This is a genomic window from Rhizobium sp. BK399 (genome assembly GCF_014194695.1).
Classification (GTDB): Bacteria; Pseudomonadota; Alphaproteobacteria; order Rhizobiales; family Rhizobiaceae; genus Rhizobium.
Map to the genome: position 1 here is coordinate 1 of NZ_JACIAH010000020.1, position 81,603 is coordinate 81,603.

The 81,603-nt window shown below is 59.5% G+C and carries 80 protein-coding genes and 2 pseudogenes; 42 read left to right on the forward strand and 40 right to left on the reverse strand.

Translation table 11 applies throughout. The features are described from left to right. Together FHT97_RS26715 and FHT97_RS26720 are read right to left on the reverse strand one after the other, a co-directional pair. Positions 1 to 597: pseudogene (locus FHT97_RS26715) on the reverse strand (conjugal transfer protein TraA); the annotation flags it as partial. After that, entirely contained in the window at positions 597 to 1,064 is a 468-nt protein-coding gene (locus tag FHT97_RS26720; RefSeq protein ID WP_183864742.1) for a mobilization protein, read from the reverse strand. The pseudogene FHT97_RS26715 and the gene FHT97_RS26720, both read right to left, overlap by 1 nt. A gap of 383 nt (positions 1,065 to 1,447) precedes the next feature. Here FHT97_RS26720 and FHT97_RS26725 point away from each other — a divergent pair, with 383 nt between their 5' ends. Both FHT97_RS26725 and FHT97_RS31170 read left to right on the forward strand, forming a co-directional pair. Further along, positions 1,448 to 2,158, forward strand: coding sequence for a ParA family protein (locus FHT97_RS26725; protein ID WP_183864743.1), 711 nt, complete (start codon positions 1,448 to 1,450; stop codon positions 2,156 to 2,158). Then, positions 2,155 to 2,574: a hypothetical protein gene (locus tag FHT97_RS31170; protein WP_183864744.1), complete on the forward strand. Its 420-nt coding sequence runs from the start codon at positions 2,155 to 2,157 to the stop codon at positions 2,572 to 2,574. Before FHT97_RS26725 ends, FHT97_RS31170 begins: the two co-directional genes overlap by 4 nt. A gap of 63 nt (positions 2,575 to 2,637) precedes the next feature. On the opposite strand, the gene FHT97_RS26735 is transcribed toward FHT97_RS31170, so the two are convergent. The 5 genes from FHT97_RS26735 to FHT97_RS26755 form a co-directional block, all read right to left on the reverse strand. Next, a complete protein-coding gene (locus tag FHT97_RS26735; RefSeq protein ID WP_183758205.1) occupies positions 2,638 to 2,802 on the reverse strand; it encodes a hypothetical protein in 165 nt (54 codons plus the stop codon). A gap of 569 nt (positions 2,803 to 3,371) precedes the next feature. Next, positions 3,372 to 3,683, reverse strand: a complete 312-nt coding sequence (locus FHT97_RS26740) for a DUF736 domain-containing protein (protein WP_183758202.1) — start codon at positions 3,681 to 3,683, stop codon at positions 3,372 to 3,374. A 769-nt stretch (positions 3,684 to 4,452) separates the two neighbouring features. Continuing rightward, on the reverse strand, positions 4,453 to 5,478 hold the full coding sequence (locus FHT97_RS26745) for an ABC transporter permease (RefSeq protein WP_183864745.1): 1,026 nt from the start codon (positions 5,476 to 5,478) through the stop codon (positions 4,453 to 4,455). Positions 5,479 to 5,517: 39 nt separating this feature from the next. Further along, on the reverse strand, positions 5,518 to 7,065 hold the full coding sequence (locus tag FHT97_RS26750) for a sugar ABC transporter ATP-binding protein (protein ID WP_183758198.1): 1,548 nt from the start codon (positions 7,063 to 7,065) through the stop codon (positions 5,518 to 5,520). 67 nt (positions 7,066 to 7,132) lie between these two features. Continuing rightward, entirely contained in the window at positions 7,133 to 8,095 is a 963-nt protein-coding gene (locus FHT97_RS26755) for a sugar-binding protein (RefSeq protein ID WP_183758196.1), read from the reverse strand. 420 nt (positions 8,096 to 8,515) lie between these two features. Here FHT97_RS26755 and FHT97_RS26760 point away from each other — a divergent pair, with 420 nt between their 5' ends. The 6 genes from FHT97_RS26760 (at position 8,516) to FHT97_RS26790 (ending at position 12,371) form a co-directional block, all read left to right on the forward strand. Further along, on the forward strand, positions 8,516 to 8,824 hold the full coding sequence (locus FHT97_RS26760; RefSeq protein ID WP_183758194.1) for a metalloregulator ArsR/SmtB family transcription factor: 309 nt from the start codon (positions 8,516 to 8,518) through the stop codon (positions 8,822 to 8,824). 211 nt (positions 8,825 to 9,035) lie between these two features. Beyond that, positions 9,036 to 9,398 (forward strand): transposase, encoded by a 363-nt coding sequence (locus FHT97_RS26765; RefSeq protein ID WP_183759291.1) that lies wholly within the window; start codon positions 9,036 to 9,038, stop codon positions 9,396 to 9,398. Next, the gene (gene tnpB / locus FHT97_RS26770) at positions 9,395 to 9,742 is read left to right on the forward strand and encodes an IS66 family insertion sequence element accessory protein TnpB (RefSeq protein ID WP_012478058.1); all 348 of its coding nucleotides are present in this window, start codon (positions 9,395 to 9,397) and stop codon (positions 9,740 to 9,742) included. Before FHT97_RS26765 ends, tnpB begins: the two co-directional genes overlap by 4 nt. 72 nt (positions 9,743 to 9,814) lie before the next feature. Beyond that, positions 9,815 to 11,380, forward strand: a complete 1,566-nt coding sequence (locus tag FHT97_RS26775; RefSeq protein ID WP_183759292.1) for an IS66 family transposase — start codon at positions 9,815 to 9,817, stop codon at positions 11,378 to 11,380. Beyond that, complete coding sequence (locus FHT97_RS31655) at positions 11,380 to 11,685, forward strand: hypothetical protein (RefSeq protein WP_037138382.1); 306 nt, start codon at positions 11,380 to 11,382, stop codon at positions 11,683 to 11,685. Before FHT97_RS26775 ends, FHT97_RS31655 begins: the two co-directional genes overlap by 1 nt. A 353-nt stretch (positions 11,686 to 12,038) precedes the next feature. Beyond that, entirely contained in the window at positions 12,039 to 12,371 is a 333-nt protein-coding gene (locus tag FHT97_RS26790) for a hypothetical protein (RefSeq protein WP_183758192.1), read from the forward strand. Here the strand turns inward: FHT97_RS26790 and FHT97_RS26795 are convergent. From FHT97_RS26795 to FHT97_RS26820, 6 genes are all read right to left on the reverse strand, one after another. Beyond that, positions 12,366 to 12,704 (reverse strand): DUF2147 domain-containing protein, encoded by a 339-nt coding sequence (locus FHT97_RS26795; RefSeq protein ID WP_183758190.1) that lies wholly within the window; start codon positions 12,702 to 12,704, stop codon positions 12,366 to 12,368. The two genes, FHT97_RS26790 and FHT97_RS26795, sit on opposite strands and share 6 nt — an antisense overlap. A 145-nt stretch (positions 12,705 to 12,849) precedes the next feature. Beyond that, on the reverse strand, positions 12,850 to 14,853 hold the full coding sequence (locus FHT97_RS26800; protein WP_183758188.1) for an aldo/keto reductase: 2,004 nt from the start codon (positions 14,851 to 14,853) through the stop codon (positions 12,850 to 12,852). A gap of 43 nt (positions 14,854 to 14,896) precedes the next feature. After that, the gene (gene ugpC / locus FHT97_RS26805; protein WP_183864746.1) at positions 14,897 to 15,982 is read right to left on the reverse strand and encodes a sn-glycerol-3-phosphate ABC transporter ATP-binding protein UgpC; all 1,086 of its coding nucleotides are present in this window, start codon (positions 15,980 to 15,982) and stop codon (positions 14,897 to 14,899) included. Between the two features lie 14 nt (positions 15,983 to 15,996). After that, on the reverse strand, positions 15,997 to 16,833 hold the full coding sequence (locus FHT97_RS26810) for a carbohydrate ABC transporter permease (RefSeq protein WP_183864747.1): 837 nt from the start codon (positions 16,831 to 16,833) through the stop codon (positions 15,997 to 15,999). Next, entirely contained in the window at positions 16,830 to 17,690 is an 861-nt protein-coding gene (locus FHT97_RS26815; RefSeq protein ID WP_183758182.1) for a sugar ABC transporter permease, read from the reverse strand. Before FHT97_RS26815 ends, FHT97_RS26810 begins: the two co-directional genes overlap by 4 nt. Positions 17,691 to 17,766: 76 nt before the next feature. After that, the gene (locus tag FHT97_RS26820) at positions 17,767 to 19,044 is read right to left on the reverse strand and encodes an ABC transporter substrate-binding protein (protein ID WP_183864748.1); all 1,278 of its coding nucleotides are present in this window, start codon (positions 19,042 to 19,044) and stop codon (positions 17,767 to 17,769) included. A gap of 86 nt (positions 19,045 to 19,130) precedes the next feature. On the opposite strand from FHT97_RS26820, the gene FHT97_RS26825 reads away from it, so the two are divergent. Continuing rightward, a complete protein-coding gene (locus FHT97_RS26825) occupies positions 19,131 to 20,039 on the forward strand; it encodes a helix-turn-helix domain-containing protein (RefSeq protein ID WP_183758178.1) in 909 nt (302 codons plus the stop codon). 17 nt (positions 20,040 to 20,056) lie between these two features. On the opposite strand, the gene FHT97_RS26830 is transcribed toward FHT97_RS26825, so the two are convergent. Beyond that, positions 20,057 to 20,965, reverse strand: a complete 909-nt coding sequence (locus FHT97_RS26830; RefSeq protein ID WP_183758176.1) for a LysR family transcriptional regulator — start codon at positions 20,963 to 20,965, stop codon at positions 20,057 to 20,059. Positions 20,966 to 21,081: 116 nt separating this feature from the next. Between FHT97_RS26830 and FHT97_RS26835 the strand changes: the two genes are divergently transcribed. The 4 genes from FHT97_RS26835 to FHT97_RS26850 all read left to right on the forward strand — a co-directional run bounded on the left by FHT97_RS26835 (position 21,082) and on the right by FHT97_RS26850 (position 25,341). Next, complete coding sequence (locus FHT97_RS26835) at positions 21,082 to 22,917, forward strand: IlvD/Edd family dehydratase (RefSeq protein WP_183758174.1); 1,836 nt, start codon at positions 21,082 to 21,084, stop codon at positions 22,915 to 22,917. Between the two features lie 205 nt (positions 22,918 to 23,122). Continuing rightward, positions 23,123 to 24,283: a fumarylacetoacetate hydrolase family protein gene (locus FHT97_RS26840; protein ID WP_183758172.1), complete on the forward strand. Its 1,161-nt coding sequence runs from the start codon at positions 23,123 to 23,125 to the stop codon at positions 24,281 to 24,283. Between the two features lie 101 nt (positions 24,284 to 24,384). Then, on the forward strand, positions 24,385 to 24,666 hold the full coding sequence (locus FHT97_RS26845) for a hypothetical protein (protein ID WP_183758170.1): 282 nt from the start codon (positions 24,385 to 24,387) through the stop codon (positions 24,664 to 24,666). 225 nt (positions 24,667 to 24,891) lie between these two features. After that, positions 24,892 to 25,341 (forward strand): helix-turn-helix transcriptional regulator, encoded by a 450-nt coding sequence (locus FHT97_RS26850; protein WP_183758168.1) that lies wholly within the window; start codon positions 24,892 to 24,894, stop codon positions 25,339 to 25,341. A gap of 44 nt (positions 25,342 to 25,385) precedes the next feature. On the opposite strand, the gene pepT is transcribed toward FHT97_RS26850, so the two are convergent. Next, a complete protein-coding gene (pepT, locus tag FHT97_RS26855; RefSeq protein ID WP_183864749.1) occupies positions 25,386 to 26,660 on the reverse strand; it encodes a peptidase T in 1,275 nt (424 codons plus the stop codon). A gap of 184 nt (positions 26,661 to 26,844) precedes the next feature. Between pepT and FHT97_RS26860 the strand changes: the two genes are divergently transcribed. Further along, on the forward strand, positions 26,845 to 27,099 hold the full coding sequence (locus FHT97_RS26860; RefSeq protein ID WP_183758165.1) for a YMGG-like glycine zipper-containing protein: 255 nt from the start codon (positions 26,845 to 26,847) through the stop codon (positions 27,097 to 27,099). Between the two features lie 56 nt (positions 27,100 to 27,155). On the opposite strand, the gene FHT97_RS26865 is transcribed toward FHT97_RS26860, so the two are convergent. From FHT97_RS26865 to FHT97_RS26880, 4 genes are read right to left on the reverse strand one after another with little or no spacing between them, the layout of a single operon-like run. After that, a complete protein-coding gene (locus FHT97_RS26865) occupies positions 27,156 to 27,998 on the reverse strand; it encodes an ABC transporter permease subunit (RefSeq protein WP_183758163.1) in 843 nt (280 codons plus the stop codon). Between the two features lie 2 nt (positions 27,999 to 28,000). Then, the gene (locus FHT97_RS26870) at positions 28,001 to 28,879 is read right to left on the reverse strand and encodes an ABC transporter permease subunit (protein ID WP_183864750.1); all 879 of its coding nucleotides are present in this window, start codon (positions 28,877 to 28,879) and stop codon (positions 28,001 to 28,003) included. Next, complete coding sequence (locus FHT97_RS26875; protein ID WP_183758213.1) at positions 28,876 to 29,973, reverse strand: ABC transporter ATP-binding protein; 1,098 nt, start codon at positions 29,971 to 29,973, stop codon at positions 28,876 to 28,878. Before FHT97_RS26875 ends, FHT97_RS26870 begins: the two co-directional genes overlap by 4 nt. 50 nt (positions 29,974 to 30,023) lie before the next feature. Continuing rightward, positions 30,024 to 31,199 carry an extracellular solute-binding protein gene (locus tag FHT97_RS26880; RefSeq protein ID WP_183758159.1) on the reverse strand — a complete coding sequence of 392 codons (1,176 nt, stop codon included), beginning with the start codon at positions 31,197 to 31,199 and terminating at the stop codon, positions 30,024 to 30,026. Between the two features lie 208 nt (positions 31,200 to 31,407). Here FHT97_RS26880 and FHT97_RS26885 point away from each other — a divergent pair, with 208 nt between their 5' ends. The 4 genes from FHT97_RS26885 to FHT97_RS26900 all read left to right on the forward strand — a co-directional run bounded on the left by FHT97_RS26885 (position 31,408) and on the right by FHT97_RS26900 (position 34,756). Next, positions 31,408 to 32,130, forward strand: a complete 723-nt coding sequence (locus tag FHT97_RS26885) for a GntR family transcriptional regulator (RefSeq protein ID WP_183758157.1) — start codon at positions 31,408 to 31,410, stop codon at positions 32,128 to 32,130. A 47-nt stretch (positions 32,131 to 32,177) separates the two neighbouring features. Next, positions 32,178 to 33,365: a mannonate dehydratase gene (gene uxuA, locus FHT97_RS26890; RefSeq protein WP_183758155.1), complete on the forward strand. Its 1,188-nt coding sequence runs from the start codon at positions 32,178 to 32,180 to the stop codon at positions 33,363 to 33,365. Between the two features lie 153 nt (positions 33,366 to 33,518). Beyond that, positions 33,519 to 33,824 (forward strand): hypothetical protein, encoded by a 306-nt coding sequence (locus FHT97_RS26895; RefSeq protein ID WP_183758154.1) that lies wholly within the window; start codon positions 33,519 to 33,521, stop codon positions 33,822 to 33,824. 170 nt (positions 33,825 to 33,994) lie between these two features. Next, positions 33,995 to 34,756 carry a DUF4239 domain-containing protein gene (locus FHT97_RS26900; protein WP_183758152.1) on the forward strand — a complete coding sequence of 254 codons (762 nt, stop codon included), beginning with the start codon at positions 33,995 to 33,997 and terminating at the stop codon, positions 34,754 to 34,756. A gap of 33 nt (positions 34,757 to 34,789) precedes the next feature. On the opposite strand, the gene FHT97_RS26905 is transcribed toward FHT97_RS26900, so the two are convergent. Continuing rightward, complete coding sequence (locus FHT97_RS26905; RefSeq protein ID WP_183758150.1) at positions 34,790 to 34,987, reverse strand: hypothetical protein; 198 nt, start codon at positions 34,985 to 34,987, stop codon at positions 34,790 to 34,792. Between the two features lie 363 nt (positions 34,988 to 35,350). On the opposite strand from FHT97_RS26905, the gene FHT97_RS26910 reads away from it, so the two are divergent. The 6 genes from FHT97_RS26910 to FHT97_RS26935 all read left to right on the forward strand — a co-directional run bounded on the left by FHT97_RS26910 (position 35,351) and on the right by FHT97_RS26935 (position 40,119). Continuing rightward, positions 35,351 to 35,794: a helix-turn-helix domain-containing protein gene (locus FHT97_RS26910; RefSeq protein WP_183864751.1), complete on the forward strand. Its 444-nt coding sequence runs from the start codon at positions 35,351 to 35,353 to the stop codon at positions 35,792 to 35,794. Positions 35,795 to 35,797: 3 nt separating this feature from the next. Further along, positions 35,798 to 37,627, forward strand: a complete 1,830-nt coding sequence (locus tag FHT97_RS26915) for a peptide antibiotic resistance protein (protein ID WP_183864752.1) — start codon at positions 35,798 to 35,800, stop codon at positions 37,625 to 37,627. Between the two features lie 28 nt (positions 37,628 to 37,655). After that, positions 37,656 to 37,871 (forward strand): hypothetical protein, encoded by a 216-nt coding sequence (locus FHT97_RS26920; protein WP_183758144.1) that lies wholly within the window; start codon positions 37,656 to 37,658, stop codon positions 37,869 to 37,871. A gap of 9 nt (positions 37,872 to 37,880) precedes the next feature. Continuing rightward, positions 37,881 to 39,065: a YcaO-like family protein gene (locus FHT97_RS26925; protein WP_183864774.1), complete on the forward strand. Its 1,185-nt coding sequence runs from the start codon at positions 37,881 to 37,883 to the stop codon at positions 39,063 to 39,065. Continuing rightward, entirely contained in the window at positions 39,062 to 39,763 is a 702-nt protein-coding gene (locus FHT97_RS26930) for a TfuA-like protein (protein ID WP_183864753.1), read from the forward strand. Before FHT97_RS26925 ends, FHT97_RS26930 begins: the two co-directional genes overlap by 4 nt. Before the next feature lie 104 nt (positions 39,764 to 39,867). Beyond that, positions 39,868 to 40,119 (forward strand): hypothetical protein, encoded by a 252-nt coding sequence (locus tag FHT97_RS26935; RefSeq protein ID WP_183758140.1) that lies wholly within the window; start codon positions 39,868 to 39,870, stop codon positions 40,117 to 40,119. Positions 40,120 to 40,167: 48 nt separating this feature from the next. Here the strand turns inward: FHT97_RS26935 and FHT97_RS26940 are convergent, their stop codons facing one another. Beyond that, positions 40,168 to 40,554 (reverse strand): GNAT family N-acetyltransferase, encoded by a 387-nt coding sequence (locus FHT97_RS26940; RefSeq protein WP_348649650.1) that lies wholly within the window; start codon positions 40,552 to 40,554, stop codon positions 40,168 to 40,170. Between the two features lie 474 nt (positions 40,555 to 41,028). Here FHT97_RS26940 and FHT97_RS26945 point away from each other — a divergent pair, with 474 nt between their 5' ends. From FHT97_RS26945 to FHT97_RS26970, 6 genes are all read left to right on the forward strand, one after another. Continuing rightward, positions 41,029 to 41,250 carry a hypothetical protein gene (locus tag FHT97_RS26945; protein ID WP_183864755.1) on the forward strand — a complete coding sequence of 74 codons (222 nt, stop codon included), beginning with the start codon at positions 41,029 to 41,031 and terminating at the stop codon, positions 41,248 to 41,250. 217 nt (positions 41,251 to 41,467) lie between these two features. Then, positions 41,468 to 42,427: a helix-turn-helix domain-containing protein gene (locus FHT97_RS26950; RefSeq protein ID WP_183864756.1), complete on the forward strand. Its 960-nt coding sequence runs from the start codon at positions 41,468 to 41,470 to the stop codon at positions 42,425 to 42,427. A gap of 148 nt (positions 42,428 to 42,575) precedes the next feature. After that, complete coding sequence (gene adh, locus FHT97_RS26955) at positions 42,576 to 44,084, forward strand: aldehyde dehydrogenase (protein WP_183864757.1); 1,509 nt, start codon at positions 42,576 to 42,578, stop codon at positions 44,082 to 44,084. A gap of 63 nt (positions 44,085 to 44,147) precedes the next feature. Continuing rightward, a complete protein-coding gene (locus tag FHT97_RS26960) occupies positions 44,148 to 44,504 on the forward strand; it encodes a DUF779 domain-containing protein (protein WP_183864758.1) in 357 nt (118 codons plus the stop codon). A gap of 497 nt (positions 44,505 to 45,001) precedes the next feature. After that, entirely contained in the window at positions 45,002 to 45,148 is a 147-nt protein-coding gene (locus tag FHT97_RS26965) for a hypothetical protein (protein ID WP_183758128.1), read from the forward strand. 204 nt (positions 45,149 to 45,352) lie between these two features. Further along, the gene (locus FHT97_RS26970) at positions 45,353 to 45,820 is read left to right on the forward strand and encodes an Lrp/AsnC family transcriptional regulator (protein WP_183758127.1); all 468 of its coding nucleotides are present in this window, start codon (positions 45,353 to 45,355) and stop codon (positions 45,818 to 45,820) included. A 13-nt stretch (positions 45,821 to 45,833) separates the two neighbouring features. On the opposite strand, the gene FHT97_RS26975 is transcribed toward FHT97_RS26970, so the two are convergent. Next, on the reverse strand, positions 45,834 to 46,487 hold the full coding sequence (locus tag FHT97_RS26975; protein ID WP_183758125.1) for a response regulator transcription factor: 654 nt from the start codon (positions 46,485 to 46,487) through the stop codon (positions 45,834 to 45,836). 419 nt (positions 46,488 to 46,906) lie between these two features. Between FHT97_RS26975 and repA the strand changes: the two genes are divergently transcribed. From repA to repC, 3 genes are all read left to right on the forward strand, one after another. Further along, positions 46,907 to 48,085 (forward strand): plasmid partitioning protein RepA, encoded by a 1,179-nt coding sequence (gene repA, locus FHT97_RS26980; RefSeq protein WP_183758123.1) that lies wholly within the window; start codon positions 46,907 to 46,909, stop codon positions 48,083 to 48,085. Next, entirely contained in the window at positions 48,082 to 49,080 is a 999-nt protein-coding gene (gene repB, locus FHT97_RS26985) for a plasmid partitioning protein RepB (RefSeq protein WP_183864759.1), read from the forward strand. The genes repA and repB overlap by 4 nt, the downstream gene beginning before the upstream one ends. Before the next feature lie 152 nt (positions 49,081 to 49,232). After that, complete coding sequence (repC, locus tag FHT97_RS26990; RefSeq protein ID WP_183864760.1) at positions 49,233 to 50,516, forward strand: plasmid replication protein RepC; 1,284 nt, start codon at positions 49,233 to 49,235, stop codon at positions 50,514 to 50,516. 202 nt (positions 50,517 to 50,718) lie between these two features. Here the strand turns inward: repC and FHT97_RS26995 are convergent, their stop codons facing one another. The 5 genes from FHT97_RS26995 to FHT97_RS27015 all read right to left on the reverse strand — a co-directional run bounded on the left by FHT97_RS26995 (position 50,719) and on the right by FHT97_RS27015 (position 55,751). After that, positions 50,719 to 51,456: a ThuA domain-containing protein gene (locus FHT97_RS26995; RefSeq protein ID WP_183758117.1), complete on the reverse strand. Its 738-nt coding sequence runs from the start codon at positions 51,454 to 51,456 to the stop codon at positions 50,719 to 50,721. Positions 51,457 to 51,469: 13 nt separating this feature from the next. Then, positions 51,470 to 52,555 carry a sn-glycerol-3-phosphate ABC transporter ATP-binding protein UgpC gene (gene ugpC / locus FHT97_RS27000; RefSeq protein ID WP_183864761.1) on the reverse strand — a complete coding sequence of 362 codons (1,086 nt, stop codon included), beginning with the start codon at positions 52,553 to 52,555 and terminating at the stop codon, positions 51,470 to 51,472. A gap of 19 nt (positions 52,556 to 52,574) precedes the next feature. Continuing rightward, positions 52,575 to 53,486 (reverse strand): carbohydrate ABC transporter permease, encoded by a 912-nt coding sequence (locus FHT97_RS27005; protein WP_183864762.1) that lies wholly within the window; start codon positions 53,484 to 53,486, stop codon positions 52,575 to 52,577. Position 53,487: 1 nt separating this feature from the next. After that, entirely contained in the window at positions 53,488 to 54,375 is an 888-nt protein-coding gene (locus FHT97_RS27010) for a sugar ABC transporter permease (protein ID WP_183758111.1), read from the reverse strand. An 83-nt stretch (positions 54,376 to 54,458) separates the two neighbouring features. Beyond that, positions 54,459 to 55,751 (reverse strand): extracellular solute-binding protein, encoded by a 1,293-nt coding sequence (locus FHT97_RS27015; RefSeq protein ID WP_183758109.1) that lies wholly within the window; start codon positions 55,749 to 55,751, stop codon positions 54,459 to 54,461. A 199-nt stretch (positions 55,752 to 55,950) separates the two neighbouring features. Here FHT97_RS27015 and FHT97_RS27020 point away from each other — a divergent pair, with 199 nt between their 5' ends. Both FHT97_RS27020 and FHT97_RS27025 read left to right on the forward strand, forming a co-directional pair. Then, positions 55,951 to 56,958 (forward strand): Gfo/Idh/MocA family oxidoreductase, encoded by a 1,008-nt coding sequence (locus tag FHT97_RS27020; protein ID WP_183864763.1) that lies wholly within the window; start codon positions 55,951 to 55,953, stop codon positions 56,956 to 56,958. Between the two features lie 15 nt (positions 56,959 to 56,973). Beyond that, complete coding sequence (locus FHT97_RS27025; RefSeq protein ID WP_183864764.1) at positions 56,974 to 57,963, forward strand: LacI family DNA-binding transcriptional regulator; 990 nt, start codon at positions 56,974 to 56,976, stop codon at positions 57,961 to 57,963. Positions 57,964 to 57,970: 7 nt separating this feature from the next. Here the strand turns inward: FHT97_RS27025 and recX are convergent, their stop codons facing one another. Together recX and FHT97_RS27035 are read right to left on the reverse strand one after the other, a co-directional pair. Beyond that, a complete protein-coding gene (gene recX / locus FHT97_RS27030; protein WP_183864765.1) occupies positions 57,971 to 58,522 on the reverse strand; it encodes a recombination regulator RecX in 552 nt (183 codons plus the stop codon). After that, complete coding sequence (locus tag FHT97_RS27035; RefSeq protein ID WP_183864766.1) at positions 58,519 to 59,427, reverse strand: LysR family transcriptional regulator; 909 nt, start codon at positions 59,425 to 59,427, stop codon at positions 58,519 to 58,521. Before FHT97_RS27035 ends, recX begins: the two co-directional genes overlap by 4 nt. A 106-nt stretch (positions 59,428 to 59,533) precedes the next feature. Here FHT97_RS27035 and FHT97_RS27040 point away from each other — a divergent pair, with 106 nt between their 5' ends. From FHT97_RS27040 to FHT97_RS27050, 3 genes are read left to right on the forward strand one after another with little or no spacing between them, the layout of a single operon-like run. Beyond that, positions 59,534 to 60,934 (forward strand): VOC family protein, encoded by a 1,401-nt coding sequence (locus FHT97_RS27040; protein ID WP_183864767.1) that lies wholly within the window; start codon positions 59,534 to 59,536, stop codon positions 60,932 to 60,934. Between the two features lie 49 nt (positions 60,935 to 60,983). After that, positions 60,984 to 62,516: an aldehyde dehydrogenase family protein gene (locus FHT97_RS27045; RefSeq protein ID WP_183864768.1), complete on the forward strand. Its 1,533-nt coding sequence runs from the start codon at positions 60,984 to 60,986 to the stop codon at positions 62,514 to 62,516. Positions 62,517 to 62,524: 8 nt separating this feature from the next. After that, a complete protein-coding gene (locus FHT97_RS27050; RefSeq protein ID WP_183758097.1) occupies positions 62,525 to 63,754 on the forward strand; it encodes a pyridoxal phosphate-dependent aminotransferase in 1,230 nt (409 codons plus the stop codon). A 144-nt stretch (positions 63,755 to 63,898) separates the two neighbouring features. Here the strand turns inward: FHT97_RS27050 and FHT97_RS27055 are convergent, their stop codons facing one another. Continuing rightward, on the reverse strand, positions 63,899 to 65,002 hold the full coding sequence (locus tag FHT97_RS27055) for a saccharopine dehydrogenase family protein (protein WP_183758096.1): 1,104 nt from the start codon (positions 65,000 to 65,002) through the stop codon (positions 63,899 to 63,901). A 129-nt stretch (positions 65,003 to 65,131) separates the two neighbouring features. On the opposite strand from FHT97_RS27055, the gene FHT97_RS27060 reads away from it, so the two are divergent. Next, positions 65,132 to 65,563: an Lrp/AsnC family transcriptional regulator gene (locus FHT97_RS27060; RefSeq protein WP_183758094.1), complete on the forward strand. Its 432-nt coding sequence runs from the start codon at positions 65,132 to 65,134 to the stop codon at positions 65,561 to 65,563. Between the two features lie 1,883 nt (positions 65,564 to 67,446). On the opposite strand, the gene FHT97_RS27065 is transcribed toward FHT97_RS27060, so the two are convergent. Genes FHT97_RS27065 through FHT97_RS27075 form a run of 3 tightly spaced genes read right to left on the reverse strand, consistent with a single transcriptional unit; the run spans position 67,447 to position 70,669 of the window. Beyond that, on the reverse strand, positions 67,447 to 68,271 hold the full coding sequence (locus tag FHT97_RS27065) for a sugar phosphate isomerase/epimerase family protein (RefSeq protein ID WP_183758092.1): 825 nt from the start codon (positions 68,269 to 68,271) through the stop codon (positions 67,447 to 67,449). A gap of 47 nt (positions 68,272 to 68,318) precedes the next feature. After that, entirely contained in the window at positions 68,319 to 69,491 is a 1,173-nt protein-coding gene (locus FHT97_RS27070; protein WP_183864769.1) for a dihydrodipicolinate synthase family protein, read from the reverse strand. A gap of 2 nt (positions 69,492 to 69,493) precedes the next feature. After that, a complete protein-coding gene (locus FHT97_RS27075; protein WP_183758088.1) occupies positions 69,494 to 70,669 on the reverse strand; it encodes a Gfo/Idh/MocA family oxidoreductase in 1,176 nt (391 codons plus the stop codon). Positions 70,670 to 70,903: 234 nt separating this feature from the next. On the opposite strand from FHT97_RS27075, the pseudogene FHT97_RS27080 reads away from it, so the two are divergent. Continuing rightward, positions 70,904 to 72,114: pseudogene (locus FHT97_RS27080) on the forward strand (ROK family transcriptional regulator). On the opposite strand, the gene FHT97_RS27085 reads toward FHT97_RS27080, so the two are convergent. The 4 genes from FHT97_RS27085 to hmgA form a co-directional block, all read right to left on the reverse strand. Further along, positions 72,105 to 74,120 (reverse strand): beta-N-acetylhexosaminidase, encoded by a 2,016-nt coding sequence (locus FHT97_RS27085; protein ID WP_183864770.1) that lies wholly within the window; start codon positions 74,118 to 74,120, stop codon positions 72,105 to 72,107. The pseudogene FHT97_RS27080 and the gene FHT97_RS27085 overlap by 10 nt on opposite strands. Positions 74,121 to 74,294: 174 nt before the next feature. After that, positions 74,295 to 74,954: a maleylacetoacetate isomerase gene (maiA, locus tag FHT97_RS27090; RefSeq protein ID WP_183864771.1), complete on the reverse strand. Its 660-nt coding sequence runs from the start codon at positions 74,952 to 74,954 to the stop codon at positions 74,295 to 74,297. After that, positions 74,951 to 75,976: a fumarylacetoacetate hydrolase family protein gene (locus FHT97_RS27095; RefSeq protein WP_183864772.1), complete on the reverse strand. Its 1,026-nt coding sequence runs from the start codon at positions 75,974 to 75,976 to the stop codon at positions 74,951 to 74,953. The genes maiA and FHT97_RS27095 overlap by 4 nt, the downstream gene beginning before the upstream one ends. 16 nt (positions 75,977 to 75,992) lie before the next feature. Then, on the reverse strand, positions 75,993 to 77,354 hold the full coding sequence (hmgA, locus tag FHT97_RS27100; protein ID WP_183758081.1) for a homogentisate 1,2-dioxygenase: 1,362 nt from the start codon (positions 77,352 to 77,354) through the stop codon (positions 75,993 to 75,995). Between the two features lie 68 nt (positions 77,355 to 77,422). Here hmgA and FHT97_RS27105 point away from each other — a divergent pair, with 68 nt between their 5' ends. Then, on the forward strand, positions 77,423 to 77,875 hold the full coding sequence (locus FHT97_RS27105; protein WP_183758079.1) for a MarR family winged helix-turn-helix transcriptional regulator: 453 nt from the start codon (positions 77,423 to 77,425) through the stop codon (positions 77,873 to 77,875). A 6-nt stretch (positions 77,876 to 77,881) separates the two neighbouring features. On the opposite strand, the gene FHT97_RS27110 is transcribed toward FHT97_RS27105, so the two are convergent. After that, a complete protein-coding gene (locus FHT97_RS27110; protein WP_183758077.1) occupies positions 77,882 to 78,355 on the reverse strand; it encodes an Lrp/AsnC family transcriptional regulator in 474 nt (157 codons plus the stop codon). A 127-nt stretch (positions 78,356 to 78,482) separates the two neighbouring features. On the opposite strand from FHT97_RS27110, the gene hppD reads away from it, so the two are divergent. Then, the gene (gene hppD / locus FHT97_RS27115) at positions 78,483 to 79,592 is read left to right on the forward strand and encodes a 4-hydroxyphenylpyruvate dioxygenase (protein WP_183864773.1); all 1,110 of its coding nucleotides are present in this window, start codon (positions 78,483 to 78,485) and stop codon (positions 79,590 to 79,592) included. Between the two features lie 20 nt (positions 79,593 to 79,612). Here the strand turns inward: hppD and FHT97_RS27120 are convergent, their stop codons facing one another. After that, positions 79,613 to 80,530, reverse strand: coding sequence for a DMT family transporter (locus tag FHT97_RS27120; RefSeq protein WP_183758073.1), 918 nt, complete (start codon positions 80,528 to 80,530; stop codon positions 79,613 to 79,615). Positions 80,531 to 80,618: 88 nt separating this feature from the next. After that, complete coding sequence (gene mmsB / locus FHT97_RS27125) at positions 80,619 to 81,503, reverse strand: 3-hydroxyisobutyrate dehydrogenase (RefSeq protein ID WP_183758071.1); 885 nt, start codon at positions 81,501 to 81,503, stop codon at positions 80,619 to 80,621. Positions 81,504 to 81,603: the final 100 nt, after the last annotated feature.

An 81,603-nucleotide genomic window follows, 5' to 3' on the forward strand; every position in this document is an offset into this window, starting at 1 on the left:
CACCACACCGTCGATGCGGTACTGTCCCTGCCGCTCGGTGACCGCAAAGGCGAAGGACCGGTCGCCGAGCGCCGACGTCACAATATCCCCCGCCCTGGTATTCAGCGCTCGGCCCTCGCCGGGCTGGCTGGCGACGTCGATGCGGAAGGAGGCGATGTCGCGGCTTTCGGCGCGATTGCCCATCAAGTCAGCCCAGTCGTCCACAAGGGCGGTGAGCGCCTCGCGACCCAGCATTGTATCGCCTGCCTGGTTCTCCATCACAAGCTCGCCATTGCGCGAGATGTAGCTTGCCATCGCCCCCAGACGCCCGCCTCCGGCAAACGATGCCATCTTCACCACCGCGGGCTGGCTGCCGCTGGCAAGGGCTGTAAAGCGCGTCGCCATTGGCCGCGGCGCCGGTGCATGTCGCCCCATGCCAGGATAACCGCTGGCTCGCACCGTCATCCCGCGGCGGACACGGCTGCCGTCCTCAGCGAGGCTGCGCCGGCGAGGCTGTTCATCGTCGGTTGCGCGCTTCCTGCCAGCCAGGCGCTCGTGCAGATAGGCGGCTCTGCGCTGCTCCCATTCCTCGGTAAAGGCGCCGAGAAAGATCTCCATCAGCCATCCCTCCTGATCGTGCGTCCCGGTCGGGCGGCAAGCCGATGCAGCTCCAGCATCAGCCCGGCAATGAGCGGCTGCAGCTCGCCAAGCGCAGCGACAATCTCGGGCGATCGTTTGTCCTGCCTTGAGAGCCGGACCAGACTGTTGAGGTTTACGCCGATTGCCCTGAGGTCACGGTGAAGGAGCTCGAAGACGGCGCGGTCCTCCTCGGTGAGCAACGGCAGGATGTCGGCGCCATCCAGTGTCAGCGACCGGATGAAGGCCGACAGCGTCATGCCAGCTTGCCTGGCTGCATCCTCAGCCGCACTCCATTCGGAGGCGGCAAAGCGAGCATGCACGACACGGTCCTTGCGCTGCCGCAAGGCGCCTGCCGCCGATGTTGCCTGCCTGACGTGAGCCACTGGTGTAACCCTGATCGAACAGCCGCAGGCGCCATCGACGGCCCGTCCGTCGATCGTCAGCAAATTTGTATCACAAATTTGCGTATCCTGCCAAACCAATATAGACTGTTTTGGTTCGCATTTGCAACCCGTCACTGGATGCATACCCAGAGCGCGAGGCTAGCCGGCGTATTGGGAAAAGTCTTATCTCGCCATCACACCACCATGTCGTGTGAACACACGATAGTTCGATGTAGCAAGAAAGTATTACGCTATGACATAGGCATAGCCTGCTTTCACATTCTGTGGACACGTGTCCACATCTTACCGTCGTGAGCCATGCCCGATCGGTGGGTGCCCACGATGGGGCAGATTGTCCACATCGCAGGGTCAAAAACGACAGGCTGGACGAAACGCAAAGACGAACTATAATGGTTCATATTCTGCGATATCTGGCGGAGCTGACGATGTCCCTGATCTATGCAGTGGTAAGCAACAAGGGTGGCGCTGGGAAGACGACCTTGGCGACACTTCTGGCCGGGGAGTATGCGCTTGACGGGCGGCGTGTCCTGATGGTCGATGCCGATGGCCGCCAGAATCTCGCCGGCTGGTGGAAGCTGTGTCACGCCAAAGGCAACGTTCCTGGCAATATCGAGGTTACCATCGCGGCCACCCGCAAGGCGGTTGCTGAGACCATAGATCGATACCGCGATGCCTTTGATGTGATCCTGGTTGACGCCGCAGGGGTCGACAGTGTGCTGCAGACGACAATCATCCGATCCTCCGACGTGGTGTTGTCGCCGGTCCAGCCAGGCATCAAGGAGATCGAGGCAGCAGGGCAGACGGTCGCCGAGGTCAATGACATCAACGACCGCTATGGGCTGTCTGTCATCCACATGAACGTTCGCACCCGAATTACCCTGCCTGGCCGAAGCCTTGCAGCCTACCGCTTCATTCGTCCTTTCGTCGCTGGCCTCATCGAGGCGAACTATCAGACCATGCTGCTGCAGACGGAGCTGTTCGAGCGCAACGTCTACCGTGACATCCAGAACGGTCTTGGCACGCTGCAGATGCAGGAACTGACCGAAAGCGTGCGCAAGGCGCGCCTTGAGGTAAAGGCCCTGGTTGAGGAGATCGAGCTGCGGCGGGTGGCGGCATCAGATGAGGTGGCAGCGTGAGCAAGGACACAATCGACATTGAGCAGTTCTCGCTTGCACCGCGTCGCGAGCCGGAAGCCAGGCGAACCCTGGTGGATGCGAAGCGCAGTGTCGAGGCGGCAGATAATCGCAGCGCTCCGCTGACAAACACGGCGAAATCCTTGCCGCCGCAGGCAACGGAAACGTTGTTACCTCGGCTCCCTGAAGAGGAGCGGCGCGGCCGCGCTGCAAAACGTGGCAGCGAACAGCAGGAGGCTGCACGGCGGCTGAAGAACCTGAAGCGGGCAAAGGACCGGGCAGTCCGCTTCTACGTCAACGTGCCGCTGGAGCAGGCGGTGAAGGAGAGGTTGATGCGGGCGGCCCATGAGAACGACGTGAAGATGACCGCGATCCTGCAGGCGGCCATCGACATCTATCTGCAAGACAATGGCTATTGAGAGACAGCATCGAAGGCTGCCGGTCGATCCGGCGCGCTTCGATCTGCAACGGGCAAAGCTGCCTCAGAACGGCGGCTCCGGCTCGATGCGGCCGTCGAGTTCGGCCCAGATGACTTCGCGTTCGGCAAGCGCCAGTTGGAGTTCGGCTTCGATCGCCTTGCGCTCCAGAAGCGTTTCGGCATTGCGGGCCTCGGCGCGCAGTTCTTCGATGTGCTGGTCGATGGTCATCCTCGTCTCCGTGACTGATGTGACAGATGACGGCGGCAGGCAGGGCGGGGAGAGACAGGTCAAGGCGCGCATGCGACCGGCAGAGCCGGCGTGCGGAGGAACCAATTTTGTCGCAGCGTAGTGCAGCGAAGCGAAGAGAAAATCGGAGGGGCCGTGCGGCCTTGAGCTGGCTTTGCCCACCCTGCACACTGGCCCGGTCTGAGCTGACAGTTTTAGCTCTCGTGTGGCACCAGTTTTTCCCTTGCGTCCGGGTGCCAAGAGTGCTGCCGTGACGAGATGCCGCCGCTGCCGCGGCAAGGCTAGGGTTGGGATGGCCATCCGCATGCGTTGGGCATGACAGTGATCAAAGCAGTGTGAGGCAAATCAACGAAGCCGTTGTGAGGGAAAAGACGCTTCCAGAGTTTGTGATGGCAACGGCAAAGCACCAGGCAGCCAATCGGCGCGATGCGACGAGCAAGATCGCCGCCGCCAGGAGAGCGACGTTCATGGCGGCAATGCGCTGAGCGGCGCGCTCAACAAGTGACGGGCGAAAGCCCCGCCCGGATCTGGGCGGGGCCTCATTGCGTGGCCTATCTGCGGGCGCTGCGCGACCAGATGAGCTGCAGTCCTTCCTGGCCCTGGACTTCGGCCAGCGTCGCGTAGATCGGTGCTGCAAACGAGGGGTCATCGAGCTTGACCGAGATGTAGTCGCGTTCGCTGTCGCGAGCCTGCTTCAGCCACCCGGCGCCGAACTCGACACCTGAGCAGAGCACCCGGAAGTCCGGAGCATCTTCCGACGAGCGTTCGACGCGAACGATCTTGGCTTTGACATTGAGGTTGAGAGTTTTGATCGTGCCGGTGAAGCCGTCGCTGGAGGCGGTGAAAGAGCCGATCGTTGCCATTGCTGTCTTCCTTCTGTTGATCGGGTCGCGCCCATCGCGTCCTCGATGGCTGTCGATGAGACCGAAGACGGGCGGCGCGCATCTTCAAAGACCGCAACGAAGTGGAGGACGGCCTGGTCGAGGCTTTCTTGTCCGCGCGAGGAATGACGGCCCTGGCCGGCAGGGGAAGAAAACGAGCCGGCCGTTGCGCCATGCCGAACGAGCCGAGCAAGGCGAGGCGGTCTTGGGTCAGACAAGCCTCATCGAGACCGCAGTGGAGCGTCCTGTCAAAACGGGGGACACAGCCAGGCAATCACCGCGAAACGCCCGCACGATGCCGTCTCCGCTCGATCGATCCGGCGACATGTCCTGACCTGGTAGCCTTGTCGCAACGCTCCGCAGACGTTCACGGCCTGCCGGATATTGTCGGTCGTCGGGTCTGCGCGCCAATGGGACAGGATCCGGGCACCACGCGACCGCATCGCCGGTTAGCGCTTGTTGGAGTTTATGCAGGTCGGCGTGGCGCTTTGCCTGGAGCCAGATTGGGCAAAACCGACGTGCCGCGAAGCCTGACGAATTGTCTTCAGCGTGCGGTATGACGAGATTGACGACGTCCTTGAAGGCCGGCAGTTGATGGACAGGCGCTACAGCGCATCCTAACGGTGTATCGATCCTCAGCCCACAAACCCGCACTTCTTGCCGCTAGCAGAAGACAGCGTTGCGCACCATTTTCGGTGTCATGCCCGGTCGTTTCAGATTTATGAAACTCAGTGGCGTCAGTGGCTCGCGCTCACTCCTGACTGGCTATGGCTGTGGTCTTTGCTTCTGCCTGTACGCGGGTTTCGGTTTGCTTGGCTGCCGAGACAAGACGACGTTGCGCGCGAATGGCGTGCCATTGCTGGTCGATCAGGACACCAATCAGGATGACCCCGCCCATGACGGCAAAATTCAATGACGACGGGATGCCGAGGAGGTTCACCAGGTTTTGCAATTCCTGGAGGAGGATCGTGCCGAGCACTACCCCAATGATGGATCCCTCGCCGCCACGGAGTGAAAAACCACCTAGCACCGCCGCTGCGATCGCATAGAGTTCATAGAATTGACCATGGCTGGCCGGTGAGATCGAGCGCGTGTACATGGCGAAGTAGATGGCGGACAGGGCGGTGAGCAAACCGCAGATGACGTAGGCCGCCATGATCATCCGGTCGGTCCGGATGCCGGAGTAGCGGGCAGCTTCCTCGTTTTTCCCGATTGCATAGAGGTAACGACCAAACACCGACCGGTGTAGCACCACCCACATCACAACGGCGATGACGACAAGCGCAATGAAGGTGTTTGGCACGCCGTAGAACCGACCGGCCGTGAGGAATTCAAGTTCAGGGAAATTCTGGCCGAACGCAAATCCCGCTGTTCCGTCGGCGGTGTAGAAGCGCGCGGCACCGCGGTAGATCAGAAGACCGCAGAGTGTGACGACGAAGGGCTGCAGGTTCAACCGGGTGATGAGCCAGCCATGAATCGCCCCGATGACTGCCCCGAGCGCCAGGATGAGCGGAAGGGCGAGGGTCGGGGACATGTCCTGTACAGCGATGAAATCGATGAACAGCACACCGAGGAGCGCCACCAGCGACCCCACGGAGAGTTCGATGCCGCCGGTGATGATCACGAAGGCCTGACCAATCGACAGGATGCCGAAAAGCCCGATGAGATTTGATGTATTCGCAAGATTGATGGGTAGCAGGAAGCGTGGATTTATGATCGCGACGACGATGCCCACGACGATGATCAGCAGCAGAAGTCCGAGGTCTTTTTTTGTCATCGCGTTTCCGTTCCGATGCCTGTTCCGTAGGTCGCGGCCCTATTTTAGCCGTTTGCCGACGGCAAGCAAAAGCACGCTTTCCTGGCTTATCTCCTGATCGTCCAGTATGCCGGCGATCTGGCCCTCGTGCATGACGGCGATCCGGTCGGAGACGCCGATCACCTCTTCCATGTCGCTCGATATCATCAGGATCGCGACGCCGGTGTCCGCAAGTGCTCGCATCAGGCCATAGATTTCGTTCTTGGCGCCAATATCGATGCCGCGTGTAGGCTCGTCAAAAATCATGACCTTCGGGCTCATCGACAGCCATTTGGCGAGAACAACCTTCTGCTGGTTGCCGCCGGACAGAGTGCCTGTCCGCGCCGAAACGGAGGGCGCCTTGATGCCGAGGCGGGCACGCTGCTTTTCGGCCGCGGTCCTTTCTCGGTCGGTGGAAACCATGAAGTTCGTGGCAAGGGCGGGGAGATTGGCGAGCGTTATGTTTGCTGCGATCGGGAGGTCGAGAAGGATCCCGTTGCGTTTGCGATCCTCGGGCACCAGGAAGATACCGTTTTCAACGGCGTCTCGCGCGCTGTTAATGGCGATTTGCTTGTCATCCTGCAAGACCGCTCCGCCATAGCTTCGGTCAATGCCGAATAGCACTCGCGCCAGTTCGGTGCGGCCCGATCCGACGAGCCCTGCAAGCCCGAGAATTTCGCCGTAGCGTATTTCGAGATCGACGGGCCGGCCAGGATAGGCGCCAGTCCGAACCATGCTTGCCTTTAACGCGACCGAGCCAGGCGATCGCCTTGGCTTTGCCGTTCGTGCCGCCAGGACGCGGCCGATCATCAGCTTGACCATCTGGTCATGACCAATATCTGCTCTGGCAAGTGTGCCGACCAGCATGCCATCGCGCAGCACGATAACCCGGTCAGCGACGCGCTCGACTTCGTGAAGTCGGTGCGAAATGAAGATGACGCTGATGCCATCCGCCTTGAGCAGATTAATAATGCTCAAGAGACGCTCGGTTTCGGCCAGAGGGAGGCTCGAGGTCGGTTCGTCGAAAATAACAAGTCTGGCGTTGATGGAGAGCGCCTTGGCAATCTCGACCATCTGCTGTTCGGCAAGTGAAAGGGAAGCGACCGGTGTATCGGGCGTGAAATGCGCCCCTACCCGCTTCAGAAGCGGCTTGACCATGTCCCTCAACCGGTTCCGGTCAACGAGCCTGAAGGGACCTGCCTTGAGTGGTTCACGACCGAGGAAGACATTGGCAGCGACGTCGAGATTCTCGAACAGATTGAGTTCCTGATGCACGAAGGCGATGCCCGAGGCAATGCTCGTTTCGACGCTGAGCGAATGCCGTTCGACCCCGTCGAGCAGCATTGTACCCCGATCGGGTGCGATCACACCCCCGAGGATCTTCATCAGGGTCGACTTCCCCGCACCGTTCTCGCCGACGAGGCCGATGACCTCGCCGGGGAAAATGTCGATCGACAGTCCGTCGAGAGCGACCACACCCGGATAGGTTTTTCCGATGCCGGAAAGGGTGAGAAACGGCTTCTCCGGAAGTGGTGGTGGTATGTCGTGGTTGTTTGCGGACCGGTCCATGCTGCTATGCCACTGGCTTGGGACATCGTTCGCGGCAGCGATTTCGCATCGCTGCCGCGAAGGAGATCTACTTTCCTGCCATGGCCTTCAGGTTAGCGGCATAAGCATCGACGTCGTCCTTCCCGACGATCACGGTCGGAATGATGATGAGCTTGTTCTCCGGTATCCCTGACTTGTCGCCCTTGAGGTAGGAGGCCATCAGCTTCATGCCTTGGTAGGCCCACTCGAACGGCTGCTGCACGACAGTCGCGGCGACCGTACCTTCCTTGACGCCCCCAAGTGTGATCGGGTCGTCGTCAAAGCCAACGACAGTGATCTGGCCAAGTTTGCCCGCATCACGCAGGGCCTCGTAAATCCTAGGCGTGTTATACGAGTAGAAGCCGACCATGCAGGTGACGTCGGGGCTCGCAACAAGAGCATCCTCGACATTCTTCTTTGCGCGGGTTTGATCGATATCGTCACCGCGCACGTCGGTCAGCTCAATCTTTGTTCCTTTCAAGCCGTCCTTCATGCCCTGGATGCGCTCCTTGGCGTTGTCAGCTCCAAGAAGGCCCACGAAACCGATGCACTTGCCGCCGTCCGGCATCGCCTTCTTGGCAATCTCGGCCGCCTGCTTGCCGGCGTCGATATTGGAAGAGCCGATATAGGCAACGCGATTGGTTTGCGGTGCGTCGCTGTCTGTGGTGAACAGCGCGGTCTGCGAGCCGATCTTGTTCAGCCCATCAGTCGAGGTCTTTGGATCCACGGCAGAAACCATGATCCCCTTGACGCCCGCACTGACAAGATCGTCCATCAGGCGCTGCTGCACGGCAACGGATGCCTGCTCAGGATATTTCAGTTCCATCGTGTAATCAGGCATTTCCGCCTGCGCCTTCTTGACGCCTGCCTCGGCTGCCTTCCAGAAATCGGAGGCGCCGTTGACCACGAAGGCAAGCGTAGGCTTGTCGGCAGCATGGGATGACGTGACCGACGCGACGCTCAGCATCAGTCCTGCAATGAACAGGGCAGCATTAGTCTTCATAGGCTTCATAGTACACCTCCCGAGGGGGCCACCGGTGCGTGTGCCCGTTTTGCGACTGGCGGCCGGATGCATGCGCCTCCTCCAAGGCGTCGCGAGCGCGACCAATGCATCGTTCCGGTCGTCCTTGCTGACGGTATACGAGTTTCTTGATTAGTAAATAGTAATATTAATTGGATTTTCAGATTTCTTCAAAGCGATCAAAGCGTTCGTACAGCCCACCGCCCGACCTGTCCAAAATGGTCGTCGCTGCCTCCAAATCCGCCAATTGTGCTTCCCGCCGCCCGTTTCCTTGTCTGCCGAGGACCACCGAGGATTCGCTCTGTCACCTCTCTGTGGCATTCCGTCGCTGCCGTTTGCAAATGCTCGCGGGCGCGCCAATTGCTGAATTCCAAAGCCGCGCCAAGCGCGCTTTAAGACGACGGATCGAGGATGTCAGATCAAGCCATAGTCGACTGCTTTAGTATCCACGAGGCAGTCCAGTTCCTGAGACACATGTCCCATCAGACGAGAATGCGAATCCTGTGCGCGCTCGCAGGCGGAGAGCGCAGCGTTGGGGAATTGCAGGACGCGCTCGACATGCCTCAGGCTGCAGTATCTCAGCAATTGGCGAAGCTGCGATCGGGAGGCATCGTTACGGAACGACGGACGGGACGCCAGGTCTACTACCGGGTTCTGCATTCCGAGACGATCGACCTGCTTTATGTGCTCTCAGGCATGTTTCCTTCTCGTGACGAATAGGTAGTCCAGGGCGTCCCGACTGGCCGGCCGCGCGCCTGCCGGTTTGTCGGTCGTCCCGATCCTGTGTCTCGAGGTCGGTTTCGTTCCGTTGTCTTGTTGGTCCAATCGTGAGCGTCCGGTGAGCTGTTTTTGCTGATCGGGCAAATCAGGCGATGTTCTGGCATTCGAACCAGCATTAATGCTGACATTAATACCAGAACAAAGAGGTTTCATGGCTCGCATAGAGATCATGTCCGGTACCGAGCGCAGACGGCGTTGGTCGGACGAGGCGAAGCTGAGGATACTGGCGGAAGCTGATGAGCCCGGTGCTCGCATTGGTGACGTGGCTCGCCGGCACGACATTCATCCGGGCCAGATCCGATTATGGCGGCAATCATTCAGCTATGCCGATCGGCCGACGGTGTTCCTCCCGGTGGAAATCACCGAGGAGGTTGGCGTAAGCCAGCCGACTACGGCGGCAACGAGGCCGGCGATCGTGGAGATCTTGCTTCGAAACGGTCGGCGCTTGAAGGTTCCGGCTGACGTCGAGTTGAAGCTGCTTGGTCCGCTGGTCGCTTGCGTGGAGGCGGCATGATCGGGCCATCGGGGAACGTGCGGGTCTATCTGGCCTGTGGGGTGACCGATATGCGGCGTGGCATTGATGGTTTGTCCGCGCTGGTGGAGACGGTGGTGAAGGAGGCGCCGGGCTCGGGCGCGATCTTCGGCTTCCGCGGAAAGCGCGCTGATCGGATCAAGCTTCTTTGGTGGGATGGCCAGGGATTCTGCCTGTTCTACAAGATTTTGGAGCGCGGATACTTTCCCTGGCCGACGGCGAAAGAGGGCGTCGCGCACCTGACTCAGGCGCAGCTTTCCATGCTCGTGGAAGGGATCGACTGGCGTCGGCCGGCATGGACTTCGGCTCCTGGCCGAACGGGATAAAAGCTATATTTTGCAGGGACATCCGAGGCATAACGCTGGTGCATCAGAGGCAAATCGGCTAGATTTGCGGGTATGGAAACAGCGCCGCTGGACAGTCAGGACGAGCTCACTGCTTTGCGCGCACTGGTCGCCGAACAGGCGGCGAAGCTTGAGAGCCAGGAAGCCGAGGTCATCAAGCGTGACTCCATAATCGGGCTTCTTCGCGCACAACTGGAGCTGCTCCGACATCGGCAGCATGGCGCCTCTTCGGAAAAGATCGACCGGAAGATAGAGCAGTTCGAACTGATGCTGGAGGAGATTGAGGCCTCCCGTGCCGAGGCTGAACTGCGCTCCGGCAAAACTCCTCTGCCAGAGTTGGACGACGCATCCGAGAAGCCGAAGCGCAAGCCCTTGCCCGATGGTCTCGCCACCGAAGAACTTGTCTATGCGGCTCCCTGCAATTGCCCGACTTGCGGTGGCACCTCGTTCCTGAAGGCGGCCGACAGGGTGGTCCAGGTGTTGGAGCACGTGCCGGCGTCGGTCAAGATTGTCCGGCATATCGAAAAGCGCATGATCTGCAGGGAATGCGATACGACGGTGGCTGGCGAGATGCCGACCTTGCCGATCGAGCGCGGCAAACCCGGGCCGGGACTGCTCGCCCATATCATGATCGCCAAATTCGACGATCACATCCCCCTCTATCGCCTCTCCGAGATGTACGACCGGTTGGGGATAGACATCTCCCGATCCGTGATGGCCGACTGGGTCGGCCGCGTGTCTGCTTTGCTGACGCCACTCGTCTTGTTGATCAGGGCCCATATCGCAGCACTCGACCGAATACATACGGACGATACCCCGGTCGATGTTCTCGACCCCGGGCGGGGGAAGACAAAAACCGGCAGGGTCTGGGTCTACGTCTTTGACGGCAGTGGCTATCAATCCGCCACTCCTGCAGCCATCGGCTATTACTACAGCCCTGACCGCAAGGGCGCGCATCCGGCTGACCACCTGGCAAGCTTCAGCGGCGTCATGCATGCAGATGGCTACGGGGGTTACAAGAAACTCTACGGCAACCAGATCATCGAAGCTGCCTGCATGGCGCATGTGCGCCGCAAGTTCCATGATGTGATCAAGCTGAAGCCGTCGCCGATCGCTGATGAAGGGCTGTCGCGCATCGGCGCTCTCTACGATATCGAGAACCGTATCCGAGGGATGTCGGCTGACGATCGGCGCACCCTGCGCCAACACCATGCCCGACCAGTTCTGGACGATCTCAAGGCCTGGATCGAAACCACGCTCTCGACTTTGCCACAGAAACAGAGGCTGGCCGAGGCGATGCGATACGCCCTGTCGCGATGGGCAGCCTTGAGCGTCTACATCGATGATGGCCGTGTCGAAATCGACAACAACATCGCTGAACGAGCCATGCGTCCACTCGGAATCGGAAGGAAAAACTGGCTTTTTGCCGGCTCGGACAAGGGCGGTGAGCGCATCGCCAACATTCTGACCATCATCGAGACGGTCAAACTGCAAGGCCATAATCCGGAGGTCTATCTGACAGATGTCCTGACCCGGATCCAGGATCATCCCAAGGATCGACTTGAAGATCTGTTGCCCTGGAACTGGACGCCGGCAAACGGTCGGTGCGAGGCTGCCTGATGGCTTGCTCAAGGTTCATCTACACGCTCAACCAAGTCGCCGGCATGGTAGGCGAGAACCTCGAACTGATCGAGGAAATCACCGCGAACTCGGACAACATCTCCGAGGGCGAACTGGTTTACGTAAGTGATGGCAGTGAAGATGGCACGAAGGGCCTGACCGAGAATGGCATCGAAGAACTTCAAAGCCTACTCGCCGACATCAGGACCTGGGACGGCGGTATCCGCGAGTTCCTCATCGACACACAATGCGATCCCGACATGATCGACCGTGTCATGGCCGATGAGATGAAACGGGGCCAATAGCTCTCGACACTTGAAAATGCCTTCGCCGGACGCTCACGTCCAATCAGGTCCCTGGTCTTCCTTTTGATCCTTGCAGCAAGGCACCGGCATCAGGTCACCGGACGGCACGATGGACGCCTCGCTGCATCTGCGATGGCGCAACTGCATCAATCTTCATCACCTTCGCGATCGCGCCTATAAAACAGGCGGCATGCGCATTTGGGATAATGCCGACCGTTTTCCGGCAGGCGCAACATCGCACATTTCGACTACGGAAACCCGTAATGGGCTTTCCAGACGTCTCCGGAGCCCTTTGAGAGCCGGTTGGCACGAAGAATGCATGGCGAAATCAGGTGTAATGTCAGGAGGGAAAAATGACCCCTTTGATTACCGATATCGTCAGCGCCACTGGAAAGCTTGAAGCAGCAATTCTGGATATTACCGATGCAGGCCCGGCCACCATTGATCGCTCGAAGTCAATGAGAGCCAAGGCAAAACTTCTTCCACAGGTGCTGGTGAAGCATTATCCGGAACTCTCATGGATCGAGCGGGAGTTGCGGGGCGTTTTCGAAGCCTGCTCGGACGCGATCGACCGCAAGACGGTCAATCCCGTGGTGGCAAGGGCGGCAATATCCATTGCGGAAGAATACCGCCAGGTCATCGGCGCCATGAAAGACACGAGGGCGTTGTCGCGTCGCCTGTCATAGCCGTGTCCAGATGAGGGAGACGCAGATCACCTTCAAGGTGCAACCTCGCATATGCACCGTATCCCCGGTTTGCGTCAGCACGCCGTTGAAGGTTTTCCGACTCTCGGGCTCGACAATGCTTCCGGTGAAGTTGCCGTTACTGCCGCGGAAGGACCCGATCCGCTTGCCAGCGTTGTTTCCGGTTTTCATCGTGATGCAGTAACCTTGGGCGCATTCGTCAATGGCGGCGGTGGTACCGACTTGTGTCTTCCAGGTTCCGACGACAGGCTCTTGAGCCAAAACACTGGAGGCCACAAGCGTCAGCGACGCCGTGATCAAACCCAGCCGTTTCATGGTTCGCTCCCTCTCTGATGACCAGCTAGGGCCGCTTCCGGCCTAAGGCGGTGGAGTATACGCTTTCAGGGCGCTCTGCTCCAGCGTTCCTTGGCCTGGTGTCTCCATCTGCCCGGGACAGGGTCCCGGGCCGACCATCCTTCACTTACGCTTCCAGCCACTTTACCTGTTCGGGGGTAAGCTTGATGTCGAGCGCCGAGAGGCTGTCCTCAAGCTCGGCGATGGTCCGTGGCCCGATCAGCGGAATGACCGGAAAAGGCTGCGCGATCACATAGGCAAGCGCGATGTGGATCGGGCTGCGGCCCAGCCTGATTGCCAGCTCTATGGCCCTGTCGCGGCGTTCGAAATTCCGGTCCGAGTACCAGCACCGCACGATCTCCTCGTCGTCATGCTTGTCACGTCCGGCACGGTCGGTGAAGAAGCCGCGTCCCTGGCTGGACCAGGCGAAATTCGGTATCTGCTTCTGCTTGAGCCACGTCTTCCAGTCGTCGTCGGAGGCTGCCACGCATCCAGCCCAGATCGGGTCGAGCATTTCTGCGAGCGAGAAGTTGTTCGAGAGCGCAGCCGGCGCCGTCTTGCCGGTCCTGGCAGCATAGGCTGCTGCTTCATCCATACGCTCGCGCGTCCAATTCGAACCGCCGAACAGGCCACGAATACGGCCTCGGCGCACCTCGGCATCCATCGCATCAACAAACTCTCCGACCGGAACGTCGACATTGTCCCGATGCATGAAATAGATGTCGACGTAGTCGGTCTTGAGCCGGTTCAGCGACTGGTCGAGCTGCTTGGCGATGATATCGGGATAGCAGAGCGGAGAATGGGCGCCCTTGCCGATCAGCACGATCTCCTCGCGCGGGACCTGCCGGCTGGTATGCCAGTCTCCGAAGATGCTTTCCGTCTTGCCACCGCCGTAGACGAAGGCCGTGTCGAACACGTTGCCTCCTGCCTCGTAGAACGCATCAAGGGTCAGCGACGCGGCGGCGAAGTTCGGGAAGAATTCGAAGCCGAGAGTCACGACCGACGCAGGTTTTGCGAGGCCAGGGATCTGGCGGCGCGGGACGGCATTGCCTGGTCGCACGGGTGCCCCCGCAAGGTTCGTCTTCCGGCGATCTGCCCGCTCGATCGCATATTCCAGGCCAATGGAGGAACGCCATTGGTCGAGGACGCGCAGATTGCCGACCGAGTCGGCCCAACCCATGCCCGGAGAGCGGAATTCCGTCTCACCGGCGCGGATGGCATCGCCGGCTGCGTCGACCTCGAAGGAATAAAGCCAACGATCCTCCTTGACTTCGATGGTCTGCAGCTCGTTGCCCTTGATGACGTCTATGTTGCCGATGCCACCCTTATGCCCTGAGGCAAACCAGAAGTCCTTGACCTCGATGCGTCCTTCCGACCCGATGATGCGCAGGGTATTGTCCTGCTGGGCCATGATCGAGCATGACACCTCGGCGATGATACCGTTTGGAAATTTCAGGACGGCCGAGGCCCATTCATCGACCCCGGACTGGCCAAGGTGGCCGACGCCGGAGACTTTTTCGGGCTCGAGGAACGCTTTACCTTCGGCTGCACCAGCGATCAATCGCGCCATGGAGACCGGGTAGCCGCCGACATCGAGAATGCCGCCGCCGGCCGTCTCGTTGGCAAAGAGCCGATGCTCGGGTCTGAACGTGCCCATGTTAAAGCCGAAGCTCGAGCGAATGATCCGCACAGTGCCGATGACACCGCTCTTGACCAATTCGACAATCTTGGCCGTCTGCGGGTGGACGCGATACATGAAGGCCTCGCCTGCAAAGACGCCGGCTTTCTTCGCTTCGTGATAAATTGCGTCGGCGTCGAATGCGGAAAGCGCAATCGGCTTTTCCACGAGGACATGCTTGCCTGATCGGATCGCCTTGATCGCCCATTCGGCATGGCCAGTATGAGGTGTGGCGATATAGATCGCGTCGATTTCCGGATCCGTCAGCAGCGCGTCGTAGCCCTTGACGATGCGGGCGCCGGGGAAGTTTTCGCCAAGCCCGGGCTTTTCCGGGGTGCGGGTGGCGATGGCGACGAGCTTTCCTGTGCGCGAATGCGCAATGCCGTCCGCAAACGTGCGCGCGATGGTGCCTGGGCCGATGATGCCCCAGCGGATCGGTTGGTCTGTGCTCATGGGAATTCCTTCTTCATTGCATAGTCTTGGGATGAATTCGGAGTCAGCGGAGGCGGTTGCCGGCGCTGTCGAACAGGAAGCTGTGCTTGGCGCTGAGACCGACCGTCAGGGTGTCTCGATTGCCAGCGGCGCGAGATTCGGGTCGCTCGATGATCATCTGTTCGCCCGCCGCCGTGGTCGCGTAGATGTAACTGGTGTTGCCAAGGTGTTCTGCGACGTCGATGGTGACGGTGAGATCCGCATTGCCCTGCCCTGCGTCAACGAAGTGTTCCGGCCGTACGCCGAGCGTTACCGACGCACCGGATTCCAGTGCACTTGTTACCGGCAGGGTCAGCCGAACGTTTCTGTCGCCAGCAAGGGCAACCGTCGCGCCTGCAGCGTTCCGCTCCAGAATCTCGGCTTTCAAGAAGTTCATTTTGGGTGAGCCGACGAAGCCCGCCACGAACTGGTTGGCGGGGTCGTCATAGAGGTCGAGTGGTGCGCCGACCTGTTCGATGTTGCCGGCGCGCAGGACGACGATCTTGTCGGCAAGGGTCATCGCCTCCGTCTGGTCATGCGTCACATAGATCATCGTCGTGCCGAGCTGCTTGTGAAGGCGGGAGATCTCGACGCGCATCTGCACGCGTAGCTCGGCGTCGAGGTTCGACAACGGCTCGTCGAAGAGGAACACTTGTGGCTCGCGCACGATGGCCCGGCCGATCGCAACGCGCTGGCGTTGGCCGCCCGATAGCTGTTTTGGCCGCCGTTGCATCAGTTCGTTGATCTGCAGGATGTTCGCAGCGTGTTTGACCCGTTTTTCGGTATCCGCCTTCGGGTTGCCGTTCATGCGCAGCCCGAAGCTCAGGTTTTCCTCCACCGTCATATGTGGGTAAAGCGCATAGGATTGGAAAACCATCGCAATGCCGCGGTCGGCCGGCTCCACGTCATTGACGACCTTGCCGCCGATATTGATCTCGCCAGCCGATATGTCCTCGAGGCCAGCGATCATGCGAAGCAGTGTCGATTTCCCGCAACCAGATGGGCCGACGAAGACGACAAACTCGCCGTCCTTTACCTCAAGATTGGCGCCATGGATGATTTCCAGCGCGCCGAAGCGCTTCACGACATTTTTCAACGAAAGTTCAGACATCAGGCGTTTCCCGATTATTTGACTGCGCCGGCCGCAATGCCGGCGATGAAGTGGCGCTGCAGGAACACGAAGACGACTAGGATCGGCGCTGTCAGCAGCATGGCGCCAGCCATGATCCCGCCCCAGGAGACCTTGGTCAGGCCGATCAGCGTTCCGAGCGCCACTGGTGCTGTCATCATCCCCGGTTTGGAGTTGATGAGCAGCGGCCAGAGGTAGTTGTTCCAGGAATGCAAGAAGAGGATGATGGCGAGCGCAGCCATCGTCGGCCTGGCGAGCGGCAAAGCGATCCGGAGAAAGATCTGCCATTCCTTGACGCCTTCGACACGGGCAGCATCGAACAATTCGCCGGGCATCATCGAGAAGGCCTGGCGCATGAACAGCACGCCGAGCGAGTTAAAGAGCGGCGGCACGATCAACGCGATCCAGGTGTTGGCCAGCTTGAACTCGCGAGCCACCATGATGAATTGCGGGATGACGACGACGGCAAACGGCAGCGTGATGGTGCCCAGAATGATGCCGATGACGATCGAACGTCCGACGAAGCGGTAGCGGGCCAGCGCCCAGCCTGCCATCGAGGTGAGCAGTACCGATAGGAACGTATAGATTGCGGCAACACCGATGGAGATGAACATCGCGCGGATGAAGTCGGTATCAGCCTGCAGGTTCTTGAAGTTCTCGACAAAATTGGTCGAGGGCAAGAGCACGATCTCCGGGCTGAAGATGCCGAAGTCCGACATCGTCGAGAAGACGAACATCATCCACAACGGAAATAGCCAGATGATGGCAAGCGGCGTCAGGGCAGCGTGGAGGGCAATCTGCCGGAGCAGCAGCGATTGAGACTTCGATCTCACTTTGGCTCCCTTCCGATCCAGAGGTTGAGGAGCGAGATTGCGACTGCCAGCGCAGCCATCGTGTAGGCGACAGCCGAAGCGTAACCGAAATTCAGCGAGCGGAAGCCTTCGCGATAAAGGAGAAGACCAAGCGTTTCCGTTCCACCCCCCGGGCCACCGCGATTGGTGATGAGGAACGGCTCCGTGAACAGCTGCATCGTGCCGATGACCGACAGGATGACACAGAAAAGGATGATCGGTTTCAGGAGCGGCAGGGTGATGTGGAAGAACTGCTGGGTCTTACTGACACGGTCCAGCGTTGCCGCCTCGTAGACGTCGTCTGGAATGGATTGCAAGCCGGCGAGAATAATGATCGCGTTATAGCCCGCCCAGCGCCATGTCACGGCGATGATGATCAGTGTCATGGCGGCGTTGGCATTATCGAACCAGGAAACGGCGGGAAGACCGACGAGAGTGATGATCTTGTTGACGATCCCGAAGTCGAAGCTGAACATCAGCCGGAAGACGGCTGAATAGGCTACTTCGCCAACGACGACGGGCGCGAAGAAGGCAAAGCGAAACAGCGGTCGCGCCTTCAAAAGCGGTGAGTTCAAGAGCACTGCCATGCCAGTTGCGATGGCGATCATGACAGGAACCTGGATGACCAGGATGATCAGCGTGTTGTAGAGCGCGTTGTAAAAGGCCGGATCGCCAATGAGACGACCCCAGTTAATGGAAAGACTGAATTTCCATGGATTAACGCGGGTGTTCTGAAACGAGGTCAGAAATGAACTGATGATCGGCCATATCCAGAAGGTGGCAAACACCAGGAGATAGGGCGCAAGAAAAGCGTAGGCGTTCCGGTTCCGGATCGGCATTCTATTCTCCTCACAAACGAGACGAGCCATCCCAAGGGATGGAGGCCGGGCGTGTCGCCACGCCCGGCGCCATTACTCAGTTCGCAAGAGGAAGACCTGTCGCCGTGGCGATCTGTTTTGCCGCGTCATCGAGCGCGGCTTTCGCGTCGGGATAGCCACCGGCGAAGTACTTGGTCTGCGCCGCCCTGTAGATCGAGTCGGCATCCGTCTGGAACGCCGTGCCGCGGCTTGGAACAATCTTCGGTAGGGTCGACAGGATGTCTGCCCATACCTTCTGGTCATGCCAGTAGGGCAGAGGCTCGTTGACGAACGGATCCTGGACGGCGGTCAGCAGCGACGGAACAAGGCCGAATGATTTCAGCATCGTGACCTGGCCATCATTGGTGCCGAGTGCATAGTTGATGTAGGTCCAGGCTGCTTCCTTGTTCTGGGAGTTGGCAGCGATCGCGAGCGATGAACCGCCGAGGTTCGCCGCATGCGGGCCGTCCGCCGTCAGGCTTGGCATCGTATAGACGCCCCATTTGCCCGAGAGATCGGGCGAACCGGAGCGGATTGTGCCTTCGTACCAGCCGCCATACATCTGGCTGGCGACCTTTCCTGCTGTATTGGCCTGGATCTTCTCGTCCCAGATAGCTGCCGTCAGTGTGCCGGCATCCTTCATCTGCTTGACTTTTTCAAGCGTTGCAACGCAGGCCGGCTGATTGATCGTGATCGTCTGGCCATCCGTCGAGAAGTAGCCGCAGCCCTGCTCGTTCGAGATCATGCGGAACCATTCGCTGTCACCGTTGAAGTCGGCCTGCGCCATGACGACGCCCGGGTTGGCGGCAGAGATCTTCTTGCCTGCGGCGATGAAGTCGTCCCAGGTCTTGATCGTCGACGGATCGACGCCGGCCTTTTCATAGAAGTCGCGGCGATAAAAGACCGCGACTGGACCGGAATCCCACGGCATCGCATAGGCGACATCGCCGACCTCGAGCTCGGTGCGCTTGAAGTCAGGGAACTTCGCCTGGATTTCAGGCGTGTAGCCGAGTTCCTTGAGGTTGGCAAAGCAGTCGGGGAAGCGGCTCCAGAAGATTTCCGCTTCGAAATTCTCGACGCTGACGATGTCGGGAAGCCCTTCGCCGCCGGCAGCGCAGGCCGCCAGCATCTTGTCGAAGACCTGCTGGTTGCCGAGATCCTCGACCGTGACCTTGATATCCGGATGCTGCTTGTTGAAGCCCTCGAGCGTGGACTTCAGCGCCGATGCGGCGATGTTCCAGCTCCAGATGGTGAGATTGCCCGACTGCTGCGCGAATGCAGAACCGGAAGCAAGCAGTGCGACTGCAGCGGTCGCACCGATAAGTTTGAAGCGCATTGAAAATCCTCCCTTTTCAATTGCCGTCCCTTAGCGAACGCGGCTAGACTATCTGGAAGGGAGCCGCTGTCTCCTAAAAAGGGAACATGGATTTGGCGGAAAGTAAGATCGTAAGGCGGGCTGTCTACCAGCCGGGAGCGAGCAGTATCGAAGGGTTGCCGACAGCCCTTCAGATGTTTCACAACCATCCACCTGTGATGCTGATGCCGCATTGGCATGTGCAGGTCGAAGTCAATTATGTCATGCGGGGCAGCGTGCACTACCGCATCAATGGGCAGAAGATCTCGATGACGGCTGGGGATATGTGCCTGTTTTGGGGCGGGCAACCGCATCAGATGGACGATTGCTCCGAGGATGCGATCTATGCAGGGGGGCACCTGCCGCTCGTCTATTTCTTCCGCATGCGCCTGCCGCTCAACATCTCGAGCCGCCTGATGAAGGGCGAGATCCTGTTTACTTCGGCGACCGACGCGGCGGACATGGAGAACTTTCCGCGCTGGGTGCGCTACACGCGGTCGGGTGATCCGGCCATGGCACAGCACGCCGTCGATGAGATGCTGTTGCGCGTCGAGCGAATCGCACTCGAACCTTATACCATGATTCCCACACTCGGGCCGACGGATGCCGACGACATCGAGCAGTGCTATCCGCAGTCGTCGCGCAGCGTGGCGCGGATGTGCGATTTCATCGCCGTCAACTTCCTGCAGGAAATCGATTCGGTCGACATCGCCCGCGCCGCTGACCTTCATCCGAAATACGCGATGAACCTGTTCAAGAAGACAACAGGCATGACACTCAACAAGTATGTGAACCTTCTGCGCCTCTCTCGTGCCCAGGCGATGCTGATGAATGATGAGGCAAATGTGCTGCAGGTTGCGATGGACAGCGGGTTCGGTTCGATCAGTGCATTCAACAAGTCATTCCGCCACATCGCCGGCATGTCACCGTCCGACTTCCGCCGGGACGCGCGGATGGTCACGCAATATGCGCCTTGAGCTGCAACGCCGTTTTTTCATGGGCTCCGCGTCGTTGCAAACACATTGTAGAGCAGCTCGGCGGAGGCGGAGAGCTCGCGGTCCCTGAGTTTGATGAGCCCGAACCCGGGGACGGATATGTCCCCCTCGATATGCAGCGCCTTGACGAGACCGTGGCGTTGAAGCAGGGCCGCGACAGGCTCGGCGAAAATGCCGAGCCGCTGGCTCTGCAGAATCAAAAGCATGGTCAGCAGCGCATCGGCGGTCGAAACGACGCTCGCCGGGACGATGCCATGGCGGCGTATGAAGTCGTCAACGACCTGTCGAAGGAACGAACCGTGTGGCTGGAGCACCCAGCTCTGGTTCCTCAGGTCTTCCTCGGTTACGAGTGGTTTGGTGGACATGGGGTGATCAACTGCCACGATGACGCGCAGGGTTTCCTGACCAACAGGCAGATAATCGAACCAGAGTGGGTTCATGCCACTTGGAATGCGGCAGACGGCAAAGTCCAGCCTTCTGCTCAGGACGTCCTCGAGCAGGACGTCACTGCTACCGACGGCGATGCTGATATCGATCGTCGGATGGGTGTCGAAGATCCGCTGCAGGGCCGGGGCAACATAGTCGGCCGCGGGTGTCATGATCGTGCCGAATGCAACGCTACCTCCCTGCCCGGCCGCGGCGACCACCATCTCGTACTCGGCGCGCTGTGCTTCCGAGATCAGCATCTTGGCGTGGCGCACGATCACCTCGCCTTGAAGTGTCGGGATCAGACCCCGGTTATGGCGTTCGAAGAGCTGGTGCCCGGACATCTGCTCGAGCTCGTTCAAGGTTCTCGAAAGCGCCGGTTGCGAGACACCAAACATTTCAGCAACCACACCGAGTTTTCCGTGCTCACTGAGCGCCACGAGCATCTTCAAGTGTCGCAGTCTGAAACCATCCAATCCCATAATGCCTCACCCGATATAAGAAATTCGCATATCAAAATGCGAAAGACTGATTATACATTCGTGTACCGATCAGTTAAGTGCATGACAACAACCGCGTCAACGCAAGGACATCTATCGTGGCAGAGAAGACCCCCTCCCCGAATCAGAACGCAGTTCAAGAGCAGGACGGATCGCGCCAGCTTCGTTCCAAGGCGTGGTTCGACAACCTCGCAAACCCGGACATGACGGCGCTCTACCTGGAGCGTTACATGAACTTCGGTCTCAGCCAGGAAGAACTGCAATCGGGCAGGCCGATTATCGGTATCGCACAAACCGGTTCGGATCTGTCGCCGTGCAACCGTCACCACATTGAACTCGCCAAGCGCGTACGTGAAGGTATTCGTGACGCTGGCGGTATTGCCATCGAGTTCCCGGTCCACCCGATCCAGGAAACCGGCAAGCGTCCGACCGCGGGTCTCGACCGTAACCTTTCCTATCTCGGCCTCGTTGAGGTTCTCTACGGTTACCCGCTGGACGGCGTCGTTTTGACCATCGGCTGCGACAAGACAACGCCCGCCTGTCTCATGGCCGCGGCAACCGTCAACATTCCGGCGATCGCGCTCTCGGTCGGCCCGATGCTGAATGGCTGGTTCCGCGGCGAGCGCACTGGCTCCGGTACGATCGTCTGGAAGGCGCGCGAGATGATGGCGCGCGGCGAGATCGACTACCAGGGTTTCGTCAAGCTTGTCGCATCCTCCGCGCCGTCGACTGGCTACTGCAACACCATGGGTACGGCGACCACGATGAACTCGCTCGCGGAAGCGCTTGGCATGCAACTGCCGGGCGGAGCGGCCATTCCCGCGCCCTATCGCGACCGACAGGAAATTTCCTATGAAAGTGGGCTGCGCATTGTCGAGATGGTTCGCGAGGATCTGAAGCCCTCCGACATCCTGACGAAGGACGCTTTCATCAACGCGATCCGCGTCAACTCTGCTATCGGCGGCTCCACCAATGCGCCGATCCATCTCAACGCGCTGGCCCGCCACGTCGGCGTCGAACTGACGGTCGATGATTGGCAGACATACGGCGAGGAAATCCCGCTGCTGGTCAACCTGCAGCCGGCGGGGGAATATCTCGGCGAGGACTACTATCACGCCGGTGGTGTTCCCGCCGTCATGGGCGAGCTGATCAAGCATGACCTGATCAACACCAGCGCGATGACCGTCAACGGCAAGACTGTCGGTGAAAACTACACAACAGCGACGATCGAGGATGACAAGGTCATTCGTCCGTTCGAGCGTCCGCTGAAGGAGCGCGCCGGCTTCCGGGTCCTGCGCGGCAACCTCTTCTCGTCGGCCATCATGAAGACGAGTGTGATCTCGCCCGAGTTCCGCCAGCGCTACCTCTCCAACCCGAACGATCCGGAAGCCTTTGTCGGTCGCGCGGTCGTTTTCGACGGACCGGAAGACTACCACCATCGCATCGACGATCCGTCGCTGGCAATCGATGCCTCGACGGTCCTTTTCATGCGCGGCGCAGGCCCAATCGGCTACCCCGGCGCCGCCGAGGTCGTCAACATGCGCGCGCCCGACTACCTGCTGAAGCAGGGTATCAGTTCCCTGCCTTGCATCGGTGACGGTCGTCAGTCCGGCACATCAGGTTCGCCATCCATTCTCAACGCCTCGCCGGAAGCGGCAGCCGGCGGCGGGCTTGCGCTGCTGAAGACCGGCGACCAAGTTCGCGTCGACCTGAAGAAGGGGACCGCCGACATCCTCATCAGTGACGAGGAGCTTGCGGAACGACGCAAGGCGCTCGAGGCAGCAGGCGGGTATGTCTATCCGGAGAGCCAGACCCCCTGGCAGGAAATCCAGCGGACCTACGTCGGCCAGATGGAAACCGGTGCCGTTCTCGAGCCCGCGGTGAAGTACCAGCGCATCGCCCAGACCAAGGGCATTCCGCGCGACAACCACTAGGCCAAGCGCGGGCTGGAGAACAATGGGCGCGGTGCCATTTCCGGCACCGCGCCCATTGCGTCGGCAGACACGCTACCGCGCGGCAACGAATTTGAGCTTGTCGAGCGGCGTTGATTGTGCTCGATTTCCAGCCGCCGCCGGGATGGAGGGGTGGCTCTTCTTTCTTGATATTGGGCGCCTCCACCGCTCGGTCACGGAACACTCAATGCCATATACTCTTCAGGATTCTGTCGCCGCAGGTGGTCTGTTCGTGGGTCGGGTCTGGAACCCTGCAGTCAAGGGCCCATGCGTGGTTTTGCTCCGGGACGGTGAGCTGATCGACATTACGTCAAGGGAAACGCCGACGCTCAGCGCGCTTCTGGACATGCCTGATCCCGCAGCTTTCGTTCGTGCCGCAGTCGGCCCAGTCCTTTGTCGGTTGAAGGATGTCGATGACGCCGGCATTGGCGCCCAGGACACGTCACGAATCCATCTGCTTGCCCCTGCAGACCTCCAGGCCATCAAGGCGTGTGGCGTCACCTTCGCGCAGTCGATGATCGAGCGCGTGATTGAAGAGAAGGCTGCCGGACACCCGGACCGTGCCGCGACGATCCGTGAACGCGTAAGGACCCTCATCGGCGGCAGCCTTGAGAACCTCAAGGCCGGATCGCCTGAAGCCGCCAAGGTCAAGCAGGCCCTCATCGATGAAAGAATGTGGTCCCAGTATCTCGAGGTCGGGATCGGGCCTGACGCCGAAGTCTTCACGAAGTCGCCTGTCCTATCGGCGGTCGGATGGGGCGCCGATGTTGGCTTGCACCCCATCTCGACCTGGAACAACCCCGAGCCGGAGGTCGTCCTGGCCGTCAACAGCCGCGGCGAGATCAAAGGTGCGACACTTGGCAACGACGTCAATCTGCGCGACGTCGAAGGCCGCTCCGCGCTCCTGCTCGGCAAGGCAAAGGACAACAACGCCTCATGCTCGATTGGTCCTTTCATCCGGCTTCTCGACGAGAGTTTTAGCCTTGACGATGTCCGTGCAGCGGAGCTGGACCTCACTGTCACGGGAGCAGACGGATTCATCCTCACCGGCAAGAGTTCGATGTCCAGGATCAGTCGTGATCCAACGGATCTCGTGAGACAGACCTTTGGCGCTCATCATCAGTACCCGGATGGCTTCATGCTGTTCCTCGGGACACTGTTTGCGCCAACGCAGGATCGCGACACGCCAAACCAGGGTTTCACCCACAAGATCGGCGACGTTGTCGAAATCTCTTCAGGCAAGCTCGGCGCGCTGGTGAACACGGTACGGCTGTCGACGGAATGCCCACCATGGACGTTCGGCATTTCGGCGCTCATGGCAAATCTGGCGCAGCGCAAGCTTCTCTAGGGCGCCGCGAGCGGGACAAAGGACCAGCGCCGCCCCCACCATGTACCTGTCCGGGGCGGAGGATTGGCTTATATTGCTTGTTGAGTTGGAGCACTTGTCCGATGCAAAGGATCGCCGTGATACTGATTGGCCTGTCTTTTCTCGCCGGATGTACGGGCGCGAAGGACTTCTCCTCGCCCGGTCTCGCTCCTATCCCCGGGAGCGTGATATACGGTGGACAGCCCCGCACGAAACTGACCAAGTCTCCTCCCGGCTCGACCTTCCCGCATAATTTCATCGATATGTACGGTCAGCGCGTTGAAGAGACCTACATGATCCAGCCCGATAGATCGCTGAAGATCGTTCACCGCGAGATCCGACCGATCCGGTTTCATGATCGATAGGGATCCTCCTATTCCGACCGTGATGTAAACCAGTGGTCGGCCCATCACCCGAAATGGCTGCACGTTGCAGCTGTTCAGGTTGAAGTCACATCGTCGCAAGACAATATTATTCAAGTTGTATGAACTAGCGATTGAATTTGTGGTTCGTCTCATACAAATAACGTGAGTGCGTTGCCGTTTAGTCGGGCGATGAACGCCACACTACCTCGGTATGGAACATTTACAATGAATGCAAAGACACCGAATGCCATCGATAGCTATGTCGGTTCCCGTGTAAGAACGAGAAGGCAACTCATGGGTCTCAGCCAGGAACGGCTGGCGGAGCAGATTGGCGTTACCTTCCAGCAGGTGCAGAAATACGAAAAGGGATTGAACCGGATAGGAGCGAGCCGGCTCCAGAGGATTGCTGACGTCCTGAGCGTATCACCGAGTTTCTTCTTCCAGCAGGACGACTCACAGCCGCTGAACCTTCCAGGGACAGAGATCGGCACGGCAGACCCGGTGGCGGAGTTCCTGGCATCGAAGGATGGCCTGGCGCTCAACCGGGCGTTCTTGAAGATTACCGACACGCAGCTTCGCGAGAAGATTGTCGCCCTGGTGAAGGCGATGGCCCAGGCAGAGGAGCGCCGCGATCGGCCGGTTGATAAATCGAGACCCGGCGAGACGTTTGCCTGATGATCGCAATGTGAATGGCAGGGCGCAGTCGAGCGATACCGATATCAACGATCAATCCCGGCTGATGTCGAAAGCGCGTGCGAACCGACTTCCGCCCTTTCTTCCCAGATCCTGGCAAGCTCGACCAGCGTTTCAACTGCCTTTTCCATGTCCTGCCTGCTGATCCATTCCTTCGGCGAGTGGAAGGCATGTCCGCCGGCAAAGATATTGGGGCACGGCAATCCCATGAAGGAAAGCCTTGAGCCGTCCGTCCCGCCGCGAATACTCCCCCGTACCGGCGTCATACCGGCGCGGCGGATGGCCTCCATCGCATTCTCGACAATCTGGGGATAGCGATCGAGAACCATCTTCATGTTGCGATATTGCTCCTTGATGGCCAAGGTGTGCGAAGAGCCGGGGTAACCAGCCATCACCTCTTTGACGATCCCCTCGAGCAATCGCTCCTTTGCGGCAAGGCCGGACTCTTCGAAGTCCCGGACAATCAGGCTGATTGCGGCCTTTTCCATTGATCCGGTAACGGCGACCGGATGGATGAAGCCATCCCGCCCTTCCGTTGTTTCAGGCGCTGCGTCGCTCGGCAACCGATCGATGATCGCGCCGGCAATCTTGATGGCGTTCTCCATCCTGCCCTTGGCAAAACCCGGGTGAATGGCGACGCCCGATATCGCAATCTCCACGGCATCGGCCGAGAATGTCTCGTCCTCGATGTGTCCGGCAGTTTCGCCATCAACCGTGTAGGCAAACTCGGCGCCCAGCTTGGCAAGGTCGACCCGATCTACACCGCGTCCAATCTCCTCATCCGGCGTGAACAGAAGCTTGATCGTGCCATGCTTCATGTCCGGATTATTTGCAAGGATCTGGGCGGCCGCCACGATCTCGGCAAGCCCGGCCTTGTCGTCGGCTCCAAGCAGTGTCGTGCCATCCGTCGTGACAATGTCGTGGCCAATCTGATCCCGGAGCGCCGGATTTTCGCTAACCCGAATGACCTTTGAGCTGTTTGCGAGCTCGATGTCGCCCCCTTGGTAGTTCTCGTAGATGCGCGGTTTGACATTGGTACCGGTAAAGTCCGGCGCGGTATCCATATGCGAGCAGAAACAGATGACCGGAACAGTCTTTTCAGTATTCGAGGGGATCGTCGCGTAGACGTAGCCATGATCGTCGAGATGCGCATCAACAAGGCCGATCGCGTTGAGTTCATCTACCAGGAGGCGGCCCAGATTCATTTGCTTCGCGGTCGACGGTTGGGTTGGCGAAGCCGGATCAGACTGGGTGTCGATGACAACGTAGCGAAGAAAGCGATCAAGAACGGTATCGGTCATGGGGTATCCATTTTGTGTCGGCCATGGCGTTATAAGCATTGATTGGTCCGGTGAATAGCGGCTCGAATACCGCTAGGCGGACGGGACAAACCCGGTTTCGGGTCGGACCTAAGTCCCTTGGAACTTATGATATGATCCCTAGTTATAGCGCTGTGTCGCAATATTTTAATGATAGGAGAGCGGAATGAGAAAAATTGTCCTGGCTGCAGCCATGGTGGGGGCGTTGGCCTCATGCACGGCCACGGAAAAGGGAACTGCGATCGGCGCGGGCACAGGTGCCGTCATTGGTGGTGCGGTCAGCAACAGCTGGGGAGGTGCCGCAGTCGGCGCCGTCGCTGGCGGCCTAGCCGGTGCGCTAATCGGACATTCGACCGAACGTCGCGGTTATTGTGTGTATCGTGACCGGTACGGCAGAACCTACGAGGCACGCTGCCGATAGACCCCATATGCGAGGACCGTCTTGTCGTAATGCCAGGCGGTCCCGCCATAGACGCGCTAGTGGGTCCCCTGTTGTTTTGCTCTTGCCACGATCTGCGTCGGATTGACGAACTGCAACGCCAGTACAAGCCAGAACAGGGTTGTTACCATGTAGACGACAGCCATCGCATCGATCGATTGGCCGGCTCGGACACCTGACGCGAAAACGGCGTAGTAGAGCGAAACGACAAGGGTCTGTGTCGTTGGCCCGGCAATCAGGAACGTCAGTTCAAACATGGCAATGGTGCGCACCAGCACCAGCAACAAGGCGGCGAGCATTCCGGGCAGCAGGAGTGGCAGCAGGATGCGCAGGAAGAGGCTCGTCGTCCCAGCGCCGAAGACCCGTGCCGCAGCTTCGATCCGCGGATCAATCTGTTCTATGAACGGGATCATGACGAGGACCACGAAGGGGAGCGAGGGTACGATGTTGATCAGCACCACGCCCCAGAAGGTTCCACCGAGGCCAAGCTGATAGAGGACGGTGGCCAGCGGGATGCCGTAGGTCAAGGGCGGGATCAGCAACGGCAGCAGGAACAAAAGCACAACGAGGCGCTTGCCGAAAAAGTCGCGGCGAGCCAATGCATAGGCCGTTGTCACGCCGAGAATTCCCGAGATGATCACGACCGTGAAGACGATCTCGAAGGTGACGAGAACGACACTGGAGAGCTGGAATTCCTTCCAGGCACTGAAGTACCACCGTGTTGTCCAGCCTGCCGGCAGCCATGTGCCGAGCCAGCGCGTCGCGAACGAATTGACGACGACAGCGGCAATCACCGCAAGCAGGTTGAGGACGAAAAGGACAGCAAGTGCCCAGATGGCGAAGCGCCAGATTTTCGATGTGATGCCTTGGTCCCGGATCATGACTAACCTTTCGTGCCGCCGGCCGGGCCGCGATAGAACAGGGAACGGGTCGCCAGGACCGCGAGCACCACCACCAGTTCGACGCCGCCCATGATGAGGGCGATCGCCGACCCCAGAGAATGATCATACTGTTCGAAGGCAGCCTGGTAGGCTGCAATCGAGATTACGCGCGTGGGACCGGCTGGCGCCCCGAGGAGCACGGCAGAGGGAAACACCGCGAAGGCCTGCACGAAGGCAAGGCAGAAAGTTACGGCGAGGCCGGGCACCAGGAGTGGCAGGAAGACACGGAAGAATCGTTGTCGCGGAGTTGCGCCGAGCGTGGCCGCGGCCTGCTCTATCGCGGGATCGATGCCGGTCACGTAGGACAGGGTAAGCAGGAATGCAAATGGAAAACCTGTGATCACAAGCGAGGCGAAAACACCCCAGTAATTGTTGGTCAATTTTACCGGTGAGTCGAGAATGCCGAGGAGCAGCAGCGAGTGATTGAACCAACCCCGGGGCCCGAGAAATGTCAACAAGCCATCTGCAACGAAAACGGTCCCCAGCGTGATCGGCAGGACGAGAATGGTCGTCAGCAGGCGCTGCCTGCGCATGAGACGGACGCGAAGAGCGACCGGCACAGCGAAGGCGAGGTTGATGACCGTGACCGGCAGCGCCAGCCACATTGTTGCGGCGATGGTCTGGTACTGGAACGGGTCACCGAAGAACTTCGCGTAGTTCGTATACCAGGCGCCTTCCTTCGGCATGAGGGAGTCTAAAAGGCCATAGAAGAATGGATAGACGAACAGCGCGACCATGAACAACAGCCCAGGCAGCAGAAGCAGCGTCGTGCCATCGAGACCGCGGGCGGCAAGCCGTGTTTGCAGCGTCGGCCTGCTCATTTGCCTGCTCCGGCAAAAATCAGAGCTCGTCCGACGGCAGGCTGCAATCGGGTGGCTGCGCCGCGAGGCAACGGTTCGTCCGCCCGGAAATAGAGCTCCTTACCATCGGCCGCCCGTGCCATCCCGAAGAAGGCGCGACCCCGATATTCCATGCTGCTGACGGTTGCGGCGATTCCATCGCCGCCTGTCGCGACTAGATCCTCGGGGCGGACAGACAAGATGGCCGCGTCCCCGACACGCAGGGGCGACCGCAGCGTGCCGACAACCCGGGCGCCGGCGACCTCGATCTCGGCCTGCTCGGCCGAAACGCGCGTAACTCGGCCCGCCACACGCGTCCGGAAGCCCATGAAATCCGCGACCTCGACGTTGGCCGGGCGTTGGTAGAGATCCTGCGGTGTGCCGATCTGCTCAATGTTGCCCTGGCTCATGACGACAATGCGGTCGGCGAGCGACAAGGCCTCATCCTGGTCATGCGTCACATAGATGGTGGTGGAGCCGATCTGGTCGTGGATACCCCGTATCTCGGCGCGCATTTCGAGCCGCAATTTGGCATCGAGGTTCGAGAGTGGCTCGTCCATCAACACGATCGGAGGTCGTATGACAATGGCGCGTGCGATCGCCACGCGCTGCTGCTGGCCGCCCGAGAGCTGGCCGGGCAACTTGTCGGCCTGACTTTCGAGGCGCACCAGCGCCAGCGCTTCGCGGATGCGGCGGTCGGCGTCCGCGCCTTTGATGCCTTGCATCGCAAGGCCAAATCCGACGTTCTTCGAAACGCTCATGTGGGGAAACAGGGCATAGCTCTGGAACACCATTCCAAAACCGCGGCGCTCCGGCTCGAGCTGGTCGATACGTGCCCCGCCAAGCCGGATTTCGCCTCCGGAGAGGGCCAACAGACCAGCGATGCAGTTCAGTGCGGTCGACTTTCCGCAACCAGATGGGCCGAGCAGGGCAACAAACTCTCCTGGTTCGATGGCAAGCTCGATGCCATTAAGGGCGTTGAACGCGCCGAATGTTCGCCGCATCCCGTCGAGTTCAAGACGTGCGTTCTTGCGCGTCGGTGCGGTGTTCGTAACCGAGGTCAAACCACTCTCCATCTGAAGAATAAGGCTGCCGGACCGTCGCTCCGGGCCGGCCATTTCCGGGATCAGCCCTTCTTGGCGCCGATCTTCTCGTCCCAGATGCGGAAGGCCTCCACCAGCTGCTTCGGCTCGAGGGGAACTTCCAGCGGATTGTTGGCGATCCAGTCGGCATATTCCGGCCGGCCGAATTCCTTGATCGTGTCCTGGCTTTCCTGTGGCGCCATCTCCAGGGTGACGTCCTTGACCGCCGGGCCCGGATAGAAATAGCCGGCGTCGTAGGCAATCGCCTGCTGCTTGGGCTGCAGGATGTAATTCAGGACATCTATGACAACACCGACCTTCTCGTCCGACACGCCCTTCGGAATGACAGCGTAATGGGCATCGGTCACCCAGTGGAAGCCATCGAGCTTCTGGACCTTGGCTTCGGCCGGTACGATGCCAAGTGCGCGTGGATTTATGTCCCAGCCGGTCGTCGAAACGACGATGTCGCGGGTACCCTCGCCCAGCTCCTTCATCACCTGGCCGGTTCCGGTCGGATAATATTCGATGTGTTCGCCAAGCGCGGCCAGATAGTCCCACGTTTTCGCCCAACCCTTGGCGGGATCGCGCGGGTCTTTATCGCCTAGAAGATAGGGCAGTCCCATGAGAAAGGTGCGGCCAGGACCGGAATTTGCTGGTCTGGCGTAGATGAAGCGGTTCTTGTTCGCCTTTGCCCAGTCAAGCAGTTCCTGTGCCGATTTCGGCGGCGTCGGCACCTTGTCGGGCATGTATTCGATCAGCGGGCCGGAGGGGTAATAGGTAATGACGATGCCCTGGTCCTTCGCAAGACCCTGCATCTTGAAGGCCTGCGGCTGCAGGATCTGTTCGAGGTTCGGAAGCTCCGATTTGTGCGCAGCGAGATCGATCCACAGACCCTGGTCAAGACCAGCAGAAAGCGCGTCGGTTCCCGTCAGGACGAGATCGATATCGACCTTGCCTGCTGCCTGCTGAGCCTTGATCTTTCCAGGCAGCTCAGGGGCTGGCGCCTTGGTGAAGGCGAAGCTGGAGACCCAATCGGCCTTCTCGGCGGCATAGGCCTCGAACATGCCTTGCGTCAGCGCCAGATTGCCGGCGACGTCAGCGATGGTGATGGTGACTGGGCCTGCCGGCTTTTTTGCCTGGGCGAAGGCCTTCAATGGCAACATGGTTGCTGCGAAGGCACTTGTTGCCGTGCAAACAAATGTTCTGCGGGTAATGTTCATTCTGTTTCTCCTCCTCTTGTTACCGGACGCCGCGGCACGAAGCGGTGCTTCCCGTGCCGTTCAATGCGTGGGACCGGGGCCGTCTTATTCAGATGCGCAAAACCTCCTGGAGTGAATGCGGGCAGCACCGGTCCTCCTCGGTGTGCCTTGGCAGTCGCATCAAATTGATATACTAGTATTCGCGGGCAAGTCAACGTCAGGGCGTTTCATGCAGGCAGCAGTTGTTTCCATTCCGGCGGCCATAGGTTCGGGAGCCGAGAGGTCTGCGAAGCTGCGTCGCGCAACGACCGCCGATGCAATCTTCGAGCGACTTTACAGCGACATTCTCGCGCTGCGCATGCCTCCCGGAATGGTGTTGCAGGAAAAGAAGATCGCAGAGGAATTCAACGTCAGCCGCACCCCGGTCCGGGAAGCATTGCTGCGCCTGTCCGAGGGAGGGCTCGTGGATATCTACCCGCAGTCGGGCACGGTGGTGTCGCGGGTTCCGGTCGCTGCAATTCCCGAGGCCGTGGTGGTGCGCAAATCGCTTGAAGGAACAACGGTGGAACGCGCAGCCGAAGTGGCGACACCGGCAGATATCGCGCGGCTCGACACCGTCATTTCGAGGCAGAGGTCACTTGCTGCCCTCAACGACACATCGGCATTTCACGAGGAGGACGAGGCCTTTCATGAGGCAATCGCCGGCATTGCGGGCTATCCAGGCATCTGGGGGATCCTCAAGACGGTGAAGGTCCAGATTGACAGAGCACGCCGCCTGACATTGCCGGTGCTCGGCCGCATGGACAACGTCGTCTACGAACATGGCCTCATTCGCGACGCGATCGCCGCTCACGACGCCGCAGCGGCTCGAGCCGCCATGTTGCACCACCTGAGCGCTGTCATACCCGATGTCGCCGAGCTTCGCGTCCGATATCCGGATTATTTCTGCTGAGATGATCAGCAGCGCTGCTACCTGAACAAGAAAAGGAGGAGGAAGACATGCGCCAGGGATGGAGGTGGTTCGGGCCTGAGGCGCCGGTGACACTCGACGAGGTTCGTCAAACCGGGGCAACCAACATCGTATCATCGCTGCATCAGGTCCCGATCGGCGAAGCCTGGACCGAAGCTGGCGTGCGTGAGCGCCAGAGCATGATCGAGACGACCCCACCCGGGCGATCGACGCTGACATGGTCGGTCGTCGAAAGCATTCCCATTCCCGACGCCGTCAAGCGCAACGGCGGCCGCGCCAAGTCAGAGATCGAGGCGTGGATCGCAAGCCTGGAAGCGGTTGCAGCCTGTGGCATCCCGATCGTCTGTTACAACTTCATGCCCGTCGTTGACTGGACGCGCACGGACCTTGATCACGTCATCGAAACCGGTGCGACAGCCATGCGGTTCGATCATGAGAAATTTGCTGCCTTCGATCTTTTCGTGCTGAAGCGCGCAGGCGCCGAAAAGCAATACTCTAAAGACGACAAGGCACGCGCCGCTGAGGTGTTCAAATCCATGGACGAAGTCGAGGTTGCGGAGATCACGCGGATCATCACCTCCGCGCTGCCTGGCTCCACGACAGAGCCGCTGACCATCCCTGCGTTCCGCGACAAGCTCGCCGCCTATGCCGGGATTGATGCGGATCGGTTGCGCCAACACCTCATCGAATTCCTGCAGGCGGTAACACCGGTCGCCGAAGCCCGGGGAGTGAAGCTGACGCTGCATCCCGATGATCCACCCCGCTCACTCTTCGGCCTGCCGCGCATCGCGTCGACGGAACAGGACTATGCGGCACTCTTCGACGCAGTTCCATCAGCCGCCAACGGCATGTGCTACTGTACTGGCAGTCTTGGTGTGCGTGCAGACAACGACCTGCCGGCGATCGCCCGGCGCTTCGCATCGAGGATTCACTTTGCGCATTTGCGTGCGACGAAGCGGGAAGGCGACGGAAGGACATTTCACGAGAGTGCGCACCTGGAGGGCGACGTCGATATGGTTGCGGTCCTCAGGGAGCTTGTTGCAGAAGACCGGCGCCGCAGTCCGAGCCAGTCGATTGTCTTCCGCTCAGACCACGGACACAGGATGCTCGACGATCTGAACAAAAATGTCACGCCTGGCTATCCGGCAATTGGACGGATGCGCGGCCTCGCCGAGCTTCGCGGCATATTGTATGCCTTGGACGCAAGGCCGGACTGACAGATATCACCACCTGCTCGCGCGCATCCCTGGGACCAAACATTGGGGATAGCGGGCGGACCATCCCGGCCAGGCTCGGCCGGGATGGGAGATCCACTATCGGGAACAAACTTGCGCACAAACCATTTCTCTTCCTGCAGAGAGGAGAAAACGATGACGTATGACCCCAATGATCCCGTTCGAAACCCCGATCCCAATCCGGATCTGCGCACCGTGCCCGTGCGTCGAAAAGGCCCCTCATGGCTCGGATGGGTTGTGGCTGCCGCGGTGATTCTCGTCGCAGCCTTTGCGATCACCGAATGGTTTGATCGCCCTGGCACTGACCCGAATCCGACGGCCTCAACGACCCAGACCGAGCCGGTGAAGCCGCCGGTAGCGCCTGCCCCGGCTGCACCATCCAGTGAACCTGCAGCACCGGCACCGGCAAATCCGTCGACGAGCGGCACCACGCAGCCGTAAGTCGCAGGAATACGGCAACTCGCATTAGAGGACCCGTGCCCCGGAAAGCGCTGACTTTCCGGGGTCTTTCGTCTTTTGAGGGCAGTCCTTAGGATCTTAGCCAGCACACCGCTTGACGAGATCCCGCCGCTTCGCTTCGATAGGAAGGCGCGAGGCGGGATTCTTTCACAATGACAGCACTCTCTACCGGATGCATCATCGCCCTGCTTCTGGCGTCGGGCGCACTCGTCGGTGCGCTGATCAGCCGCCGCCTTCCCAACCATCACCTTTCGACGGAGTCCAAGGAGGCCATCAAGCTTGCGACTGCGATCGTTGGAACTCTCGCGGCCCTCGCGCTCGGCTTTCTGGTCGCGTCTGCGAAGACGACATTTGATGACGCCGAAACCGAACTCAGGGAATCGGCTGCAAGGCTGGTCCTCCTGGATCGCGTCCTGGCGCAGTATGGTCCAGGGCTTGTCGAGGTTCGAAAGCAGCTCTCGGCCCTCGTTTCGGCTCGCATTGAGCGCAGTTTCGAAGGGGGAAAGCGGACCGCGATCGCCAGTTCACCCGAGGACGACCCTGGTATCGAACCGGTTCAGAGGGCATTGAGAGCATTGACGCCTGACGATGAGGTCAAGCGCCTTCTCAAGAACCGGGCGCTTGATATCAGTGGCGCCATAGCAGAGTCCCATTGGCTGGTCCTTGAAACAGGCGAGGACGGTCTGCCGGGCGCATTTCTCGTCGTGCTGACGTTCTGGCTGATCGTGATCTTTTTCACGTTTGGCCTGCTATCGCCCTTCAACGGAACGGTCATATCGATCGTCGTGGTCTGTGCGATATCCGTGGGCGGAGCGATCTTCATCGTCAACGACATGGCCCACCCCTATGGAGGGCTAATATCGGTATCGGACGAGTCTCTGCGAATTGCCCTGTCACGCATGGGTCGCAACTGAGCCGTTTATGAAACGGTTCAAGGCGCGGCGCGCTCAGTGTGTTGCGGCGCGCTTCCTCGAGGCTGCAAGTATATAGTCGTCCGCAATGTCGGCGATCGCCATGGCGATTTCGGTCGGCGTGAAATCCAAAACCTTGTCACCCTTGATGATCTGGTAGACGGCCTCTTCCAGTTTTTCCCGGCAGGCAGAAAGCCTGTCCGCATGATTGACCTCTATGGCTCGTAGTTGCATGCTCTTTCTCCCGCCAATCGGGCGCACGCGATGTGCGCTTTACGCTGAAATGAGTTGAGCAAGGCGCCCGGACCTCAACTTACCCTAGCCATGACCATAATCAGAAAAAAAGGAAGCGCTTGTGAAATCGACGTGACACCAGCATAGATAGAGTCGCGAACTGTATATCACCACCGATCGGTGTCGGTTGGCCGCGTTCTGTTGGTCGTTCCCACGTTTTGAAGCAGAGTAGGGACGCGACATTCACGCCTTTTACAAGAAATTGTGGCAATAGCATTTAGGTTCTTGAATAAATTTACTCTCGGTTGTATTTTTCGGCAAAATTCATATAATGCTAGTCTGACACGAGCAACGGGGATTGTCATGAAGGCCAAAACTCCAAACGCCATTGACGCCTATGTTGGTGATCGGGTCAGGCAGCGGCGAAAGCTTCTTGGCCTCAGCCAGGTCAGTCTTTCGGAATCACTCGGCATCACGTTCCAGCAACTGCAAAAATACGAAAAGGGCGTCAATCGTATCGGCGCCAGTCGTCTGCAGCGGATCTCGGAAGTCCTCGGAGTTCCGATCGGCTTTTTTTTCGAGGAAGGCAATGACCGTGGCATGGGACAGCACCTCAGCCCGCATGCAGACGAGGTGGCAAGCTTCATCGCATCGAAGGAAGGCCTTGCCCTCACGCGGGCCTTCATCGCGATCGACGATCCGAATATCCGCCGCACCCTGCTCGCACTCGCAAGAAGCCTCGGCTCATCACAGGCCGCCGCTGACGAGCCCGAAAGTTGGGACCGAGTGGACAATCTGAGAGGATAGTCCGTGCTGTATCTCCGGACCTTCGGCGAATTGCGCATGACCGATGGTACGGGCAATGCCTTGGCATATCCCGCAAAGGCATTGCTGACGATAGCCTATCTTTTTACCTGCACCGATCATACGCTGACGCGTCAGGAGATTGCCGCCTTTCTCTGGTCTGACGCGGAGCCGGATCAGGCGGGTCTCAACCTCAGGAAGCTGATTTCACGCATACGCCAGATCGATGAAAGCGATAGGGCACCACTCGAAATCACGCAATCGGCTGTCCGGTTGCGAACCGGAGTGCTGAGCGCCGACCTGCAGGTATTCGACGAGCTTCGGCCACCGATGGAGAAACTCAAGGCGGTCAGCGAACTACTTCAGCGTGATTTCGCCGGCAGCGTGAGATCGGTCAACAAGGCCATCGACAACTGGATCGCAAGGCAAGAGGAAATCCATCTGACCAAGATGCGCCAGGTGCTCTTGGAGGCAGCCGGCTCTGCTACCAGCACTGAGGATTCGCGCACTATATCTGGAGCAGCCGTCCAGATCCTCGAACAGAATCCGACCGATGAGCCGGTTCGTGCAATCCTGCAATCACTTCCCGGAATTGCAGCGAGCCGTCAGCAGCCGGCAATGCCATCATTTCGAGCGATGGCTGAGGCCAGCTCCCCAACGGCTGACGGCGATCCGCCGGACCAGCGTGGGCTTGGCCGCCTGCCGCGGTTGGTGCTACTTCCCCCGACATCGCAGGGAGGCATTGGCGGGCTTCAGCTTGCCGCTGCGCTTGTCGAGGATGTGACGATCGAGTTATGTGCACTGCGCAACCTTTCCATCGTCGCTCCCCACACCGCAGAGCAGATCCGTCGCGATTCCGACAAGGCGGCCATCATCGCGCGCCACTCGATCTCCTATCTCCTCGACACGCGACACTCAGGTGAAGGACTTTATGCCCAGCTCGTCTTTTTCCCGACCGACGAAATTATCTGGGCGATGCGATTTCCGATGGACGCGGCAACGTTGCCGACCCAGCGGCGTCTGATCGCACAACACCTGGCATCCTCTGTTGCTGATGAACTTGCCAGGAACGAGCAAGGCCGGTTGAGCCTGGAAGCCAATCCGCAGGCCTATCATGCCTACCTCGTTGGTGCGAGCCTCATTGGGAAATTGACGTTGCCCCACATCCGAAGGGCCCGGTCAGCCTTCAAGGAGGCGTTGAAATACAACCACGGTTTCGCCCCGGCATTCACGGGCCTGGCCCGAAGCTATACCAGCGAGTGGCTGGTGACTGCTCAGGGCAATTCGGAGCTTCTGAACCTCGCCGAGCAGAACGCAGTCAAGTCCATCGAGTATGATGAGATTTCTGCCGGGGGGTTTCGCGAGCTCGGCGTGACAAAGCTCTATCTCGGGGACGTCGATGAGAGCGTCGCTGCGCTCAGCCACGCAGAGAATTTGAGCCCCCACTTCGCCGATGTGATCTACAGCCATGCCGATACGCTGGTCCATGCCTCCCGACCGGGGGACGCACTGGAAAAGATCAAGAAGGCGATCGCGCTTAATCCGCTGGCGCCGGACAGCTACCTCTGGTGTGCCGCCGGGGCGAGCTACTTTCTCGAGCAGTACGAGGATGCGGTTGCCTACGTCGAAGCGATGAAGGACAAGACACCGGCCCATCGCATCGCGGCTGCAAGCTTGGCAATGATGGGCGATCGCAGGCGGGCACATGTCTACCGACAGCGTGCTGCGGCTCTCAATCCGGTGTTCGACGTCGAAAAGTGGCTATCCGTCGTGCCGTTCAAGGAGCAATGGCAGAAGGATCTCTACCGTGAGGGTCTCTTGAAGGCGGGATTTTAACGGGCTTATCAACTGGAGAGGGAATGTCATGACAAAGGCAGTTGTGTTCGGCGTCGAAGGAGACGACACGCTCTATATTGCGGATCTGGAAGCGGGGACGGTGAAAGCACTGGATTCTGCCCCTGGCGACCTGGGCAAAATAGCAGCAATGAGGAAGGGCGGCGTCAAGGTCGTCAAGAAGGTGGATTTCGCTGTGGCGGTTTCTTCGGCGAAGGCAGCCTTCTCCGGTCACGTGGAGCCTTGAGTTCTGGTCCTGTCTGATCGTGCGCGTTACACCGACCGTACCGTTGCGGCCAGCGAGACGCTGTTGCGCACCGTTCCGCTCCTGGCGGGCTTTGGCATCACACGTGTGGCGCGGCACACCGGACTAGACTTCATCGGCCTTCCCGTGTGGTGCGCCTACATTCCAAACGGTCGGTCGATTGCCATCAGCCAGGGCAAGGGGCTGACCGACGAGGACGCCAGGGTGTCGGCCATCATGGAGGCGCTGGAGCGGGTTGTGGCGAACGCCCCGTCTGTTTCAGTGCGCCGTGCATCGGCGAGGAAATTGAAGGCCGAGGGTCTGGCGTTCGATTCCCTTCCCTCCCTGATTGGTCGCCATCAGCAGGAAATCCAACCAGACGAGGAGGTCGACTGGGGGCTTGGCGCTGATCTGTTGGCCGACAGGGGGGTCTACGTCCCGGTCGATGCGGCGGTGCTAGACAGAACGCGACACAATCGCTTTTGGATGTCATCCGACGGGCTCGCGTCCGGCAATACGCCTGAGGAAGCCATCCTGCATGGCCTACTCGAGCGGATCGAACGGGACGCCTATTGTCTTTGGCAGGTTGGAAGCGAGGAGGATCGGCTTGCAAGTTGTCTCGATGCCGCCTGCATCGGCGACCCCGTTCTGGACGGACTGCTTGCGACCATCGAAACAGCGGGACTTGATATCAGGCTGTTCGATATGACGACCGACATCGGGGTTCCCTGCGTCACGGCAGTCATGGGTGCGCGTGAACCGCACCGTCAAGGCGCGCGCTTTGTCGAAGTCACCGGTGGCAGCGGCGCCCACCTTTCCATGGCAAGGGCGGCGATCAGGGCCGTTACCGAGGCTGTCCAGTCCAGAATGACCTACATCAGCGGCGCCCGGGACGACATTCCGGCCGAGCTGTTTCGCACGCCGGCGCCCGCCGAGACCTTGCGCCTCCTGGATGCCGTTCCGCTTGGCCGCGACAGCCCCGCCCCTTTTTGCCCGGGCAACGTCACGGACCACCTCCGCGTGGTGCTCGATATCTTGCGTTCTCATGACGTCGGTCCGGCGATTGCCTTGTCGCTCGCGCCGCCGTCCCTTCCCTTCCATGTGGTCAAGGTCTTCATGCCAGCGCTCGAGAACCCCGAGGGGGCGCGTGCACACCTTTACGGTCCGCGTGCGCTTGCAAAGGCAATTTGCTCATGAGGGTCGTGTTCGTCGGGCCGAGCCTGCCTGCGAATGCACACCCCATGGCGACCGACATCCTTTTCCGCCCGCCGGCGGTTCAGGGCGACGTGCTTGCGGCCGTCCGCAGCGGGGCACAGGTCATCGGTATTGTCGATGGAGGGTTCGAATACACCGCCCCCGTGCTGCACAAGGAAATCCTCTATGCCCTCTCGCACCGGGTTCATGTCTTCGGAGCGGCAAGCATGGGAGCGCTTCGGGCAGCCGAGTGCAGGACCTTCGGCATGGTTGGGATCGGCCGGATCTATGAAGACTATGTGTCCGGCGCAATCGTTGACGACGCCGACGTAGCACTGCTGCACGGGCCATCCGAGCTCGGCTACCGGCCACTCACCGTCCCGATGGTCAATGTCAGGGCGACACTCGATGCCATCGAGGTTTGCGGCGAACTTGATCCGGCCCACCGTCTGGAAATCGAGCGCGCTGCGTCAGTGACGTTCTTCAAGAAAAGGACATGGAAAACGGTTCTTGAGAATGCAAACATGACCAATGCGGAAAGAAGGGCCTTGTTACCTGTCCTCATTTCACGGGAGGTCGATCAGAAAGCAGCTGATGCGGGCGCGCTTGTAAGGGCGGTCAAGGATGCGGATCTCGAGGCATCGCCACACGCACCGCAATGGATTTTCAACAACACGCTGCCGTTATGGAACGGTGAATAGTCACTCGCTACGGCACAATGCAACAAGAACGTGTGTCACGGGTTTTTCACGGGCCTTTTGCGCGTGCCGCGACTAATCTCCATCCTGTTCGAGGGAGAGCAGAGATGAGTGCGACATCAGAATGCCGGACGATCGGTTTGCGGAGCGATGAGCGGTCTTCCGACGAGTTGGACGAACTCGTCGCGCTGGCCCGGATGATCGCCTTCGCCAAGGGCGCTGCGGAGGATATCGATCTTTCCGGGGCAATGCATTGCCTTGGCATGGCATTGAATGAGGTTCTGCGCGAGATCGGCGACGGTTCGCATGATGGATTGGCGGATGCGATAGCCACCAAGGGCTCGATCTGCCTGAACTGATAAAGATGAGGGGACGTTGGGGGAGAGGCCGGCGCATGTTGCGCCGGCCTATTTCAATTTCTTGGAATAGACACAGAGCTTTTCGGAGTGCTCGTAGTCATTGCTCTTGTAGTACTCCGCAACCCCGCCGGTGCTGCGGGAGACGAGCCAGACAAAAACGAACCCAAGAATACGGGCTTCTGCTTCCAGATGGTTCAATAGGCGCGAACCGATGCCTGCGCGCTGGTGATTCGGTCTTATTGCGATCTCGGCAATATGGATACCCCGTCCCATGACGGAGGTGTGAGGAAGTCCGAAGGCAAAACCGATCGGCTGTGTTCCATCGAATGCCGCCACGGCCAGGCATTTGGGTGTCGTCGTCAGTTCGTCGATCCGCGAAACTGCGTTGTCGATCGTCCACTCTTCATGCCAGGGATGCTTGGCGTAGGCTTCCACAATTATATCCGCGCTTTCCAGCGCCTCTTGCCTGGTCATGCGTCTATAAACAATCGGCATACACCCACTGTCACCGTCAGCGTGGTTTACGCTACTGGTGCCTTCCTGTTCACTCTACCCCGGAAACCTTAGACCATAGGCCGCGCGCTGTGTGTCGTGACTTCGCCGTGACACTCGTTTTGCGCGAGATCAAACAATGAAATCATTGGATAAGTTCCCGACCGTCGCCACGGATGCACCCTTTGTATATGGGGCATTGGCACTTTTTTCCTCGCGAGATCGCGGTCTGCGTTGATACCAAAGGAAAGCCCCGTAATCGTTCGCCAGGCCCCATGCGTGTGCCTTGAAGCGACCTGCCAAGCATTCGGCCATCCCTACCCTCTCTCCTTCAAGCCCATCACCGATGGAATGGCGACCGGTGCCCTTAAGAACTGATCCATTTTCAGATCGCAGGAAGACCTCAGGCCGCTTACATTGCATCAACGCCTCGAGCGCACGGGCGTCCGCGACGCGGAATGGAATACCGGCGCTCGCACGCAGTGCTCGGGGCCCGCTGCTGGTCCATTCGAGCTCGAGCTTCACGCCAATTGGCGCAAGTACCGGCAGGTCAGCCTCCTCGAGGATACCATGCCCGACAAGGCAGCGGCGGGGTTGTTCACGTTCGAGGACAGGAGCTGGCGAATCTCGAGGGCGTGAACGGCGTCACCGCGTCAACTCCTTACGGTTTCGGACGGGGCAGCAGCTTTAGCCCCGCCCCCAGCTACGCCAGCCAAGCCGACACAGGTCATGTGGCGCAATATTGCGACACATGACCCACTGCAATCACGGCAGTCCAAAACACAACCGGGCGGCCGAGAATTGCCAAAGCGGCGGCTTTGAGCCAAGCTGCAATAAGAATTGGTTGGAGGAGCCAATGCACGAACTCGCCGCTCATGCAGAGCACGTCTATACCTCAGCTCAAAGGGATTCTGCCGCCGCGAACTCGTCTGTCGTTGCGTCATGGCGGCGATGTATCGCCATGCACAGGCTCTCGCCCGAACAAATGCGACCGCCGATCCGTGTTAGTGAGCATGAGCTCCAAGAGGCCCGTGATGCTTCGCAAAGCCTGATTGCAGATGCTTCGGTCGAACTCGATCGGCTGTTCGCGACAGTTGGCAAGAGCGGTTGCTGCCTGATCTTGAGTGACCATAAAGGGGTTGCGCTGGAACGCCGCGGCATCGCGGGGGATGACAGGCACTTCCATGAACTTGGACTGTGGCCCGGGTCCATCTGGACCGAAGCCAGCATCGGTACGAACGGGATCGGGACTGCGATCGCGGATGACAGGCCCGTCACCATTTTGCGGGATCAGCATTTCTTCAGCTCCAACATCAGCCTGAGTTGCACGACTGCACCGATTCGCGATCACCGCGGACAATTGGCTGCTGCGCTGGACATCTCGTCATGCCGCGACGACGTAAACGAGGTTACACTGGGTATTCTCGCACAGATGGTTCGCGACGCGGCGTTGCGTATCGAAGTCAATCTGTTCCGGAGCGCTTTTCCAGGTGCCCGCTTCCTTGTCGTTCCGACGGCTGGCAATCCGACCGCGGCGCTCCTTGCCGTCGACCGCCATGATCTCGTCCTTGGCGCGACGCGGGCTGCGCGACTGGCCCTTAAGCTGGACGACAGGCGTCTTTCCGCGGGACTGCCCGCGGCCGATGCACTGCAGGAACAGAACCCGGCACCAAACCAGGACCTCGTCGACGCCGAGCGCGCGGCATTGTTGCGTGCCCTGTCCCGTACAAGCGGAAACGTCTCCCAGGCAGCCGTTGCACTCGGCATGAGCCGGTCGACGCTGCACCGGAAAATGAAAAGACTTAACCTGCATTGATGGCGACAGCGCCAGCGCCGCGCTGTCGCAGGAGTGCTACACAGTGCACTGCGGTATCCCTTGGCGGCGCTTTCACACGCCGCAAAACTCGCGCAGGCTTCCTCTCACCGGTTCACTCCAGAACCTGGACCTTTGAAGGGAGGATGACATGCTGCATCAGAAGATCGTCGAGTCGCCATTCAGGACGAGTTACGGCAACTTCATAGGGGGCGAGTGGCGCGAGCCTATTGAAGGACGCTATTTCGACAACGTCACCCCTGTCACCGGAGGCAAGCTTTGCGAGGTGGCGCGTTCGAGCGAACTCGACGTCAATGCCGCACTCGACGCCGCACATGCCGCCAGGCCGGGTTGGGCACGGACATCGGCGACCGAGCGATCCAATATCCTGATGAAGATCGCTCAGCGAATGGAAGACAAACTCGAGCTTCTGGCGCGAGCCGAGACGTGGGACAATGGCAAACCGATCCGCGAGACAATGGCGGCTGACATTCCGCTGGCTATCGACCACTTCAGATACTTTGCCTCCTGCATCCGCGCGCAGGAAGGCTCTATCGGCGAGATCGACCACGATACGGTTGCCTACCATTTTCACGAGCCGCTCGGCGTTGTTGGCCAGATCATACCCTGGAATTTTCCGATCCTGATGGCGGCGTGGAAAGTCGCTCCCGCTCTTGCTGCCGGCAATTGCGTGGTCATCAAGCCAGCCGAACAGACGCCTGCATCCCTGCTCGTCTGGGCAGAGCTCGTCGGTGACCTGTTGTCTCCGGGCGTGCTCAACATTGTCAACGGGTTCGGCCTGGAGGCTGGAAAGCCGCTGGCCTCCAGTCCTCGCATCGCAAAGATCGCCTTTACCGGCGAAACGACGACGGGCCGACTGGTCATGCAATATGCGAGCCAGAACCTTATCCCGGTGACGCTTGAACTTGGCGGCAAATCGCCGAACATCTTCTTTGCCGATGTGATGAGTGAAGAGGACGATTTCCTGGATAAGGCACTCGAAGGCTTTGCTATGTTCGCGCTGAACCAGGGGGAGGTCTGCACGTGCCCCAGTCGCGCTCTGGTTCAGGAATCGATCTACGACCGTTTCATGGAGAAAGCCGTCAGGCGCGTCGAAGCCATCAGACAGGGAAATCCCCTGGACCAAGCGACGATGATCGGAGCCCAAGCCTCGAACGAGCAACTCGAGAAAATCCTTGCCTACCTGGATATTGGCAAGCAGGAGGGCGCCGAGGTCCTCGCAGGTGGATCGCGCAATGAACTCGGCGGTGAGCTCGCCAACGGCTACTACGTGAAGCCCACCATCTTCAGGGGGCATAACAAGATGCGCATCTTTCAGGAGGAAATCTTCGGGCCGGTCGTTGCTGTTACCACGTTCAAGGATGAGGCCGAGGCACTGGAGATTGCCAACGATACACTCTACGGGCTCGGTGCCGGCGTCTGGAGCCGTGACGCCAATCGTTGCTACCGGTTTGGCCGCAATATCGAGGCCGGACGGGTATGGACGAATTGCTATCACGCCTATCCTGCCCACGCCGCCTTCGGTGGCTACAAGCAGTCAGGCATCGGTCGCGAAACCCACAAGATGATGCTCGATCATTACCAGCAAACGAAAAACATGCTGGTGAGCTACAGCCCAAAGGCGCTCGGTTTCTTTTGAGGTCACTCCTGCGGCGAATGGCCCGCTCCACTGAAGGAGCGGGCCGGAAGAAGGAGGAGAAGGATGGAATTGAGCATGAAGGATGAGCCCCGTGTCATCGCGACGGACACCGCGATAGCATTGATTAAGGAGATCCGGCGGGATCATCCGGATATTCTGTTTCATCAGTCGGGCGGTTGTTGCGATGGCTCGTCGCCAATGTGCTACCCGTCGGGTGATTTCGTCGTCGGCGACCACGACATCAAGCTGGGGGAGATTGCCGGGGTCCCTGTCTATATCAGCGCCACCCAGTTCGAGGCGTGGAAGCACACGCAGCTGATCATAGACGTCGTTCCCGGTCGTGGCGGAATGTTCTCACTCGACAATGGACGGGAGAGGCGGTTCCTGACCCGGTCACGTCTTCTTGGGCGCACCCCGTGACGAGACGACACGATCGCAGATTGCTGCTCTGGTCGACCGGATTGCGGGAACCGTCGATCGGACGACCGGAAACGGCGCCCGGGCGCAAGCGTGGAGCCGTTTTCCGGGCCGTATCATTTTGTTCAGCCCGCACGCGCCCGGTGAATTGATGATTTGCTCGCCCGTTGTTCCACCTGGTCCTTCCTCATCGCTCCCGGCACGTCGACTTGCGCGTGCCCGGGAAAGCATAGTGAAAATGTCTGACAATCGGAATAATCAATCCGGCCCGCGATATGAACTGAAACTGTATTTTCCGCGGCCTCTTGATATTTCGAAGAAGGGGTGCCATTTACCGCTCACCGCCCGTATCGACGGCCTGCAGACCTGCCCGCTGAGGCTGGTCGCGTTTGCTGTCCGGGAAAGAAAAGGCGCTCCCCGACCGGGTTGAGCGCCTTTTTCTTTTTGACATCCGCCACGGTTCGCCCGAAACAGGTAGGCCTCGACGGAGAAGCCTGCAGATGAACGACAATGTTATCCAATTCCGACGTCCAAAGCCGCCAAGGCCACCAAGGCCGCGTTTGCGGAAGCTTGCCATAGCAGCCGGCGTGCTTGCCCTGCTTGTCGCCGCCTGGGGGTACTTCACGCTTTTCGGTGCGCCGACCTGATCGACGACATCGGCGCCGCGGCTCGGGACAGCTCGGCGCGGTTCCTCGGGAACGTTCTTTTTCGTCGGGACTTTTCTCGGTGTCTTTCTCGTCACAGCATTGCGCTGTTCACTGCGTGCATCGTGCATGAGCATGTCCGGATGCGGCGGGATTCAGCCAGAATACCACTGCGCCAGAAATGTGCATCGACACCGAGAGAAGCTGATGAAATCGTCTGAACTCGACAATGTGGACCGCAAGATCCTTCAACTGCTGCAGGTGGATGGCTCCCTCAGCCACGCGGCGCTCGCGGAGCGCGTGGGTGCCTCCGCTGCCTCCTGCTGGCGTCGGATCAAGGCGCTCGAGGCATCCGGAATGCTTGGACCAACCGTCAGGCTTGTCAGCCCCGAGGCGGTCGGCCGCGGCCTGACCGTGTTCTGCCAGGTTCGCATGAAGTCGCATGATCCGGCCGCGAGGAGCGACTTCGAGCGTTTTGCCGAAAGTCACCAGGAAGTCCTCGAATGCTACTCGATGTCAGGAGACTGGGACTATCTCTTGCGTGTCGCTGTCGCTGACGTAAAGGACTACGAGCGCTTGCTCATGAAAGGCATACTGACACACCATGCGGTGGCAACGTCATCGTCGCATTTCGCGTTGAAACGGGTCAAATATTCGACGTCTGTCCCGGTTTGAAATGTGCAATGGACTAGTGGTCGTTCTGCTCGTCAATGACATCGCGCAAGGTCATGGCAGCCTCGGTTCGATTTCCAACGCCGAGCTTGGCCATGATCTGGGTCATATGATGCTTGATTGTCTTTTCATGCAACTCGAGCTTGCGTGCAACAAGTTTGTTGCTCATTCCCGACGCAACAAGGTGAAGCACCTCCTGCTCACGGTTTGTGAGCATTGAGATCGCGCTTTGCTTGCTCGGTTCGGGCGCGGCACGGTTGGACAGCAACCGTGCCGAAAGGGCCGGCGCCACATAGCTTTCACCATCTGCGACATTGCGAATGATTTCTGCAAGGGTTCTTGCCCCGACGCCTTTCAGGACATAGCCCTTCGCACCACGATCAAGTGCTGCCGTCACGTCGTCACTGGACTCCGACACGGTCAGCATGACGATCTTCTGCGTCGGTAGACGGTCCAGAATCGCGGAGATTGCATTCAAGCCGCCACCGGGCATCGAAATATCGAGGAGCAATACGTCGGGCTGCTGATCCTCTGCAACTTTGATGGCATCGTCCTTCGAGCTTCCTTCCGCGACGATCTTGAACCCCTCGATTTCTGACAGGCTCCGCGCCACTCCTTCCCTGAACAGCGGATGGTCATCGACCACTGCAACGCGGATTGCTGTTTTCATGACTGGCCGATCTCCTCAATCGTGACAGGTGGCACCGTGCTTTGGTAATCGAAGCCGGGGCCCGCATCGTCGGGCCGTCCAGTTTCGTCTGGACCGTGAACATTATTCCGATCGGCCTGCGCGTCAAACATTACGATGGTATGACGGTCCAGTTCAGACCATAGGTCCATGGCAGATCAGACCTTGGTCCTGCAAAGGCGGCCAGATTGGACTGACCGAGCGCCATCCCGCGGGCGCTTTTTGGCCGTTTCCGGAGAGACGCGGCCGGCGCCAAGCATTTGCCGAATCTCTCGAATCGAGCTAGTTCTCAAACTACGGAAATTTATCGAATTATCGCCATCTGGCGAAACAACTGGCAAAACAATCATTCGCGAACGATGTCAGCATCTGGATCATTGAAGCGAACTGAGGGAAGAAACGTGAATCGGCATCTGAGCAGCCTCGACTTTATGCAGAGCTTTTCCACCAAATTGGAGCTTGCCCTGCAAAATCTTTCGATGGCGCAGTACCCACCTGACGCGCGCCGCGAGATGCGAAAATTCTCTTCGTCAGAGGTCGCAGGGCTTCTCGACGTGTCGGAAGCCTATATCAGGCAGATCGTTCTCAAGGAAAAAGGGCCAGCGCCCGAGACCACCACCAATGGCCGGCGCATGTACACGCTCGAGCAAATCCTCGAACTGCGCCTGATGCTCGCCGAAAAGGGCCGCAAAAAGTGGATGAACCCGAGACGCGTGGCCGGTGAAGAGTGCCAGATCCTCGCGGTCACCAACTTCAAGGGCGGATCGAGCAAGACGTCCACGACAATTCACCTTGGCCACTACCTCGCTCTGAAGGGCTATCGCGTCTTGGCAGTCGATCTCGATCCCCAGGCGTCACTGACCAGCCTGCATGGGATGCTTCCCGATTTCGATCCGCGCGAAGATGAGACGCTTTATGCGGCCATCCGCTTCACGGACCCGAAACCGACAAAGTCCCTCATCCACTCCACCCATATTGCTGGCTTCGATGTGATCTGTGCCGGTCTTGATCTGACCGAGTTCGAGACCGCGGTTGCACTCGAGATGCGCAAGAATGGGGGCACCAGCTTCCTGCTGCGCGTATCCCAGGCGCTTGAGCAGGTTGCCGATGATTATGACGTCATCCTGATGGATTCGGCCCCTTCCCTGAACTTCCTCACACTATCGTCCCTGACGGCTGCCACCGGCGTGATCATTCCGGTCCCCGCGCACATGCTGGACGTCGATTCAACGGGAAAGTTCCTGGAACTTGCTTCGTCCTACATGCAGATCCTGAGCGAGATGGGGACTTCTGCACAATGGGATTTTGCAAAGTTTCTCGTCACGAAGTTCGAGGCCAACGATCATCCACAAGCCAACATGACCGCATTGATGCGGCAGGTCTTCGGTGAGGACCTGCTGTTGAACATGGTAACCAAATCGACCGCGGTTGCCGATGCCCTGACCTGGAAGCAAAGCCTTTACGAGGTGCAGCGTTCGCGTTTCTCGGCACCCAAAACCTATGACCGAGCCATGGAGTCCATCAACGCTGCCAATGCCGAGATCGAGAAGCTGCTCTGGGCGGCATGGGGGCGCGAATGAGCCGCAAGGATTCCCGCGGAATGTTCGCCAACGTGCTCGGTCAGCTTGAGCAGCCGAGCGCCGCGCCGAGCGTGAAGCCCACCTCGTCACCGCACCTCCTCAAGGTCGCGGCGGGGGTTCGGCAGATCCAGGAAAAAGGCGAGGCTCTCGACAGACTCCTGAAAGATGCAGACCATGTCGTGGACGTCGACCCGATTGACGTCGCGCCATCCTCCATCCCGGACCGCTTTGATGGCGCCTACGACGAGGCCGCAGTCGAGGAAATAGCTGCGTCGATAAGGGAGCGCGGTCAGATCGTCCCCGGTCTCATCCGTCCTTTCAAGGGTGATAGTGCACCCTATCAGATCGTGTTCGGGCGACGTCGCCTCGCCGCAGTCAAAATGCTCGGGTTGAAGTTCCGAGCAATCGTGCGTGAGCTCAGCGATGAAGAAGCAATCATCTTTCAGGGCGAGGAGAACGCCAGCCGCAACGATCTGTCCTTTATCGAGAAATGTGCATTTGCGCTCTCGCAGGAGCAGGCAGGCTACCGGCGCGATGTCATCTGCGCATCACTTGCGACCGGAAAGTCGCATCTCTCCGAGATGCTGCGGATCGCAACGGCAATCCCGCGAGACGTTTTGGTGCAAATTGGTCCCTCGCCCGAGATTGGCCGTCGTCGCTGGATTGATTTCGCCGATGCATTCGCCGCCAGCCCGGGCGGGGCAGACCGTATCCGCCAGGCGCTCGGCCAGGACAGACATGGCGGCCCCAAGGATCGGTTTGCCGTCGCTCTCGCGGCTCTGAAGTCCGAAGCTGGCCCGGCGTCCTCACTGAAAGCCGCCACCGAAATTCGCGCAAACGGTTTTCTGATTGCGACTGTCAGTCATGCCAAGTCTGGGTCGAAGATCAGCTTCAACAAAGCGGTTGCGCCCAGTTTTATCGATTTTCTCAACGATCGCATGGAGTCGCTTCACAGCGAGTTCGTTCAGTCGACACAACGCAACAGCAAAGGATGATCATCGCAAAAGAAAAAAGCTCCCGAACGTTGCCGTCGCGGAAGCCCTTCTCATAGGTTAGCAGCTAGAGAATCGCATTTCCGTGAATCCCTGTCAAGTATGGGCACCTTTTTGGTGAGTGGATTTCTTTTGCCTTCGTCAAGGTGAAGGTGATGGAAACAGGACATGTGACGACGCCTTTCGGGCGGCGGCCGATGACGCTTGGCATGCTCTCCAGCCAGAAGGCGGCGAGCGAGCTCAAGCCCGATCAATCGGTCGACAAATGGAAGATTTACAGGGCGCTTTGCGAGGCAAAGCCACTGCTCGGCGTAACCGACCGGGCGCTGGCGGTCCTCAACGCCCTGCTGAGCTTCTACCCGGCAAATCTCCTTTCCGAGGAAAGCGGTCTTGTCGTCTTTCCGTCAAACAGCCAGCTTTCGCTGCGTTCGCACGGCATGGCGGAGCAGACCATCCGTCGCCATCTCGCCGTGCTTGTCGAGGCCGGCCTGATCATCCGCAAGGATAGTCCGAACGGGAAGCGGTACGCGCGCAGAAACAAGGAGGGCTCGGTCGGAGATGCGTTCGGTTTCTCCCTCGCACCCTTGATCGTCCGGGCTGAGGAAATCGAGGCGCTGGCAGCTGAGGTCGCGGCGGAACGGCTGCATTTGCAAAGACTGCGCGAACAATTCACCCTCTGCCGCCGGGATGTTTCCAAACTGATCGAGACCGCGATCGACGAGGAGCTTCCGGGCGACTGGGAAACGGCCTTCACCTATTTCCGTGAACTTGTCGACGCCGTGCCGAGAACGCCGGCAGCCGATGAAATAGCCGCAGCGCTGGAGGCAATGCAGATCTTGCGTGACGATATTGCCAACAGGCTGGAAACATTGTTGAAAGCAAAAAAACCGAGCGGCAATCCCGCCCGAAATGAACGGCACATACAGAATTCAAACCCCGACTCTATTTTTGATCTTGAACCCGCTTTTGAAACAAAGCAGGAGGCAAATCCGGCGTCCCCGATTGAGCCCCCCGCTGAAAGGACGAGACAGAGATCAGATGGGCGCAGTGGGGTCAATCCGCAGGAGCGCGCCGGCAACGACAATTCGGGCCTAAAGTCCTTCCCGCTCGGAATGGTTCTGCAGGCCTGCCCGGATATGGCAGGCTATGGCCCCGGGGGCTCGATTACCAATTGGCGAGACATGATGGCGGCAGCGGTTGTGGTTCGGGGCACCCTCGGTGTCAGCGCGTCAGCGTACGAGGACGCGTGCAACACGATGGGACCGGAGAACGCAGCGACCGTTATGGCGTGCATTCTCGAACGAGGCGGACACATCAATTCAGCTGGCGCATATCTGCGTGATCTGACGCGAAGGGCAGAGCGCGGCGAGTTCTCGATCGGTCCAATGTTGATGGCACTGGTTCGTGCACGAGGGGCCGGATCGCGCCGGGCCGGGTGAGGTCGACCTCGTGTCTCGAATAAGGCTGAACAGCTGGATGTGCTGGGACGAAGATCGATGCCTCGCCAACGGAACGGACACGATGCGAATAGGTCGCAACGTTGAATTGCTGTCGAAGCGGCCAGGGAGATGGGGCCGCCTGCGTGTGCCGAGGATCTTGGACCGACCCAAGCAGGGCCGGTCTTTACCGGGCATAGTGCTTTTAGGCTGGGCGCTTGTGAAGCGGTACGGCCCTGTGCCAGTTTTCGAGGATCCGGCCATCGGTATGGGACTGCGTCGCCCAGCGGATCCCGTTCGAAATCACCTTGTGCACGGTCTTGTCGTGGTAGATCGGATAAGTCTCGTGCCCAGGACTGAAGAAGAAGATGCGACCGCGGCCACGTCGGAATGTGCATCCGCTGCGGAACACCTCACCCCCAGAGTACCACGAGATAAAAACCAGTTCGTCGGGTGGAGGAATGTCGAAGGGTTCGCCGTACATTTCGGAAGCATTGACTTCGAAATAAGGGGGCAGCCCCTCGGCGATCGGATGGGATGGATCAACGACCCATACCCGCTCGAGATCCCCTTGTGGCGTTTCGCGCCAGGAGAGGTTTGCGTTGGTTCCCATCAAACGGCGAAACAGCTTCGAGTGATGGCCGGAATGAAGAACGAGCAGACCCATTCCCTTGAGGACACGTTGCTGGATCCGGTCGATCAGCGCGTCGCTTACCTCTTCATGCGCCATGTGCCCCCACCACAGAAGGACATCGGTGTCGTTGAGAAGAATGTCCGGCAATCCCTCATGCGGGTCATCGAGCGTTCCCCTGCGTATCTCGAAGTCGGCATTGGCGATCCCGGTCGCAATCGCGCCGTCGATACGGTCGGGATAGATTTCCTGAACCTCCTTGTGGAGTTGCTCGTGGCGGCCTTCGTTCCAGATGGTGACCTTGATTGTCATGGTATCCTCGATGTTATGAAGCTTTTGCCGGGCGAATGACGCGGCCGGCGGAATCGAACAGGTGGCAGGCGGAGGTGTCGACCGCCAGGGACACGCGATCGCCCGGTCGCACTGTGATGTCACCTTCGGAGCGGACAACAATCGGCTGTTCCTGCGAACCGACAGTCAGGTATGTCTCGACGCCCAGCCGCTCGACGATCATGACCTCGGCCGAAAAGTCCCCCTGCCCTACCGCTGCGATCTTCAGGTGCTCAGGCCGGATGCCAAGAGTAGCCTCACCCTGTGGCACTATCCCACTCGCGTCCGTCAGGTCGAGCGAGAGACCAAACGGGCTCCGGACATGGGCCTGACCGGCGGTCGATCTGGTGATCGCGATCGGGATAGTGTTCATCTTCGGGGAGCCGATGAAAGTCGCAACGAATTCATTGTCAGGCTGATGGTAGAGCGTCATTGGAGCACCCTGCTGGGCAACGACACCTTTGTTGAGGACGATGATACGATCGGCCATGGTCATCGCCTCGACCTGGTCATGCGTCACGTAAACGACGGTTGCCTTCAGCTCGCGATGCAGGCGCTGCAATTCGGCACGCATCTGCACGCGCAGGGCGGAATCGAGATTGGACAAGGGCTCATCGAACAAGATCAGTGACGGCCTCTTGATGATGGCCCGACCGATCGCAACGCGCTGGCGCTGGCCGCCGGACAGGGCTGCCGGCCGACGATCGAGATAGTCGGTCAGTTGCAGGATCTCGGCGACCCCCTCGACCTGCCGGCGGATTTCGGCCTCCGGAACCTTCTTCAGGCTCAGTGAGAAGCCGATGTTCTCGGCCACGGTCATGTGCGGATAAAGGGCGTAGGATTGGAAGACCATGGCGATGCCACGCTTGTCGGGCGGCACGTCGTTGATCCGCTTGCCGTCAAGCATGAGATCGCCGTCGTCAATGCCCTCAAGACCGGCGATCATGCGCAGCAAAGTCGATTTTCCGCAGCCGGACGGGCCGACGAAAACCGCGAATTCGCCGTCTTCCACCGTGATGTCGACGCCCTTGATGACCTCCAAAGCGCCGTAGAATTTGCGAACGTTCCTGAGATTGATCATCGTAATGTACTTTCTGGTGTCAGCCTTTGACGCCGCCGGCAAATGTTTGCACGAGGAAGCGACGCGCAAAGCCGAAGGCTACGACTGCCGGCAGGAGGTAGATAAACGCGAGTGCCGCAAGCAGCCCGTAGTCTATCTCGTTGATGCGCAGAAATGCGCGGAACAGGCCGAGTGGCAGGGTCTGCAATTCCGGCGAAGAGAGGAAAATCAGCGGAAGCAGGAAGTCGCCCCAGGCAGACATGAAGGCGAACAGTCCGGCGGCAGCCAACCCCGGCAGCGCCAGCGGGATCAGCACACGGCGAATGCGCTGTATCAGGGTGGCGCCGTCCATCAGTGCCGCCTCTTCGTAGTCGCGTGGCAGACCGTCGAAGAACGTCTTCATGATCCAAAGGGCCAATGGCAGCTGCATTGTTGCAAGCACGAGGATCAAGCCGAGATAACCATCGATGAAACCGGTCCAGCGCATGATCGGTCGAGTGTATTCGCCGAAGATCGGCCTCAGAATGGCACCTTCAGCATTGTTCAATGTCAAAAGGAACTTGTAGAGCGGCACAACGAGCGCCGTCGGCGGAAGGACACGGATCAATAGGATGGCATAGAGAAACGGCAGCTTCCACCACGCTCGGGTTCGCGACAGCGCGTAGCCGCCAAGGCCGGCCAACACCATCACCAGCACCGTGGCGCCGCCAACGACGAAGAGCGAATTGAAAAGCCATTTCGCACCATCTTCCTTTGTAAAGACGCGGAGGTAGTTGGCGAAGCTCCACTGCTCGGGCCAGCGAAGGAACAGCTGCGCGTTGCCGTCGAAGGAGGCGAGAAGCACCCAGAAGAAGGGAACTGCGCAGAAGATCGAGATCAGAGACAGCGTTGCGTAGGCAAGCAGGTCCGATCGGGTCTTGTTGGCATTTTCGCTTGGGGAAATCGCTGACATGTCAGACCTCCACTTTCATCGCCCTGACATAGCCGACGCCGAGAACCAGCGAGATCAGTAGTGCTACGACGGCGACAGCTGCGCCATAACCGAGTTGGAACGCTGTGAAGGATTGATTGTAAATGTAGATGCTGACCAGCTCCGTCGCCCCGCCGGGGCCACCGCGGGTCAGCGCGTAGACGAGGCCGAAGACGGCGATGGTCGAGACGGCGGAGATCAGCATATAGAGAAGGATCGTCGGCATCATCAGCGGCAAGGTGATGCGGCGGAACATCTGTGAAGGCGTTGCGCCATCCATACGGGCGGCCTCATATATCTCGTTTGGGATGGTGCTCAGACCAGCAGTCAACAGGATCATCGCCGTCGCGATGCCGCGCCACGTGTTGACGATGATGATCATCGACAGCGGAAAGATCTGCAACCAGTCGGCCGGCGTCACGCCGAAGAAGCTGACGATGCGGCTGAGCGTTGCCTGCTCGCCTCCGGCCAGCATCGAAATCCACATAAAGCCTGCAACCACCTCTGGTGCTGCGTTCGGAAGAAGGATGATCGAGGAGAAGAGGCGGCGGAAATGGATACGACGACGCAGCGCCATCGCCGAGACGAGGCCAAGCACGAATTGTCCGATGACTGCGGAGCCGACGACGAACAGGAAGGTGACGAGCAAGGAGTTCCAGAACTTCGCGTCGTTCAGAAGCCGCGCATAGTTGCGAATACCGACGAAGCGCGGCCGCAGTGCGGCAGCCCCAGTCAGCGCTTCATTGGTGAAGCTTAGGTAGATGGAGTAAAGCGCGGGATAGATCACGAAGGCCAGAAGCAGTGCAAGCGAGGGCAGCAGGATCAGAAGAAGCTGCCGTTCGGCGCGCCTTTCGTGGACGTTTCTGGCCATTGAAAGCTCTACAACTCATTTCGGAAGGGAAATCTGGAAACGCGGGCGGGCCCGCGTTTCCCTCGCAATGAGTAAGTAGACGCTTACTTTATGACCTCGTCGCCGAGCGTTTCCTTGACGTAGTCGACCAGGATTTTCTGTGCGCCGGCAGCATCGGTTTCCTTACGCAGGAGCGCTTCCGTTGCGCGGGCAACACCTTCGGAAACGGTGCCGAAGCCGGAAGCCTGCTTAAGGAAGGTGCCGTTCTCCGCCGCGGCATGGATCGGAACGAGTTCCGTCAGCTTCTGGAAGTCGGCGTTCTTCGCCGCATCCTTGCTGGACGGGATGTTGCCGATACGGGCCGCGTAGGAAACCTGTGTCTCCACCGAACCAATCTCCATCAGAGCCTTCTTGGCGAGTTCCACGTTGGCGGACTTGGAGTTGACGGCCCATGGGGCTGCCAGGTTGGCGAGAACATACTGACCGCCGGTTTGGCCGGGAACGGTCCAGGTGCCGACAACCTTGGTCACCTCAGGAATGGGGTTCTTGCTTTCACGACCCCAGTCGAAAATATAGCACCAGGAACCGCAAGTGGTTGCGGCAAGTTTGCCGGCCGGGAACATCTGATACTTTGGCACAACCCAGGGTTCAGGTCCGAGCAACGGCTGCGTTGGCATCAGGTCGTTGTCGATCAGCTGCTTGTAGACATCAAAGACATCCTTGATGCCCTCACCATTCAAATCGAGCTTACCGTTGGCATCAACGAGCTGCGGCGTCTTGGAACCGACGACCAGATGCTGAAAGCCTTCGTCGAAGGCGCCGCTTCCCCAGGAAACGCCGGCCGGGAAGAGCAGACCATATGCGCCGGTCTTCTTCTTGATTTCAGCGGCGCGATCGAGCAGTTCCTTCCAGGTCTTCGGCTGCTCGGTGGAGATGCCGGCCTTATCGAGAACGTCCTTGCGATAATAGATTTCCTGAATGCCAAGCATGAACGGCATCACATAGGTTTCGCCATCCGGGCTGACGGCCAGCTGCTTGGCGACATCATAGAAATTGGCGTAGCCGTCCCATGCCTTGATTTCCTTGGTCACCGGCGCGAGGTAACCGGCCTCGACCATGTCAGCGACAGCGGCCGTCGTCGGGATGGAAAAGAGGTCCGGGGCGTTGCCGGCGCCGAGCTCGGTCAACAGCTTCGTCAGATAATCCTTGTCAGGCGCAGGGTATTCGACGACCTCGACGGTTACACCGTATTTCTTTTCGATCTTCTCGACCGTCGACTTCATGGCGTCGATGCCGGCCTGACCGTGATTGGCAATTCGGATTGTCTCGGCATGCGCCAGCGTGGAAACAGCGCCGAGCAGAATGGCGCACAGGCCACCAATGACCGTCTTCTTCAACGGAAGTCCTCCCTTTTGGTTCGCGGCGCCCTCCAGCACCACAGTCAAAAATGTACACGCATTCCTATTACTGGCAAGATGGATTTTGATGCGTTTTTTGATCTAACGCTAACGCATTGAAAAGACGTGTTTTAATAAATCTTGTCTTCATTCGGTCATTTGTGTAACCGTATACACACTGCATTCGGGAGGATTTTGGATGTCACAAAAATTGCGGCTTGGCGTCATTGGCGCAGGCCTGAAGGCGGCCGAGTATGCGGCAAGCTGGGCACGCATGCCCGAGATCGAATTTGTCGCGCTTGCCGATACGATGCCTTCCTCCCGAAAGCGCCTGATTGACGTATGCGTTGCCGCTGGAGCAGGCGCGCCGAAGAGCTTCGACGACTACCGAGAGATGTTGGCTTCCTGCCGAACGGAGCTGGATGTCGTCTATGTCTCCACGCCGCATGCGTTTCACGGTGAGCAGGCAACGGCTGTCGCGGAAGCCGGCCTCGACCTCTTCCTTGAAAAGCCGATGGTGACGACGGTGGCGGAAGCCGAACGGCTGATTGGGGCGCAGAAGAAGAGCGGTGTGACCATCGTAACCGCTTTCCAGGGCGGTCTTTCGCCCCTCGTGATCGATACGCGCAAGCGGGCGCTTGCCGGGGAGTTCGGCCACCTGATTGCAATATCGGGGATGATCTGGGAAAGCTGGTCCGGCAACTATGACGGTCACTGGAAGCAACAGCCGGAGATTTCAGGCGGCGGTTTCATGTTCGACACCGGCGCCCACATGATGAACACTGTCTGCCTGCTGGCCAACTCGGACTTCGAGAGCGTGTCGGCCTATATGAACAATCACGGCAAGGAGGTCGACATTGCCACCGCGGTCTCGGCCCGCCTCAAGAACGGCGCGCTGGCGACGCTGACGGCTGCCGGCGAGGGTCCTCCCGGCTGCGCTTCCTACATCACCTTCTTCTATTCGAAAGCAATCGTTCGCATCGATGCCTGGGGCGGATGGCGCGAGATCAGCCTCGGGCGAAACGCCGAGCCGCGAGAAGAGGCGGAAATTCTCGGCAATCCGATGAAAAACTTCCTGGCCATTCGCGAAGGGACAATGGAAAACACCGGCTCCGTTGAAATGGGCCTGCGATTCGCTAGGCTATGGGATGCAATCAAGGAATCAGCTGCGGCAGACGGGCTCCCCGTCCGGATCTCCGCGCCATAGACGTGGAATGTAGAAATGAGCAAGCGACGGGTCACCTCGAAGGAACTGGCAAAGCTTGCTGGGGTGTCGTCTGCGACGATCTCGCGTGCCTTCTCGCCCGATTCCAGAATCGGAAGTGCAACGCGCGACCGCATCCTGGCCGTTGCTCGCGAGTATGGATACCAGCCGAATGCCATTGCGCGCTCACTCAACAACCAGCGATCGAGGCTGGTGGCGCTGGTGGTCAACGCAATCGGCAATCCGTGCGAAGCAGAAGAGCAGCAACTACTCGTTCATCGCCTCCAGGCCAGGCAACTTCTGCCTATCATTCTGTGTTGTGCCGACCACGATGATCGGTTGCAGCTCATGCGCTTAGCCTCGACCTATCAGGTTGATCATGTCGTCGTCTTCTCCGACATGGTCTCGATGCAGGACGCGATCGACATCTTCCATACGACGAAGCCGATCATCGTCTCCTTTGAACCGCTCGACAATGAGAAGGTCTCAAGCGTCCGGATAGACGGATCGGCCGCCGCTGACGAGATCATCGGCAAGATTGTCGGTGATGGGAAGAAGCGGTTCGCCTACCTCGCGGGAACAAAGTCAAGCTGGATCGACAAGCTGAGGCGCAGGTGGTTTGTCGAGGGCCTCGCCAAGCGCGGCCTGACGCTACAGGCCGAGGCCTTTGGCGACTACAGCTACGATTCCGGTTTCAAGGAAGCTGTTTTGCTTCTTCACCGCGCCAAGGTGGATGCCATCATCTGCGGCAACGACGTCATGGCAATTGGTGCGCGCGATGCGGCACGGCGCGTACTCGGGAAGAACACGCCCGACGATATTGCCATCGTTGGACAGGACGGAATCGCGATGGCGGCTTGGGATTGCAATGACCTGACGACGCTGAGCCTCGACCATGTGGCCTTCATCGATGCAGTTATGGAGCTCATCGAGCGCCATGACGCCGAACTCGAAGGCCCCCACAGCATTACTCTGACCTGCACGGCCCGCTGGGGCTCTACTGCATAGGAAAGAGCTATCGAGATCGCGCGATCATAACGTCTTCCGCCTCTTCGCGGCTCATACCAAGAACAGCCCTGCCTATGTCGAAGCTGAAACCGTTGCGTGCGAACGCCGCCATCTCTTTGGTCACACGGTCGCGATCGCCGTCGCCTCGCCGAAATGGCCCGAACGCGCGTTTGCGCGCCAAGACCACGGCGGCCAGCAAGTCGTCTGCCTCATCGAGCGCGGCCGTGATGACCTCGCCATCGACACCCTTCTGTGACAGTTTCTGAGCGATGTGTCGCTTCGATCTGCCACTGCGAACCCCGGAGCGCGTCCTGATTTCAGCGTAGGCAGTATCGTTCAGGCCCGCATGCTCGTAGGCGAACGCGACGGCGAAGTTCGCAATCGCCTTGAGTTGCGCCTCGTTGATGTCTGTGAATTTTTGCTTCGCCTTACGGATGATGGCATCGAACAGTTGTCTTTCCGTCATCATCTGCCGCTCGAGCCGATAGATCGTCGAGTTTCTGGCCCAGCTCAGCATGCGTGCAGTCGGGATATCGGATGGTGTCGGCTCGTTGCTCACGATTGAATGGCGTCCTTGTTGCTTATCTGTGAGAGGAGCCAAGCCGTGAACGCCAGGCCGAGCGTATGTTCTCGCTTACCATCCGGCGTCACCACATAGTAGTTGTTCTCGGTCGACATCGGTCGGTCGACAACGATTTTGAGTTTTCCGGAGCTCAGCTCCTGTTCGATCAGATATAGTGGCAGAAGCGCAAACCCCAGTGCCATTGAGGCTGCTTCGATGATCATCGAAAACTGGTCGAACCGGTTGCCTCGATAAGACGGATCGGCGTCGATGTCGCAGTGTTCGAACCACTGGCGCCAAAGTCTCGGGCGCGTCGCCAGATGCAGGAGAGGCTTGTCTACAAGTTCCGCTGCGCTCGCGACTGGATCAGATTTCAGCAGGCTCGGGCTGGCAACCGGAACGATCTTTTCGTCGCAGAGAAAGGTGCAGGTTGCGCGTGCCCAAATCGGCTGGCCGTAGTGAATGGCAAGATCAAAGCCTTCCTCCTCAAAGTCGAACGGCTCTGAGCGAGAGGCTATGTCGACGAGGGAACCTGGATGGATCGCCAGAAAATTTGGCAGCCGAGGCGTCAGCCAGCGGCTGCCGAATGTCGGCAAGGTGGCGATCGAAAGGGTTGCCGTGGCGCCGGAAGCCGCCCGGATCATCATCTCTTCCGTCTGGTGCAGGAGACGTCGTGCCTCCGGCAAAAGCCGCTTGCCGGCTTCCGACAGGATCGCTCGCTGCCGCACGCGTTCGAACAGGAGGACACCGAGCTGCGTTTCAAGGTCCTTGATTTGCCGGCTGACGGCGCTTTGCGTCAGGTTCAGTTCGAGGGCTGCCCTGGTGAAGTTGCCGTGGCGGGCGGCCGACTCGAAGGACTGCAGTGTAGTCAAGTCAGGCATGAGCTTTCGAGGCAAGATCATTCCGAAACCGCATCATCTTAGCTTCATTTATCGTTATTCATCTACTCCAGGCGCGATATGATCGCAATCCAGAATGAACTCTTCCTACAGGCACTGTGAGATAGATATGTCGACCAGAAGTTTCGTCTCCTCCTGCAGCATCCGCTCTGCATTTTCCGCGGCTATGTCTGCCATGTATCGGACCGAGGTGCCGGCCTACGGCACGCTGATGAATATCGTGGCCAGGGTAAACACGGCAACGCTCAACGCCGATCCGGCGCTTAAGCAGAGGCTTGAAGAAACCGATTCCCTGGAGCGTGTATCTGAAGAGCGACACGGCGCGATCCGTCTTGGGACGGCTGCAGAACTTGCGATGATGCGGCGCGTCTTCGCCGTTATGGGCATGTTTCCGGTCGGCTACTACGACCTTAGCGAGGCCGGGGTGCCGGTCCATTCCACCGCGTTCCGGCCAGTGGGCGATGCGGCCTTGAAGCGCAATCCGTTCCGCGTCTTCACCTCTCTCCTGCGTCTCGATCTGATTGCTGACGAGGCACTTCGCGCCGAAACCGAGACGATCCTGCAGAAGCGTCAGATCTTCACCGCCGGTGCTGCCGAACTGACGGAAAAGGCCGAACAGCAAGGCGGTCTCGACGCGGACGATGCCAATCGCTTCGTTGCCGAGGTTCTGGAGACTTTCCGTTGGCACAATCAGGCCGATGTCGACCTCGCCATGTACAAGCGCCTGCATGATGCGCACCGGCTGATCGCCGATGTTGTCTCCTTCAAGGGCCCGCACATCAATCACCTGACTCCGCGCACGCTCGATATCGACGAAGTACAGCGCCTGATGCCGGAATATGGCATTGCGCCAAAGGCCGTTGTCGAGGGTCCGCCAAGCCGGCGCTGTGCCATTCTGTTGCGGCAGACGTCGTTCAAGGCGCTCGAGGAAGCCGTCTCTTTCCAGGGTGCGGATGGGACCTGGCAGCAAGGAACACATACGGCTCGTTTCGGCGAGATCGAAAGCCGCGGTATCGCCCTGACGCCGAAGGGCCGCGGCCTTTACGACAAGCTTTTGACGGAGTCGCGCAAGGTGGTGCGCCCGGCAGCCGATGGCTCGAACGCGAGAGCTTATGAAAAGGCGCTCGCCGATGCGTTCGTGCCTTTCCCTGACAGTTGGGCCGAAATTCGCGACCAGGGCCTTGGTTACTTCCGCTACTCGCTCACCCCAAAGGGCCAAAGCACGATTGCCTCGGCTGATGTGAGCATTGATCAACTCGTGGCAGATGGTCTCGTCTGCTTCGACCCGATCGTCTATGAGGACTTCCTGCCCGTCAGCGCGGCTGGCATCTTCCAATCCAACCTCGGCGATGAGGCGGCGCAGGATTTTACCGCAAACCCCAACCAGCAGCGCTTCGAGCGCGATCTCGGTGCCTCGGTTTTTAACGAATTCGACCACTACGCCGGTATCGAGGCGCAATCGATGGCTGAGTGCCGGGCCCTTCTGACTGCGGCGCAAGCGGCTGAATAAAGCGACAGCTGAAACCGACAATCCTCCAGAACATCAGAGAGTTTTTCACATGACCATCGCAGCAAGAACAGTGAATGTAACCCAGGAAACCGTCGCACTTCTCGACAAGATCGGCGTCGACAAGGCGCTCTACACCGGTGGAGACATGGCCTCTTACAGCCCGGTCACGGGTGAACAGCTCGCTGCCCTGAAGACGGACAGCCGTGATGCCGCGACCGCGAAGATCGAAAAAGCCGCCCGCGCCTTTCAGGCCTGGCGCCTGGTTCCCGCGCCCAAGCGCGGCGAACTCGTTCGCCTGCTCGGCGAGGAACTGCGCGCGGTGAAGACGGAGCTTGGCCGACTGGTGTCGATCGAGGCCGGCAAAATTCCGTCCGAAGGTCTTGGTGAAGTGCAGGAAATGATCGACATCTGCGATTTTGCCGTCGGTCTGTCCCGCCAGCTCTACGGCCTGACGATCGCAACCGAACGCCCCGGCCATCGGATGATGGAAACCTGGCATCCGCTCGGTGTCGTCGGTGTCATCTCCGCCTTCAACTTCCCGGTTGCCGTCTGGGCCTGGAACGCCGCGCTGGCGTTGGTTTGCGGCAATGCCGTCGTCTGGAAGCCTTCGGAGAAGACGCCGCTGACCGCGCTCGCTTCGCAGACGATCCTGCAGCGTGCCATTGCCCGTTTCGGCGACGCGCCGGAGGGTCTGAGCGAAGTGCTGATCGGCGATCGTGCCATCGGCGAGATTCTGGTCGATAACCCGAAGGTACCGGTGGTATCCGCGACGGGCTCGACCCGCATGGGCCGGGAAGTCGGTCCGCGGCTGGCGCGCCGTTTTGCCCGTTCGATCCTCGAGCTCGGCGGTAACAACGCGGGTATCGTCTGCCCGTCTGCCGATCTCGACATGGCGCTGCGCGCCATCGCCTTTGGTGCCATGGGCACGGCAGGCCAGCGTTGCACGACGCTTCGCCGTCTCTTCGTGCACGAAAGCGTCTACGACCAGCTCGTGCCGCGCCTGAAGAAAGCCTATGCCAATGTCTCGGTCGGCAACCCGCTCGAAACGACGGCGCTTGTCGGTCCGCTGATCGACAAGCTTGCCTTCGACGGCATGCAGAAGGCGCTCGGCGAGGCGAAGGCCCATGGCGGCGCCGTCAACGGCGGTGAGCGCGTCGCAATGCCCCACGACAAAGCTTACTACGTCAAGCCGGCGCTGGTGGAAATGCCCGCGCAGGTCGGCCCAGTGCTGGAAGAAACGTTCGCGCCAATCCTTTACGTGATGAAATACAACGACTTCGACAAGGTGATCGAAGACCACAACGCTGTCGGCGCTGGTCTCTCCTCCTCGATCTTCACGCTGGACCTTCGCGAAGCCGAGCGTTTCCTCTCGGCCGACGGATCCGATTGCGGCATCGCCAACGTCAACATCGGGACTTCGGGTGCCGAAATCGGCGGAGCGTTTGGTGGTGAGAAGGAAACCGGCGGCGGTCGCGAGTCTGGCTCCGACGCGTGGAAGGCTTACATGCGCCGCGCTACCAACACGGTGAACTACTCCAGGGCTCTGCCACTTGCGCAGGGCGTCACCTTCGAAATCGAATAGGAGCTGATATGACGATCGATGTGAAAATGGAGGCGGGTTTTAGGCCCGCCTCGAGGATATCTTCTATCGGTGTCTCCGAGATCCTGCAGATCGGTGCACGCGCCGCGGCCATGAAGCGGGAAGGCAAGCCGGTCATCGTCCTTGGCGCCGGCGAACCTGATTTCGAAACGCCCGACCATGTCAAGCAGGCAGCCTGGGACGCCATGCAGCGTGGGGACACCAAATACACCGCGCTCGACGGCACGCCGGCGCTGAAGGAGGCGATCCGCACCAAGTTTCAGCGCGAGAACGATGTTTCTTTCGACGTGAGCGAGATAACGGTCGCCACCGGTGCAAAGCAGATCCTCTTCAACGCGATGATGGCGACTATTGATGCGGGTGATGAGGTTATCATCCCCACGCCCTACTGGACGTCCTATTCCGACATTGTCCAGATCTGCCAAGGAAAGCCGGTTCTCGTCCCCTGCGATGCGCAAAGCGGCTTTCGGCTTACGGCCGAGAAGCTCGAGGCGGCGATCACGCCGCGGACACGCTGGCTATTATTGAACTCGCCATCCAACCCATCCGGCGCAGCCTATAGCGCCGCTGACTACCGCCCGTTGCTGGATGTGCTCCTCAGACATCCGCATGTCTGGCTGATGGTCGACGACATGTACGAACACATCGTCTATGACGATTTTCGTTTCGTCACGCCGTTGCAGTTGGAGCCGCGTCTGCGTGAACGCACGCTTACGATCAACGGCGTCTCCAAAGCCTATGCCATGACGGGCTGGCGCATCGGCTATGCCGGCGGCCCGAAGGCGCTCATCAAGGCGATGGCGGTCGTACAGAGCCAGGCAACGTCCTGCCCCTCCTCGATCAGTCAGGCGGCGGCCGTTGCGGCACTCAGCGGACCGCAGGATCTTCTTGCGGAGCGAACCGAAAGCTTCAGGCGGCGTCGCGATCTGGTCGTTTCGGGGCTCAACGCCATCGATGGTCTTGATTGCCGCACGCCCGAAGGTGCTTTTTATACCTTTTCCGGCTGCGGTGGAATTCTCGGCCTGACAACGGCAAGCGGCCGCAGGATCACGACGGACAGCGAGTTCTGCGCCTACCTGCTCGAAGAGGCGAATGTCGCCGTTGTGCCGGGCTCGGCCTTCGGCCTGTCTCCCTTCTTCAGGATCTCCTACGCCTCGGCGCAGGCAGATCTCAAAGAGGCGCTGGAGCGTATCGCGGTTGCTTGCCAACGGCTCGGTTGAGCCACGGCGTGCGAGGCGGGTTTTGCCGGCTTCGCGCACTGTCTGCCTATCGTTGACGGAAGTTCGGCCTTCGCCAGAGTTAAAATGCAAAAACGCCCGGATCGTCTCCGGGCGTTTTCTCTTGCTTAAGTTTTGGCCGGCTGATCAACCAGCAATCTTTTCGCCGTAAGCCTTCTGCGCATAGTAGTGGCCGAAGCGGCTGTCGAGGAACGCATCAAGTCCGACATCTTCCTGGCGGATGAAGCCCTTCGCCGGCAGATCGCCCTTGGCCAACATGTCGAGAACGGCGCAAATGCTGCAGGCGGTCGTGATCTGGATGGCGCTCATCATGCGGCCGGCAACAACGGCGCTGTAGACCTTGTTGGCATAGGTTTCCTGTACAAGGCGACCGGTCTTCCAACCGGACACGGTGACGAAGACGATGACGACGTCCTGCATGGTGGACGGCAGTGCGTGCTCGAGGATATCCTTGAGGACTTCGCGGCGATGGCGCAGGCCGAGATCGCTGAGCAGCGCCTTCATGATGGCGGCGTGGCCGGGATAGCGGATGGTGCGATAATTCAGCGTGCGAACCTTGCCCTTCAGCGTCTCGCAGAGCGTGCCGAGTCCACCCGAGGTGTTGAAGGCCTCGTAGGTCACGCCGTCGAGCGAGAATTCTTCGCGCTCTTCCAGCGCCGGCACTTCGATCAATTGTCCGTCGACGATCGCTTCACACGGCTCGATGTATTCGTTGATAACGCCGTCGGTGCTCCAGGTCAGATTGTAGTTGAGCGCATTCGACGGATATTGCGGCAAAGCCCCAACGCGCATGCGGACGCTATCGAGTTTGTCGAAGCGGCTGGCAAGATCGTTGGCGACGATCGAGATGAAGCCTGGCGCGAGGCCGCATTGCGGGATGAAGGCGGTGGACGCGTTCGCAGCAATCGCCTTGACGCGGCGGGTGGATTCGACGTCTTCGGTTAGGTCGAGGTAGTGCACGCCGGCCTCGGCGGCAGCCTCGGCGATCGCGATCGTCAGGTGGAACGGAGCAGCACTCAGGACGGCGAATTTGCCGGAGAGCAGTTTGACCACGGCGGCATGGTCAGCGATATCGATTTCCGCCAGGCTGAGGGCGGAATTCGCCTCCATGTGTTCCAGTTGCTGCTTGCTGCGATCGGCAAGCGTAACGTGATAGTCGCCGGAATGGATGAGAAGGCGGGCAATCGTTGAGCCGATCTTGCCGGCACCGATGACGACGATGTTTTTCATATGTGTTCCCCTAACTGGATCCAAAAATCTTTATGGCCTTTTTATTCACGTCAGGTTGGTTGATTCAAAGCGCCATATTGATAAGAATGACCGCCGTATTTTGGCGGATTGCCGCCGGAGATGGTCAATATGACGATGAGCGACAAAGATCGGCAGCTTTTGTCGATCCTCAGCGAGAATGCCCGCATACCGACGGCCATGTTGGCCCGCAAGCTTGGCCTGTCACGCACGACAGTCCAGGCGAAGATTGAGCGGCTGGAGCGGGACGGCGTCATTGCGGGCTACGGTGTGCGCCTGTCGGAGTCTTTCGAAAGCGGGCAGATAAAGGCGCATGTGCTCATCACGCTGGCAGCGAAGGCACTTGGGCGCGTGACGCTTGAGCTACAGGCGATCGCGCACGTCCGCGTCGTCTATTCCGTTAGCGGCAGCTTCGACATGATCGCAATCGTTGCCGCGGAATCCATCAGCGAGCTCGATACGGTCATTGACAAGATCGGCGAGATCGAGGGGGTCGAAAAGACCCTCTCGTCGATTATCCTATCGACGCGCGTCAACCGTTAGAGTAGTCCGGTCGCATTGCGCGCACCATTTTGGTGGCTGGCCGGTGGGGCGTTGCGCCCCTGACATCGGCGCTGGTGGCTGACAATGATTGGTTTCGGTCGATCGAAGACGGGCCCGACGTATTCGCGCTGCAACGCGTGACGGAAGATGCTCGGTTGTTTCTCCGGATTGTCCAAGCGTTAAGGTCGCCCGTTGCAGCGCTTAAGGTAACTGCCTCCGGTGCGTTCATCGTGTGACGATGCCCGCGACTGTCTGCCGATTGTCGCTTCCGGGCGGGTAGCATGCGCGCCGCTGCCAAGGATTGTTTTGGGTGCTGACACAGGATCCAGGCCGCTGGCATGGTATCTCGGAAACGTCGAATTGATGTGGCTGCTCGAACGCCAGTGTGCCGAGGCGCCGTCATTTCAGTTGCGTTGACGGCGTGTGTGGACAAGCGGGAGACGATGCCCGCACTATTCGCGGCGGGCTTTCACCGGGGTCACGTCTTTCCCTGCGCATTGGTGGAGAGGAGGTATGAATTTGACGAGCGGCGCTCGATGGTACGTCATCATCATCTGGCAGATTAGGGCCGTCGCATCAGAAGTTTGCCGAGGATGAACTCACGTTGGTGATACGTCCGCGCCGGCAGGTTAACGCTTTTCTCGAGCCATGAATTTGTTTTGCCGTCGCAGCAACAGGCCTGTTGCCGGATCATTGTGAGAGAGAGCCGATGTGCGTGAGATCGTCGGTTTCTGGACGCGCCTGGAACGCGCAGCTTTTTGCATTCTGTCACAATTAGCGGCGCGGTGGTGATCTAGGCTGGAACATCCTCACCGCTGGCGCACGGCTCCAAGGAGTCGATTGCAGACCACGCTCCCGTTTCTGGAGGTTCGGGGGCGGCCGCCTATGTATGTCAACCGAAGTCCTTTTGGCGGCCACGTCGACCTGGACCCGTCGGAAAGTTCCCCGCGGGGAACGATCCAAGCTTGAGTTCGAAGCGCGCCAGAAACCGATGTCGGAATTCTGCAGGGCGGTTTAAGTGGCTAAATGTTCAGCAGCAAGCGCTTCCTGCTCCCGTTTGGTTCTGGATGCGCGTTGGCTTCGATCCGGTGATGACACTAATGGTCAGGGTGCCAGACCAAAATGGCCTGTCTGATAGGACGGGGTCGCTCTGAGCCCGCGGTGGAGGCCCCGGTTGGCATGCAGCAATGGGGTCGTTTTTCAGAGTGTGATGGACAACACGGGCCGGCCAACGCTGACTGCCAATAGGGCGCGTACCGTGGGAATGGCGAGGCGTCGGGTTTGTGCTGGCAGCCGCAGCGCGATCAGGGTTCATCGGGCACTTGCTCATCGGGCACTTGCCGTCGCGATATTTGAGAGTTCCCCGCGGGGAACCTTGGCATGGCTCGCATGCCCTCGACTGCTCAGGGTCTCATGCGTGCCTCTGGAAATGATGGTTGGCGACACTTCGGTGCGCGGACTAACCGAAGGCTGTCTCCTGTGCTCGGCAAGGATTGATCAGTTTATTCAGTAGAAAGTTCCCCGCGGGGAACTGCAGGATATCGATCGGAGGATGGTTGTCGTGCGGTGAGCAGACGCGTCTTCCTGGCCCAGAACCACGCACTCATAAAGCCGCCGGACGGGGAAGATTTGTCGTAACTGCGGTTGACAAATCACCCCCCAATCCGGGATTCTGAAAGAGCGGAATGACCACGGCAGCGAAAGAATCGACTCTGAGAGACCGATTTTTGTCCCTTGACCGACGCTTGTCGCCCGCAAGCACGGCCCGAAAGCGCAAGTCCGGGAAAAGTTGCGTCATGCATAGCGGAAGTAACGACCGCATTTGCTGCCGTAACGAAAAAACATCATGGTTAACCAAGTATTTAACGGCGCCTCTCGCAGACTCAGCAGACACTCCTGAAACGCTCAACACATGTCGAAAGTACCTGTTCGCCAGGCTGCTTCCACCAGTTCCCGGCCGAAAAGATCTCGACCTCCTGGGCTCCATGGTAGCCGGCGGCCTCAATCGAACGGCGGATTCCTCTAAGGTCGATCACGCCGTCCCCCATCATCCCGCGATCGAGCAAAAGGTCCGTTGTTGGCACCAGCCAGTCGCAGATGTGGTGGGCGAGGATCCGGCCAGCTGCTCCCGCCCGGGAGATCTGCTGTTCGAGTTTGGGGTCCCACCACACATGGTACACGTCGATTGCGACACCTATCCCGTCACCGAGAAGATCGCAGATGTCGAGCGCCTGCTCGAGGGTATTCACACAGGCTCGGTCGGCTGCATACATCGGATGGAGAGGTTCGATGGCGAGCGGTATGCCGGCGGAGCGTGCGTGCGGGAGGATCTGGGCGATACCGTCGGCCACCATCTCGCGGGCCTCAGCGATGTTTCTTGATCCGACAGGCAGACCACCGACAACAAGGACGAGGCAGTCGGCGTTAAGAGCCGCTGCCTCGTCGATGGCCTTCCTGTTGTCGTCGATTGCCGTGGCGCGGGCCGCTGGATTGCCAGCAGGAAACATGCCGCCGCGGCATAGTCCCGTCACTTTCAATCCGTTTTCGGCGACAATGCGCGACGCCTCCGCAAGACCGATCGCGTGAACCTGGTCGCGCCATGGAGCGATCGCGACGATATCCTGTCTGAGGCATGCATCGACGGCCTGCCGCATGTTGTACTGTTCGCGGACGGTCGCGAGGTTGATCGATAGGCCGTCGACTGGCATGCGCGTTTCTCCCTTCCCACGTCATTGCGTGACGTGCTCTTGGTTTTTCAGATTCCAGCTGTTGCGAGGATTGTCTTCATTCGTTCAGTTGCCAGATCCGGGTCCCGAAGCATCCGGGCCTGGTCGGCAAGCCGGAACAACTCGGCAAGATGAACCATCGAGCGAGTGCTCTGCTGACCGCCGAGCATCTGGAAATGGCTCTGGAAGCCGTTGAGGTAGGCAAGGAAGACAACGCCGGTCTTGTAGAACCGCGTCGGCGCCTTGAAGATGTGCCGAGACAACGGCACGGTCGGGGCGAGAATGGCGTGGAATCCTGTGAGGTCGTCTGCTGCGAGCCTATGCAAGGCGGCGCTGGCCGCAGGGGCAATGGCATCGAAAATTCCAAGCAGCGCGTGAGAATATCCCTTCTCGTCGCCTGCGATGAGTTCTGCATAGTTGAAGTCATCGCCGGTATACATCTTTACCGCAGGATCGAGCCGGCGACGCATGACGATTTCCTTCTCGGCCGAAAGAAGGGAAATCTTCACGCCATCTACCCGGCTCGCGTGGTCGTTGATGATGGCGAGCGCTGTCTCCATGGCCGCCATATCGTCACGGGATCCCCAATAACCCGCAAGAGCGGGGTCGAACATGTCACCGAGCCAATGGATGATCACCGGTTCGCGGACCTGTCGCAGGATCCGGTCATAGACCCGGACATAGTCTTCGGGACTTTTCGCTGCGGCGGCCAGGGCGCGGCTCGCCATCAGAATGATACGACCTCCCTGCCCCTCGATATAGTTCACCTGTTCTTCATAGGCCCGAATCACGTCGTCGATGCCGACGTCAGGCCCGGGAATGAGATGATCCGTGCCTGCGCCGTAGGCGATCAATGCATCGGAACGATTGCGCGCGGCGGACTGGACCTCTGCAATCAGCTCCCTGGCTCCCGCCCAGTCGAGCCCCATGCCGCGTTGGGCTGTGTCCATGGCTTCTGCAACGCCAAGGCCGAGGTCCCACAGGTGTTCGCGAAACGCCACCGTGCGCTCCCAATCTATATTGCGGTCGAGCCAGGGATCGTTGTCGGCCAGGGGATCGACGACCACGTGTGCTGCTGCATAAGCGACGCGATTGAATGCATGTCCGCCGGCCGGGCGCTCGGGCGCGGCCAGTGGTTGGTTGGCGATGGTGTAGTGCTGGAGCGTGCGGCCAGAAACAGGAAGGTGGAGTGTCGTCGCCATCCTCAGGCAACCTTGCGAGCGACGGAGCCAGCGAGCGGGGGCACATTGACCCAGCGTCGCTCCTTCCAGCTCTTTTGCGCAAGCTCGGCGAGTTGAACGCCCTTGGCCCCTTCCCTCAAGGTGAACTTCCATGGCGCGTCCTCGACGACGTAACGCAGGTAGTCCTCCCACTGCGCCTTGAAGCCGTTGTCGAAGACCTGTGTTTCGGGAACTTCGTCCCACGTCCTGTAGAAATCGATCGTTTGTGGCTGGTCCGGGTTCCACACCGGCTTGGGGGTGTTGACGCGATGCTGGGTCCAGCACTTGGTTAGGCCGCAAACCGCCGATCCATGAGTGCCGTCGACCTGGAAGGTCACGAGGTCATCACGACGGACGCGAACCGCCCAGGACGAGTTGATATGAGCAACGATGCCCCCCTCGAGTTCGAAGGTCGAATAGGCGGCATCATCAGCGTCAGCCTGGTAGACTTCGCCATTTTCGTCGACGCGGCTTGGAATGTGGGTTGACGCATAGCAGCTGACGGCCTTGACCTCGCCGAAGAGGTTGTCCAGCACATAACGCCAATGCGGCAGCATATCGAGGATCATACCGCCGCCATCGGCAGCGCGGTAATTCCAGGAGGGCCGTTGCGCGGCCACTCCCCAGTCCCCCTCGAACACCCAGTAGCCAAACTCCCCACGCACTGAAAGAATCCTGCCAAAGAAACCGCTGTCCTTCAGCAAGGCGATCTTTCGCAGGCCCGGCAGATAGAGCTTGTCCTGAACCACGCCGTTCTTGACGCCGCGCTCCTCTGCGAGGGAAGCAACGGAGAGCGCTTCCTCTAAAGTCTCCGAGATCGGTTTTTCGCAGTAGACGTGCTTTCCGGCTTCGATGGCCTTCCTCAGCAAGGCGACGCGCATCTGGGTCGAGCCTGCGTCGAAAAAGATCTTGTTGTTCGGATCGGCAAGCGCGCTATCGAGATCGGTGGTCGTTCGGGTCAGTCCATGCTTGCGGGCAACCGCCTCGATCTTGTCCGCGTTGCGGCCGACGAGGATCGGGTCCGGCATCAGGCGATCGCCATTTCTAAGCAGGAGCCCGCCCTGCTCCCGGAACGCCAGGATCGATCGCACCAGGTGCTGATTATAGCCCATGCGGCCGGTAATACCATGCATGATGATGCCAAGCGAAATCGTCGCCATCTGTTCTTCCTCCCAATAAATAACTATTTAGTTACATAAGTGACATGCGCGATCGGAGCTGTCAACCCGGACCTGGCGCGTGCTCACTTCTCAAACAATGCGGGCAATATCAAAATCTAGCGCCCCCGGAACAAGGCCGACCGGAATCCCCACGCGGACAAGAGGCTGGATATCGCACGTCGAACAACGTAAGCGAAAACTGACATGCCTTTTTTGAACTGACGCATCGAGCATATGAAGCCAATTTCAAGAACCAACCTCGAGCAGGCCAAATGTCACAATCGGCGTGTGGTGATTGAAGCGATCCGAACGAACGGTCCCCTGTCGCGGGCGGCAATTGCGCGGTTGACGGCCCTCACGACGCAAACGGTGTCGAATATCGTCGAGGAGCTGGAAGTGGCGATGCTCCTCACGGCGGACGCTGCCAAAAAGATCCCACGCGGGCAGCCTGTCAGGCTCTATTCGATCAACCCGGACGGGGCCTACTCCATTGGCCTGGACCTGGAGCGCGACCTTGCGGTGGGCGTGCTGACCGATCTTGCGGGACGCGTTCGGGCGCGAGTGGAAAGAGCTGTCGAACGGCCAACGCCAGCCGAGGCGATGCCTGTTCTTGCCGAAATCGTGCTGGAACTCCAGCAGGCCTTCCCGCTCGATAGCGCTCGCCTGCTTGGCGCCGGCATCGCAATGCCCGGTCGCTACGCTACCGAGGTGTGACATTACTTAGTCCGGTAACGTTGCCCGACTGGCAGGACTTTCCCGTGGCGAGCAAGCTTGCGGACCGTCTCGGTATGCCGGTCCTTGTCGAAAACGACGCGGCCGCAGCGACAATCGGGGAGCGGCTTTACGGCGTGGGGCGCGGCCTGACCAGTTTCGTCTATCTCTTTCTTGGCGGAGGCATCGGCGCCGGCCTGTTCCTCGACGGCCAGCTCTACAAGGGCAGCCGCAGCAACGCTGGCGAGATCGGTCACATGATTGCTGTCTCGAACGGTCTGCCTTGCGTCTGCGGCAAGCGCGGTTGCCTGGATCGTTATGTGTCTCTCGGGGCTGCCTATGATTATCTGAATATCACAGCCCATGGACAGGCCTGGACCCGTTCCCCCGACATCGTGGCCGGGCTTAGCCAGGACCGGATCGACGCATGGGCAGAAACTGCTGCCGAAGCCATGCGGCAGACGATCGATGTTCTCGAACTCGCCTTCGACCCCCAGACGATCGTTCTCGGCGGCTCGATGCCGACGCGTTTGCTAGAAGGACTCGCGCGCCGTCTCCAGCCCTTGCACCGGCCGGTCGATCCCGGCCAGGAACGTGTTCTGCCGCGCATCATGACCGGTGCGATCGGTAGGGATACGGCCCTTCTTGGTGCCGCGGCACTGCCGATCTTCTCGGAAACGAATCCACAGTTCGACGTTTTGCAAAAGCCGCTCAGGCAAAGGCCTCAGGAGTAGCGGTAGAGGATCGGCATCAGGCCCGCGAGCGCCTTGAACCGCTCCCAGGACTTGTCCTCGGGTCTTGTCCAGGCACTCTCGGCCAGCGCCGAGACCCGTGGGAATACCAGGCGGTCGAAGACGGCGCGGTCGGTCATCGGTTCCGACCAGATGCAGGCCTGGATGCCACGCAGCTTCTTTTTCTGCTCAGCGCTCCAGCCTTCGACCGGATCGAAATTATAGAGCGTCTCGGGCTCCGACCATCCTGCCCAGCTGGCGCCGGGCTCATCCCAATCCGGGCTGTTTGCCATGTCGAGGTAGTAGACCTGTCCGGGGCAGACAACCATCTCGTAGCCTTGCCCGGCAAGCGCTGCTGAGACTTCGACGCTCCGCCAGCCGCAGAGGTAGCTTTTGTCCTTGTCGATGACATTGCCATGCGCGGCTTCCTCCCAGCCGCCGGTGATGCAGCCTTGCTCGGCAAGGAACTTTTGGATCCTTGCGAGAAAGATGGATTGCAAAACGGCCGCACCCGACCCGTCGATATCATCTGCTCCATGGGTATTGGTGATAACGTTGAGCCGCTTGGCGTGCTGATTGGCAACGATGTCTCCACCGATCTCTTTGAGCTTCGCTAGCGCTTCGGGCGAGCCCGACCAGGCGCCCAGCGGAACTTCATCCGCCCCGATATGAATCGTCCTGAAGGGAAAGAGTTCGATCAGTTCGCGGAAGATGGTTTCCAGTACCTGATAAGTCTGCTCGCGCGCCGGATTGATGCAATTGTCCGGAAAGCCCTGGACGGAATAGTAGCTTCCGGCTTCCTGCGGATCGCGAAGCTCCGGGATCGCCTGTTGCATGGCATAGCAATGTCCAGGCACATCGATTTCAGGAACAATTTCAATGCCGAGCCCACCTGCATGCGCAACGATCTCTCGGACCGCCGCCTTCGTGTAATATCCGCCTGTCCGCGCCGCACCCGATCCTAGGAGCGGCGGGATCGCCAGCCCGTGTCCGCGCCAGGCGCCGACTTCGGTCAGGGCAGGATAGGCGTCGATTTCCACGCGCCAGGCCTCGTCGTCCGAAAGGTGCCAGTGGAAACGGTTGATCTTGTTCCAGGCAAGGATGGCGAGCAGTTTCTTGATTTCGGACGTCGCATAGAACTGTCGAGCAACGTCGAGATGCAGGCCGCGCCAGCCCATGGTCGGCTCGTCGCGGATCTTGCCTTCGACAGGAAAGCGGAAGGCGTGGGGATGAAGATGTGCACCTCGCCAGATCTGACCAAGCGTGATCAGGCCATAGAGGAGGCCGGCGCGAGTGCTGGCCGAAACCTGTATTGAATCTCCGGCGAAAGATATGTCGTAGGCCTCCGCGGCAAATCCGTCGACGACATCAAGATTGACGGGCATGCCGCCTTCAGAGGCTGGCCGAACAATTCCCTCGACAGCAAACAGCTGCTCGACGAGGGTAACAAAGGCATCAGCCGCGGCATGTGCCAAGGGGTTGCTCGCGTTGATCGAGAAGCCGGGTGGGGCTTGCCGCTTCCCCGATACGGACACCTCTGAGGGCCAAGGTACGATCGCGACCGGCACCGGTGGATCGGCTGGAACGGGATAGATTTGCGCGCCGCGCTTCAAGGGAGCATTGTTTGCGAGTGATCGGGTCGGTTCGACCGAAAGCGATAGCGTGCTGCCATCGGCAAAGGCAAGATAGGCACCCGTTGCACCGTCCGTCCAATGCTGGAACGGCCAGCTGAGTGCGGAGATCGCCAGTGACCAGGTCTTGCCCGCGCCCAGCTCGAAATTTTCCGGCGGCAGGAACTCGGTAAAGTTCGACAGTCTGCGGCTGACGGTCCCGCCCTCGATCCGGACGGCCGGATCCACCCGGCCGGGACCGCTGATGCAGAGGGTGAAATGGGAGATCGTCTTGGTCGACAGGTTCTTGAGATTGAGCGTGTAGGCCTGTGGTGCTTCGTCCGTCGCAGGCCGCCATGTGGCCTCGAGCCGCAGGGCGTGCTGGCGCTGTGTCAACATGAATATCTCTCGATCGTGTTGGTTGGTTCCAACATTCGCTACGAATGCAGGACGCGGATAGTCACTTAGTCAATCAACTTGATTTAATCAGGCAACCGTTGACAACGTCAACCCGCTGCCATCTACGCTTCGCACGAAAGTTGCCGTTGCCCAGGACAACGTCCGGACGGGCGCTCACGGAGCGGGAGGAAGCGAAGCGGTCTGGCGGGCAACATCGGGATGAGCGGCCTTGAAGGGCGTCAGCGCACTGCAGGCTTCGGCGATCTTTTCGATACGCGGGAAAGCTGAAATGTCGAGGCCCCAGCGGCGGGCGTTGTAGACTTGCGGCACCAGACAGAGGTCGGCCATGGTCGGCTCGTCTCCGACGCAGAAGCGACCCGTCCCTGGATCGTCGAGCATTCGATCGAGCCCGCGAAGCCCGTTCCCGATGAACTTTTTCATCCATTGGCCTCGCGCATCCTCGTCGCCTGTGAGACGCACGACATGTGCTGCGACATGCAGATTGCATATAGGATGAACGTCCATTGCGACAGCGTAGGACAGCGCCCTCACCCGCTGCCGTTTTTCGGGGGTATCGGGCAGCAAACGCGCGTCCGGTCGGGTCTCTGCAAGGTATTCGATGATCGAAAGCGATTGGGTCAGTGTTTGCCCGTCGATACTAAGGCTGGGGACCAGCCCTTGCGGGTTGACGTCGAGGTAGGTTTCGGTCTTGTGCGCAAAGGCAAGCAGATCGATCGGTACGGTCCTGTAGGCAAGCCCCAGGAGTTCGAGTGCGATCCGAACCCGGTAGCAGGCCGAGGAGCGCCAGTAGTCGTAAAGGACGATCTCTGTCATGGTTGCTGCTCCAGAGTTTGACGCTGCACCGTTTGCTCGATCGCACCGAAGATCGATGCGCCGCTCATGTCGGTCATTTCGATACGAACGGTATCACCGAATTTCAGAAAGGGCGTGGCCGGCCGACCAAGGCGGATGGTCTCGATCATCCGGAGCTCGGCGATGCAGGAATATCCATCACCACCTTCGGAAATCGACATACCGGGCCCACCGTCCTTCTTGTTGGAAACGGTGCCCGAGCCGATGATCGAGCCCGCCGACAGCGCACGTGTCCTGGCGGCATGCGAGACCAGTTTTGCGAAGTCGAACGTCATATCAATGCCGGCATTGGCGCGACCGAAAAGTCTCCCGTTGACGCTGACGAGAAGAGGAAGGTGGACCTTTCCGTCCTTCCAGGTGTCGCCGAGTTCATCCGGCGTCACTGCGACTGGCGAAAAGGCCGATGCGGGTTTTGATTGAAAGAAACCGAATCCCTTGGCGAGTTCATCCGGGATGAGGTGGCGCAGCGAAACGTCGTTGGCGAGCATGACGAGCCGGATTGCGCTGAGTGCCTGATCGGGCGCAGCCCCCATCGGGACGTCGTCGACGATCACCGCAACCTCGCCCTCCATGTCGATGCCGTGGCCTTCATCGCAGGCAACGATCGGATCGCAAGGGCCGAGAAAACTGTCAGAGCCGCCCTGGTACATCAGCGGGTCGGTCCAGAATGTCGACGGCATGGCTGCATTGCGTGCTTTTCTGACCAGTTCGACATGATTGACGTAGGCCGATCCGTCGGCCCATTGATAGGCGCGCGGCAACGGTGAGTGCACGTGCCTCGCATCAAAGGCTTCGGATGGCGCGGTGCCCTCCTCCAGCCGTTCTGCCAGTTGGGCCAGCTGGGGCGCGGCCGTCATCCAGTCATCAAGTGCAGCCTGCATCGTGCGGGCGACCTCGCCCGCGTCACTATAGCGCCTCAGGTCACGTGTGACGATGATCAGCCGGCCGTCGCGGGAGCCATCCTTGAGTGTGGCAAGCTTCATGGGATCAGTCCGTGATTCATGGCTTGATGCCGGGGGTTCCGTCGAAGCGCCGCTCGAGCCCCTCCCAGCAATCGATGTAGTCATCCTGGAGGGTCTCCAGTTCCGCTGCATATCGGGTTAATTGCTGTGGAAAACGGGTTTCGAACATAAAGGCCATCGTGTGATCGAGCTTGACCGGTTTCAGTTGGCTGTTTGAGGCCTTTTCGTATCCAGAGGCGTCAGGACCATGCGGCAGCATCATGTTGTGCAGGCTCATGCCACCGGGCACGAAACCCTTTTCCTTGGCATCGTATTGCCCATGGATCAGGCCCATGAACTCACTCATGATGTTGCGATGATACCAGGGTGGTCGGAACGTATGCTCGGCCACCATCCAACGCGGCGGGAAGATCACAAAATCGACATTTGCGGTTCCCTCTTCGCCGCTTGGCGCCGTAAGCACAGTGAAGATCGAGGGGTCCGGGTGGTCGAAGAGAATGGCTCCTACCGGCGAGAAGGTCTTCAGATCATATTTGAACGGCGTGTAGTTGCCATGCCAGGCAACGACGTCCAGCGGGGAATGTCCGATCTCCGTCACGTAGAACTTGCCGCACCATTTCACATGGACGCGGCACGCCGCCTCCTTGTCCTCGAAGGCGGCGACGGGCGTCTTGAAATCCCGGGCATTCGCCAGGCAGTTGGCACCGATTGGACCGCGATCCGGCATGGTGAACTTCGCACCGTAGTTTTCGCAGATGTAGCCCCGCCACTCCGATCCCTGTCCGAGAGTGGTCACCTTGAACATCATTCCACGGGGGATGAGGCAGATTTCGGTTGGCTCGACCTCCATGATGCCCATCTCCGTGAAGACCTGGATTGTCCCGACCTGCGGAACGATGAGGAGCTCGCCATCGGCATTGAACGCATAGTCGTCGATCATGTCGTCCTTGAAAGCGTAGGCATGTGCGGCCATGCCGACCTGGGTCATGATGTCGCCGGCTGCCGTCATCGTCCTGATGCCAGCAAGAAAATCGGTGTGCCCGGCGGGGATCGGGATAGGATCCCACCTGAGCTGGCCAAGCGGCAACGCGTGGTCATCAAGGCAGGGCGCGGACTTCCAGAACGGATAGCGTTCATTATCGAAGCGCCGCGTGTGACGCACGCTCGGCCTGATCCGATAGAGCCAGGAGCGCTCATTTGTTCCTCGAGGCGCAGTAAATGGCGAGCCGGAAAGCTGTTCAGCATAAAGACCGTAGTTGCATTTCTGCGGGCTGTTCTGGCCTTGGGGCAAAGCTCCTGGCAACGCCTCGGTCTCGAAATCGTTGCCGAAGCCGGGCATGTAGTCCAGCTCGCTCGTTCCAGCCTGTGCACGGGATCGCGGTGCGTCGGTCGTGTCCATGCTTGCATCTCCTCCACTCATATAGTTACAAACGTAACCGTCGATTTTGTAACTATCAAGGAGCGGCCATGGCGGGTGAATTCGAGCTCGACGGTTTCATTCCCTACCGACTCAACCGCGCGTCGGAACTGATAAGTCTTTCGTTTGCGCGCCAATACAAGTTGGAGTTCGATCTGACGCGGCCTGAATGGCGCACGCTGGCCGCACTCGGCAGTGTCGGCGTGATGACGGCGACGGAAATCGGTGCACATTCGCACATGCATAAGACCAAGGTCAGTCGTGCCGTCCGCGCACTCGAGGAGCGGCATTGGCTAAAACGCATTCCGAGCGAAACCGACAGACGTTTCGAGCAGATCGCGCTCACGTCGCAAGGGCAGCAACACTATCGAAAGATTACCCTGCTGGCCCGCAAGTATCAGGAGACGGTGCGAATGACGCTTGGCGAGGAGGCCATCCGGCACCTCGAACTTGCGCTTTCGGCAATCGAGACCTCTGCCGGGCTGCACCGTAGATCCAGGTGAGCTACGCTACGCTCCGCCGAGGGGATAGCCTTGGAAGTTCTTTAACGTGTCGAGCACGATCGAGGTTTTCACATGCTGGACGGATTCATGCGGCAGCAGCACCTCGTTGACGAAGCGTGAAAGACCCGAGAGCCCGCGGGTCGCGATCTTCAGGTGATAGTCCATCTCGCCAGTCAGCGCATAGGCTTCGAGAACCTCGGGAAGACCGTTCACCAATTGCGCGAACCGCCGGGCGTTGTCGCGATTGTGGGTCGCCAGCGTGACCGAAATGACGACGAGCAGGTTGAGCCCGAGCTTGTCCGGATCGAGGTTTGCCTGATAGCCGCGAATGAAGCCTTCGGCTTCCAATCGCGTTCGCCGCCGCGAGCATTGGGAAGCCGACAGGGCGATGCGTTCGGACAGTTCCATATTGGTCAACCGTCCGTCGTTCTGAAGCTCGGCGAGGATCTTGAGGTCAAATCCATCCAGCTGCTCAGACATTGTATAATCCGCCGCTCTTGTGCATGTTTCGTGCGCATATTTTGCAAATTGCACTCACAATGCAAGTACATTGCACGAAAGAAAGCCCATAATTTGCATCAAATGGCTACTGCCGCAGGAGGAGCAAATGGGCCCGTATCCACACGACGCACCGCCGTCAAAAATCACCGCGGACAATCCCGCCGGAACGGATGGATTCGAATTCGTCGAGTTCGCGCACCCGCAGCCCGAGAAACTGGCCGAACTGTTCACCCGTATGGGCTATCGGCCGGTCGCAAAGCACAAGAGCAAGGACATCACCGTCTGGCGCCAGGGCGACATCAACTACCTCGTCAATGCCGAACCGGATAGCCACGCCATGCGCTTCGTCGACGATCACGGCCCTTGCGCGCCGTCGATGGCGTGGCGCGTCGTCGATGCCAGGCATGCCTTCGATCATGCCGTTGCCAAGGGTGCGACACCTTACGAGGGCAACGACAAGACCCTCGATGTGCCGGCGATCGTCGGTATCGGTGGGTCGCTTCTCTATTTTGTCGAGCGCTACGGGAAGAAAGGCTCGGCTTATGATCTGGAGTTCGATTGGCTCGGGGAACGTGATCCGCGCCCCGACGGTGTCGGTTTCTTCTATCTCGACCACCTGACCCATAATGTCTATCGCGGCAACATGGACAAATGGTGGGATTTCTACCGCGAACTCTTCAATTTCAAGCAGATCCACTTCTTCAATATCGACGGCCGCATCACCGGCCTGATGAGCCGTGCGATCACCTCGCCCTGCGGCAAGATTCGCATTCCGTTGAATGAATCGAAGGACGAGACCAGCCAGATCGAGGAGTATTTGAGGAAGTACAGGGGGGAAGGCATCCAGCACATCGCTGTCGGCACCAATGCCATCTACGAGGCCACCGACAACCTTGCCGAGAATGGCCTACGCTTCATGCCCGGCCCGCCCGAAACCTACTACGACATGTCCGTCGAACGCGTTGCAGGCCATGACGAACCGCTACATCGGATGCGCAAGCACGGCATCCTGATTGACGGCGAAGGCGTACTCGATGGCGGCACGACAAAGATCCTGCTGCAGATCTTCTCGAAGACCGTGATCGGCCCGATCTTCTTCGAATTCATCCAGCGCAAAGGCGACGAAGGTTTCGGCGAGGGCAACTTCCGGGCGCTCTTCGAATCCATCGAAGCCGACCAGATTCGCCGCGGCGTCATCAAACCGGCCGCCGCCTAGCGACCGACGCAAACTGCAAATCAGTGGCCGTCGGGGGCAACAGCTTCCGGCGGCACTGTTTCGAGCAGGTTCTTGCGATGAAAGATGAACAGACCGGCGACAACGATGATCGTGCCTCCCGTGATCACATAGAGATCCGGAACATCGCCGAAGAACAGATATCCGAGCGCGATCGCCCAGATCAGCAAACTATATTGCAACGGTGCCAGCAGCGACGCCGGGGCGAGCTTTAGCGAACGCGTGATCAGGAGGTGGGCGCAGGAGGCAACGACACCGAGGGCCAGCATGCCGCCGAGTTCGACCGGCGAAGTGGGCTGCCAGGCGCCGATCGAAAGCACCGCACCGACGATGAGGGCGGCGATCATCTGCCAGGTTACCAGCGTGGTGTCGCTGGTATTGCGGAGATATCGGTTCAGCACCAGCGCCATCGAAAACGAAAGGCTGCCGACAATGCCGAAAAGCGAGGGTAGCGACAGCATCGCCGAGGATGGACGTAGCGCGATCACCACGCCGCAGAAGCCGACAAAGACTGCGAGCCAACGGCGCCAGCCGATCCGCTCGTTGAGGAAGAAGTGCGAGAGCGCGGCGACATAGATCGGCCCCGCCATGTAGAAAGTCATGACATCGGCGAGCGGCAGATAGGCGACGGCGGCATAGAACAGGCCGACATCGAGCGTGGCCAAAAGCACGCGCAGAAACTGCAACCCCTTCTGCTCTACCCTGAAAAGCTGGGCAGGGCCTTGCCTCGCGATCAGCGGCCCAAGGATGATGAAGCATCCGAGCGAGCGGATGAGCAGCACCTGCCCGACCGAAAAGCTCGTCACCAGCCACTTACCCATCGCGTCGTTGAGGGCGAAGAGAAAGTCTCCGAGCAGCATCAGGACGACGCCCATCAACACGAGGTTCTTGAGGCCCGTCGCGGTAGATTGTGGCTGCATAGTCGGAATTCCCGTCACCCATCGCTGCCTTGCTGCAGCAGGTGGGGCCGTCGCGTATATCGACCGGAGTGTCAAGCCGAGGCAGCGGCTATTCCGTCTTGCCCCGCAGCATTTCAATGATTGCGGAGAAATCGCGTCCGCCATTCCCCTGCTTCTCGAAAAGAGCATAGAGCTGCGACGCTTCGGCGCCGAGCGGTGTGGAAGCACCGGTCGATAGCGCCGCCTCTTGTGACAGGCGCAGGTCCTTCAGCATCAGCGCCGCGGCAAAACCCGGCTTATAGTCGTTGTTCGCCGGTGAGGTCGGGACGGGGCCCGGGACCGGGCAATAGGTGCTGATCGACCAGCATTGCCCCGACGAGGTCGAGGCGACATCGAACAATGCCTGATGCGAAAGGCCGAGTTTTTCACCGAGCGCGAAGGCCTCGCAGACACCGATCATCGAGATGCCGAGGATCATGTTGTTGCAGATCTTGGCCGCCTGCCCGGCGCCTGCCTCCCCGCAATGGACGATCTTCTTGCCCATCGCTTCCAGGATCGGCTTTGCCTTTGCGAAAGCCTCGGCAGAACCTCCGGCCATAAAGGTCAGCGTGCCCGCTGCCGCACCACCTGTGCCTCCGGAAACGGGCGCATCGAGAGAAAGGCACCCGGCGCTGACTGCCATCTCATGGGCCTTGCGAGCGCTGTCGACGTCGATCGTGGAGCTATCGATGATAAGCGTACCGACGGGGATCGAGCGAAGGATATCCGTCCATGCACTGAGCACATGCTTACCCTGTGGCAACATCGTCACAACGATCTCGGCGCCCGAAACCGCCTGACTGATGTGGCTTGCCGCCTTCACGCCGTGTTCTTCCGCGGCTTGCAGGACAGGCGCGGCCAGGTCGAAGCCGGTGACCTCATGGCCCGCCTTGACGAGGTTGGCGGCCATCGGCCCACCCATGTTGCCAAGGCCGATGAAAGCGATCGTTGCCATGCCGTTCTCCAATGAAAGAACACAAGGGGCAAGACACCGCCATTTGCCGGCTTTTCCTTGAGTTCCGTTTCGTTCTGACCGGCATTGGCGCCGATCGACC

Excerpts from the sequence above, each read along its gene's own strand:
- FHT97_RS26725 (WP_183864743.1), top strand. The coding sequence starts at position 1,448 with ATGTCCCTGATCTATGCAGTGGTAAGCAACAAGGGTGGCGCTGGGAAG.
- FHT97_RS26735 (WP_183758205.1), bottom strand. The coding sequence starts at position 2,802 with ATGACCATCGACCAGCACATCGAAGAACTGCGCGCCGAGGCCCGCAAT.
- FHT97_RS26740 (WP_183758202.1), bottom strand. The coding sequence starts at position 3,683 with ATGGCAACGATCGGCTCTTTCACCGCCTCCAGCGACGGCTTCACCGGC.
- FHT97_RS26745 (WP_183864745.1), bottom strand. The coding sequence starts at position 5,478 with ATGACAAAAAAAGACCTCGGACTTCTGCTGCTGATCATCGTCGTGGGC.
- FHT97_RS26750 (WP_183758198.1), bottom strand. The coding sequence starts at position 7,065 with ATGGACCGGTCCGCAAACAACCACGACATACCACCACCACTTCCGGAG.
- FHT97_RS26755 (WP_183758196.1), bottom strand. The coding sequence starts at position 8,095 with ATGAAGCCTATGAAGACTAATGCTGCCCTGTTCATTGCAGGACTGATG.
- FHT97_RS26760 (WP_183758194.1), top strand. The coding sequence starts at position 8,516 with ATGTCAGATCAAGCCATAGTCGACTGCTTTAGTATCCACGAGGCAGTC.
- FHT97_RS26765 (WP_183759291.1), top strand. The coding sequence starts at position 9,036 with ATGGCTCGCATAGAGATCATGTCCGGTACCGAGCGCAGACGGCGTTGG.
- tnpB (WP_012478058.1), top strand. The coding sequence starts at position 9,395 with ATGATCGGGCCATCGGGGAACGTGCGGGTCTATCTGGCCTGTGGGGTG.
- FHT97_RS26775 (WP_183759292.1), top strand. The coding sequence starts at position 9,815 with ATGGAAACAGCGCCGCTGGACAGTCAGGACGAGCTCACTGCTTTGCGC.
- FHT97_RS31655 (WP_037138382.1), top strand. The coding sequence starts at position 11,380 with ATGGCTTGCTCAAGGTTCATCTACACGCTCAACCAAGTCGCCGGCATG.
- FHT97_RS26790 (WP_183758192.1), top strand. The coding sequence starts at position 12,039 with ATGACCCCTTTGATTACCGATATCGTCAGCGCCACTGGAAAGCTTGAA.
- FHT97_RS26795 (WP_183758190.1), bottom strand. The coding sequence starts at position 12,704 with ATGAAACGGCTGGGTTTGATCACGGCGTCGCTGACGCTTGTGGCCTCC.
- FHT97_RS26800 (WP_183758188.1), bottom strand. The coding sequence starts at position 14,853 with ATGAGCACAGACCAACCGATCCGCTGGGGCATCATCGGCCCAGGCACC.
- ugpC (WP_183864746.1), bottom strand. The coding sequence starts at position 15,982 with ATGTCTGAACTTTCGTTGAAAAATGTCGTGAAGCGCTTCGGCGCGCTG.
- FHT97_RS26815 (WP_183758182.1), bottom strand. The coding sequence starts at position 17,690 with ATGCCGATCCGGAACCGGAACGCCTACGCTTTTCTTGCGCCCTATCTC.
- FHT97_RS26820 (WP_183864748.1), bottom strand. The coding sequence starts at position 19,044 with ATGCGCTTCAAACTTATCGGTGCGACCGCTGCAGTCGCACTGCTTGCT.
- FHT97_RS26825 (WP_183758178.1), top strand. The coding sequence starts at position 19,131 with ATGGATTTGGCGGAAAGTAAGATCGTAAGGCGGGCTGTCTACCAGCCG.
- FHT97_RS26830 (WP_183758176.1), bottom strand. The coding sequence starts at position 20,965 with ATGGGATTGGATGGTTTCAGACTGCGACACTTGAAGATGCTCGTGGCG.
- FHT97_RS26840 (WP_183758172.1), top strand. The coding sequence starts at position 23,123 with ATGCCATATACTCTTCAGGATTCTGTCGCCGCAGGTGGTCTGTTCGTG.
- FHT97_RS26845 (WP_183758170.1), top strand. The coding sequence starts at position 24,385 with ATGCAAAGGATCGCCGTGATACTGATTGGCCTGTCTTTTCTCGCCGGA.
- FHT97_RS26850 (WP_183758168.1), top strand. The coding sequence starts at position 24,892 with ATGAATGCAAAGACACCGAATGCCATCGATAGCTATGTCGGTTCCCGT.
- pepT (WP_183864749.1), bottom strand. The coding sequence starts at position 26,660 with ATGACCGATACCGTTCTTGATCGCTTTCTTCGCTACGTTGTCATCGAC.
- FHT97_RS26860 (WP_183758165.1), top strand. The coding sequence starts at position 26,845 with ATGAGAAAAATTGTCCTGGCTGCAGCCATGGTGGGGGCGTTGGCCTCA.
- FHT97_RS26865 (WP_183758163.1), bottom strand. The coding sequence starts at position 27,998 with ATGATCCGGGACCAAGGCATCACATCGAAAATCTGGCGCTTCGCCATC.
- FHT97_RS26870 (WP_183864750.1), bottom strand. The coding sequence starts at position 28,879 with ATGAGCAGGCCGACGCTGCAAACACGGCTTGCCGCCCGCGGTCTCGAT.
- FHT97_RS26875 (WP_183758213.1), bottom strand. The coding sequence starts at position 29,973 with ATGGAGAGTGGTTTGACCTCGGTTACGAACACCGCACCGACGCGCAAG.
- FHT97_RS26880 (WP_183758159.1), bottom strand. The coding sequence starts at position 31,199 with ATGAACATTACCCGCAGAACATTTGTTTGCACGGCAACAAGTGCCTTC.
- FHT97_RS26885 (WP_183758157.1), top strand. The coding sequence starts at position 31,408 with ATGCAGGCAGCAGTTGTTTCCATTCCGGCGGCCATAGGTTCGGGAGCC.
- uxuA (WP_183758155.1), top strand. The coding sequence starts at position 32,178 with ATGCGCCAGGGATGGAGGTGGTTCGGGCCTGAGGCGCCGGTGACACTC.
- FHT97_RS26895 (WP_183758154.1), top strand. The coding sequence starts at position 33,519 with ATGACGTATGACCCCAATGATCCCGTTCGAAACCCCGATCCCAATCCG.
- FHT97_RS26900 (WP_183758152.1), top strand. The coding sequence starts at position 33,995 with ATGACAGCACTCTCTACCGGATGCATCATCGCCCTGCTTCTGGCGTCG.
- FHT97_RS26905 (WP_183758150.1), bottom strand. The coding sequence starts at position 34,987 with ATGCAACTACGAGCCATAGAGGTCAATCATGCGGACAGGCTTTCTGCC.
- FHT97_RS26910 (WP_183864751.1), top strand. The coding sequence starts at position 35,351 with ATGAAGGCCAAAACTCCAAACGCCATTGACGCCTATGTTGGTGATCGG.
- FHT97_RS26920 (WP_183758144.1), top strand. The coding sequence starts at position 37,656 with ATGACAAAGGCAGTTGTGTTCGGCGTCGAAGGAGACGACACGCTCTAT.
- FHT97_RS26930 (WP_183864753.1), top strand. The coding sequence starts at position 39,062 with ATGAGGGTCGTGTTCGTCGGGCCGAGCCTGCCTGCGAATGCACACCCC.
- FHT97_RS26935 (WP_183758140.1), top strand. The coding sequence starts at position 39,868 with ATGAGTGCGACATCAGAATGCCGGACGATCGGTTTGCGGAGCGATGAG.
- FHT97_RS26950 (WP_183864756.1), top strand. The coding sequence starts at position 41,468 with ATGCACGAACTCGCCGCTCATGCAGAGCACGTCTATACCTCAGCTCAA.
- adh (WP_183864757.1), top strand. The coding sequence starts at position 42,576 with ATGCTGCATCAGAAGATCGTCGAGTCGCCATTCAGGACGAGTTACGGC.
- FHT97_RS26960 (WP_183864758.1), top strand. The coding sequence starts at position 44,148 with ATGGAATTGAGCATGAAGGATGAGCCCCGTGTCATCGCGACGGACACC.
- FHT97_RS26965 (WP_183758128.1), top strand. The coding sequence starts at position 45,002 with ATGAACGACAATGTTATCCAATTCCGACGTCCAAAGCCGCCAAGGCCA.
- FHT97_RS26970 (WP_183758127.1), top strand. The coding sequence starts at position 45,353 with ATGAAATCGTCTGAACTCGACAATGTGGACCGCAAGATCCTTCAACTG.
- FHT97_RS26975 (WP_183758125.1), bottom strand. The coding sequence starts at position 46,487 with ATGAAAACAGCAATCCGCGTTGCAGTGGTCGATGACCATCCGCTGTTC.
- repB (WP_183864759.1), top strand. The coding sequence starts at position 48,082 with ATGAGCCGCAAGGATTCCCGCGGAATGTTCGCCAACGTGCTCGGTCAG.
- repC (WP_183864760.1), top strand. The coding sequence starts at position 49,233 with ATGGAAACAGGACATGTGACGACGCCTTTCGGGCGGCGGCCGATGACG.
- FHT97_RS26995 (WP_183758117.1), bottom strand. The coding sequence starts at position 51,456 with ATGACAATCAAGGTCACCATCTGGAACGAAGGCCGCCACGAGCAACTC.
- ugpC (WP_183864761.1), bottom strand. The coding sequence starts at position 52,555 with ATGATCAATCTCAGGAACGTTCGCAAATTCTACGGCGCTTTGGAGGTC.
- FHT97_RS27005 (WP_183864762.1), bottom strand. The coding sequence starts at position 53,486 with ATGTCAGCGATTTCCCCAAGCGAAAATGCCAACAAGACCCGATCGGAC.
- FHT97_RS27010 (WP_183758111.1), bottom strand. The coding sequence starts at position 54,375 with ATGGCCAGAAACGTCCACGAAAGGCGCGCCGAACGGCAGCTTCTTCTG.
- FHT97_RS27020 (WP_183864763.1), top strand. The coding sequence starts at position 55,951 with ATGTCACAAAAATTGCGGCTTGGCGTCATTGGCGCAGGCCTGAAGGCG.
- FHT97_RS27025 (WP_183864764.1), top strand. The coding sequence starts at position 56,974 with ATGAGCAAGCGACGGGTCACCTCGAAGGAACTGGCAAAGCTTGCTGGG.
- FHT97_RS27035 (WP_183864766.1), bottom strand. The coding sequence starts at position 59,427 with ATGATCTTGCCTCGAAAGCTCATGCCTGACTTGACTACACTGCAGTCC.
- FHT97_RS27040 (WP_183864767.1), top strand. The coding sequence starts at position 59,534 with ATGTCGACCAGAAGTTTCGTCTCCTCCTGCAGCATCCGCTCTGCATTT.
- FHT97_RS27045 (WP_183864768.1), top strand. The coding sequence starts at position 60,984 with ATGACCATCGCAGCAAGAACAGTGAATGTAACCCAGGAAACCGTCGCA.
- FHT97_RS27050 (WP_183758097.1), top strand. The coding sequence starts at position 62,525 with ATGACGATCGATGTGAAAATGGAGGCGGGTTTTAGGCCCGCCTCGAGG.
- FHT97_RS27055 (WP_183758096.1), bottom strand. The coding sequence starts at position 65,002 with ATGAAAAACATCGTCGTCATCGGTGCCGGCAAGATCGGCTCAACGATT.
- FHT97_RS27060 (WP_183758094.1), top strand. The coding sequence starts at position 65,132 with ATGACGATGAGCGACAAAGATCGGCAGCTTTTGTCGATCCTCAGCGAG.
- FHT97_RS27065 (WP_183758092.1), bottom strand. The coding sequence starts at position 68,271 with ATGCCAGTCGACGGCCTATCGATCAACCTCGCGACCGTCCGCGAACAG.
- FHT97_RS27070 (WP_183864769.1), bottom strand. The coding sequence starts at position 69,491 with ATGGCGACGACACTCCACCTTCCTGTTTCTGGCCGCACGCTCCAGCAC.
- FHT97_RS27075 (WP_183758088.1), bottom strand. The coding sequence starts at position 70,669 with ATGGCGACGATTTCGCTTGGCATCATCATGCATGGTATTACCGGCCGC.
- FHT97_RS27085 (WP_183864770.1), bottom strand. The coding sequence starts at position 74,120 with ATGTTGACACAGCGCCAGCACGCCCTGCGGCTCGAGGCCACATGGCGG.
- maiA (WP_183864771.1), bottom strand. The coding sequence starts at position 74,954 with ATGACAGAGATCGTCCTTTACGACTACTGGCGCTCCTCGGCCTGCTAC.
- FHT97_RS27095 (WP_183864772.1), bottom strand. The coding sequence starts at position 75,976 with ATGAAGCTTGCCACACTCAAGGATGGCTCCCGCGACGGCCGGCTGATC.
- hmgA (WP_183758081.1), bottom strand. The coding sequence starts at position 77,354 with ATGGACACGACCGACGCACCGCGATCCCGTGCACAGGCTGGAACGAGC.
- FHT97_RS27105 (WP_183758079.1), top strand. The coding sequence starts at position 77,423 with ATGGCGGGTGAATTCGAGCTCGACGGTTTCATTCCCTACCGACTCAAC.
- FHT97_RS27110 (WP_183758077.1), bottom strand. The coding sequence starts at position 78,355 with ATGTCTGAGCAGCTGGATGGATTTGACCTCAAGATCCTCGCCGAGCTT.
- hppD (WP_183864773.1), top strand. The coding sequence starts at position 78,483 with ATGGGCCCGTATCCACACGACGCACCGCCGTCAAAAATCACCGCGGAC.
- FHT97_RS27120 (WP_183758073.1), bottom strand. The coding sequence starts at position 80,530 with ATGCAGCCACAATCTACCGCGACGGGCCTCAAGAACCTCGTGTTGATG.
- mmsB (WP_183758071.1), bottom strand. The coding sequence starts at position 81,503 with ATGGCAACGATCGCTTTCATCGGCCTTGGCAACATGGGTGGGCCGATG.